Here is a 112,284-nt window from a genome sequence, read left to right on the forward strand (position 1 = left end):
GTCAGCACATCGGTAAGCTTCTGCTCGTCCTTGATCGGCGCCAGCCCAAGCGCGCAGGATGGATCGGCGAGCAGATGTTGCCCCACGCCCTCGACGTCGGTCAGCACGGTCTTGGTGCCGACCAGGAAGACGAGGCTCGGCTCCTGGAATTTCGCCGAGGCAAGCACCGTGGTGTCGCAAGGACGGTTGGCGTCGACGGCGGCCTTGACGGCGGGGCTGAGCCAGATCGGTTTCAGCGACGGCGCAATGACGCCAAACAGCAGGCTGAAGGTAATGCCGGCGCCGACGGCGATCGCCGCGATGCGCGGCAGCGGCACCTGAAGCTGTCTGGGGAAGGCAAGATAGCCGGTGACCAGAGCGGCGATCGCTGCCGGTATGCTCCACCAGGAGAAGGTCTTGGCGAGGTAAAGCGGCGCGCCGACGCAGACCACGGCAAGGCCGATCGCCACCACGGCAAGGCCGAAAGCCGTCGCCCACCACAGCCATGTCTGCCAGCGCTTCAGCGGCGCGTTGGCCTTGTCCGCCGGCAAGGTGAGCAGCCAGCCGACCAGAAGCGCCATGCCCGGATAGGCCGGCATGACATAATGCGGCAGCTTGGTCGGGATCGCCTCGAACACCAGCCAGAACGGGATGTACCAGGCCAGGCAGAAGCGCAGCCGCGGATCGTCCCAGAACCGGTTGATAGCCTGGAGCCCGGCGCCGACCGCGATCAGCCCGAAGGGCCACATGAACAGCGAATAAGTCAGCATATAGAAGCCGGGCGGCAGGCCGTGCGATTCCTCGCCCTGCGCCACCTTGTTCAGCATGTCCTTGCCGACCGCTTCCTGGAAGAAGGCGCCGCCGCTCTTCCAGGTGATGAGGATCAGCCACGGCAGAACAATGACCAGCACGATGCCGACGCCGCGCACCAGCTTCATCTTGAAGAGCCAGCGCCAATCGCGGTCAAAGGCAAAGAGGGCAGCGGCGGTCAGCAGCGACAAAAGCGGTGAAACCGGGCCCTTGATGAGGATGCCGAAGCCTTGCGCGATCCAGAAGATCCACGGCAGATGCCCGGGAACCGGATCGTTGCGCTTCGAAGCCCAATAGACCTGCGCCAGCGCGCCTTGCGCAATCACGCAGCAGGCGAGAAGCATGGCATCGGTCTTGGCGTCGCGCCCCTCGAAGGCGGTGGCAAAGATCGCCGCCATCATCAGTCCGGCGGCCAGCCCGGCACTGGCGCCGAAGAGTTTTGTCCCGGTCCAGCCGATGCCGACGACCGCGAGCGCGATGCCAAGCATCGAGACCAGGCGGTAGACCCAGATCGGCGCCGCGGCCCCCTCGCCGCTCAACGCCACGGCAGCCGACTGCAGCCAGTAGATGCCGATCGGCTTCTTGTAGCGCGTGACATCCTGCAGGCGGATATCCACATAACCGCCGGTCTCGACCATCTGCTTGGTCGACTGGACGAAGCGGGATTCATCGCGGTCCACCGGCGGCAGGCTGGCAAGCCCGCTGACGGTCATCACGATGCTGAACAGAAAGAGGAAGAGGGTGTTCCTGTTCATCGCGGGAGCTTTTCCGATCTGAAACTGCGGGATGGCCCCGTCGCGGTGCATGGCGCCATGTCTTTGCGCGGCGCCTCATTACGCCAGCAAAAAGGGCGAAGCAAGGACGCGCCGCGCCGCACGCGATCGGACGCAAAACCGGAAACCACTTTTGCTGATCGCGTGTTTGTTGGTTGAAGCGCGATCGGACACAAAACCGGAAACCACTTTTGCTGATCGCGTGTTTGTTGGTTGAAGCGCGATCGGACGCAAAACCGGAAACCACTTTTGCTGATCGCGCTTGGATGCTAAACGCGCGCCTTCATATCAAGCATGGCCAAGCGCCCGGCGACCTCCAGGAAGAAAAAATGTCCGCCTTCAAATCCGATTTCCTGCGCATCATGAGCGAGCGCGGCTTCATCCATCAGATTTCGGATGAATCCGCCCTCGACCAGCTCTTCGCCAAGGAAACGGTGAGCGCCTATATCGGCTTCGACGCCACCGCCAAGAGCCTGCACGCCGGGTCGCTGATCCAGATCATGATGCTGCATTGGCTGCAGCAGACCGGTCACCGGCCGATCGCGCTGATGGGCGGCGGCACCTCGATGATCGGCGACCCGTCCTTCAAGGACGAGGCGCGCAAGCTGCTCACTCCCAAGGACATCGACGCCAACCTCGTCGGCATCCGCCGCAATTTCGCGCCTTACCTGAAGTTCGGCAGCGGTCCGGGCGACGCGGTCGTGGTCAACAATGCCGACTGGCTGATGCAGATCAACTACGTCAACTTCCTGCGCGATGTCGGCCGGCATTTCTCCGTCAACCGCATGCTGGCTTTCGATAGCGTGAAGTTGAGGCTCGACCGCGAGCAGTCGCTGTCCTTCCTCGAATTCAATTACATGATCCTGCAGGCCTACGACTTCGTCGAGCTCTACAAGCGCGTCGGCTGCCGGCTGCAGATGGGCGGCTCCGACCAGTGGGGCAACATCGTCAACGGCATCGACCTCGGCCACCGCATGGAGGGCGTGCAGCTCTTCGCCATGACCACGCCGCTGCTCACCACCTCGTCCGGCGCCAAGATGGGCAAGTCGGCTTCCGGCGCGGTCTGGCTCGACGGCGACATGCTCTCGCCTTACGAATTCTGGCAGTACTGGCGCAACACCGAGGACGCCGATGTCGGGCGCTTCCTGAAGCTCTACACGACCCTGCCGCTCGACGAGGTGGCGCGCCTTGAAAAGCTCGACGGCTCGGAGATCAACGAGGCAAAGAAGATCCTCGCCACCGAGATCACCGCCATGCTGCACGGCCGCGAGGCGGCCGAGACCGCAAGCGAGACGGCGCGCAAGACTTTCGAGGAAGGCGCGCTCGCCGACACGCTGCCCAGCGTCGAGGTAGCCAAATCGGACCTTGAGTCAGGCATCGGCATCCTGGCGCTGTTCGTAAGCGCCGGTCTGGCCGGCTCGAACGGCGAAGCGCGCCGGCATGTCCAAGGCGGCGCCGTGCGCATCAACGACCAGCCCCTGACCGACGACCGCCGCGTCGTCACGCTTCAGGACGTCGGTGTCGAAGGTGTCGTGAAGCTTTCGCTCGGCAAGAAAAAGCACGTGCTGGTGCGGGCGAGCTGATCGGCCGAAACCTTACTGCGCAGTTTGGGACGGTTGTTGCCGGTACTCGAAGATCGAGCGGAATATGCCCGGCGCCACCACAGATAGCGGATTGATGTTGAGCGTCGGCTTGTTGGCGTTGCCGCGCAGCCGGTAGGTGACGCCGATCAGGCCGCGGTCGCGCCCGTTGCCCAGCAACGGCCCGAACAAAGGCAGCTCGCCGAAGATGCGGTTGAGACCATAGACCGGCATGAAGGTGCCGGTCATGTCCATGTTGTTGTTCGGGTCGTAGAGCGTTCCCTGGAAGGTCGTGCCGATGCGCGGGCCGCGCAGCAGGCCGTTCGCCAGTTTCAGATAGCCGGAGCCCTTGTCGATCTCGGCGAAGCCGCGCTCGAACTGCACCCTGGACGTGTCGATCTTGCTTTTGACCGCCTCGTTCAGGCTGCGCGTGTCGCCGGCCGGCGTCGTCGACACGATCGAGGCCAGCTTGGGCTCGTTGACCACATAGAAATTGCGGGCATCCACCTGACCCTTCATCGGCCCGTCGCCGGCGCCGGAGAGCGAGAGCGTAATCGCGCCGCCTTCCATATGCTCGTAGACATTGAGGAAACGCAGGATCGCGCCGGCGTCGGCAGACTTGACGCTGAGCACGCGGCCGCCTTCGCTGGTGGTGTTGTTGATCGCGATCGCGGCGCCCGAGCTTGCCGCGGCGGTGACGTTTAGCCCATTCACCCGCGATCCGGCGGCGCTGTATTCGAGCTTGAGATTGGAAAGCACCTCGTCATGAAAACCGGTCAGCGATGCCACATCGGCGCTCACCGAGATCGCGTCGCTGCCGGCGCCCTTCGTGGCTGTATCGACGTCCGAGGTGAACTGCTTGATCAGCGAGCGGGCGTCGAGCGACGCGCCGCTGACATCGACAGCGTAGCTCTTGCCGGAACGCTTGACCGAAACGGCAATGTCGTCGCCCCTGTTCAACGCGACTTTGCTGAAGCGGGCCGCTGACAGCGAGCCGTTGACCAGTGTCACATTGCCGTCGATCGAGAAGCTTTTTCCGTCGAGAGCGAAATCGGTCAATGTGGTGGTGCTGCCGGACTTCGCCATGTCGAAAGCGACCTTGGCGGGAATGCCGGCGCCCTTGCTCCAGCCTGCCCAGGGAATGTCGAGCCTGGCATTGGTCAGGTCCGCCGAAACCTGCTGGGCGCCCTCGCCGCTCTTGTCGATCGCCACCTTGATGGTTCCCGAAAGCAGGGCCGACAGTCCAGGCATGCTGGCGTTGCGCGTCTTGTCGTCGAGGACTAGCGTAACCTTGCGGCTTCGCGCCGGCCCGTCATCGGCGAGCGGCTCGACGAGGTCGAGCTCGGCCGGAATGCCGTTGAGCTTGGCCTCTGCGGAAATCACCGCCTGCTTTGGCCCGACGGTGATCGAGCCATCGGCCTCGGTCACGGTCTGGTCCTCGAAAGGCTTCGCCAGCGACAGGTCCTGGTAGTTGAGCGAAACCAGCCAATCGAGCTTCGAGGTGTCCATGCCCTTGGTCAGCGGAATGTCCGCCCTGACATGGCCGGTGACGGTGCCGGACAGGTCTTCCGGTGCCAGTCCGACATGGCGCATGGCATTGATCGGCTCATAGGAGGCCAGCTCGGCGATCGCCGGCGCCTCGCCCGCCACGTCGATGTCGAGCCCCCCGATCACAATCGGTCGGTTTGCATTCTTGACCGTCAGCGTGCCGCCGCTTGCCGCCACGGTGCGGCCGCTCGGCATATAGACGCTGCCCGAGGAGAGCGCGATATCGACATCATTGCCATGGAACGCAACCACGCCGACGGCGTCGCGGACCGGCGGGATGCGCCCGGCGGTATCGAAGCGCGATCCTTCGATCTGGAAACGGCCGAACACTTCGTCGCCGGTAAGCGGCACGCCGTTGCCGAGGCGCCCCGGCGCGACCTGGAACTGCAGCTTGGCGTCGGTCACCGTGCCGCCGAACAGGTTGCCCAGCACCCAAAGCCGCGCGTTGCGGGCCGAGAACCACGGCCACAATTGCTTGACATGCGAGACCGGCATGTCGTGCACGTTGAGCGACAGCGATACCCCTGGCGGGCCGTTGTCGACGAAGGCGACGGTGGCCGCGCCCAGCACCTCGCCCGGTCCGCCAGAGCGCACGCCGATCTGCTCGGCAACGAGCTTGCGGCTCTTCGGCTGGTAGACCCCGGCGATACGGGCCAGGAACTGAAGCGCCGGTTCCGGCGATTCGGAAGGCGCCAGCGTCGAGCCGTCGCTGGTGAGATCATAGCGGTAGGCGGGCTCCTCCCCCGCCACTGCCGGCTTCGGCCCGATCGATCCGGCAAAGTCGAAGCTGGAGCGGCTGCTCCTGATCAGCAGCCGATCGACCGAGATCTTGTTCGAACCGGCCACCAGAGTGGCATCGGCATCGACATCGGTAGGCAGCAGCCCGCGCTCGTCCAGGTCGAGCACCGAACCGTTGAGCGAGAGCGAAGCCGCCAGGCGCGATGGGTTGTCGCCCGACGCTTCCGAGCCGGAAAGCTTCAATGCGATCGAACCCAGCTTGGCGCCATCGGTCGCCCGGGCGACCTCGGTCGAACTGCCCTCGCCGGGGGCGCCTTCTATCTTGAGATTGGCGTCCAGCGACGAAATGCGCCTTGCCGTCGCATCGCGCGTCGCCGAGGCGGTCAAAGTCGCGTGCCGGCCATCGACATCGGCATCGTAGGAGACCTGCATACGTCCCGCGCCTGTCTGCGCGACGGTCGCCGAGGCGACGGTCACGCGCTTGACCAGTCCGGTGTCCGGCAGCTTGAACTCGACATTGCGCAGATCGATCTGTCGCATCGAATCCTCGCGCACGGCATCAAGCGCATCGTTGACGCCTGAAAACACCGCCGCCGACACTTTCTCCGGGTCGACAAGGCCATCCGCGTTGCGCAGCGCCGCCGTCCAGTCGCTGCCGCCGGAGGGCATGGCGGCCACCACGATATGGGCATCGGAAAATCTGGCGCTCGTCAGCCGGACGTCGCCCGAAAGCAGCGGCAGCAGGCGCATGCCGAAACGCACGCGTCCGATATCGGCCATCGGCTTGCCGTCGGCCGTCTTCAGGCTGACATCGTTCACCTGCAGGGCGACGAAGCTCGACCCGTCCAGCGTCAGCCGAGCCGCACCGACGGCGACATTGACATCGACGCCGGCCAGCTTCTCGATGGCTGTCTCCGCCTCCGTCCGCAGGCGCTCCGTGCCGATGCCGGAGGCGCCGAGGACATAGACACCTGCCGCCGCCAGAAGCATGAGCGCGCAAAACCCGGCAAACACCCGGCCGAGGATCCGGAAACGCCGCCGCACGGCTGCCCGGCCGAGCGGCGGCACGCTGCACGCGGACGGAAGCCTCGCCAGGTCGGTGATCTCGTCACGCCTGAACCTGATCTTCTCGTGCTGCGGTGCTTCCTGATCCAAGCAATATTCCGTTGTGACGAACTCGTCGTGGACGAATCCCCGCCTCACGTTATATCGATGATTTCCCGCGCGTAACCGCAAACAAGGGCATCGATATGGCTGACCTCGACGTGGGCGACGCAGCGCCGCAATTCGATCTTCCGCGTGACGGCGGCGGCTCCCTCAGCCTCGCGGCGTTCCTGGGCAAGCCAGTTGTACTCTACTTCTATCCGCAGGACGACACCACAAGTTGCACCGCCGAGGCCATCAGCTTCTCGCAGTTGAAGCCGGAGTTCGAGAAGGCCGGTGCCGTGGTGATCGGGCTGTCGCCTGATAGCGTGAAGAAACACGACAAATTCAAGGCGAAGCACGATCTCACCGTCGATCTCATCGCTGACGAGGAGCGCAAAGTGATCGACGCCTACCATTTGTGGGTCGAAAAGACGATGTATGGGCGCAAACATATGGGTGTCGAGCGCGCCACCTTCCTGATCGGCAAGGACGGGCGGATCGCCCGTATCTGGCGCAAGGTTCGCGTCAAGGGCCACGCCGAAGAGGTGCTTGAGGCCGTGCGCACGCTCTAAGGTGTGTTGAGATTCAGGTCAGGCCGCGCCGAAAACGGCGGTTTTCGAGAACCGGAGCGGAGCGTACTTAAGTACGTGAGCACCGGAAGCGCAGTAAACCGGCGTTTGCAGGCCGGCATCACCTGAATATCAACATACCTTAGAAGCAGGCGCACGCTTTCGCGGTATCGTCGGCCGTCAGCCCGGCCATTGCAACCTCCCACGCGCAATGCGCGAGATGGTTGTTTCAGACGCTGCGGCCGGCAAAACTTTGTTAACCCTAATAATGTGTAATCAGGCTTGTCGTTGGTCCCGTAACGAAAGCTTGGTCCCCGTGAAACCAACCGGTCAGTCAGCTGTCTTCGGCAGGCGTAAGGAACCGCACACGGTCATCATCGCCAGGGGCAATGAGATAAGGCATTTCACCATCCGCCCTTGGCTCGCCGCCCTCATCGGCTCGGCGCTGGCGGCGATCGCCATCGGCTATCTGCTCGCGACATCCTATCTGGTGCTGCGCGACGACCTGATCGGCGCCACGACGGCACGGCAGGCGCGCATGCAGCAGGCCTATGAGGACCGTATCTCGGCACTTCGTGCCCAGGTCGACCGCATCACCAGCCGCCAGCTTCTTGATCAGCAGCTGATGGAGACCAAGGTCAGCGAGCTGCTGGCCAGGCAGACCCAGCTCAGTGAACGGCACGGACGGCTTGGGCCGATCCTCGAGCGCGCGGAGAACGAGGTCGGCGACGCGCCCGCGACGAACGCGGTGACGCCCAAGCCCGACGAGCACGCCGAGGTCACAGGCAGCCTTTCGCAGGCGCCCACCTATTCCGTCGCATCCTTGAGCGCCGGCGACACAAGGCCCTTCTCGCTCTGGTCGACACGGTCCGATCCGCTGGACAGCGAAACGGCGGCCGATCGCGCCGACAAGCTGTTCGTCTCGATCAGTGCGTCACTGAAGGCCATCGAGGGCCAGCAGCTTTCGCGCATCGCCACGCTTGCCGACAACGCCTACAAGAATGCCGATGCCATAGCGCAGGCACTGGAAGCGGCCGGCCTGCCGGTCGACGGTGAACTGAACAAGAGCGATGTCGGCGGCCCGCTGGTTCCGCTTGATCCCTCCATGGGTTTCGACAGCAAGGTCAAGGAGTTGGACGAGGCGCTCGATGCGCTCGATCAGGTCAAGAAAGAGGCGCGCAAGCTGCCGCTCGCCAATCCCGCCCCGGGTCACACGGTGACCAGCCCCTTCGGCGTGCGCACCGATCCGATCCTGGGCAGCGCCGCCCTGCATACGGGAATGGATTTCAGGGCGCCGATCGGCATGCCGGCCAAGGTCACCGCCGCCGGCGTCGTCACAAGAGCCGGCTGGGCCGGCGGCTACGGCCGCATGGTCGAGGTCGACCACGGCAACGGCTTTGCCACACGCTACGGACATCTGAGCGAGATCGATGTGAGTGTCGGCCAGAAGCTCGCCGCCGGCGACGTCATCGGCAAGACCGGCAGCAGCGGCCGCTCGACGGGTCCGCACCTGCACTACGAAGTGCGCCACGATGGCGAGGCGGTCGACCCGCTGCGCTTCCTCACCGTCGGCAAGAAGGTTGCGCAGTACCTTTGACCGGCTGATCCAAACCGGCGCCGTGCCCGATCTCGATCATCCGATCAAGAATCCCGGCATCAATATCGCCGCGGAACCGCTCGCGCCGGCCAGTCACGCTTTGACATAGATATCCCGCGGGAACTTCGTCAGCGTCTCGTTGCCGGTATCGGTTACCAGAATGGTTTCGCTGATCTCGATGCCCCAGCCATCCATCCACATGCCCAGGATGGAATGAACGACATTGCCGGGCTGGAGCACCGTCTTGTCGCCGGGCCTCAGGCTGATCGTATGCTCGCCCCAATCCGGCGGATAGGCGACGCCGATGGAATAGCCGATGCGCGATTCCTTCTTCAGCCCGTGGCGCTCTATGATCTTGCGCCAAGCAGCTTCGACCGCCTCCGCGGTCGTTCCCGGCCGTGCGGTGTCGAGAACCGCATCCATTCCCTCGATCACCGCCTTTGCCGTGTCCGCGACGCGGGTTGGCATCTTGCCGAGCTGCATGGTCCTGGCGAGCCCGGCGGCGTAGCGGCGGCAGACGCCGGCCAGTTCGAGCGCGATCGTTTCGTCCTTTCCGAACCGCCTGTCGCTCCACATGATGTGCGGCGCGGAAGCGTTTTCGCCGCCGAGGATCGTCGGCGGCAGCGCCGTGATGTCGCCGGCGAAATCCGGACTGCCGGCAATCTGCGCGGCCTGGATGGCGGCGATCGCATCGCATTCGCGCACGCCCGGCGCGATAACTTCGAATGCGCGCGCGACGGCTGCTTCGGCCAGCATCGAGGCCTTGCGCAGATAGGCGATTTCCGGCGCCGATTTCACCGCGCGGATCCAGTTCACGAGCAGGTCGGCGTCGTGCCATTTCGCATTGGGCAATCCGGCGACGAGCCGCGCATGTGCCTTCGGCGAAAAATAATAGGCTTCGAGCTCGACGCCGATATGGCGGCTGCCCCAGCCTTTGGCGACGATCCACGCCGCGATCCAGTCCATGGGATGCCGATCGGCGCGCTGAACATGGTCTTCCGGAAATCCGACCACGTTTTCCGGCTTCATCCAGGCCGTCAGCAACCCGCCGGCCGCATCCATGGCGCGGCCGATCCAGACCGGCTCGGCGTCCTCGATCGGCACAAGCACCAGCTGGGGCGTGTAGAACGACCAGCCGTCATAACCGGTGATGTAGTGCTGGTTGGCGACGTCGTTGACGATCAGGAGCTCGATACCGCGCTTTGCCATCTCGGCGCGGATTCTTGCGAGCCGCCGCTGGTACTCTTCGCGGGCAAAAGGCAGCTCAATCATCTTTTCTCCTCATCGGGATCGATCTGGTCGGGGATGAGCCGCGGGCTTTCTCCTGCCGCCCACCATCGCGATGCGTTTGGCGGCCGGCAATCGGCCAGGCCGACGCATAGGCAGGGCCTGTACTGAACTGGATCAATGCTGAGCCAGTCGGTCGGACCGCGGCGCGCTGCGCCCACTTCGAAATGGATGTCAGGCTCCCGAGACAACCAGGCATTCATCGCGCATTTATTCGGCCTGCGGTAGGATGCCGGCGTGCAACCGAACCGGGAGACAATTCGTGTCAAAAACTTTTCACGTCTCGATCCGAACGACGCTGGCCTTCATATGTCTGGCCGGGCTGGTCGCCATGGCGTCCGCCCTTTTCCCCACCACCGCCTCGGCGCAGCAACTGCGGCGATGCGCGAATGAGGGCGGCATATGCCGCTTGCCCTACCCCACCCAAGTTATCTACGGCGCCCGGGGCCGAACCACTGCACGGTTTTTCGACCGTCAGGCTGTGCCCTGCTCGAATCGCCTGTTTGGCGACCCCGCCCCCGGCCGCGAAAAGGCCTGTTATTTCGTGGCGCGCGGTGGCGGCGACTATGGCGACAACGACTACGGGGACGACGATTACGGTTCCCGCCCGGACCGCGGCGGATGGGCCGCCTGCGCCAGGGAGGGTGAGTTCTGCGATTTCCGCGGCCGCGCGATGGTCAGATACGGCGCACGTGGCCAATACACGCAGGATGTTTTCAGGAACGGTGTCAGATGCGGCAACGACGCCTTTGGCGATGATCCCGCTCCTGGCGCTCACAAGCGCTGCTACGTCAGGCAGTAGCCGCGCCTGAACCCGGCGCGCAATAAGGTGGCGGCCCACGCGAAGGCCGTCGCCGCATTCTGCTTCAGCTTGTCCGGCGGGCTGGTGGGCGATGACGGGCTCGAACCGCCGACATCTTCGGTGTAAACGAAGCGCTCTACCAACTGAGCTAATCGCCCGCTTGAGCGCGGACCTTTAAGCAGTTAGGGCCCCATTCGCAAGGCTAAATGAACAGACGGCGCACCCGTCAGGGCGCGGATTTCCCCAGCCTCGGCGCCGCTGTCAAAAAACCTTCTCCTGATTGCTGTAATGCTTGAATGCCGCGCTTGACACCCGCAGGCGAACCCCTTATCCACCGCCCAACGACGAACACGCCTGACACGTGCTCGTCAAGTGCGCGGGTGTAGCTCAGTCGGTTAGAGTGCCGGCCTGTCACGCCGGAGGTCGCGGGTTCGAGCCCCGTCACTCGCGCCATCTTTTCAAGGGCTTAGGCCCTTTCCCTCCAAAAAAGTTTAAACTTTGCGTTCTTGGTCGAGCAATTGCGGCGTTTGCGCCGCAAGCGTCGGCGGCTCGTACCGCGCCAAGTAGACCGTAAGTCGGCTCCAGAGCATGATGTCGAGAAGTGTGGAGCGGTTTTCGGACGACATCATGCTCTATCTCTTTGATTTAGAGCCGGATTCGGATTTCAGGTCGACTCGACCTGAAATCATCCGGCTCTGGGCCTTGATCCCGGAACCATTCCAATCTTGTCCCGTTCAGCCCACGGACGAAAAAACGGGAGAGATAAGATGGCTGTGAGATGTCGGATTTCCATCGACGATGAGAGGGATGTCGACGAGCTCGCCTTCCAGGAATTGCCGCGGATCGGCGAAAGCGTGTCGATGCCGGTCGAAGGGTCGAGCAGGGACCTTCGTGTGCTCCGCGTCGTGCATATGCCCGGCAGCGAGCAAGGCGCAACGACGATGCTGGAGCTGACCAGCAGGATTCTTTAGCGCTGCCTGTTGAAAATCATTCGCCCAGGACAATCCCGGAAGCGACGATCTGGGCCGTCCGTTCGGTGAGCTTCTGGCGCTTTACCAGCGTGGGCTTTTCGTAAGGCTTTTTCATCCTACGGCTCCAAATCGGCGCGCCGACAGGACGATGAACGCGCTCGCCTCAGTTGCGTTCCGCAATAAGGGGCCGCTAAAAAAGTCGCAAAAAATGGAAGGCGGGAGGTCTCAGGCCCTGGCGAGCAGCGCCTCGACCTCCTGCGATGTCGGCATCGACGGCGCGGTGCCGGGGCGGGTCACCGAGATGCCGGCGACCGCGCAGGCAAAGCGTACGGCCTCCAGCGGCTCGACGCCTTTTGCCAGGGCGGCTGCGAGACCGCCGTTGAACGCGTCACCCGCCCCCGTCGTCTCGATCACCGGGCCGGCATTGACCGCGCCGACATGCTCCGAACGGGTCTTGGTGTGTAGCAAAGCGCCCTTCTCGCCGAGCGTCACGATGACGGCGCCGACACCCTTGGCCAGCAGCGCGTCGGCGGCGCGGCGGGCATCGTCGATCGACGAAACCTTGATGCCGGTCAGCCCTTCGGCCTCTGTCTCGTTTGGCGTGACATAGTCGCAGAGCGCGTAGACGCGGTCAGGCAGGCTGGCGGCGGGGGCGGGGTTGAGGATGGTCGTCACCCCTGCCCCGCGCGCGATCTCGAGCGCCTTCAATGCCGCGTCGATCGGCTGTTCGAGCTGGGTGACGAAGACGCCGGCCGACCGGATCAGGTCGGCATGCGCCTCGATGTCGGCAGGCGAGATCAGCATCGCCGCGCCCGGGCTGACGATGATGGCGTTGTTGCCGCTGCCTTCCTCGACAAAGATATAGGCCGCGCCCGTATAGCTGTCCGGTGTGTCGATGACGGCGCTTTTCACACCTGCGTCCTTCCAGGTCTGCTTCGCCATGTCGGCGAAGGCATCGACTCCGAGCCTGGTCAGGAAGGTGATGTCGGCGCCGAGCTTGCCTGCCGCCACGGCCTGGTTCGAGCCCTTGCCGCCCGGGCCGAGCTTGAAGGAATTGCCGAGGATCGTCTCGCCCAGGCGAGGCTGGCGGTCGGCGCGATAGGCGGTGTCGGCGACGAACACGCCCAGGATCACAACAGGTTTCATGGCGAGGGGCTTGCCGATGGCCATGTCCTTACTCCGCGTCGGGCGGCACGACGCCCTTGCGGAAGGCAAAGCAGCCATAGAAGCGGCGCTCGCCGGTCTGGATCACGCAATAGGCTTTCTTGGAGCGCTCGTAGAAGGCGTAGCGCTCGATCGAGATCATCGGCCAGGGCTTGCCCTCGGCCGCGTCGATCTCCTTCTGAACCTCCCTCTGCACCGGCGGGATTTCGTTCGGCTTGCCGACGATCTCCATGCGCGCTGCCGCATCGTCGACGAAGGTATCCAGCGGATAGAGCGACAGCACCGCCTTCACCACCTCCGCCGCCGTCGCATCGATGCGCAGGAGCTTGCCGAGCACCGTCTGCCTAGCCACGGAATCGGACGGGAAATTGGTGTCGGCGACAATCAGGTCGTCGCCATGGCCCATCGCCCGCAGCGCCTGGAGCACATCGGCATTGAGCAGCGGGTTGATCCCTTTGAGCATGGTTTCCTCTTGAAGGGTTGTGTGCGGTTAGAGACGCTTGCCGGTTGCGGCGTCGAAGAGGTGGACTTGGTCGAGACGCGGCTTGAGCTTGAGCGTGTCGCCCGGCTTGAAGTCGTGACGCTCCCGGAATAGCGCCACCATCTCGCCCTCGCCGAACCGTAGGAACACCAACGTCTCCGAGCCAGTCGGCTCGACCACCGAAATCGTCGATGCGACGCCGTCGGGATGGATTTCCAGGTGCTCGGGGCGCACGCCATAGACGACGGCCTGGCCGTCCGCCGCGGCGATACTGGTCGGCATTGGAAACGCCGAGCTTGCAATGTCGACCACGGGCTTCTCGCCCTTTTTCACGGTGCCCTTGAGCAGGTTCATCGCCGGCGAGCCGATGAAGCCGGCGACGAACAGATTGGCCGGCCGGTCGAACAGCTCCAGCGGCGCACCGACCTGCTCGATGCGGCCGTCGCGCATCACGACGATCTTGTCGGCCATGGTCATGGCCTCGATCTGGTCGTGGGTGACGTAGATGGTGGTCGTCTTCAGCCGCTGGTGCAGCTCCTTGATTTCGGTGCGCATCTGCACGCGCAGCTTGGCGTCGAGGTTGGAAAGCGGCTCGTCGAACAGGAACACTTGCGGATTGCGCACGATGGCGCGGCCCATGGCGACGCGCTGGCGCTGGCCGCCCGAAAGCTGGCGCGGATAGCGCTTGAGATAAGGCGCAAGGTCGAGAATATCGGCGGCGCGCTTGACCCGTTCGGCGACGACGGCCGGATCGGTGCCGCGCAGCTTCAGCGCGAAAGCCATGTTCTGCTCCACCGTCTTGTGCGGATAGAGCGCATAGTTCTGGAACACCATGGCAATGTCGCGCTTCGCCGGCGGCAGGTTGTTGACGACGCGGTCGCCGATCGAGATCGTGCCACCGGAAACGGTCTCCAGCCCGGCCACCATCCTCAAGAGCGTGGACTTGCCGCATCCCGACGGACCGACCAGCACGACGAACTGTCCGTCCGCAATGTCGACGCTGACTTCATGCAGGACCTTGACGGTTCCGAACGCCTTGGCCACACTGCTGATCGCGACTTGAGCCATCGTCTCCCCTTTATCGTTTGCGGTGAAGCTAGCCATTGCGAACGGCAACGGCAAGTCGGTATCTTATAGATAAAAAGCCAATCTTGTTGACAAGGTAATCGATTACGCGAATAGTGGCGAGTGCCAATCCGAGAGCAGGCCTGTTACCCTGAAATCGGAGCTCCGGCGACGCAGGGTGGGGTCCCACGTCCGGTATGATCGAGGAGAACCGAGAGGCGTTTCGACGTCTGAGAGATTGGCACTTCAATTCAAGCGTTGTTGTTCTGGGAGGAACCTGTAGATGAGAGTCGATCTGTATGAAAAACTGATGCGCGCCGGCGCCAGCCGCCGCGATGTGCTGAAGGGTGCGGCCAGCATGGCCGCAATCGCCGCCGCCTCGGGCGCCGGGCTTGGAGCACTGACGAAGCCTGCGGCCGCCGACGACAGTCTGCGCGCGAAAATCCTGCAGATCCCGGGCGTCGGCAAAGGCCAGCCGACGGATGCCGACTTCCAGAAAGTCGGCGAGCTCTGCCTCGAAGCGACTAAGGCCAATGTCAAGGAAGGCGAGTTCGCCGGTGTCGAGCTCACCTTCATGGGCCTCAACAACCAGAACCTCCACAACGTGCTGTTCCGCGGCTTCCTGAAGCCATGGGAAACTTATACCGGTGCCAAGATCAATTGGATCGACCTGGCGCAGGCTGACTACAACCCGCGTCTACAGCAGGCCATCGCCACCAACACAGTCGATTTTGATATCGTCGAGATGGGCGCGCCTTTCGAAGGCGATGTCTGCGGCAAGGGCCTTACCTCCGAAATGCCTGACTGGGTGAAGAAGCAGGTCGATATGGACGATCTGGTGGCCTATCTGAAGCCGCCGGTCGGCACCTGGAATGGGAAGCAGTATCGGGTGACCGTCGATGGCGACACGCACAACTTCAACTACCGCACCGACGTGTTCTCCGACTCAGACCTGGCGGCGGCTTGGAAAGCTGACAGCGGCGACAAGGCAGGCCTGACGGAATGGGGCGTGCCGAAGACCTGGCAGCAGGTGCAGGCCGTGACCAAATTCCTCAAGGGTAAGCAGATGAAGGGCCAAGACATCTATGGCTATCTCGACGCGCCCAAGCCCTGGGGCGGTTTCGGCTTCTACTTCCTTGGCAGCCGCGCCAGCGCCTATGCCAAGCACCCCGATGACAAGGCATGGCTGTTCGATCCGGATACTATGAAACCGCGCGTCAACAACCCGGCTTGGGTGCGGGCGATTCAGGACGTCATCGATGCGCTGCCTTTCGAACCCCAAGATCAAATTAACGCCGACCCTAACCAGACCTGCTTTTCCCAATTCCTAGGCGGCACTGGTTCGATGCTGGCTTGGTGGGGAGATGCTGGGTCGAATGCGAAGACCAACGACTCCTCGGTCGTCGGCGACGTCACCGGCTTCTCGATCCTGCCGGGCTCTGACGACGTCTACAATTCCAAGACCGGCAAGTGGGAAAAGCTCGCCAGCGGTCCGAACTACGCGCCGAACTGCGCCTATCTCGGCTGGGGCGTCTATGTCATGGCCCGCGTCGATTCCGACGAAAAGAAGAAGAAGGCCGCATGGTCGGCGGCGGCTCATCTCGGCGGCAAGGACCTGTCGCTGTGGTGCGCGGCCTACCCGTCGGGCTTCCAGCCCTACCGCAACTCCCATTTCAATATCCCGGAATGGGTGGCAGCCGGCTATGACGAGGCTTTCATCAGTTCGTATCTGAAGTCTGAAGCCGACAGCTACAACCATCCAAACGCGGCGATCGAGCCGCGCATCCCCGGCATCTTCCAGTACTATTCTGCCGCCGAGGACATCCTGGCCAACACCTTTGCCGGCAAGATGAAGGCGCAGGAAGGCGCCGACGCCATCGCCGCCGCCTGGGAAAAGCTGACCGACCAGATCGGCCGCGAAAACCAGATCAAGCTCTACAAAGCCTCGCTCGGCATGTAGGCTGGCTTATGAGACGTCGCGGCCCGGTGGCGCATCGTCACCGGGCCGCATTTTTGCCGGCTCGGCCGGTTTGATGCGTTAGAGCAATTCCAGGAAAAGTGTGAGCGGTTTTCCGTCCGGAATTGCGTAAAAACAAAGAGATAGAGCGGTTCGCCGTTTCCGTGAAACGGTGAAGCGCTCTAGAAGGCGAGAGGCGTGGCTGAGCAGACTTCGACCGTGAATGCGTGGCCGGCAGATCCGGCCGACCTGATCCCGGCGGGCCGCAAGCGCCTCGGCTGGGGCGTGCTGGCCATTGCAACCCTTGGCCTGCTGGCGATCATCGTCGTGCAGATCCTCTACAAGACCGAGATGTCCACGGTCGGCTTCGACACCTGGCGCCCCGTGGTCTACGCTTATGTGCTGTGGGGTGTGGCGCTCGGCGCCTGGCAGGTGCTGACGCGCGGCGAGGACGGCCAGCGCGCGCTGTTCCTGTTGCCGGCCCTGCTTTTCACCATCGCCATGGTGATTTTCCCGACGCTGTTCGGCTTCTACATCGCGCTCACCGACTGGAACCTCAGTTCCTTCAGCGGGCGCAGGTTCAACGGCCTCGACAATTTCTGGCAGATGCTGGCCGACCCTTACTACCGCAACGCTCTGTTCAACATGGTGCTCTATGTGCTTGCGGTGCTGGTCGAATATGTCATCGCCTTCGGCTTGGCGCTGCTGCTCAATGCGCAGATCCGCGCCCGCAAATTCTTCCGCGTCGTTTTCCTGCTGCCGCTGATGCTGTCGCCGGTCGCAGTCTCCTGGATGATCGGCAAATCGCTGATGGAGTACCGGTTCGGACCGGCGGCGACGCTGGCGCGTCATCTCGGCTGGAACAATCCCGCCTTCTTCTCCGATCCGATCACTGCCCGCATCTCGATCATGGTGCTCGACGCCTGGACCTTCATTCCGTTCATGATGATCATGCTGCTCGCCGGACTGCAGGCGATGTCGCGGGAGGTGATCGAGGCGGCGCGCGTCGATGGCGCGAATGCGTGGCAGAGTTTCTGGCAGGTTACCTTTCCGCTGATGCTGCCGGTGTCGGTGACGGCGTTAATCCTGCGCGTTATCTTCAAGCTGAAGCTCGCCGACATCATTATCACGGTGACCTCCGGCGGCCCCGGCGGCGCCACCGATTCCGTTTCGAGCTTCATCTACCGCGAATACCGCGACCGCTCGAATGTCGGCTACGGCACCATGCTGGCCATGGCCTATCTGGTCATCATCGTCGTGTTCGTGACCTGGCTGCTGAAATTCGCCAGTCGCTTCGTGCGCAACGTCAACTGAGCGGCATCATGAGCGTCCAGACCACCGACTACACCGTCTCCGAAATCCGCTCGCCGGCGGCCTTCGTCGCCAGCCGCGTCTTCATCTATGGCGCGCTTATCTTCTGGGCTTTCGTCTGCCTGTTCCCGATCTATTGGACGATCACCACCTCGTTCAAATCGGCGGTCGACGTCACCCAAGGTCATCTCATTCCCTTCGTCGACTTCACGCCTGACTGGAAGGGCTGGCGCTCGCTCGGCCTGTCGCCGGATTCGATCTCCCAGACCTCGACCGTGCGCGACGAATTCCTCAAACGTTTCATGAACTCGGTCATCACCTCTGTCGGCGCATCGAGCCTCGCCATCATCATCGGCAGCCTCGCCGCCTACGGCCTTGTCCGCTATCGTTACAAATTCGCCTGGTTCAAGAACGAGGACATCTCCTTCTTCTTCCTGTCGCAGCTGATCCTGCCGCCGGTCGTGCTGGCGCTGCCTTTCCTGGTGCTCTACCGCGAAGTGGCCCTCCTCGACACGCGCATCGGGCTCGTGCTCCTCTATACGTTGATGGTGCTGCCGATCGTCATCTGGATCATGCGCGATCAGTTCAATTCGATACCCGTTGAATTGGAGGAAGCAGCCCTTGTCGACGGGCTGTCGATCTGGGGCGCCTTCTTCCGCATCGTCATGCCGATCGCGCTGCCCGGCATGGTCGCCGCCTTCATCCTGGCGATGGTGCTGTGCTGGAACGAGTATTTCTTCGCCGCCCTGCTGACGTCGACCGATGCCAAGACCATCCCCGTCATGGTGGCGAGCCAGACCGGCTCGCAAGGTATCAACTGGTGGTCGATGGCGGCCTTGGCCACCGCCGCGATCGCGCCGCTGGCGATCATCGGCATCGCGCTCGAGCGCTATCTGATCATGGGCATGACGGCCGGCTCGGTGAAGTAGGCGGCGCTTCCCTTCTCCCCTTGTGCAAGGTGTCGCCGAAGGCGACGGATGAGGGGTGTTCCAGGGAACGCCGGCGTCTCGCTCCGCTGGAACACCCCTCATCCGTCTCGGCGCTGCGCGCCGATCCACCTTCTCCCACAAGGGGAGAAGGAAGAACCGCGCCTATCGCACCAGGATCGAACGCAAATGGTCGAGGATCATCGCAACCCCGATCTTGCCGAGGCCCGCCGAGGCTTCCGCGGCACTTTTCGTGTACCAGCCGGTGTTGTCGGCGAAATGCTTCTCGTCCACGGCTTCGGGGCAAAGCGCCAACATCAGCGAGGTTTCGCCGATGCCGGCATGGTCGAACGGATATTTTCCGTTCATCGCGGCCGGCATCAGCGGGTGCACCTGCACCCAGTTGAAGACATTCTCACCCTGCGCATGGCCGGCATAGTAATCGGCCATCGCGTTCGAGCCCCACCAGCCTTCGCCGCGCTCCTTTTCGAGGAAGCGGAAGATCGCTTGCCGGCCGGCGGTCTTGAAGGCGAGATCGGTCGGCATGCCGGCCGCGAAATTCTCGGTCTGATGATGGATGATGGCGTGGATGTTGCGGAAGCCGATGCGCAGCAGGCCGTAGAACAACTCCTCCGCGAAAGGCGAAAGCGCCGGGCCGCCGACCTGCACCGAGCCGCTGCCTTCCGGCGCCGCCACCGCATAGCTTGCCGCGCCGTAATAGAAGGGCGGCAGGATGACGAGGTCCCTCTCCTTCTCGATCAGCTCCACCGTCTTGATCACCGCCAGCGTGTCCATGCCGACCGCCATGTGCTCGCCGTGATATTCGAGCACGCCGAGCGGCAGCACGACCGGCCAGTTCTCCTCGATCGCCTGGCGGATCTGGTGTGGCAGCATCAGCTCGTAGCGCATCCCCTACTCCATATTGGTATGCCTGGCGCGCATCGCGTCCGGCGTGGCATTGGTCAGCGCCTGGAGCTTCAGCACCATGATCTCGAACAAAAGAAACAGCGCGCCTTCGAACAGCGAGCCCATCGGCAGCACCGAGCTTCTTGCCTCGCCCTGGTCGCTGGCCATCGTCTGCGCCGGGATGACGAGCGTGAAGTCGGCGAGCTTGGCGGCGCTGCTTGCCGGTTCTGCCGTCAAGAGCAGCACCTTCGCGCCGGCCTCGCGGGCAATCCGCATCAAGGTCAGCACCGTGGCGGTCTCGCCGGGACCTGAGCTCGCCAGGAACACATCCCCTCGCCCCAGCGGCGGCGTGGTCATGTCGCCGACGACCGAGACCGGCAGGCCGAGATGGTAGAGCCGCATGGCGAAGCCCTTGACCTGCAGCGCCTCGCGGCCGCAGCCATAGGCAGCGATCCTGCCGGCATCGACAAGCATTTCGCAGGCGGCGTCGATGCGAGCTTCATCCGTCCGCGCCAGCACCGCGCCAAGCTCGTCCAGCGCAGTCGCGAACATGCCTGATCCAGCTTTGGTCATGACGGCTCACCTTGCCTGCCGGGGCGTCGCTTGCCTCCATGGAATTGCGGCTCGCGACCACGAAAGGCTTGTTTTTGTTCATGCTACCACTGCGAAAATCACTGTCCAACGAGCCTCGGCACTTTTGCTGGGCCACGAGCGTGATAGTGTCATGTCAGACAAATCACTCCGGGACATCGTCAGACATGAAGACACGGCACTTCGACCGCATCGGCAATGGCGGCATCACCTTCACCGAGCTCGGCTTCGGCACCGCGCCGCTCGGCAATCTCTATCGCGCCATCTCCGACGAGGACGCCAATGCCACCCTGGAAGCGGCATGGGCGACCGGCTGCCGCTACTATGATACGGCACCGCTCTACGGCCTCGGCCTGTCGGAAACCCGCCTCAACCCGTTCCTGCGCGGCAGGAAGCGCGACGATTACGTGCTGTCGAGCAAGGTCGGGCGCATCATGCGCGTCGCCCCGCCGGACCAGCGCACCGGCATCGGCAAGTTCTTCGAGACGCCGTCGCGCCGGGAGGTCTACGACTACTCCTATGACGGCGTCATGCGCTCCTTCGAGGCCTCGCTTGAACGTCTAGGTGTCGACCGCATCGACATCCTCTTCGTCCACGACGTCGACATCTTTACCCATGGCAGCAAGGAAGCCTCCGATGCCCGCATCGAGGAGTTCATGTCGTCCGGTTATTACGGTCTGCTTTCGCTGCGCGACCAGGGCGTCATCAAGGCCTTTGGCGGCGGCATCAACGAGTGGCAGGTGGCACAGACACTCGCCGAACGCGGCGATTTCGACCTGTTCCTGCTCGCCGGCCGCTACACGCTGCTCGAACAGGAGGCGCTGCAGTCGTTCCTGCCGCTCTGCCAGAAGCGCGGCATCGGCATCGTGCTGGGCGGCCCCTACAATTCCGGCGTGCTGGCGACCGGCCCGAAGCCAGGAGCCTTCTACAATTACAGCGAGGCGCCGAAGGAGATCCTGGATCGCGTTGCGCGTATCGAAGCTGTCTGCAAGCGCCACAATGTGCGCCTGATCGAGGCGGCGCTCCAATTCCCTCTGCAGCATCCTTCGGTGGTGTCGGTAATCCCTGGCGGCCAGCGGCCGGCCGAGGTCGAAAGCAACCGCGCCCTGCTCGACACCAAGATACCTGCGGCGCTGTGGGCGGATTTGAAACAGGAAGGCCTGATGCGCGCCGACGCGCCGACGGCCTGAGCGGCCGCGAACAGCCGCAAAAAAAGAAAAGCCGGGCTTGCCCGGCTTTTCTGCTCTTAAAAGAAAAGATCTTAGTTGACCGCGTCCTTGAGGCCCTTGCCGGCCGAGAACTTCGGCACGGTGCGCGCCGGAATCTGCACTTCCGCGCCGGTCTGCGGGTTGCGGCCGGTCGAAGCAGCGCGTTTTGACACGGTGAAATTTCCGAAGCCGACAAGCCGGACATCGCCGCCCTTCTTCAGTTCGCCAGTGATCACGGAGAACACCGCGTCGACGGCGGACTGCGCATCAGCCTTCGAAATGCTTGCGGAGTCGGCGACGGCGGACACCAGTTCGTTCTTGTTCATAAAAATTCCCTTCCATGAGAAAACCGGAACCACGACTCATCCGGCAGGAAACGGACTTTAGAAAGAAGCGCTCCGGAACCCAAGCCCGAAAACCGCGGAATTCCGGGCTTTTTTCCACTTTTTCGTGGCTTTTCACATAAAAAAGCCGGGCTTGAAGCCCGGCTCTCTCTTTGTGCGCTGCAATATTAGCAAGAACTAATGAGCAAGCGACTTTCCGGCTTCGTCGCCGCTGTCGACCGGAGCCGGCGCATTGACCGGCTCGACCCACTCGATCGGCTCCGGCATCCTGGTCAGCGCGTGCGCGAGCACCTCGCCGACCCGCGAGACCGGGACGATCTCCATGCCGTTCTTCACATTGTCCGGAATCTCCGCCAAATCCTTGACGTTTTCTTCCGGGATCAGGACCTTCTTGATGCCGCCGCGCAACGCCGCGAGCAGCTTCTCCTTCAGGCCGCCAATCGGCAGAATACGGCCGCGCAGCGTGATCTCGCCGGTCATCGCCACATCGGCGCGGACCGGAATACCCGTCAGCACCGACACGATGGCCGTGGCCATGGCCGCACCGGCGGACGGGCCGTCCTTCGGCGTGGCACCCTCCGGCAAATGCACGTGGATGTCGCGCTTGTCGAACAGCGGCGGCTCGATGCCGAAATCGATGGCGCGCGAGCGAACGTAGGACGCCGCCGCCGAGATCGATTCCTTCATCACGTCGCGCAAATTGCCGGTCACCGTCATGCGACCCTTGCCGGGCATCATGACGCCTTCGACCGTCAGCAGCTCGCCGCCGACTTCCGTCCAGGCAAGACCCGTGACCACGCCGACCTGATCGTCAGCCTCAATCTGGCCGAAGCGGAAGCGCGGCACGCCGAGATAATCGGCGAGGTTGTCCGCCGTGATCTTCACCGTCTTCTTCTTCGTCCGCAGGATCTCGGTCACCGCCTTACGGCCGAGCTTCATCAGCTCGCGCTCCAGGCTGCGCACGCCGGCTTCCCGCGTGTAGGTCTGGATGATGCCGCGGATCGCGTCCTCGCCGACCGAGAATTCGTTCGGCTGCAGGGCATGGTCGCGGATCACCTTGGGCATCAGGTGACGCTTGGCGATCTCGATCTTCTCGTCCTCGGTGTAACCGGCGATACGGATGATCTCCATGCGGTCCATCAGAGGCGCAGGGATGTTCAGCGTGTTCGCCGTCGTCACGAACATCACGCTCGACAGGTCGTATTCGACCTCGAGGTAATGATCCATGAACGTCGAGTTCTGTTCCGGATCGAGCACTTCCAGCAGAGCCGACGACGGATCGCCGCGGAAGTCCTGGCCCATCTTGTCGATCTCATCGAGCAGGAAGAGCGGGTTGGACTTCTTGGCCTTCTTCATCGACTGGATGACCTTGCCGGGCATCGAGCCGATATAGGTCCGCCTGTGGCCACGGATCTCGGCCTCGTCGCGCACGCCGCCGAGCGCCATGCGGATGAACTCGCGGCCGGTGGCCTTGGCGATCGACTTGCCGAGCGAGGTCTTGCCGACGCCGGGCGGGCCGACGAGGCACAGGATCGGCCCCTTCAGCTTCTTCTGGCGGCTCTGCACGGCAAGATACTCGACGATGCGTTCCTTGACCTTGTCGAGGCCGAAGTGATCGGCATCGAGCACGTCCTGCGCAAAGGCGAGATCCTGCTTGACCTTGGAGTTCTTGCCCCACGGGATCGACAAGAGCCAATCGAGATAATTGCGCACGACCGTCGATTCAGCCGACATCGGCGACATCGAGCGCAGCTTCTTCAACTCGGCCTCCGCCTTTTCGCGGGCCTCCTTGGAAAGCTTGGTCTTCTTGATGCGCGCCTCGATCTCGGCGGCTTCGTCGCGGCCGTCCTCGCCCTCGCCGAGCTCCTTCTGGATCGCCTTCATCTGCTCGTTGAGGTAGTACTCGCGCTGCGTCTTCTCCATCTGGCGCTTGACGCGCGAACGGATGCGCTTTTCCACCTGGAGCACGGAGATTTCGGCTTCCATGAAGCCCATCGCCTTCTCCAGACGCTCCTTGACGGAAAGCGTCGCAAGCATCTCCTGCTTCTCGGGAATCTTGATGGCGAGATGCGATGCAACAGTATCGGCGAGCTTGGAATAATCGTCGATCTGGCTGGCGGCACCCACCACTTCGGGCGAGATCTTCTTGTTCAGCTTGACGTAATTCTCGAAGTCGGTGACGACCGAGCGGGCAAGCGCCTCGATTTCGACCTCTTCCTCTTCCGGCTCGGCGAGCGCCGTGGCGCGGGCCTCATGGAAATCGGCACGGTCGGTGAACGAGACGATTTTGGCGCGCGAGGCGCCCTCGACCAGCACCTTCACGGTGCCGTCGGGAAGCTTCAAAAGCTGCAGCACATTGGCGAGCGTGCCGATGTCGAAAATCGCACCGGGCTCAGGATCGTCGTCGGCTGCATTCATCTGGGTGGCAAGCAGGATCTGTTTTTCCTGACCCATCACCTCTTCCAGCGCCTTGATCGACTTTTCACGGCCCACGAAGAGCGGAACGATCATATGCGGGAACACGACGATATCGCGCAGTGGGAGGACTGCGAAAACGCCGTCGCCGGAAGCCTTGGATATCTTGGCCATTGTCCAACCTTTCATGTCGCGGCCGCTTATTTAGCCAACCGCGAATCTTATATTAACGACCGAGCGTCGTTCCGCCTACCACCGTTTGTGACGGGAATTTTACAGCACAGAATTCGGCGCCTCGGCCTTCTGTTGTTAGGTGGATGTAGCCGAGGCAAAGATCAAGGGTTAACACGGTCGTTCGAGCCCTTCCACTGCTCGCCTCCCCGCCCTTGACAGCAAAACGGCGCCACGCGGGCGCCGTTCCATGAAAATTGTCGGGCGCAGTGCCATTTCAGGCGCTGACATTGCCCTTCTTTTCCTTCTGTTCGGAATAGATGTAGAGTGGCCGGGCGTTGCCGGACACCACCTCTTCCGAAATCACCACCTCGCGCACGCCTTCCAGCGCCGGCAGCTCGAACATGGTGTCGAGCAGGATAGCTTCCATGATGGAGCGCAGGCCGCGCGCGCCGGTCTTGCGCTCGATGGCGCGCTTGGCGATCGCCGACAGCGCGTTCTCGTGGAACGTCAGGTCGACATTCTCCATCTCGAACAGCCGCTGATACTGCTTGACCAGCGCGTTCTTCGGTTCGGTCAGGATCTGGATCAGCGCCGGCTCGTCGAGGTCTTCCAGCGTCGCCAGGACCGGCAGACGGCCGACGAATTCCGGGATCAGGCCGAATTTCAGGAGGTCCTCCGGCTCGACCTGGCGGAACAGGTCGCCGGTGCGCCGATCCTCGGGCGAAGCCACGGTGGCGCCGAAGCCGATCGAGGTCTTGCGGCCGCGATCCGAGATGATCTTGTCCAGCCCCGCGAAGGCGCCGCCGCAGATGAACAGGATGTTGGCGGTGTCGACCTGCAGGAATTCCTGCTGCGGATGCTTGCGGCCGCCCTGCGGCGGCACGGAGGCGACCGTGCCTTCCATGATCTTCAGGAGCGCCTGCTGCACGCCCTCGCCCGACACGTCGCGCGTGATCGAGGGATTGTCCGACTTGCGCGAGATCTTGTCGATTTCGTCGATATAGACGATGCCGCGCTGCGCCCGCTCGACATTGTAGTCGGCCGACTGCAACAGCTTCAGGATGATGTTCTCGACGTCCTCGCCGACGTAGCCGGCCTCGGTCAGTGTCGTGGCGTCGGCCATGGTGAACGGCACGTCGATGATGCGGGCCAGCGTCTGCGCTAGAAGCGTCTTGCCGCAGCCGGTCGGGCCGATCAGAAGGATGTTGGACTTGGCCAGCTCGACGTCGTTGTTCTTGCCGGCATGCGCCAGGCGCTTGTAGTGGTTGTGAACCGCCACCGACAGCACGCGCTTGGCATAGGGCTGGCCGATGACGTAGTCGTCGAGGACCTTGAGGATTTCCTGCGGTGTCGGCACGCCTTCGCGCGACTTCACCATCGAGGTCTTGTTCTCCTCGCGGATGATGTCCATGCACAGCTCGACGCATTCGTCGCAGATGAAGACCGTCGGCCCGGCGATCAGCTTGCGGACCTCGTGCTGGCTCTTGCCGCAAAACGAGCAGTAGAGGGTGTTCTTTGAATCACCGCCGCCGTTGCTGACCTTGCTCATTTTTCTGTCCTTTCACCGACGCCGCCGACCGTCTGGCTTTGAGTGACGTCTTCACCAATCTATCGCGGGAATCCGCCGCCGCCAGTGTCCCGGCTCACACAGCGCATTCCGTACGAAACACAAATCAGAAAACGCGGCAATGATTCGCAGCAACCCCATGCAAAGCTAAGCCGTCGAAAATCAACATAGCCTTAACGTAGGCAATCCCAACGCCTGAGGGAACAGCCAAATGTGGCCGAAATGCCGCAAGACGCGCCAAAACCGCGTTATGCTGCCATTTGCCGTCGAGGTCAGGCTGAAGCGGTTGCTGTCTCGACCGCCTCGCGGCTGGAAATGACCTTGTCGATCAGACCGAAGTCCCTGGCCTCGTCCGCGGTCATGAAATGGTCGCGATCGAGCGTCTTCTCGATCTCGTCATAGCTCTTGCCGGTGTGCTTGACATAGACCTCGTTCAAGCGGCGCTTCAGCTTGATGATGTCTTGCGCATGACGTTCGATGTCCGAGGCCTGGCCCTGGAAGCCGCCTGACGGCTGATGGACCATGATCCGGGCGTTCGGCGTGGCAAAGCGCATGTCCTTGTGGCCGGCGGTCAGAAGCAGCGAACCCATCGAAGCAGCCTGGCCGATGCAGAGCGTCGACACCGCCGGCTTGATGAACTGCATCGTGTCGTAGATCGCCATGCCCGAGGTGACGACGCCGCCTGGCGAATTGATATAGAGGTTGATTTCCTTCTTGGGGTTCTCCGCCTCGAGGAACAAAAGCTGTGCACAAACCAGCGTCGCCATCCCGTCCTCGACCGGACCGGTGATGAAGATGATGCGTTCCTTCAAGAGGCGCGAGAAAATGTCATAGGCACGCTCGCCGCGGTTGGTCTGCTCGACCACCATCGGAACGAGGTTCATGTAGGTTTCAACGGGGTTCTTCATGGACTACCCTTGTTGGAGATGGATTCCTGCACCTTGATATATCAGCATTCGCGCGGAATCGTTCTGGATTGGTTACGACCTAAATAGGATGCCGGCTCACCCTAGCGCAAGGCCGCCTCTCCTAGCCATCTGGTTAACTCGAATCAAGCGCGGCAAGCCCGCGGAGCACGGGCGCCCTGGCCTAACGGGACGGGCCCGGTCTCGGCCGGCCCCATAAGCCGCTCGCAAGGTAGCAATTCCTTAACCGCGATGCTTAACGAAAAGCCTTGAAATCGCTGTCCGCCCCCGGAGCTTCCGTTACAGTCCTGCGTTGTGAAGACGTCCTTTTCAACGGGGGAATGTCATGATCCGCAAAAGCTCCGCATCGCTGGCGGCAGTCGCGATGCTTGCCAGCGTCTGTGAAACCGCCGCCGGCGGCCGCGCGCTCGAATGCTACGAGCCGACCCACAGGCCGGCGCTTTACGATACCGTCTACGAGGACGTGATGCTGAGCCCCGGCGGACAGGTGGTCGACTACGATGCGCCGATTTACGGCACCTACCAGGGCGTGGAGCAGATCGCGCCGGCGCGCGTCACTTATGAGAGGGTGCCTGCGGTGACGCGCACGATCTACCACACGGTCAAGGTCGACGATGCCGGCTATGCCTGGGAATGGCGCGTCATCCATGGCCGCAAGGTGCTGTGCAAGGTATGGCGCAAGGCCCGCTATGCGCGCGTCGCCGAAACGGTCGTGATCCAGCCGGAGCGCGTCCGGCGCGTGGTTCAGCCGGCGGAATTTGAAGCGGTTGCCCATGAAGTGCTGGTGCGGCCGCAACAGGTCCGCATCCGGGAAATCCCGCCGTCTTACGGGACGGTAGCGCGTAGAGTGGCGGTGCGGGAAGGTTCGACCAGTTGGCGGCGCGTGCACATTCCGCGGCACTGCCAGGATTAGGCGGTACTTCGCCTGAGGATTGCAGCCGGCCGGGCGACGGTGTCGCCCGGCCGGCCGGAGCTGTCGCCGGCTTAGGCGAGGTCGATGTCGAGGATCGCCATCGAGAAATTGTAGTCGCCGTCGTCCTCGTCCTTGAAGACGATGCCGAGGAATTCGTCGCCGACATAGACTTCGGCCGAGTCTTCCTTGCGCGGACGCGCCTTCACCTGCAGCTTGGGATTTTGGAAGACGCGCTTGAAATAGGCGTCCAGCTTTCTGATTTCGTCAGGCTTCAAAAGACTTCTCCGAAATGTCGGCTTAATTCATGGGAACGCGCTTCTGACACGCCGACGATGGCGATGTAAAGGCAAGCCGACAGGATAACACGTGACAACCGGCACCTGAAAACCGTGGCCGGATTCCGGTCACCAGGCGGGCTGACAGTCTCAGATGTCGAAGCTGACCACGTGGTCCATGCTCTGCGACGGCAGGAGCTGGTCCATCTGTCGCGAAGGCTGGTCGCAGCCGGTTTCCCCCACGACCCGCGCCGGCACGCCGGCAACCGTCTTGTTGTGCGGCACGGGCGACAGCACCACCGAGCCGGCGGCAATCTTCGAGCAATGACCGACCTCGATATTGCCGAGAATCTTGGCGCCGGCGCCAATCAGCACGCCGCGGCGGATCTTCGGATGACGGTCGCCATTGGCCTTGCCGGTGCCGCCCAGCGTCACGCCGTGCAGGATCGACACGTCATCCTCGATGACCGCCGTCTCGCCGACGACCAGCCCGGTGGCGTGATCGATAAAGATACCCTTGCCGATGCGAGCGGCCGGGTTGATATCGGTCTGAAACACCGATGACGACCTGCTCTGCAGGTAGAGCGCGAAGTCCCGGCGGCCATGGTTCCACAGCCAGTGCGCCAGACGATGCGTCTGGATGGCGTGAAAACCCTTGAAATAGAGCACCGGCATGATGAAACGGTCGCAGGCCGGGTCTCGGTCGTAATAGGCCTGGATGTCGACCCGCACCGTCGTGCTCCAGTCGGGATCGTCGTCCAGCATGGCTTTGAAGGTCTGGCGGATGAGATCGGAGCCGATATCCTGGTGGTCGAGGCGCTCGGCAAGCCGGTGGATCACCGCTTCTTCCAGGCTCTCCTGGTTGAGGATCGTCGAATAGAGGAAGGCCGCCAGCAATGGATCGCGGTTCACCGCCTCCATCGCTTCGTCGCGGATCGACCGCCAGATCGGATCGACCGGCTGCACCCTGCTGGGGCGGGCAATCGTAACGCTGTTCATCGACGCTCTCCGGCCTTGCTCATTCTCCGGCGGCACATATAGGCCAGATCATAGCACGGTTGAACTCAATTTTCCTTAGTGCTTTGTCAAATGGACCTGGTTCACGCAAATTCAAGCGGCGATGGAAAACGAACCCTTGATCGACGACGCGCTGAAAAGCGAGCTTGCGGCGCTCTACCGGGCTGCCGATCGCCACTACCATGGCTTGGCCCACATCGAGGCTATGCTGGCGCTGGCGGCCGAATACCGACGGCTTCTGCATGACCCCGAGGCTGTCGAAGCGGCGATCTGGTTTCATGACGCGATCTATGACAGCCGCGCCAAGGACAATGAGGCAAAAAGCGCAGACCTGGCCGAGAAAAAGCTCGCTGGGCGCGTCGATCCGCCTCGCCTCGCCCGCATAGCGGCGATGATCAACGCCACCGCCACCCATCAATTGCCGCCTTTACGCGACGAGAATGCGCTCAACGATGCGGCGCTTTTGCTCGACATGGATCTGGCGATCCTCGGCGCCGAACCCGCGGTCTTCGATGCTTATGAGAAGGCGGTCCGGCTGGAATATGGCTGGGTGGAGGAGCCGATGTGGCGCGCCGGCCGCGCGGCGGTCCTGAAGAGTTTCCTCGCCCGTCCGCATATTTTCTACACATCCGGATTCCGGCAGCGTTTCGAGACCCGGGCAAGGACGAACCTCCAGCGCTCGCTCGCGGCGTTGGAGGGCTGAAAAGCCTAATCCGGAAAAGTCTCCATCCGTTGCGCATAGGGCTTGAATCCCGCGCCTCCATAGACCGACTGGGCGGCCGGATGGTCATAAGTGTCGGTGTGGAGCCAAAGCCTTCGCGGCCGATGCGACCACGCCGCGCGTAACGCCTGGTCGAGCAGGAACGGCCCCAGCCGCTTTCCTTGAAAAGCCGGGACCAGTCCGAAGTGAACGAGCTCGACAGCCTCTTCGCCGACATTGTTGAACTCGCAGAAGCCGGCGGCCTCGCCGGCGACACGCAGCACATGGATGTGCGTGGCGTCATCGGCGAGCAGCTTTTCGAGGTCCGCCTCTGACATGCGCAGTCGCTGGTCCCATTGCACCGGTCCGCCGACGGCACGATAGAGATCGAGATAGCCCGAAAGATCGGGCCTTTCGCGCGCCACGACCGCGACGGGCGACGGTGACGCAAGCGGCACGCCCTGAGGCGGCGCCAGCATCTCCATATAGGTGACCAGCAGATCGACCATTGTCAGCCCAGCAGCGCCGCGCGCTTAGAGCGGGTTCTCGGCGTAGAACTCGAGCACGCGTTGCTTGAAGCTCTTGTCGCCGACGGCGAGCATGTGGTCGCGGCCCTCGATATGAAAGGCACTGGCATTCGGCATCAGCGCCGCAAGCTCGTCCGGCGAACCGCCGATGTCGTCCTTCGTGCCGACGGCAATCAGCGTCGGCTGGGCGATGCGGGCCATGTCATCCTCGCTCAGCAACTCGCGCGACTTTGCGATGCAAGCCGCAAGCGCACGACGGTCGCTGCGCGTCTGATCTGCGAAAGCGCGAAAGGAGCGGCCGCGCGGATGCGTGGTGGCGGCGGGATCCTCCGCCAGCAGGGCAGCCGCGATCGGATCCCAGTCGCCGACGCCGTCGACCATGCCGATGCCGAGGCCGCCGAACACCAGCGTCGCCACCTTCTGCGGATCGGAGAGCGCCAGGAAAGCCGAGACGCGCGCGCCCATCGAATAACCCATGACATGCGCGCGCTCGATGCCGAGATTATCAAGCAGCGCGGCCGCATCGGACGCCATCTTGGCCGGCGTGTAATCGGCCTCGTCATAGCTCTTCGACGACGAGCCATGGCCGCGATGGTCGAAGGCAATCGCCCGGTAGCCGGCGTCGTTCAGCGTCTTGAACCAGCCCGGCGAGACCCAGTTGACGTAGTGGCTGGAGGCAAAGCCGTGGATCATCAGCACCGGGTTGCCCTGCCCCGAGGCCGGTTGGCGATCGAGATAGGCAAGTTCGAAACCGTCATGGGAAAAGAACTGCATCGGCGGAACTGCTTCTCAGTTGGAACTGGAGGCGATAGCCGGGTGGCGCAACAGATCGCCTTCCTTGATGCCGTCCCTGGCGGCTGTGCCGGCCTTGAGTTCAAGCACGAAGCGCACGGGCTGTCCCGGCGAGATGATCGCTTCGGATTCGGGCTCGCCGCGCTTGATGGCTTTGATCCTGCCATCCTCACCGATGAAGATGAGGTCGAGCGCCATCGGCGTGTTCTTCATCCAGAAGTCCACCTCGTCCGTTCTTTCAAAGACGAACAGCATGCCGTGATCGTCTGCCATGGTCCGGCGAAACATTAGTCCTGCCTCGCGTTCGGCTGAGGTATCGGCGATCTCGATGGAGAAGGAACGCTCGCCGGAGCCGGTCGACACCACAAGCGGCGTCCGGTCGATCGGCAGCAGCATCGCATCCGCCGAACTTGGTTTCGCAGCAATGAAACAGGCGGCGAAAACGATCGCGGCGCAGAATATGCCCGCAGTCAGCCAATTGCGATGAACCATGCGTACCTCGTCCAGACGCTCGTCCTAACCCATGATCCGGACAAGTGGAACCGGTTTTCGGACAAGATGGTCGCGCCGCGGCAAAGGGACTTTTCGACTGCGTCGAGAAGCCCTCAGTGCGAGACCGACAAGGTACCCATATCGGGGTGGATTTCGGCGGCCATAAGGCCTTTGTCGCCGCGTCCGAAGCGAACGAGCACGACTTGGCCGGGGCGGAGCTCGGTTATGCCGTAGCGCCGCAGCGTCTCCATGTGGACGAAGATGTCTTCCGTCCCCTCGCCCCGCGTCAGGAAGCCGAAACCCTTGGTGCGGTTGAACCACTTGACCAAGGCTCGCTCGAGGCCGCTCTCCGGGTTGACGGTGACGTGGGTGCGCTGTTCCTGCTCTGCCGGGTGGACGGCCGTCGAGGCATCCATGGAAAGGACGCGGAAAGCCTGCAAGCCGCGCTCGCCCTGTTTCACCAGGCAGACGACCCGCGCGCCCTCGAGCGCCGTCTGGAAACCGTCCCTTCGAAGACATGTCACATGGAGGAGAATATCACCCGAGACGCCGTCGTCCGGAAGAATGAAGCCGTAGCCCTTGGCCACGTCGAACCATTTGATAGCGCCGGCGATTTCGACAAGCTCGGCGGAGTCGCCGCCATTGTCCCGCTGCAAGGCGTCGTCAAGGCTTCCGTCCCGCCTCGTGAAAGAGGCTTTTTCCCCCATAAGAATGCCCCCCTTTTTCCAACTGAACCGCAACTGATTCTTGCCAAGAGATTAACACTGCGGCTTCCGGGGTGTGCAAGGGCTGACGTGCCTTTTTTCACCGTTCAGCACCGGAAAGGCTGAAATGTCCTTTGCCGGCGCTTCCGTAAGCCGAAATCGCAAGGCCTGAAATCGACCGCGCCGCCGCTATTGTCGGACGATTGCCCTTTCACCGGACGGCTCCTATGGTGCCCGCAACCCCAACACTTTGAGGAAGCCGCCATGCGCTATCTGCACACAATGGTCCGCGTCGCCGATATCGACCAGTCGCTCGATTTCTACTGCAACAAGCTCGGCCTCAAGGAGGTGCGCCGCTACGAGAACGAGCAGGGTCGCTACACGCTCATCTTCCTCGCCGCGCCGGAAGACGAGCAGAGCGGCATCGATGAGAAAGCGCCGCTGGTCGAATTGACCTACAATTGGGACCCGGAGGACTATAAGGGCGGCCGCAATTTCGGCCACCTCGCCTACGAGGTCGACGACATCTATGCAACCTGCCAGAAGCTGATGGACAATGGCGTGACCATCAATCGTCCGCCGCGCGACGGCAACATGGCTTTCGTCCGCTCGCCGGACGGCATCTCGATCGAGCTGCTGCAGAAGGGCCCGGCCAAGGCGAAGGCCGAACCATGGGCCTCGATGCCGAACACAGGGGCCTGGTAAATCCGGCGATGCCGCGCCGATCTGGCCGGCCGCCGCCAGAGCAATTCCAGCAAAAGTGTGGGCGGTTTTCCGTTCGGAATTGCGTCAAAACGAAGAGATAGAGCGGTTCGCCGTTTCGGCGAAACGGTGAAACACTCTAGCGTTTCGCCGGGCATCGCCTATCTATCGGGAATTGGCGCCAGCCTCGTCCAGGCTGGCGTTTCTTCATCCGCCAGGAGAATTTCATGCTGACCAGCCGCGCCGATGTCGCCACCGAACATGCCAGCCGCTACCTGCAGCAGCTCTGCAAGCACTGGTCGCATAAATTCCCGGTCGAGTTCGACCCGCGGCACGGCGCCATCCAACTCTCGATCGGCCGCACCGTGATGGACGCCGACGATCAGGCGCTGCACATCGCTGTGGCCGCCGACGATGAAGCGTCGCTGGAGCGGCTTGAGAGCGTGGTCGCCGACCATATCAAGCGCTTCGCCTTCCGCGAGGAATTGAGCTTCGATTGGCAAAAGGCCGCCTGAGCTGGAGCAATTCCGGGAAAAGTGCCTCGAACAGTCAGCCGCCGGCCTTGCCGACCATTTCGAGCAGCGCCAGCACGCTGCGCCAGTTGCGCGCCGTGCCCGGCACCTTCAAGGTACGCGGGATGAGATTGGCGAACACCGATTTGCCGAGACCGTCCGGCGCATGCAGGTAAAGCACGTTGCCCTTGACCTCGAAGCGCTCGGGGCCGGTGCATTTGTCGGCGAGCCGCTTGGTCTCCTCGGCGGTCGGCTCCCGTTCCAGCGCATAGGCGTGCAGCTTGGTCGGCTCGCCGGCGACCTCGGGATAGGGGTTGTCCTTCACCAGCCGCTCGAACCAGCCGGCATCGCGCACCATGATGCGCGAATGAAAACCCCACTTCTTCTCGAAGGCAGCCTCGATCTCCCTGGTCAGCGCCGCCGCGTCCCCCTTCTTCGCCCGGAAGACGACATTGCCGCTCTGCACATAGGTCGCCACGTCTGCGAAGCCGAGACTTTCGAAGAAGGCTTTGAGCTCCGCCATTTTAACGATGCGGTTGCCGCCGACATTGATGCCGGAAAACAGCGCCACGAAAACCGTGCTTTGGTTTGCGCTCATATGATGAATCCCGCCAGCGTCTCGTTATCGGTGATGTCCTGATATTGCACGCCTTCGGCGTCGAAATTGGCTTTCAGCAGGTCGAAATTGCGCCGGTCCTTGGTCTCGATGCCGATCAGCACCGAGCCGAAGTTGCGCGCCGACTTTTTCAGATACTCGAAGCGGGCGATATCGTCGTCGGGACCGAGCATTTCGAGGAAATCGCGCAGCGCGCCCGGCCGTTGCGGGAAGCGGATGATGAAATACTTCTTCAATCCCTCGAAGCGCAGCGCCCTCTCCTTCACGTCCGGCAGCCGCTCGAAGTCGAAATTGCCGCCGGAGACGACGGCGACGATGGTCTTGCCCCTGATCTCCTTGCGCGAAAAATCCTTGAGCGCGTCGATCGCCAGCGCGCCGGCCGGCTCCAGCACGACGCCCTCGACATTGAGCATCTCGATCATGGTGGCGCAGAGCCGGTTCTCCGGAACCAGCCGCACGGCATCGGCGGTGAAGTCCTTGAGATGGCGCAACGGCTCGCGTCCGATCTCGGCCACCGCGGCACCGTCGACAAAATTGTCGACCTTGGCGAGCCTGACCCGCTTGCCGCCGGCAAGGCTCTCGCGCAGGCTCGGCGCGCCCGCCGGCTCGCAGAACACGAAACGCGGGTCGCGATGCTGGTCGGCGAAATAGTGGGTCACACCGGCGGCAAGGCCGCCGCCGCCCACCGGCAGCATGACGATGTCGGGCACCCGCCCGCCCGGCATCTGGGCCGCGATCTCGTAGGCAACCGTCGCCTGGCCCTCGATAATGTCCTTGTGGTCGAAGGGCGGCACCATATGCGCGCCGGCGGTCTCGGTGAATTCGAAGGCGGCGCGGTAGCAATCGTCGAAGAAGTCGCCGACCAGCCTGATCTCGACGAAATCGCCGCCGAACAGCCGCGTCTTGTCGATCTTCTGCTGCGGCGTCGTCACCGGCATGAACACGACGCCCTTCTTGCCGAAATGGCGGCAGACGAAGGCAAAGCCCTGGGCGTGATTGCCTGCCGAGGCGCAGACGAACAGCTCGGCATTGTTGCCGGCGGCGAGCGCCTTGCGGAAGAAGTTGAACGCGCCCCTGATCTTGTAGGAGCGCACCGGCGTCAGGTCCTCACGCTTCAAAAGGATGCGCGCGCCTGTCTTCTTGGACAGGTAATCGTTCTCCTGCAGCGGCGTTTCCGGAAAGATTTCGCGGATCGCCTCGGCGGCAGCGGCGACGCGAGAAGAGAAGCTGTTCAATAGAAGTCCCTCATTTGGTCTCGGCGGTACGCCAGGACAGCCGTATCCCGTGCCGGCAACCTTCCTGCCGCCGTTTTGGCTTTCGCGCAACAGTGCAATGGCCGTCGCCCGACGCTGAGCCAATTTCCACTGGACACGACTTACTTTAGCCGCACTTCGGCTGTCCGGGAGATTTCCGCGGAGGTGGACGGCCAATCGTGGCCGCGGTGGAATTGCCAGTGAAAGTGTCGACGTGCGGTTGAAGACAATTCTGATCATTGCCTTTGCCCTGCTGATAGCAGGCTGCGCGGGCCACCAGACGCAGGAAATCCTGGGCAGCGTCGTCGTGCCGACGACGGCGACCGAGATCGCCGGCAACCACTCGATCTTCATCGCCACGACCCGCAAGCGCTCCGACGACCCGAACAAGGTTTTTGACGGCGAACGCTCGGCGACCCTCAACTATGCGCGTGTCAACGTCACCGTTCCCCCCATTCACCAGACCGGCCAGATCGAGCGCCGTTCGCGCGGCAAGTCGAATGACCCGACGAAATATTTCATGGCCTCCGAAGTCGTCGGCTACGACACGCAGCCGAAATTCGCCAGCGCCCTCAACGCCGACATCGACGCCCGCGGCGGCCGCGTCATGGTTTTCGTCCACGGCTACAACACCGGCTTCGACGACGCCGTCTATCGGCTGACCCAGATCGTCCATGATTCCGGCTATCCGGGCACGCCGGTGCTGTTTTCCTGGGCCTCCGGCGCCAAGACCACCGACTATGTCTATGACAAGGAAAGCGCCGCCGCCGCCCGCGACCAGCTGGAGGTGACGTTGCGGATGCTGGCGCAGACCGGCGCCCGGCGCATCGACATTGTCGCCCATTCGATGGGAACCTGGGTGACGATGGAAACGCTGCGCCAGCTTGCCATCACCGGCGACCGCGATCTCGGCGGCAAGCTCGGCGACGTTGTGCTCGCCTCGCCCGACATCGATGTCGACGTCTTCAAGAGCCAGATGCGCCGCTACGGCAAGCCGGACAAGCCCTTCATCCTGCTCCTGTCGGACGACGACCGGGCGCTGCGGCTCTCCGGCCTGATCGCCGGCGCGCGGCCGCGCGTCGGCGACTATCGTGATGCCGCAGATCTCGCCTCCTATGGCGTCACGGTGGTCGACCTCTCCAAGATCAAGGGCGTCGACAGTTTCAACCACACCAAATTCGCCGACAATCCGATGATGGTGCAGATGATCGGACAGCGGCTGCGTGAGGACGATGGCTTTGCCAGCGATCGTGATGTGACGGACCGCATCCGTCAGCTGGCTGCGCAGTAACCGTATCGGTGCGGGTTCCGCGCCGCAGGGACTTTGAACTGGACCCGGCCGCTCTCTGGCTTTATCGCAGTAGCAAGAGACGTTGCCGCCTTGGGGGACCCCGGGTGACTGTGCATGTGAAGATCGTTGTCGGCCTTGCCTTCACGCTCGCCCTCGCCGGCTGCGCCGGTCCCACGCATGATCTTCTCAACCGCAAAACAGTTACAGCGCCTGCCTCCGACATTGCCGCCACGCATGAGATCTTCGTCGCCACCACCCGCCAGCAGGCGACCAAGGATCCGCGCCAGGTCTTCGACGGCGACCGTTCGCTGACCACCAGCTACGCCCGCGTCGACGTCACCGTGCCGAAGATCCACCAGGTCGGCGCGATCGAGCGCGCCAAGGGCTCGGCTGACTCCAATCCGGCCAAGCAGTTCACCGCCACCGATGTCGTCCGCTATGGCGACGCGCGGCAATTCGCCAAGGCGGTCGGGGCCGACATTTCCATGCGCGGCGACCGTGCCCTGGTGTTCGTGCACGGCTTCAACAACGGTTTCGACGACGGTATCTACCGCATCACGCAGATAGCGCATGACACCAAATATCCCGGAACGCCGGTGCTGTTCTCGTGGGCATCGAGCGCCAAGGCGACCGGCTACATCTACGACAAGGACAGTTCGACAGCCGCGCGCGACGATCTCGAGGCGACGCTGCGGATGCTTGCCAAGACACGCGTCAAGAGCATCGACATCATCGCCCATTCGATGGGCACCTGGCTGACGATGGAGGCGCTGCGCCAGCTCGCCATCACTGGCGACCGCGATCTCGGCGGCAAGCTCGGTTACGTCATCCTCGCCTCGCCCGACATCGACGTCGATGTCTTCAAGAAGCAGATGATCCGCTACGGCAAGCCGGACAAACCCTTTGCCATTCTGCTTTCGGGCGACGACCGGGCGTTGAAGCTGTCAAGCTTCATTTCCGGCGACAAGCCGCGCGTCGGCGACTACGGCAACGCGGCCGACCTCGCCGATTACGGCGTGACGGTGGTCGACCTGACCCACGCCAAGGGCGGCGACGGCGGCCTGAACCATGCCAAATTCGCAGACAATCCGATCCTGGTGCAATTGCTGGGCAACCGGCTGCGCACGCCGGCCGGCCTTGCTTCGGACGAGCCCGACCCGACGCAGCTCAACAATATCGGCCAGGGTCTCGGCAAGGCGGTCGGCTCTGTCGCCGAGGTCGTCATCACCACGCCGTTCAGGGTGTTGACCATCGCCACCGGCGGATAGCTGACGCTCAGATAAAAAGATCGACCTTCTGGAACGTCGTCACGTCGACCAGGCCGACGTCCGAGATCCTGAGCTCCGGAATGACCACCAGCGCCAGCAGCGAGTGCTGCATATAGGCGTTGTTGAGCGAGCAGCCGACCTTGCGCATCGCCTCGGTCAGTTGATCGGCCTTGGCCGCGACGATCTCGGCGCGTTCGTCGGACATCAGGCCGGCGATCGGCATCTCGACCAGCGCCAGTTCCTTGCCCTCGGAATAAAGCACGACGCCGCCGCCCACCTCGCTCAGCCGGTTGACGGCCAAGGCCATATCCTCCTTGTTGGTGCCGACGACGATGATGTGGTGCGCGTCATGCGCCACGCTGGACGCCATTGCGCAGTCTTTCACATAGCCGAAGCCGGAGACGAAGGCATTGGTGACGCCGCCCGTGCCGCGATGCCGCTCGACCAGGGCGATCTGGCAGATGTCGTTGCGGCGATCCATGGCGACCAGCCCGTCTTCGACCGGCAGGTCGGCTTCCAGAGCCCGCGTCGGCGCCTGGTTCTCGATCACGCCGATCACCCGCGCCCGCACCTCGTTGGCGCCTTGCGGCGCGGAAATGTCAAAGTCCTTCGCCGCGAGCTTCTTGCCGAGCTTGACCGTGTTCTTTGCGGATTGCGGATAGTCGTAGGCCGCAATGTCGATCTCCAGCTTGCCGCCCTTCGCCAGCCGGACGCCGCGGGCATAGACCTCGTCGATGGTCATCCGGGCAAGGTCCGAAACGATCAGCAGATCGGCCAGCCGTCCGGGCGCGATGGAGCCGATCTCGCGCTCCAGCCTGAAATGCTGCGCCGTGTTGAGCGTCGCCATCTGGATCGCCGTCACCGGCTTCAGCCCCTGGCTGATGGCGTGCCGCACCACCCGGTCCATATGACCTTCATGCACAAGCGTGCCGGAATGGCTGTCATCGGTGCACAGGATGAAGTTGCGCGGGTCGATGCCGCCTTCGGTCACCGCCTTGATCTGCGCCGCCACGTCGTACCAGGCCGAGCCCAGCCTCAACATCGCCTTCATGCCCTGGCGCACGCGCGCGATCGCATCCTCCGCGCGCGTGCCTTCATGGTCGTCGTCCGCCCCGCCGGCGACGTAGCCGTGAAACGGCAGGCCGAGATCGGGCGACGCATAGTGCCCGCCGACCGTCTTGCCGGCCTTGACCGTCTCGGCGATCTCGCCCGACATCACCGGATCGTTGGCGACAACGCCGGGGAAATTCATCACCTCGCCAAGCCCGATGATGTTTTCCCAGGTCATGGCCTCGGCAACGTCGGCGACCGTCAATTCGGCGCCGGCATGCTCCAGCCCCGGCGCCGACGGCACGCAGGACGGCATCTGCACATGCACGTTGATCGGCATCGCGACCGCCTCGTCATGCATCAGGCGCACGCCCGGCAGTCCAAGCACATTGGCGATCTCATGCGGATCGATGAACATCGAGGTCGTGCCGTGCGGGATGACGGCGCGGCAGAACTCCGTCACCGTCACCATGCCGCTCTCGACATGCATATGCGCGTCGCAAAGGCCGGGCACCAGATAGCGCCCGCCGGCATCGACGACCTTCGTCCGCTGCCCGATGGCATGGCCGGCGTTCGGCCCGCAATAGGCGAAGCGGCCGGCTGCGATCGCGATATCGGTGCCGGGGATGATCTCGCCCGAATGGACGTTCACCCAGCGACCGTTGCGGATGACCAGATCGGCCGGCTTCCGGCCCATCGCGACGTCGACCAGATGTGTCGCCACTTCCGTCCACGGCTTTGGCTTGGCGGCGCTAGTCGGCTTGGCGTTCGTCATGGGCTTTGAGTCCTCTGCGTAGGTCACTTTGGCAAATGTCGGCGTCCGGAGCCAGAGCATCAGGTCGTAAACCACTGTTGCAGAGATGCAATTCCGTTTCGCGGCGAATGGGGCTAGTCTGTTTCGAGGAGTCGTTCGAAACCGCCATTTCGGAGCGATCGATGCGTCGACTGACGCTTGCCAGTGCCGGCTTTCTTGTCCTGCTGTCCGGGTCCGCCCGGGCGGCGGATCTGGGTGCCGATCTGCCGATGACCGCGGCCGGCTTCGACTGGACCGGCTATTACGCCGGCCTGCAGGCCGGCTATGGCTGGGGCCGCTCCGACATCAGCGGCGACGGTGGCGGTCCGTTTTCGGTCAAGCCCGACATCGACGGCGGTTTCGTCGGCGGCCATGTCGCGGGGCTCTGGCAATTCGACCAGGCTGTGATCGGCGCCGAGGCCGATCTTAACTACGCCTCGATCGACGGCACCGCCGAGGCCGGCCCGGCAAACACATTCGGCACCGACATCAAATGGTTCGGATCGATCGATGCCAAAGCCGGTTACTCCATGGATCGCGTGCTGATCTACGGCATCGGCGGCGTCGCTTTCGCCGGCATTGAGACCTCACAGGCGGCAGGCACGGCCTTTGCCCAAACCCGCACCAGCACCGGCTGGACGCTCGGCGCCGGCGTCGACTATGCCTTGACCAACAATGTCGTCGTCGGCGCGCAATACCGCTACTACGATTTCGGCAAGGAGCATTTCGATGCGCCGGACACCTTCGCCGACCGTGACCAGGACGTGAAGCTGCAGACGCTGGGCGTGAATTTCAGCTATAAATTCTAGGGTTTGCGGCACCGCGACGACGCGCAACACCCCTTCCGCATCTCTTGAAAATTCAGGTGGCCGGCGCCCGCAGGGGGCGGGGGAATGGGTAGGGGCCTGATGGACGCCGGCCTCGGCGGATCGATCCGCCACGGCGCAAACATTAGCGTTCCCAGGGCAGGCCGTAATAGCGTGATCGCGCCACTTTCCCACCGCCCTGTCCCGCCTAGCGGACATGCTTGGCTGAACGGTCAGGATCGGTCCGAAGCCCTCTTTCCTTCAGGCATGGCCTCGAGGCACTCCTCCAGCCGCCGCAGCCGGGCCTTTTGCCAGCGCAACGTGTGAGCGACCTCGTGCAGGTTCCATTTGGCCTTCGAATTGGCGGCCTCGATCAGCCCTCGTTCGAGCCGACCGATCTCGCGGCGCAGCTGCCGCGCCTCCTCCTCCCGCAGTCCCCTGATCCAGCCTGGCCCACGCATGGTTCCACCATCAAAGCCGGCCATAGACTCGCACACAAACGCTAATGGGATCGGTTCGGAGAAACTGGCATTTTAAATATCACTAATATTAAATCTGCGCCTGAGAACGGGCAGGACGGCGGCACAAAGTCCAGCCGATCCGAAACATGGCTTGACGGCTCATATCAGGCATCTGAAAAGGGCACGCCTGCGGACGTGGCGGAATTGGTAGACGCAAGGGACTTAAAATCCCTCGATCTCTGATCGTACGGGTTCGATTCCCGTCGTCCGCACCACCCTTCGCTCTTCGACGAGTCCTCCGAAGCCCTGGCGTAGGAGGAGCTTCGGGTGGCAGACCAAGCGAGCTGGTTAGAGAAAGGACTGTCCTCCGAAGCCCTGGCGTAGGAGGCACGGCCGGCTGAGGTTTTCACTGTTAAGCGCACTGGCCTCAGCTCCACCAGCAGCTGCAGGAAGCCTATCCTGTCGATAAATACATTGACAAAAGATGGTAGATTGTATACATAAAGATTGACATCATTGCCGATATCGTCAACACATGAGCTTACAATGAGTGTGAAACGCGCTGTACGCGAACAATATCAGGCCATTGTCGATTTTTCCCACGGCAGCAATATCGAAACGCCTGCCGAAGGCTGGATTCGAACGGTACGCAAGGCCCTTGGCATGTCTGGCGCCCAGCTTGCCAAACGGATGGGCGTTACGCGAGCCCGCATCGCTCAGGCCGAGAAAGCCGAACTCGAAGGCGGCGTGACGTTGAAATCTATGCAGGCGACCGCTGAGGCCATGGGCTGCAAGTTCGTCTATGCCTTCGAGCCGCCCGTCGCGGTCGATAATATAATCAAGGCCCAGGCCCGGAAAAAGGCAGAGGCTATCGTCACTGCTGCCGGCAAGCACATGGCGCTTGAGAACCAGGCTGTTTCGGACAGTGGCACTAAGCATGAGATCGCTCGCATAATGAACGAGCTGATCTATGAAATGCCTCCAGACTTTTGGGAGGACAAGTGACGATCAAGCTGGAATATCCTGAAGGCGCAACGCCCCTCGATCCCAACGAGATCGGCGGGCTGCGGCACAAACATGTCACCACGCAAGGTCAACTTGATGAGCTTGAACAGGCCAACATTATCACAGGATTTCGCTGGCTCGCGCGTACGCGGCGCAATGACATCCTCACCGACGATTTTGCGGTAGAGCTTCATCGACGCTTGTTTGGCGATGTGTGGGATTGGGCAGGCAGCTTTCGAAAGACGGGAAAAAACATCGGTGTCGACCCGGTGCAGATCGGCGTTCAATTGCGCGGTCTGATGGATGACGCCCAATATTGGGCGGATCACAAAACCTACCCGCCAATCGAAGCCGCCGTGCGCCTGCATCACCGGATGGTATTCATTCACCCGATCCAAATGGCAACGGCCGCCACGCGCGCATTATGGCGGATGTCGTTCTCGACAAAATCTACGGAACCGCCCCTATCGACTGGACTGCAGGCTCAGATCTTCAAAAAATGAACGAAAGACGTGTTGCATACATCGCGGCGCTGAAAGCGGCGGACGCTCACGATAGCGGCCCGTTGTTCGCCTTTGTTGGTCTGGCCCCAGTTGCCGCACAATAACCGCCGTCGGAAAGACAACCACTTTTGTTGTCCTATGGCGTAACCAGCGCCCTCGTTTTCTCAACCCCTCATCGGATTGAGCTTCAGGTGCTGGATCAAGATGATCGTCTTGGCGTCGACGATGCGGCCGTCGGCGATGCCGGCCAGCGCCTCGTCCAAGGGCATTTCCAGAACCTCGATGTCCTCGCCCTCCTCTGGCGCGCCGCCGCCGTCGGAAATGCGGTCGGCCGGCGAATAGCGCGCGGTGAAGAACCAGAGCCGTTCCGTCACGCTGCCCGGGCTCATGAACGGCGAAAACAGCCGCTCGACATCCTTCAGGTGATAACCCAGTTCCTCTTCCGCTTCCTTGCGAATGGCGGTTTCGGGATCGTTCTCGTCGAGCAAGCCGGCGCAGGCCTCGATCAGCGGCTCGTGGTGGCCTACGGCGTAAGCCGGGAAGCGGAATTGACGCACCAAGAGGACGGTCGAGCGCTGCGGATCGAAGGGCAGGATCACCGCGCCGTCGCCGCGGTCGTAGGTCTGGCGGATCTGCGTCTCCCATCGCCCGTCGCGGCGGCGATAGTCGAGCACCGTCTTCTTCAGCACCGCCCAGTCGTCCGAAAGGACCTCCTGCGAACGGATGCGAATGCGATCTTCCATGACAACCTCCGTATTGGTCGCAAAGGCGTAGCGGTGAAAGGTGTCGCAGGCAATCCAGGAAACCGACTGGCCTGAAATCCGACTGGCCTCCAAACCGATTGGTCCAGCGGGAGTCTCACCGGCTCGTGTCTGGCGCGCCGCGCCGCGACTGCCTAGATAGCGGTATCTCTCCAGGAGCCCGTTTCACATGACGTCATCGCTTTTCCAGCCGATCACCCTCGGCGGCCTCACCTTCCCCAACCGCATCGCGGTTGCCCCCATGTGCCAGTATTCGGCCGACGACGGTTCGGCCAGCGACTGGCATCTCCATCATTGGATGAACCTGGCAATGTCGGGCGCCGGCATGGTGACCGTCGAGATGACCGATGTCGAGCGGCGCGGGCGCATCTCGCATGGCTGCCTCGGCCTCTATTCGGACGACAACGAGGCGGCCGCGAAGCGCACGCTCGACGCCGCCAGGCGCGTCGCCGCGCCCGCCACGAAGTTCGGTGTCCAGCTTGCCCATGCCGGCCGCAAGGCCTCCAACCGCAAACCCTGGGAAGGCGGCGGTCCGCTGCAGCCGGGCGAAGATCCCTGGCAGACGGTTTCGGCCTCGGCCATCGCTTACGACACCGGCTGGAACGTGCCGCATGCGTTGGAGGAGGACGAAATCCTGGGGCTCATTGCGCGCTTTGCGCAGGCGGCTGTGCGCGCCGAACGCGCCGGCTTCGACTTTGCCGAACTGCACGCCGCGCATGGCTATCTGATCTTCCAGTTCCTCTCGCCGCTCTCCAATCAGCGTACCGACCGTTGGGGCGGGTCGCTGGAAAACCGCATGCGCTTCGCTCTCGAAATCGCCAGGGCGGTGAGAAAGGCCGCCCCATCCATGATGCTGGGCGCGCGCCTTTCGGTGAAGGAATGGGTCGAAGGCGGTTTCGACGTCGAGGACGCGATCGAGGTGGCCAAGGCGCTGAAGGCCGAGGGCATTGCCTATATCTGCTGCTCCAGCGGCGGCAATTCGCCCCTGCAGCAGGTGCCGCCCGGCCCCGGCTACCAGGTGCATCTGGCCGAAGCCGTGCGCAACGGCGCCGGCATTCCGACGCGCGCCGTGGGGCTGATCGACGATCCGAGCCAGGCCGAGGCAATCGTCGCCGACGGCCGTGCCGACATGGTGGCGTTGGCGCGCGCATTCCTCGCCGACCCGCGCTGGGGCTGGCGAGCGGCCGCCGCCTTCGGCGAGGAAATCCATCCGGCGCCGCAGCTGGCACGTTCGGTGACGACGATGCGGCATTGGATGAAGGCCGCCGGCTAAAGCAGTTCCAGGGAAAGTGTGACACGGTCAGGCCGGCGGCTTCGCCGTGGCCTTCCGTCCGCAATTGCGTCGAAACAGAACCGGAATCGGCACAGTCCTGAGACGTTTGGGCGCAGGATCATCGCCACAACTGCAACCAATTTGGCCGCTTTACGTTGGCGGCCATGATGGACAACAAACCCTTTGAAAAACCGGTGGTGGTCGAGCTCGGCCACGTCGGCAAATACCGCCAGATAAGCAGCACCCGCGAGGCCGCCGAGTGCCTGATGACCGTTTGGCCGCTCAATCGCGGCGATCGCCATCGTTATGCTCTCGACACTTGCCTCAAAGCGCTGGAAGGTTATCGTTCGACAGCGGACGCGCGTCGCGCCCTTGTCGAGGCGGCCAGGGAATCGGAAGTTCTGGTTCCCGAAGACAGGCTGCCCGACGGAAAGCTGCACTGAGCATGCTTCTTAACCGGAGGATTCCATGGCGAAGCTGACTTACAAGATCGTCGAGCATGATGGCGGCTGGGCCTACAAGGTCGGCTCGACATTTTCCGAGACTTTCCGCACGCACCAGGAAGCGCTGCGCGCCGCCGAGATCGCCTCGTCCGAGCAACAGGTTGCCGGTACCACCGACGGCATCCAATATGAGGACGCCGAAGGCACGTGGCACGACGAACTCGCCGACGGCCGCGACCGCCCGCAAACCGAAGTCTCCGACTAAGCGGGTTGCAACCGCCCCGCGACCGGCGAAGCCGGAAGGCCTCACACCGGCCGCCGGTGGCTATGCGGCGCTACTTACCGCAGTAATGATCGTTGACGTTCTGTTGCGAGTTGGCATCCGGACCGGGTGTGTTGTGGGCGCACGGCCCCATGCCACCGGTTTGGCCATAGGTGGCCAGCCCGGAGCCGCCATTGATGCTGCCTGTGGTATAGGGATCTACCTGCTGGCTCGTGTCGGGACGATGATCGCGGTGCCACCACCACCAGTCATCGGACGACTGCGCCATGGCTGCGCCACCCATGGCCAGCACCAGCGCCGAAGCTGCAATGAGTCTTGTAATCATTGGATTCTCCATTCTCTTGATCGCCAGAAAATCGGGCACCAAGGCCCTGGCGACACCATCGAAACCCTGGGTTGGGTGCGAAGGTTCCGCTGGAAATTCCGGGTGGGACAGAATGTCCGACACATTTGCGTGACGCCGCGTGAAGAGCCGCGAGCCCCCGCCAACGTCAATTGCGGTCAATGCGCGAAAGCGCGCGCGGCGATACGCTGGACGAAGGCGACGACCCGTTCAGGATCCGAAAATTGCGGCATGTGGCCCAAGCCTTCGATCCGCTCAAAGTCGAGGCCCTCGATCTTGTCCAGCATCGGTTCGCCGTGCACGGCCTCGGCGATCACCCGGTCGCCGGTGCCGAACAGAATGCCTGCCGGCATCGCTATTTCGCGGTAAGACCGTTCGATTTCGCCAAGATCCCGTTCCACGGCCACGACATCGGTGGACGTGGCGAAATAGTGGGACGGACGCAGCCCAAGCCATCCGCCGCCGCCGATCATGTAGTCTGCCGGAACCGCTTGCGGCGCGAAAATGAACCGCAGCGTCGGCTGCGCGTAACGGAGGCTGAGCGGTATCGCCACCGTGTGGGCCAGGACGCGGCGCAGCAGCCGTGACGGAACATAGAGCAGGTCAAATCCCTGACGCCCCCTCGCTTCCTGATGCGTCAGGGGCGAGAGCAGCGCAATGCCGGAAATCGCTGTCGGATGCCCGATCGCCAGCGCAAGCGCGATGGCCCCGCCGAGCGAATGGCCGACGACCAAAGGCCGTTCCAGGCGCAGTTCCTCGATGAAGCGCCGCACGATGTCAGCCTGCTCGGGCAGCCGGCCGGTGGCCCCGCTTGCCCGAACTGAATAGCCCGAGCCCGGCCGGTCGAGGGCGATCAGCCGGTAGCCAGAACCGAAGCGGCCGAACAGCGTCTGGCGGAAGTGGTGGAGTTGAGCGCCCAGCCCGTGCACAAACACGATCGGCCTGCCGTCGCCCTCTTCCACATAGTGGATGCGGTTGCCGTCGATCTCGACGAATTTGCCGCAAGCCGGCACCAGTCTTTCGGCCTTTGCCGCAATCCGCCAGGTCGCAACCGTCACGGCGAACACGGCAAGCGCCGCCGCGACGAGCAAGCCGGCGAGCAACCACAAGACAAACGACATCAGCATGTTTTCACCCCAAGCCGACTGACCGCACCATATCCGCAACGGTCGCCGCCACAAGCACGGATCCGGCTTTCGCATTGCGGCCGGCCGCGGGCCGCGTTATCTCAGGCGACCTTTGCTGCCGGAGCCCGCCATGCCTGAAATCGTCACGGCCGCCATGCTCGTCATCGGCGACGAAATCCTCTCCGGCCGCACCAAGGACAAGAACATCGGCCATCTCGCCGATATCATGACGGCGATCGGCATCGACCTGAAGGAAGTGCGCATCGTCTCCGACGAGGAGGACGAGATCGTTGCGGCGGTGAATGCCGTGCGTGCCCGCTATAACTACGTCTTTACCACCGGCGGCATCGGCCCGACGCATGACGACATCACCGCCGACTCCATCGCCAAGGCCTTCGGCGTGCCTTGCGAATACGACGCCAAGGCCTATGCGCTGCTCGAAGCAAGCTATGCCGGGCGCGGCATCGAGTTCACCGAAGCGCGCAAGCGCATGGCGCGCATGCCGCGCGGCGCCGACCATATCGACAATCCCGTCTCGGTTGCGCCGGGCTTCCGCATCGGCAACGTCCACGTCATGGCCGGCGTGCCGTCGATCTTCCAGGCCATGCTCGACAATGTGGTGCCGACGCTGAAGGCCGGCACCAAAATGCTGTCGGCCACGGTGCACTGCCCCTTCGGCGAGGGCCTGATCGGCGGGCCGCTGGCCGAGATCCAGAAGGCGCATCCAGGCACCATCATCGGCTCCTATCCCAAATATGGCGACGGCAAGTTCTGGACCGAGCTCGTCGTCCGCGCCCGCAGCGAGGAAGCGCTCGAGGCCGCGCGCAAGGACGTCGAGGCGATGGTGGCGGGCTTGGCCAAGGCAGGCTGATCCGCGGCTGGAACCAGTCAATGCGCTGAGGCGTTCCCTTGCCGCGCGGATGCGCGGGGCAAACAATCGAGGGACCACACATGCGCTTCAAGACGATCGTGGCCATTTTGCAGAACGAACAGGACGCCGAGCGCGTTCTCGATTGCGCCCTTCCGCTTGCCGAAAGATTCGAGAGCCATCTCGTCGGCATCCATGCCGAGGCGCTTCCCGTGCCCTACACGTCGGCCACGGGCTTTCCCGATACCGAATTCCTGCAGGTCTCGGCCGAGATGAACAAGGAGCGCGCCGACAAGTTACATGCCTATTTCCTGAAGCGGATCGAGGAATCCGGCCTCTCCTTTGAATGGCGAAGCCTGGAGAGCTTTTCCGGCGACAGCGCGCTGACCGGCATATCGAGCGTGCGCGCCGCCGATCTGATCATCGCCGCGCAGCGTGACACCGGCGGCGATCCGAGCGCCGATGTCGACACGCTGGTCTACGATGCCGGCCGGCCGGTGCTGGTCGTGCCGCATGACGGCCCGCTGGTGACAACCTTCAGGCGTGTGTTGCTGGCCTGGAACGGCAGCAAGGAAGCGGCCCGCGCGGCCTTCGACGCCCTGCCCTTCATTGCCGAGGCCGACAAGACCGACATTCTCGTCATCGATCCGCCCGAGAGCCTGGACGAATCCCCCGAGGCGGCCGGAGCCGAGATCGCTGCTGCCCTGTCGCGCCACGGCGCCAATGTCAGCGTCTCGGTGCAGAAGTCGGATGGCTCGGCAATCGACGACATCATCCAGTCGAGGATGGCCGAATCCGGCACCGACCTGCTCGTGCTCGGCGCCTACAGCCACTCCTGGCTGCGCCAGCTCCTGTTCGGCGGCGTTACCCGCACGGTACTGCGCAGCACGAATGTAGCCGCTTTCCTGTCGCGGTGACGCCGGAGCAATTCCGGGAAAAAGCGTGACACGGTTCTCCGTCCGCGATGATATCTCAGTCGCGCTCTCCAAACGGAGATCCACCCGTCTCCCGCGGAAGATCGTCGGAAATTCAGGTCGAGGGCCGTCTCACCTGCCATGGTCAAACATCATCCGGGGACGTCCACCGCTGTCCCTTGCCAAGAGCAAGGCTTTCCAGCTAATTCCGCCTGCATTCCATTGTTTCCGCGCGCTGATGGCGCGCGCGCTTGCGGAGTGCGCGAACATGTCCCTTCCCGAAAAAGCCTTTCCCGTCTCCTGGGACCAGTTCCACCGCGACGCCCGCGCGCTTTCCTGGCGACTGTCCGGCGCCAACAAGGGGCAATGGAAGGCGATCGTCTGCATCACGCGCGGCGGCCTGGTGCCCGCCGCCATCATCGCGCGCGAGCTCGGCATTCGCGTCATCGAGACGGTGTGCGTCGCCTCCTATCATGACTACACCAGCCAGGGTCAATTGCGGGTCCTGAAGGAGATTTCGCCTCCGCTGCTCGCCGATGACGGGGCCGGCGTGCTGATCATCGACGACCTGACCGATACCGGCAAGACGGCCGGCATAGTGCGCGCGATGATGCCGAAGGCGCATTTCGCGACGGTCTATGCCAAGCCGAAGGGCCGTCCGCTGGTCGACACGTTCGTCACTGAAGTCAGTCAGGACACCTGGATCTACTTCCCGTGGGACATGGGCTTCACTTACCAGAAGCCGATCGCGGACGATCACGCCGGCTGAACGGCCATCTTATTCTCCAGAGAATCTGCCTTAAACCTGGGTCGTGTAGTCGTGCCAACGAGCACGACTACTTTGCAGGATTGACTTTTTCTGGTGGAGTTTTCCGGCAGAGTGAAGTTTTTTACTTTTAAAGCCCACAATTCGCCGTAAGATTCGTAAGGTGGCAAAACGATTCTGGAGGCTGGGGCAGCTTCTTACCATGTTGACGAGGCCGACGACGCACAACCAGATGGCCGAAAGAGTCCGGCGGCTCTTCGGCGTTGCGCCTTGTCGCCTTCAGGTTGCCGCCTTGCCTTGGCGCGAGAGCGAGAACGGCGTCGAGATCATGCTGATCACCAGCCGCGACACCGGTCGCTGGGTGCTGCCCAAGGGTTGGCCCGAAGCCAGGGAACCGCTTTGCGAAGCCGCCGCTCGCGAAGCAGGCGAGGAAGCCGGACTCCGCGGCTCCATATCGCATGTTGAAGCCGGCCGCTATTTCTATGCCAAAGTCCTCGCCTCCGGCGAGGAAGTGCCTTGCGAGGTACTGGTCTTTCCGCTGCATGTCGACCGCGTCGCGGATCGCTGGAAAGAGAAGCGCGCGCGAACGCGCAAATGGGTTGGCCCGAACGAAGCCGTCCAGATGGTCAACGAACCCGACCTTTGCCAGATCATTGCCGGCTTCTGCGCCGCGCCGCGCAAATTCGCCTGAGCCGGTCAGGCACGGCCAAAATCATCGGAACTGAGCCGGGTCCAACGATCGCCCATCAACCCGCCGATGAAAATGTCGCCGGAGCGGACCGCTTCGGTGACCTCGGCGATGCGCGAGCGAACCATCGTGCCCCCGGCATAGCGGAAGAAGACGTCCTTGTGGCCGAAGAGTTGCGGCATGAACCGGTTCTGCGTCTGCCCGGTGATGCCGACGCAACCCATCTCCCGCGCAGCCGCGATGAGGCCATCCAGCGTCACGCCCCAACGGGATCCGGACGCCTGGATTTGCAACAGGTTCGCGATGCCGCCGGCCTGGCCGTAGAAGGCGTAGCAGCCCAGCATCCTGCCCGTATCATCGTAAGTCCCGCCGAAATGAAGTGGCCCATCGGCTCGTTTCTCGGCCGCCAGCGCGAGCAGCCGCGGCAACTCCCCGTCCGTCCAACTCGGCCGAAGGGAATAATCGGTCATGAGGGCAGGCAGTTGCTCCGCAAATTGGGCCGCATCGATCGGCTCCCGGTGGATCCGCTGGGATGACGAATGCTGGGCCGATGGCTCGAACCTTCTTCTTGCAAGAGCGTCGAACGCTCTCGCGCAAGGATCGAGCGCCAGGCGAGGCAGCCCGGGCCATTTACGGCGCAGCACGGCTGCGGCCATGGCGCCCGGCCGGAAAATACAGGTCCACTCCAGGCAATGCACCGGCAGCAGCTGATACTTCATCGGGCGCGCGAACGCCAAGGATGTCCGGTTGGCGGAATCGGTCAGGTACATGTCGAATTCGCTCTGATGCAGGGCACGCAGCAATTGCGGGCCGGCCCAACCGTGATCGATGCTGGAGTCGGTCATGAAGGGACCGATGATGGCCGCGCTCAATGCCCTTCCATTGAGCTCATAGCGGGCTTTCAGAACGCCCATGAAGCCACCCAAGCGGCCCTGCGGGTTGATCTGGACAAGAGCCTTGCTCTCATCCCCGTCCAGGTAAAGCCCCCTCATATAGTCCGCCGTCTGCACGATCGCGCGATCGCGCTGGCGGCGACGATGACGAAACTTCATCAGGAACAGCGCGGCGACCTGCTCGAGATCCCCGGCGGCTAAAGGCCGAACCGAGCCATGCTGGGATTCCAGCGGCGCAACCACCTGTCCCGGAACCGCTTTTGCGGAGACAAGATTCATTATGATTGCCTATACGAAAGCGCTAAAGGCGGCCGTGCTTCCCAAAGGAAATCTCCATCCGGTCGGCTTCCCTGCAAAAATCTCCAAGAGGTCTTCTTCTACCATATCTGATTTTCTTTTCTGTAAATACATCGAAATCATTGCTGGAGAGCGCGCTAATAGCTAAAAACTAAAATAGAACCTTCTAAAACTTCAATATATATAAAGTAATTTGAAAAACATATTGAGCCGCTCTAACCGCATGACGGGAGGGCGGTTGCAACCGTGTTGCGGCTGATGGCGCCCGGCGGAGGCCGGGCGCCATCCCTTTCCTCAGGCGACGAGGCCCTTGGTCAGCTCGAGCGCCTGACGCTCGAACAGCCGCCGATAGATGCCGCCGCTCAGCCGGATCAGGTCGTCGTGCGAACCTTCCTCGGCGATACGCCCGCGATCGAAGACCAGCAGCCGGTCGAGCGCGCGCACTGTCGAGAGCCGGTGCGCGATCACCAGGGTCGTGCGCCCGACCATCAACCGCTCCATCGCCTTCTGGATCAGCACTTCCGATTCCGAATCGAGGCTCGATGTCGCCTCGTCCAGGATCAGGATGCGCGCGTCGGCCAGGAAGGCGCGGGCGATCGCCACGCGCTGGCGCTCGCCGCCCGACAACTTCACGCCACGCTCGCCGACCAGGGTTCCATAGCCCTTGGGCAGGCTGGTGATGAAATCATGCGCGCTCGCGAGTTTGGCCGCATGCTCGATCTCGGCCTGGCTGGCGCCGGGCCTGGCATAGGCGATGTTCTCGGCGAGCGACCGGTGGAAAAGGATCGGCTCCTGCTGGACGATGGCGATCTGGCTGCGCAACGAAGCCTGCTCGACCCGCGAGATGTCCTGCCCGTCGATCAGGATCCGCCCAGCATTCACATCATAGAGCCGCTGGATCAGCTTGACGAAGGTCGTCTTGCCCGAGCCCGAATGCCCGACCAGTCCGATGCGCTCGCCGGCCGCGATATCGACCGAGAAATCGCGGTAAAGCGGCAGAAGGTGAGTGCCGTAGTGGAACGTCACGTTGTCGAAGGCGATGTGCCCGTCGCTGATCCGGATCGGGCGAGCGCCGGGCCGGTCCTCAATGCCGAGCGGCTCGGACTGGAAGTCGACCAGTTCCTCCATGTCGTTGATCGAGCGCTGCAGGTTGCGGATATGCGTGCCGATGTCGCGCAGATAGCCCTGCAGCACGAAGAACGAGGTCAGCACGAAGGCGACGTCGCCGGCGCTCGCCTGGCCCCAGGCCCACAACATGAGGGCAAGACCGATCACCGCCGCCCGCATCAGCAGCAGCAGCGCTCCTTGTGTGGTGCCGTTGGCGGTGCCGCGCATCCAGGTGCGGCCGGTGCGCAGGCGCCATTTGGCGACGACGCGCGCCAGCCGCGCTTCCTCGCGAGCCTCCGCGCCGAAGCCCTTGACGACGGCGTTGCAGCTCACCGCGTCTGCCAGCGAGCCGCCCAGCCGCGTGTCCCAGCTGTTGGCGAGCCGTGCGGCAGGCGCGACATAGCCGAGCGACAGCATCGCCGTGACAGCGATGAACAGCACCGAACCGGCGGCCACCACGGCCCCCATCAACGGCCAGAACCAGCCGAGCAACAGCGTCGAGCCGACGAGCATGACGACCGACGGCAGCAGCGCGATCAGGATCGTGTCGTTGAGCAGGTCCAGCGCCCACATGCCGCGCGTTATCTTGCGCACCGTCGATCCGGCAAAGCTGTTGGCGTGCCAGTCCGTCGAGAAGCGCTGCACCCGATGGAAGGTATCGGCGGCGATGTCCGACATCATCTTCAGTGTCAACTCGACGATACATAGGAACGCGACATTGCGCAGCACGACGCCGGCCAGCGCCAGCGCCATCAGGGTCGAGAACGCCGCCATCGCCGCATTCCAGGGGACTGCCTCGGTTCCGGCACCGCTGGCGACGGCGTCGACCAGGCGGCCGGAATAGAAGGGTGTCAGCACGTCGGCGAGCGTCGAGAGCAGGAAGGCGCCCATGATGAGCGAAAGCCGCCACGGCTGGTAGCGCCAGTGACTGAACGTAAAGCCAAGCACGCTGCGAAAGGCGCTTGCGCGCAGGTCGATCTTGAAACGAGCCATGATATCATACGGGCGCAAACGAGCCCGGTCCCGGAAAAATCGAATTGGAAAACCCGCGTCCGCGCCTTGCGGCGATCCTGAAAGCGGGAGGTTCAGTATGGTAGGTCGCCTGCCCTGTGGCGGCGAGCGGCAGCGGCAAATGCCTGTTCCGCGTCCGGCTCTCCGAGAAACCCTCGGAGCGCCGGCGCCGACCTAGGCCTCGCGGCCTCGCATAACGATGTCAAATCCTGCCATACGGTCCTCCCGGAAGGGAATCGCGGAAGGGTTGTTATAGGCAGGCATCAGCCGATCGCCAAGTCGGCCCGTCGCCAAAACGACATCTGGTCCAAGCAGTGCGACGAATTTGCAACAACGGCGGGTTGTGCTGCCATTAGACAATCAGGCTGTCGGCTTGCGATCCAGCCGCATGTAGCGCCCGTCAGTCGACGCCTTGAACCCAAACTTTTCGTAGAGGCTGTGGGCGTCGTTGGTCGAAAGGCTCCAATGCGTCACCATCCCGACCTCCGGGTGATCGATCAGCGCCTGGACGAGCCGCTTGCCGATCCCCCGTCCGCGATGTTCCGGCCAGATGATGACGTCGGCAACATAGGCAAAGACCGTGTAGTCGGTGATCGCGCGGGCAAAACCGACTTGCCTGCCGTCAAGATAGGCGCCGACGCAAAGCGAGTTGTCGAAGGCGCGACGGTGGGCTTCGTCGGTTCTGGATGCGCCCCAATAGCTTTGCATGAGCTGGTCGGAGGTTGCCCGGAAATCGATCCGCGACAGGTCGAAACTGATTTCAACATCCTGCATGCGCGCGCAATCTCGCAGACTAGCCGCGGTCCCGGAACCGGTTGGTGATCGGATAACGGCGGTCGCGGCCGAAATTCTTCCGTGTGATCTTGACGCCGGGCGCCGCCTGGCGGCGCTTGTATTCGGCGATGTAGAGCAGGTGCTCGACGCGCGTCACCGTCGCCCGGTCGTGGCCGCGTGCGACGATGTCGTCGACGCCCATCTCGTTCTCCACCAGGCATTCCAGAATGTCGTCCAGCACCGGATAGGGCGGCAGCGAATCCTGGTCGGTCTGGTTCTCGCGCAGCTCCGCCGACGGCGCCTTGTCGATGATGTTGTTGGGGATCACTTCGCCCGACGGTCCGAGCGCACCCGGCGGCACATGGTTGTTGCGCCAGCGCGACAGCGCGTAGACCTGCATCTTGTAGAGATCCTTGATCGGGTTGAAGCCGCCATTCATGTCGCCGTAGAGCGTGGCGTAGCCGACCGACATCTCGCTCTTGTTGCCGGTGGTGACCACCATCGAGCCGAACTTGTTGGAGATCGCCATCAGGATCGTGCCGCGGGCGCGGCTCTGCAGGTTTTCCTCGGTGATGCCTTCCTGGGTGCCTTCGAAGAGCTGCGTCAGCGCGTGCCTGAAGCCTTCGACCGGCTCGGAGATCGGCACGATGTCATAGCGGCAGCCAAGCGCGCGCGCGCAGTCCTCGGCGTCCTTCAGCGAATCCTTCGACGTGTAGCGGTAAGGCATCATGACGGTGCGCAGCCGCTCTTCGCCCAGCGCATCGACGGCCAAAGCCGCGCAGATCGCCGAGTCGATGCCGCCGGAGAGGCCGAGCACGACGTTCTTGAAACCGTTCTTGTTGACGTAGTCGCGCAGACCCAGCATGCAGGCACGGTAGTCGGCCTCTTCACGCTCGGGGATCTTCGACATCGGGCCTTCCGAGCAGACCCAATGATCGCCTTTCCGTTTCCAGGTGGTGACGGCGACCGCCTCCTCGAACTGGCTCATCTGGAAGGCCAGCGTCTTGTCGGCCCCGATGGCGAACGAAGCGCCGTCGAAGATCAGCTCGTCCTGGCCGCCGAGCTGATTGGCATAGATCATCGGCAGGCCGGTCTCGATGACCTGGCGGATGACGACCTGGTGGCGAACGTCGATCTTGGCGCGATAGTAGGGAGAGCCGTTCGGCACCAGCAGGATCTCGGCGCCGCTTTCGGCCAGCGTCTCGCACACGGCGATGTCGCCCCAGATGTCCTCGCAAATCGGAATGCCGATGCGCACGCCGCGGAAGTTGACCGGACCCTGCAGCTCCGGTCCGGCCTGGAAGACGCGCTTCTCGTCGAACTCGCCATAATTCGGCAGGTCGAGCTTGTAGCGCTCGGCGATGATCTTGCCGCCGTCGGCGAAGACGATCGAGTTATGCGTGCCGGTCCGGCGCTTCAGCGGCGTGCCGACGATGACGCCCGGCCCGCCATCGGCGGTGTCCTCGGCGAGGTCCTGCGCCGCCTTCTCGCAAGCCTTCAGGAAGGAAGGCTTCAGCACCAGGTCTTCCGGCGGATAGCCGGCGAGGAAGAGCTCGGTGTAGAGCACCAGATCGGCGCCCTGGCGCGCCGCGTCCGCCCTCGCCTCGCGCGCTTTTGCCAGATTGCCGGCGACGTCGCCGACGGTCGGGTTGAGCTGGGCGACGGCGATGCGCAGGATATCGGGAGCGGTCTTGGTCATGGAACGGATTTAGCGTGACTGAAATCGCCCCGCAATGACGTTTGGTTGTGCCACTTAGGATCGATCGAAGATCGTATCCAGACTAATCGGCGGAGCCGATTATGTCCTCATCGATCGAAGATCGTATCCTGATTAATCGGCGGAGCCGATTATGTCCCTGATCGATCGACCGATGTCGATCGTATCCGGCTCGCCTGACGGCACTGCACAGGGATTTTGACCGGTCGGCTCTGTTTGCGTTGGCAGGTGGCATGCGTTGGAGATTGGCCGAAACGCCCATCGCGATCGTCATTCCAGGGCGGAGCAGGAGCGAAGCTCCGTCGCGAAGACCCTGGAATCCATGCCGTTACCTTCGCCAAGGCGTGCATCGGAGCAGAATTCTGCACCGTGGCGGCGCTTCCAAGTCACGGTATTCTATGGTCTGCGCCGCGTCGCTTCGCTCCTTGCTCCGCCATAGAATGACGAGGTTGGGGTGGCTTCAACCAATCTCCGGCGTTTGCGCTGATTTCACGCAAATGAACGGAAAATCTTGCACCAAGACATATGGCAGCCTTTCAAAATCCCTGTATCGGTGGGAACTAGTCGCCCATATACTCGCGCAATGCCTCTGCCGAGCGGTTCTCGCCGATCGACATCGCCAGGATGCGCGAGATGTGGCGGCGCGGCAGGCCGGTCTCGGCCGACCATTGGTTGATCTGCGCCTGGATCTTGTCGAGGTCCCGCTTCGAGGTCGGGTTTTCGGCGATATCGAGGCCGGCATCGCGCAATGCCGCCGCCATGTCAGTGGAGACGACAAACGTGTCCCATTCGAGCCAGCGCAGGAGATACTGGCCGGTGTTGCCGCCGAGCCGGCTGCCATGCTTGGCGAGATAAGCGGTCAGGCCGACCTGATCGTCCGCGGGCCAGGAGGCGATGAATTTGCCGAAGCTGCCATGTTCCTTCGAGACGCGATCGACGAAGGCGGCATTGTCGCGCACCGACTTGATCTTCTGCGGATTGCGCACGATGCGGCTGTCGGATGCAAGCTCGTGCCAGAAGTCGTCCGGCTGGAACAGAAGCCGCTTCGGCTCGAAGCCTAGGAACGCTTCCTCGAAACCCGGCCATTTCTGCTCGATCACCCGCCACACGAAGCCGGCGGCGAAAATGCGTTCGGCCATGGTGGAGAGGATGCGGTCGTCGGGGATCTTTGCCACCGCCTTGTTGTCGGGCGCGGGACCAAGCAGTGGTGCCAGCACGGCCTCCCCGCCCTTGCGCTTTGCCGCCCGCGCGTGGATTTTCTGGAAATCGAGCATCATTGTCCTCGCTTGTTCGCCGCAATCTATCACTTCACGTCCGGCCCGGCAGCCTCTACCTCTATCGACGCCCGGCCGAAGGAGGGGACAAATGAACAAGATCGTCGAAGACATGGCCAACCGTTTGCTCAAGCGAAAGCCGGACGGTTTCGGTCCGCTCGAGAGCCGCGTGCTCCAGTCGACGCTCGAGCGCACCACCATCGCGCGCGACACCAACAAGGCCGTCGCCTTCCACGAGACCTATGGAGACCGTGTTGCCGACACCATTGCCAGGATCGGCGGCTCCTGGTCTTTCATCCTGAGCTTCCTGGCCTTTCTTGTTGTCTGGACTGCCGGCAACGCCTGGCTGCTCACCCGCGACGCCTTCGACCCCTACCCTTTCATCTTCCTAAACCTTGTTCTGTCGATGCTGGCGGCGATCCAGGCGCCGGTGATCATGATGTCGCAGAACCGCCAGACCGAGCGCGACCGCATCGACGCCGCCCATGACTATGAGGTCAATCTGAAGGCCGAGATCGAGATCATGGCCCTGCATGAAAAGCTCGACGAGCTTCGCCATAGCGAGATCATCGGCATGCGTGACGAAATCCAGCGCATGGCCGAGCAGATCAGGCGCATCGACGAAAAACTGTCCGCGCGGCCCGCAACGGAATGAGCGACACCATCCACCGCCTCATCGAGCAATATGGGCTGATCGCGGTCTTCCTGGGTTGCGTGGCCGAAGGCGAAAGCGCGGCGATCCTGGGCGGCTTCTTCGCTCATCAGCATGTTTTCGTGCTGTGGCAGACTTTCTTTGCCGCCTTCCTCGGCGCCTTCGCCGGCGACACCTTCTTCTTCACCATGGGGCGCAGCTTCGCCGAACATCGCTATGTGAGACTGTTGCGCAGGCGTCCGGGCTTCAGCCGCGCCTATCGCCTGCTCAACACCCATCCCAACATTTTCGTGCTGACCAACCGCTATATCTACGGCATGCGCCTGGTCGGCGGCGTCGCCGCCGGCCTGTCGACCGTGTCCATGCCGCGTTTCGTCATCTTGAACGCCATCTCGTCCGCGGTCTGGTCGGCCCTGTTCAGCGGCATCGGCTATGTCTTCGGCCTGGGCGCGGAGGAAATCGTGGGCCAGGCGTTTGCTCGCCATGAGCGCCTGCTCATCGCCCTCGGCGTCGGCATCGTTATCGCCGTGGTCGCTTGGTTGGTAGGCCATCACTTCGCGAAGCGCGAACGCGCCAAGGAAGACCAGGCAGGATCTTGATCAATCCGCGAGGATCAAATCGGCGCGCCGACAAGGCGTTCGATGAGGGCGACGCCCCATACGCCGCCGGCGATCACGATCGAAATCAGCACGGCCAGCGAACCGCAGTCCTTGGCAAGTTGGATGTCGATGTGGAATTCGCGCGAGATCGCGTCGCAGGCCGCTTCGATGCCGGTGTTGAGCACTTCGACCATGATCAGGAGCAGCACAGCGCCGATCAGCAGGGCATAGCCGCGCCATGAAACCGAGATGAACCAGCCGGCCGGCAAGGCGAGCGCCAGCAACAGCAATTCCTGCTGGAACGCCTTTTCGTGGGCGGCCAACTTGCGGAAAGCCCGCACTGAATTGATAAAAGCATCGATCAGCCGCTGCATGCCTCTGCCCCGTTGCGAGTCACCGGCAGGGGATATCGCAATGGTGGGATCAAGGGAATAAGGCAGCCGCCGCAAAATTCATCCGCCCGCGACCTTTATCGAGGGCGCCGATTTCTCGAACTGCGGCAACTCGTCCTCGATCGAATAGTAATCGCCCTTGTCGCCGACGAAGATGTGGCATTCGCCCTGGAGCCCGCTCGGTTCCTCGAATGAACCCGCCATAACCGAAACATAGGCATCGCCTTTCGGCTTCCAGAACAGCACCGAGCCGCATGTCTTGCAGAAGCCACGCTTGGCGAAGTCGGATGCCTCATACCAGGTGAGATTTTCCATGCCTTCGATAACGATGTCGGCGTCCGCAATGTTGGTCGCGGCGTAGAAATGGCCGCTCTGCTTGCGGCATTGTGAACAATGGCAATAAATCACGCCGCGTCGTGGGCCCTTCGTTCTGAAACGCACCGCCCCGCACAGGCACGATCCGCTGTGATTATCGTCCATTCCACCCTCCTGTTGCTTCCGCCTCAATCCAATCAGCGCACAGGATTCCAGTTTCATCGACGTCTGGCATCGGCAAAAGCGACATCGCAAGGACGTGCTTCAAAACCTGCACCTGCACCGCTTTGCACCCTGTGGTAGCAGGGACAATGAGGAAATCCAGGCTATTAAGGAAACTTTAGCGAAACTGCATCTATGGTTCCCACAAGCGATGGTCGTGTTGGGGACGCGCCGTCGCACCACAATTCTGATTCAAATCCCCGCGTGAGCGACTCCCGGCGGTGGCATGTCTCCGGTCGCACTGAAGGGGCAGTGAACAGAACATGAAGCCGGCAGCCATTCCGACCGATAGGAACACCGACATCGCCAGCACCGTCGTTGCGACGATGCGACAGCTCGGCGTGCTTGGCCTACCGCGTAACTATGAAATCTTCTACGAGGCGCTCAGCAGCAGCAATCGCGAGCTCAGCCTTGCCGTCGTCTCGTTGAGCAACCGTCCGACCCAGGAAGATCTCGACCGCATCGGACGGAACTTCTTCCCGCAGCACCACGGCCCCGCCATTGTCGAGCACGCCCGTGAGGTGGTGGCCAAGGAGCTCGAGGACATCGCCGCGCTGTTGCGCAGCGAGCGCTCGCATATCGAGAAGTATGGCCGCATCCTCGACGAGACATCGAGCGGCCTGAGCAATCGCAGCCTGCTTTCGCAAGAACTCCTGCAGAAGATCGCAGGCGCCATGTCGGCCGCCACCAGCTCGACGATCGACCACGGCCGTCAGATTGCCAGCACGCTCAGCGAGAAGACAGCCGAGCTTGAAAGCGTCAAGTCGAAGCTCGAGGAATACAAGCGGCTCGCCGACACCGACCCGCTCACGCAGCTGTGGAACCGCCGCGCCTTCGACAAGGAGATCACCCGGATCTATAACAGCAACCGCGGCATCCTGTTCAACGCCTTGATCCTTGCCGATATCGATCATTTCAAGGACATAAACGATCGCTACGGCCACCCGGTCGGCGATAGGATCCTGCAGATCATCGCAGAGATCTTCCAGTCCAGCGTGCGTGCCGACATATTTGTCGCTCGCACCGGCGGCGAGGAGTTCGCGCTTATCGTCGAAGGCGCCAGCGAGGAAGCCACATACGAGATCGCCGAGCGCATCCGCGCGCTCGTCGAGCAGACCCCGTTCACCGGCAGCCAGACCGGCATGAACTACGGCACCGTTACCGTGTCGCTGGGCATCTGCATGGCCTCGGAGGCGGAAAACCCCGAGGATCTCTATACCAAGGCCGACCAGGCGCTTTACCGCTCTAAGGTCGGCGGCCGCAACCGTGTGACAAAGCATTCGGCCATGGTCAGCCGGGCCGGCAAAGGCTGGCTGCTTTACAAGAAAGACTGACACACCCCTTTCCAGACGAATTTTTGTGGACTATATTTTCCACAGAAATGAAAGGGTGCGCTTATGCAACGTCCAGTCGCGGCCGCGACGGCGGCCGAAAATGCCGTCATCACCAAGGCCACGCTGCGTGCGGCAGACCTGCTCGATATCACCGCCAGGACACTTGCTTTGGTCATCGGCGTGTCGGAAGCAACGGTCTCGCGCATGCGCCGGCAGGAATTCCTGCTTGAACGCGGCACCAAGCCGTTCGAGTTGGCCGTACTGTTCGTGCGCCTGTTCCGCTCGCTCGACGCCATCGTCGGCGGCGACGAGACCGTCGCCCGGGCGTGGCTGAAGAATCCCAACACCACGCTCGACGGCACACCGCTCGAAAAAATCCTGACGATTGCCGGACTTGTCGATGTCATTGCCTACCTGGACTCCCGGCGCGCTCTCGTCTGAGGCCGTCCGGCTCGAAGGCAAGTATTGGCGGATGGTCGAGGCGCAGCACCGCGTCTCGACCCTTAAGCTCATCGACACGCTCGATGAGCAGGCGCTGCTTGAGGACCTCATCGAGGACACCAAGCCGCGGATCCCGCTTGAGTGCCGCCATCTCCACTACCTGTTGGCGACGCCTTTTCGCTATGGCTCCGTCTATCCATACGGCTCCCGCTTCCGCCGCGCCGGCAAGACCAAAGGCGTCTATTACGCCGCCGAGACGGTGCTGACTGCGGTGGCGGAGATGGCCTTCTACCGCTTGCTGTTTTTTGCGGAATCGCCGGCGACGCAATGGCCGAGCGACGCGGCGGAATATACCGCCTTCGCCGCCGCGATAAAATGCGACCGCGCAATCAATCTGACAGGGCCGCCGCTCGATCGCGACGAGAAAGCCTGGACGCACGCCACCGACTACACCGCCTGCCAGGCGATCGCCGATGTCGCGCGTGAGGCCGAGCTGCAGGCGATCCGCTATCGCTCGGTGCGCGATCCCAAGGGCGTCAATATCGCGCTGTTGACGTGCAAGGGCTTTGCCAAGGCAAAACCGCTGGAGCCGCAGACCTGGCGCATCCGGATCGGCTCTTTCGGCCTTCAGGCGATCTGCGAATTCCCGGACAAGCGGCTGGAATTCTCACGCACTGCCTTTGCCGATCCGCGATTGGCCGGCATGCGCTGGGAGCGCGGCTACTGAACTCCGAAAACTGTATCGAGATTCAGGACAGGACGAGCCGAGAATGGTGGCCTCCGAGAACCGGAGCGGAGCGTACTTCGAGTACGGGAGCACCGGAAGCGCAGGAGGTCGCCATTCGCAGGCCGACCTCACCTGAATATCGATACAGTTTTAGGCCAGGATGTTGACGGCCCGCGCCGCCACCAGCGCGATCGTCAGGAGCGAGATCATTGCTTCGGCCATCATCAGGAGCTTCGCGCGCTGCGTGAGCGGCAAGGTGTCGGTCGGCGAGAACGCCGTGGCATTGGTGAAGGCGAGGAAGACATAGTCGACGAAGCCCGGCAGCCAGCCCTGTATCTCGCGATCGGGCAGCGTCATTTGCGGAAACAGGAAGTCTGCCTGCGCGCGCTTGACCAGCCCGCAGGTCGGCGGACCGCCCCGATCGGTGCTCCAGAACCATAGCGCAAAGACAATCACGTTGGTGACCCAGATGTTGAGCGCGTCGACGAGCAGAGTCGTGCCGGCCCCGGCATGCCCTTCCAGCAATGCCCGCACCAGGGAAACCAGCGATCCGCAATTCATGATGCTGATGACCCCCGTCATCACCAGTGCCGCGCGGCGGATATAGAGGCGAAGTTGGCCTATCGCGTACCAATGCTCATGGTCGACGGCGTTGCGCGTCGCCATTTGCGTCCAGGCCGTCGCGATCGACAGGGGCACCAGCAGCGCCGCCTCCACCGAAGGGGCCAGCCAGCGCGGACCGAAGGACAGGTTGTTGATGACCAGAAGCTGCAGGCAGATGACGACGAGAACCGCGGCGCGCGCCGACCAGAAATCGAGCCCACGGTGATGGATGACGGCATGCTGATGGTGCATGGGGGAACCTGTATTGCTAAAACCGCGGCGCTACGGACGGGCTCCGGCAATGATCGGCCGGCCGGTCCTGCCCGAAGCGCCGGCGACGGGTTCCATCGCAATCTTGGTTTTACAATGTTGCGGAAGAATACTTTTTCGTAAGCTTTTGCTATCGGACTGTTCAGCAATCCATCGGTATGATTTTAGGCCAGTATGTCGAGAACCAGTGAATCCGTGCATGTCTGGCCCGCCGCGGCTGCGGCGGAGGACGATCTGTCTTCCATCTGGAACGGTCTGGTCCGGCATCCTTGGCGGTTGCTGGCGCTTTTGTGCCTGATCCAGATCGCTTGCTGGACCGTCATGCCCGCGCTCGTCAACGTCGGGCCGCCGCGCGACGTCGTCGAGGGCTTCATGTGGGGCCGCGAATGGGTGCTGCTGACCTACAAGCACCCGCAACTCCCCTGCTGGCTGCTCGAGATCAGCCACCTGCTCACCGGCTCATTCCGCTGGCCGCAATATATGCTGTCGCAGTTGATGATCTCGACGACTTTCGTCCTGGTCTACCTTCTCGCGCGCGACATCATGGGCCCGACCCGGGCGATCGCCGCCGTGCTCTTGATGCCGTCGATCTATTTCTTCGGCTGGCCGACCCCGCAGTTCAACCATGACTATGCGCAGATGCCGTTCTGGGCCGCAATCTCATGGTTGCTGTGGCGCTCGGCGCGCGACGGCCGTCCAGGCTGGTGGCTCGCCCTCGGCCTCGTCTCCGGCATCGGGCTCTACGCCAAGTTCTCGACGGCTCTGCTGCTGGTGTTCGGTGGTATCTGGATTTTGTACGACGCCCGCGCTCGAAGCCGGCTTGCCACCCCATGGCCATGGCTCGGTCTTGCGGTTTTTCTGGGCCTCGCGGCGCCGCTGGCAATTGCGCTTTTCCGCCTCGATTTCCTGCCGCTGACCTATGCCGAGCATCGCAACGCCTGGGTGCTCGCCAACCGCGCACGGCTTTACTATATCGGCGTTCAGCTTGCAGGGCTTGCCGCTCTTCCCGCCGTTCTTGCTATTTCCGGCCTGCTGCGGCGGCAGGCCGACCCGGCACAAGATCCCTTACCGGCCCGCCCCGCCCCCGAGCGGCGCGCGATTGTCTACCTGGCATGGATGGGCCTGGGGCCGGCGCTCCTGATCATGACCGCCTCGCTGTTTATCGGCACCGGCGAGTCCTGGGGCGCGACGATGTACAATTTGGTCGGCACCCTCGCGGTTGCGCTCTTGGGCCAGCGCGTGGGGGCGGCCGAGTTGCGCCGGCTGGCGCTGCTGGCAACGCTCTGCGTGGTCGGCGTATCAAGCGCCTATGCGGTTACACGCTGGACCAGTTGCAACGTCCTCGGTCGCCTGCAGCCGATGTGCTGGCCGGCACGATCGATCTCGCAGACGGCCGAAGCGATCTGGCATGAGACGGTACCAGCACCACTGGGCATCGTCGGCGGCGAAGACGGCGTGGCTCAGCTTGCCGGGCTGGAAGCGGCGGACCAGCCGTCGATTTTCACGACGCTCGACAGGCGGCTTGCCCCCTGGATCACGGACCAGCGCCTGCGGGATCAGGGCATGCTGCTGGTGTGGCCGACCGGTTGGAGGCTCTCCCCGCAACAGCAGGCCTGGATCGCCGGCCTGCCGGTCAAGACCGTGCCATTCGACTGGTCGCTTAAGGCACCGCCCCTGGAGATCAGCTTTGCCGTCATTCCGCCCGGCAGAACCGGTTTCCCGGGCGATCCGCCCGGACCGCCCGATCCGGAATGACCCGCGATCCGACTTGAAGTTTATCGGCCCGACGTCAAAAGGCGCCAGCGTCACCGCCAGCGCCTCCGACGATAGGCTCAAGCCTCTGTTCAGGCGTTGGCGGCCTGCTTGTGCTGGACCGGATGGCTCTTCTTGAGCAGGTCCGAGACCAGGAAGGCGAGCTCGATCGCCTGGTCGGCATTGAGGCGCGGGTCGCAATGGGTGTGATAGCGGTCCTGCAGATCCTCCGCCGTGATGGCGCGGGCGCCGCCCGTGCATTCGGTGACGTTCTTGCCGGTCATCTCCACATGGATGCCGCCCGGATGCGTGCCTTCCGCGCGATGAACTTCGAAGAAGGTCTGCACTTCCTTGAGGATGCGGTCGAACGGCCGCGTCTTGTAGCCGGCCGCCTCGATCGTGTTACCATGCATCGGATCCGACGACCAGACAACGTTGCGGCCTTCCTTCTTAACTGCCCGCACCAGCTTCGGCAGATGCTCGGCGACCTTGTCGGAGCCGAAGCGCGCGATCAGCGTCAGACGGCCCGGCTCGTTTTCGGGATTGAGCAGGTCGATCAATTCCATCAGGCCGTCCGGCGTCAGCGACGGCCCGCATTTCAGGCCGAGCGGATTCTTGATGCCGCGGCAATATTCGATATGCGCGTGATCGGGCTGGCGGGTGCGATCGCCAATCCAGATCATGTGGCCGGAGGTCGCGTACCAGTCGCCGGAGGTCGAATCAACGCGCGTCAGCGCTTCCTCATAGCCGAGCAGCAGCGCCTCGTGGCTCGTATAGAAATCCGTCTCGCGCAGCGCGAAATTGGTTTCCGACGTGATGCCCACCGCGCGCATGAAATCCATCGTCTCGGTGATGCGGTTGGCGAGCGATTCGTATTTTTCTCCCTGCGGGCTGTCGGCGACGAAGCCCAGCATCCAGCGATGCACGTTCTCAAGGCTGGCATAGCCGCCCTGCGCGAAGGCGCGCAGAAGGTTGAGCGTCGCGGCGGACTGGCGATACGCCATCTCCTGGCGCGCCGGATCCGGAATGCGCGAGGAGGCGTCGAATTCGATGCCGTTGATGATGTCGCCGCGGTAGCTCGGCAGGGTCACGCCGGCCTTGGTCTCGTTGTCGGATGAGCGCGGCTTGGCGAACTGGCCGGCGACGCGGCCGACCTTCACCACCGGCTGCGCGCCGGCGAAGGTGAGCACCACCGACATCTGCAGGAAGACGCGGAAGAAGTCGCGGATGTTATCGGCGCCATGCTCGGCAAAGCTCTCGGCGCAGTCACCGCCCTGGAGCAGGAAGGCTTCGCCGGCGGCTACGGCCGCCAGCTGCTTCTTCAGCTTGCGCGCCTCGCCGGCAAAGACCAGCGGCGGATAGGTCGCAAGCCGCGCTTCCGTGGCTTGCAAAGCCCCAAGGTCCGGGTAGGCCGGAACCTGCTTGATCGGCTTTGCTCTCCACGAATTCGGCGACCATTTCGTCATCGCTGCACCCAACGCCCTTCCAGAGCAACTCCAGGAAAGTGTAACGGCTTTCCGTCCGGAATTGCGTCAAACAACCGGCGAGCGTGCTTGCCCGCCATTCCAGCCTCGATACGAGGTCGCGGCTCCTTACACGAAGCCGATTACCTATTCTAGCCGGGTTTTTCAGCGGTGGCGAATGGTCCGCCGCTCGCTATGCCGCGTCCGCCAGCGCGAGCAGGAACAAGCCCAGCCTCAACAACAGACAAGATGGGCTGTAAAGCAGGCTGTCATATCTGGCGAAACGCGTGTTCCTGACCCGCTTGAACAGCCCGAAATATCGCGACCAGCTCAACGCCCGCAGTGTGAATATCGCCGCCCACAGGATGATAAATATCATTTTATGATATATATGTCCTGCAGCGGTTCCGTTGCAGGTGGGGCTGCTGTTGTGGTTGTCTAGCCCAAAGGGCATTGTTGGTCAAAGCGACGGTGAAAGATGAATAAGATCCAGACTTTGATCCATCGACGAGCCGATGAACGCAGGAGGGCCGCGCAGGCTTGCGTATCGCGCATTCTTCAGAGCGCAAAAGGCCGCGGGATCGACATCTCCGTTGTCGGTTCCCTCGCGAAAGGTCGTTTCCGCGTTCATTCGGATATCGACTTGCTGGTTCACGGGAGAACCGATCCCGCGCGGCGGGCTATGGTCGAACATCTGGTCGCCGACCACCTCCGGGGAATGGATATTCCTTACGATCTCATTTTTGCGTCAGATATTTCGCCCGAACGGGTTCAGGAACTGCTCAATGACTGCGTTTAAGCATCCGGCATTCGCAAAGCTGTCGCCAAAAATCGACCGCGCGGCAAAAGAGCTGCAGCAGATTGATGAGTATTTGTCAGAGCACGGCAGCGAGATGGCACTTGGCGAATGGGGAGCGGTTGCAGCTGTTTCGCTTGGAATCCACAATATCTACAATGGCATCGAAGATATTCTGCTCAGTGTGGCCAACGATGTGGACGATCTCGTCCCCAAAGGGCCTTCGATGCACCAGGACGTGCTCGATCAAATGTCAGTGCAAATAGCTGGCATCCGCCCTGCTGTCCTTGACCCTGCGCTTTACGAGGCTTTCGGTGAGTTGAAAGGATTTCGTCATCTGGTGAGGCATCGGTACGGCTTTGACCTGAAAACGGACAAGGTTCAAGAAAATCTCGACCGAGCAAGAAAGGCATTCCCGGCTTTCGTGGAAGCCATTGTTTCCCTGGAGAGAGCCCTCACCGAGGAAAACACGGACGATAATGGTGACGGCTCGGGAGACGGGGCCTCCGGCGGCCGTTGAGTAGATGGCCCCGTCACGTACGCCGGAACAGATCTTGCGAGCGCTGACACCTGAGAACTGTCGGCTGGTGGCGCTGATCCATCGGCATCGGCCGCAAAGCGTCACGGAATTGTGCAATTTGGCAGCGCGGCCGCAACCGAACGTTTCACGCTCATTGGCGATTCTTGAGCGAGCCGGGATTATCTCAATGACGGGTTCTCGACCAAAGAGACCAGAACTGGCCGTGCAGCGCGTAACTATTGAACTCGTGGATCTTCAAAACGCCTGATATTGAATCAGTCGACTGGTCGTCGCCTTTTGGCGGTCCCTCATCATCCCAGGCCTACGCGGCCTTGTCGACGAGCCGCGCCAGTTGCGTCATCACCACGGCCGAGCCGGCGAGCCGCTTCTCCGCGTTCGGCCAGTCGCGGGTGAAAACGACGCTATGGTCGGCCCTGATCTTGGCCAGCGATCCCTGCTCGCCGATGAACTTGACCAGCCCGACCGGATTGGGGAACTCGCGCTTGCGGAAATGAATGACGACGCCCTTGGGCCCGGCATCGAGCTTCTCGACATTGGCCCTGCGGCAGAGCGCCTTGATGAAGACGATCTTCAACAGGTGCATCACCTCTTCCGGCAAAGGCCCGAAGCGGTCGATCAGCTCGGCGCCGAAGCCGTCGATCTCCTCGGTGGTTTCGAGGTCGCCTAGGCGTCGGTAGAGCGCCATGCGGAGCTGCAGGTCGGGCACATAGCTTTCCGGAATCATCACCGCGGTGCCGACGGCGATCTGCGGCGACCAGCCGCCGTCCTGCGCCTCGCCGGTATCTTTCACCTCGGCCACCGCCTCTTCCAGCATCTGCTGGTAGAGCTCGAAGCCGACCTCCTTGATATGGCCGGACTGCTCTTCGCCCAGAAGATTGCCGGCGCCACGGATGTCGAGGTCGTGGCTGGCGAGCTGGAACCCTGCGCCGAGCGTGTCGAGCGACTGCAGCACCTTCAGCCTGCGCTCGGCCGTATCGGTGAGCTTGCGGTTCGCCGGCAGCGTGAACAGCGCATAGGCGCGCACCTTCGAACGGCCGACGCGGCCGCGCAATTGGTAAAGCTGCGCGAGGCCGAACATGTCGGCGCGATGGATGATCAGCGTGTTTGCTGTCGGGATATCGAGCCCGGATTCGACGATGGTGGTCGACAGGAGCACGTCGTACTGACCGTCGTAGAAAGCGTTCATGATGTCGTCGAGCTCGCCCGGCGGCATCTGGCCATGCGCCACTGCCACTTTCAGCTCCGACACGGATTCCTTCAGGAAATCATGGATTTCGGACAGGTCGCTGATACGCGGCACGACATAGAAGGAATGGCCGCCGCGATAGCGCTCGCGCAGCAGCGTCTCGCGGATGACCAGCGGATCGAAGGGTGAGATGAAGGTGCGCACCGCCATGCGGTCGACCGGCGGCGTGGCGATAAGCGAGAGCTCGCGAACGCCGGTCAGCGCCAGTTGCAGCGTGCGCGGGATCGGCGTCGCCGACAGCGTCAGCACATGCACGTCGGACTTGAGATCCTTCAGCCGCTCCTTGTGCTTGACGCCGAAATGTTGCTCCTCGTCGATGATCAGCAGGCCGAGGCGCTTGAACGAGATCGAGCTGCCGAGCAGCGCGTGCGTGCCGACGACGATGTCGACCGTGCCTTCGGCGATGCCCTTCTTGGTCTCCGCCAATTCTTTTGAACCAACCAGGCGCGACGCCTGCGCGATGCGGATCGGCAGGCCCGAAAAGCGCTGCGAGAAGGTTTTGAAGTGCTGCCGCGACAACAACGTCGTCGGCACCACGACCGCGACCTGGAACCCTTCCATGGCCGCGATGAAGGCGGCGCGCAACGCAACTTCCGTCTTGCCGAAGCCGACGTCGCCGCAGATCAGCCGGTCCATCGGTTTGCCGGCGCCGAGATCATCCAGGACGGAATCGATCGCCGTCTGCTGGTCGTCGGTCTCCTCATAAGGGAAACGCGCGGCGAACTCGCCATAAAGCCCTTCCGCCGGGATCATGGAGGGCGCTGCACGCATCTGCCGCTCGGCGGCGATGCGGATCAATTGCCCGGCCATGTCGAGCAGGCGCCGCTTCAGCCGTGCCTTGCGCGCCTGCCAGGCGCCGCCGCCCAGCTTGTCGAGCGTCGCCTCAGTCGAATCCGAGCCATAGCGCGACAGAAGCTCGATGTTTTCCACCGGCAGGAACAGCCGATCGTCGCCGGCATAATGGATTTCGAGACAGTCATGCGGCGCGCCGAGCGCTTCTATGGTGCGCAAGCCGATGAAGCGGCCTATGCCGTGGTCGGCATGGACGACGATGTCGCCTGCCGACAGCGACGAGGCTTCGGCTATGAAATCGGAGGCCTTCTTCTTGCGCTTGGAACGCCGAATGAGCCTGTCGCCGAGGATGTCCTGCTCGGCGACGACGACCAGATCGTCGGTCTCAAAGCCGGATTCGAGCGGCAGCACGGCAAGGCCCGCCTGCCCCGGCTCCAGCTTTTCGACCTCGGCCAGCGTCGCGACAGGTTTCAGATTACCGAGATGGTGCTCCGCGAGAATTTGCCCAAGCCGGTCGAGCGAGCCTTCAGTCCAGCCGGCGACGACGACGCGGCGACGCGCCGCGCGCTCGTCGGCAATGTGCTTCACGACGACGTCGAAGACGTTGATGTTGGGATCGGCGCGCTCCTCGGCAAAGCTGCGGCCTTGCCGCGAGCCGCCATGGAAGACTTTTTTGGCACCGACATCAGGGGCGTCGAAGACGCTGAAGTCTATGTCCTCGCGCGGTCCGAGCGACGCCTTGAGGTTTTCGGGCGAGAGATACAGCAGATCCGGCGCCACCGGCTTGTAAGGGACGGCATCCTTGAGCGCGCTGTCAGCCTGCTTGCGGCGTGCCTCGTAGTGGTCGAGGATCAGCGTGTGGCGCTCGGCCAACGCCTCATGCGCCAGATGGTCGAACACGACAGGCGCGTCCGGCAGATAGTCGAACACGGTCGCCAGCCGCTCGTAGAAGAACGGCAGCCAATGCTCCATGCCGGCGAAGCGGCGGCCTTCGCTGACCGCCGCGTAGAGCGCGTCGTCGCGCGACGGCGCGCCGAAGGCCTCGATATAGGAGCGGCGAAAGCGGCTGATCGTTTCCGGTATCAGCGCCACCTCGCTCATCGCTTGCAGCGACATCGATTTCCGCTGCCCGGTGGTGCGCTGCGTCGCCGCGTCGAAGACGCGGATCGATTCCAGCGTGTCGCCGAAGAAGTCGAGCCTGAGCGCCTCGCTCCAGCCGGGGGCGAAAAGGTCGAGGATGCCGCCGCGCACCGCGAATTCGCCGAGGCCGCGCACGGTCGGCACGCGCTCGAAGCCGGAGACCTCCAGCCGCGCGATCAGCGCATTCATGTCGATCTGGTTGCCGGGCCTGGCATGAAACGTCTGCGCTTCGATCAGCTCGGCCGGCGGAATGCGCTGCAGCAACGCATTGGCGGTGGTGAGGATCACCGCGCGATGCGGTTTCTTCGCCAGCGCGATCATGGCCGAAAGCGCGTCGAGCCGCCGCGCCGCCGCATCGGCGCCGGGCGAGACGCGGTCGTAAGGCAGGCAGTCCCAGGCCGGCAGCTCCAGCACCGGCAGGCCGGGCGCGGCAAAGGCGAGCGCTTCGATGATCGCCGGCAGCCGCTGGCCGTCGCGCGCGACGAACAGCACCGGCTTGTCGGGCGCGATCTCCTGCGCCGTCCTCACCAGGGCGAAGGCTTCGTAGCCGTCGGCGACGCCGTCGACGATGAACTGGCCGGCGCGGCCCTTGGGCAGGCCGATGGAAGGAATGAGGGTCATGGATATGCGTTTTTCAAAATGTCATGGTCCGGCGCGATGCCAGGATCTTTTGCAGCACCGCGCAATCGATATCGGGCGAAACCGGGCGCTCCCCGGTGACCATCGGGAAAAATTCAGTGTCGGGAATTTCGAGAAGTCTCTCATATTGGTCGATTTCATCGCCGGTCAAGGCGCCGATCTCGGCGTCGGCGAAGGAACCGAGGATCAGGTCCATCTCGCGCATGCCGCGATGCCAGGAGCGGAACAGGAGCTTGCGGCGGCGCGCGTCCAACCCCTCGCTTGATCGCTGTGTTCCGGTCATGGCGCCGCATCCCTGTCCAAAGCGGCGCATATAGCGTGGATAGAGAGCGGTGTCAGCCTTTGCGCTGCCCTCGTCGCGACATAAGCTGACACGATGCGTCCCACCGTCCTCGATCCCTTGTTCGTTCCGATCACTTCGCTTGCCGGCGTCGGCCCGAAGGTCGGGTTGCTGATCGAGCGTGTCGTGCCGGCCGACCTCGGCGATCGCGCTGCGCGCGCGGCCGACCTTCTGTTCGTGCTGCCCAACACCGTCATCGACCGCCGCAACCGGCCCGGCATCGCGCTGTCGGCCGAGGGCCAGATCGTCACGCTCGAGGTGCGCGTCGACCGCCATCAGCCGCCGCCGCGCGGCAACAGGTCGGTGCCGTACAGGGTTTACGCCCATGACGACACCGGCGAGGTCGCGCTGACCTTCTTCCATGCCCATGCCGCCTATCTGCAGAAAATGCTTCCCGAGGGCGAGCGTGTGGTGATCTCGGGTCGCATGGAGTGGTTCAACGGCCGCCCGACCATGGTCCATCCCGACCATATCGCACCGATCGACGAGGCCGAGGGCCTACCGTTGGTCGAGCCGGTCTATCCGCTCACCGCCGGCCTCTCGGCAAAGGTGCTGCGCCGCGCCATCGGCCAGGCACTGGGCCGCCTGCCGGAACTGCCGGAGTGGCAGGACAACGCCTTCATGCGCCGCCATACATTCCCGTCCTTCGGCGATGCGCTTGCGCGCATCCATTATCCGAAGGATCCGATCGACGTTGCCGTCGAAGGCTCGGCCTGGCGACGCCTTGCCTATGACGAATTGCTGGCCGGCCAGGTTTCGCTGGCGCTGGTGCGAGCGAGAATTCGCCGTCTCTCAGGCCGGCCGCTTACCGGCGACGGCAGCATCGTCGAGAAATTGCGCGCTGCCCTGCCCTACAAGCTCACCGCCAGCCAGGAATTCGCGCTTGGCGAGATCAACGCGGACCTTGCCGATCCCGAGCGCATGCTGCGCTTGCTGCAGGGCGATGTCGGCTCCGGCAAGACGGTGGTGGCGCTGCTCGCCATGGCGCGCGCCGTCGAGGCCGGCGGCCAGGCAGCCCTGATGGCGCCGACCGAAATCCTGGCGCGCCAGCATCTGGCGACGATCGCGCCGCTGGCGGAAAAGGTCGGCCTGCGCCTCGCTATCCTGACCGGGCGCGAGAAGGGCCGCGAACGCACGGAGACGCTTGCAGGTCTTTCCGGCGGCGCGATCGACATCGTCGTCGGCACGCATGCCCTGTTCCAGGAAAGCGTGACGTTTCACGACCTCGTGCTGGCCGTCGTCGACGAGCAGCACCGCTTCGGCGTTCATCAGCGCCTCGCCATCACCGCCAAGGGTGACGCGCCGGACATGCTGGTGATGACGGCGACCCCCATCCCACGCACGCTGGTGCTGACCGCCTTCGGCGACATGGATGTCTCGAAGCTCACCGAGAAACCGGCCGGCCGGCAGCCGATCCGCACCGTCACCTTGCCGATGGAGCGGCTGGATGAGCTGGTCGGCCGCATGCTTGACGCCGTCGCCGATGGCCAGAAAATCTACTGGATCTGCCCGCTGGTCGAGGAATCCGAAGAGATCAAGCTGATGTCAGCGGAGGACCGTTTCGCATCGTTGAAACCGCTGTTCGGCGAACGGACCGGCCTGGTGCACGGTCGCATGAAGGGTGCGGAGAAAGACGAGGCGATGCGCGCCTTCAAGCAGGGCGAAACGCGCATCCTCATCGCCACCACCGTGATCGAGGTCGGCGTCGACGTGCCCGACGCCACGATCATGGTGATCGAGCATGCCGAACGCTTCGGCCTTGCCCAGTTGCACCAGTTGCGCGGCCGGGTCGGGCGCGGCGACAAGCCCTCCTCCTGCGTCCTGCTCTACAAGGAGCCGCTCGGCGAGACGGCCAAACGCCGGCTCTCGGTGATGCGAGAGACCAAGGACGGCTTCAAGATCGCCGAGGAGGACCTGAAACTGCGCGGCGAAGGCGAGTTGCTAGGCACCCGCCAGTCAGGCACGCCCGGCTTCCAGGTGGCACGCCTCGAGTTCCATGCCGATCTGCTCGAAGCCGCGCGTGACGACGCACGCCTGATCCTGTCGCGCGACCCGGAACTGCAGTCCGAACGCGGTGAGGCGCTGCGGCTGTTGCTTTACCTGTTCGGCCGCGACGAGGCAGTGCGGCTGCTGCGCGCCGGCTGAGCGCCGAGCGGCGGATTGGCGAGCGGTCCTTCAAGATGCTCGCCGTTCAGCGTCACCAGCTTGGCCTTGACCTCCGGCGCCACCATGCCGGCCGAAACGATCAGCTTGGCGCCGTCCTCGATCGACATGTCGAGCGGCACGATCTCGGATTTGTGCACATACATCAGGAAACCGGTGGTCGGATTGGGTGTGCAGGGCATGAACACCGCAATCAGCGGATCGCCTTCCTGATCCAGCTTCTGGTTGATCTCCGTTTCCTTGTCGTTGGCGACGAAGACCAGCGACCAGACGCCCTTTCTCGGATATTCGACCAGCCCGACCTGGCGGAACATGTCACCCTTGTTCGACAGCACCGTCTCGAAAATCTGCTTCAGCGAGCCATAGATGCCACGCACCAGCGGCATGCGGCCAAGCAGCCGCTCGCCGAAATTGACGATGGCGCGGCCGACGATGTTCGCCGTCAGGAAGCCGATCAGCGTGATCAGCACCAGCGCCACGATCAGCCCGAAGCCCGGAACCGGGAACGGCAGATAGGTATCGGGGTTGTAGCGGGCTGGGATATAGGGTTTTACCCAGGAATCGACCCAGCCGATCAGCGACCAGGCGATATAGACCGTGATCGCTAGCGGCGCGCAGACGATGAAGCCCGTCAGGAAATAATTCCTCAGCCGGGTCATGCCAGAGGTCTTCAGGGCGTCGGACATGGGTTCACCGCGGCGCAGGTTGCAACGCTGAGATTAGTGAACCGCGAGCCGGTTTGGAACTGCGAAGTTTTTAAAGAGCGATCGTCAGGCCGCTGTATCCAGCGGCACGATCTTCTCGAGTTCCGACGCTATTTTGCTCGCTTCGATCTCCAACTCGTAGGCCTTCTGGAAGTTCATCCAGAACTCGGGCGTGGTGTTGAAGAACCTGGCGAGGCGAAGCGCCGTATCCGGAGTAAGACCGACTTCCTCCTTGACGATGCGCTCGATCCGGGTGCGCGGAAGATTAAGCTTCTTTGCAAGCACGCCGGCACTCATGCCGAGCGGCACCAGATACTCCTCGCGCAGGAATTCTCCCGGGTGGATGGGGCGTGCGAACTTGAGCATAACTCCGTATCCTCAAAGGGTTAGGGCGAGTGCCGTTCAATGGTAGTCGACAATTTCCACATCTTCGGCTCCGGCGGCTGTCCATCTGAAACAGATGCGCCATTGGCCGTTGATGCGTATGGAATGTTGCCCGACACGATCCCGCTTCAGAGCCTCCAGATGGTTTCCAGGTGGCGACCGAAGGTCATTCAGTTGGACGGCATTATCAATCGCCCGGAGCCGCCTTTCAGCCCGGGCGACCAGATCCGGCGGAAATCCCTTAGGTGCCCTGCCAGCCGCTACCTCTTCGACCGTCTTGCCTTTGAATGAAACGATCAACAGCCATCCCCACGTGCCGTATCATACTCTGATACGTAGCCGGCAGCAAGATCATGTATCATTAATTGATACAGATCAATCGTGGAAACGAAACCTACTCCACCGTCACCGATTTCGCCAGATTGCGCGGCTGGTCGACGTCGGTGCCCATGAAGACGGCGGTGAAATAGGCCAGCATCTGGATCGGCAGCGCGTAGATGATCGGCGAGATGATCTCCGGCACTTCGGGCAGGATAATCGTCTCCATCGTCTTGATGCCGGCCTGCGCGGCGCCCTTTTTGTCGGTGATCAGGATGATCTTGCCGCCGCGCGCCGCCACTTCCTGCATGTTCGACACGGTCTTTTCGAAGATACGGTCATGCGGCGCGATCACGATCACCGGCATGTTCTCGTCGATCAGCGCGATCGGACCATGCTTCAGCTCGCCGCCGGCATAGCCTTCGGCGTGGATATAGGAGATTTCCTTGAGCTTCAGCGCGCCTTCCATGGCCAGCGGGAAATTGGTGTCGCGGCCGAGATAGAGCACGTCCTTGTAGCGCGACAGCTCGCGCGAGATGCGCTCGATCTGCTCGTCGAGCTTCAGCACCTGGGTGGCGTAGCGCGGCGCCTCGGAAAGCTCGCGCACCAGCTGCTTTTCCTGATCGGGCGAGATCGTGCCGCGCGCCACGCCCGCGCGGACCGCGAGCGCAGCCAAGACGGATAGCTGACAGGTGAAAGCCTTGGTCGAGGCGACGCCGATCTCCGGCCCGGCAAGCGTCGGCAGCACGACGTCTGATTCGCGCGCCATGGTCGATTCCCGCACATTGACGACAGCACCGATTTTCATGCCGGCCTTGCGGCAATAGCGCAGCGAAGCAAGCGTGTCGGCGGTCTCGCCCGACTGCGAGATGAAGAACGCCGCATCATTGGCCGAAAGCGGCATCTCGCGATAGCGGAACTCGGAGGCGACATCGATGTCGATCGGCAGCCGCGCATAGCGCTCGAACCAGTATTTCGAGATAAGCCCGGCGAGATAGGCGGTGCCGCAGGCCGAAAGCGCAAGGCGGCCGATCTTGGCGAAGTCGAACGGCAGGTCGAGCGGCTTCGACACCCCCGATGCGAAATCCACGTAATGCGCCAGCGTGTGCGAGATCACCTCGGGCTGCTCATGGATTTCCTTTTCCATGAAATGGCGGCGGTTTCCCTTGTCGACCATGAAGCTGGTCGACAGTGACTGCTGGCGCTTGCGGTCGACTTGTCTACCGTCGATGTCGTAGATGGTCACGCTTTCGCGACGCACGACCGCCCAGTCGCCGTCTTCCAGATATGTGACCGCATTGGTGAAAGGCGCCAGCGCGATGGCGTCCGAGCCCAAAAACATCTCGCCCTCGCCATGGCCGACGGCCAGAGGCGGGCCGTTGCGGGCGCCGACGATCAGGTCCTCGTCGCCCTTGAACATGATCGCCAGGGCAAAGGCGCCGGAAAGCCGCTTCAGCGCCGCATGCGCGGCTTCCACCGGCTTCAGCCCCTTGGCGAGCTCGCGCGCCACCAGATGCGCGACGACCTCGGTGTCGGTCTGCGAAGAGAATGAGTAGCCGTCGCGGGTGAGCTCGTCGCGCAGCTCGGCGAAATTCTCGATGATGCCGTTGTGGACGATGGCGACGCCCTCGGAAAAATGCGGATGCGCATTGGTCTCGTTGGGCACGCCATGCGTCGCCCAGCGGGTGTGGCCGATGCCGATCGTGCCGTCGAGCGGCTCGTCCTTCAGCCGGCGTTCGAGATTGACCAGCTTGCCCTCGGCGCGGCGGCGGCCGAGCTCGCCCTTTTCGATGGTGGCGACGCCAGCCGAGTCGTAGCCGCGATATTCAAGCCGCTTCAGCGCATCGACGATGAGCGGCGCGACTTGGCTTCGGCCAACGATTCCAACGATACCGCACATGGCGATTGCCCCCGATTCCCAGCAGAAAACCCAGCGCTATCTATGGATTGCCGGGCTGCCGTAAAAGTCACTTTGCGTTTCGTTCCGTGTCAACCGGAACCCTGTTTGAAGACCACCATGGCAGAGGGCCATTGCGATCCAGTTACCGCAATTGCTCGGTTTTTCAGCCGCTTCAGCGCCGAAGCGTGCACACGCATTGCCGTTCGTCTCCGCTGTGAGGTGCTGCTGGGGTGTCGAGTATCATTTGCCGCGGCGGTGCGTCATCCTCCAAATGACGATCCACGCTGGATCGCGCAAGCCGGCTTTGAGACGCGGCTCGCGCTGCCGCTGTTCTTCCTGATCCCCAATCCCTGCTCGCTATTCCGCCGCAGCCTTCTTCTTCGCCGCGGCGGCCGAGGCGAAGCGCTCGCGCAACTCCTTGCCCTTGCCGGGAATCGTCTTCTGGCGGGCGCGGCCGAAGGCGAGCGCATCATCGGGCACACTCTCGGTGATCACGCTGCCGGAAGCGATATAGCCGCCTTTGCCGATCGAAACCGGCGCCACCAGCGAGGAATTCGAACCGACAAAGGCCCCCTCGCCGATGTCGGTGAAGAATTTCGAGTAGCCGTCATAATTGCAGGTGATGGCGCCGGCGCCGATATTGGCTGCCGCACCCACGCGCGCATCGCCGATATAGGTCAGGTGGTTGACCTTGGCGCCCTCCTCGATCGTCGCCTGCTTGACCTCGCAGAAATTGCCGACCTTTGCCTTGTTTCGAAGGTCCGCGCCGGGCCGCAGCCGCGCGAACGGCCCGACATCACAGTTTGAGGCGATCGTTGCGCCCTCGATATGGCTGAAAGCATGGATCTTGGCGCCCGATGCGATCTTGACGCCCGGCCCGAACCAGACATTCGGCTCGACGATCGTATCGGTGCCGATCTCGGTATCGTGCGAGAAATAGACGGTTTCGGGCGCGATCAGCGTGACCCCAGACAGCATCGCCTCGCGCCGCCGGCGCGTCTGCCAGATGGCTTCCGCCTCGGCGAGCTCGGCCCGGTTGTTGATGCCGAGCGCGCTTTCGAAACTCGCTTCCGTCGCTACCACGTCGAGCCCTTCCGCGCCGGCGATCTCAACGATGTCGGTGAGGTAGAATTCGCCCTTCGCGTTCTTGTTGCCGACCTTGTCGAGCAGCCGCAGCGCATGCTTGGCCGCAACCGCCATCATGCCGGCATTGCAGAAGCCGATCTTTTTCTCTTCCTCCGAGCAGTCTTTCTCCTCGCGGATGGCGATGAGACGGCCGCCCTTTTCGATCAACCGGCCGTAGCCGGTCGGGCTTGGCGGACGGAAGCCGATGACCGCGACGGCGGCACCCTCCGCCAGCTTCTGCCGCGCTGCGGCCAGCGCCTGCGCATCGATTAGCGGCGTGTCGCCGAACATCACGAGAATGTCGTCATAACCCTTTGATATCGCTTCACGCGCGGCAAGGACCGCATGCCCGGTGCCGAGCCGCTTCTCCTGCACGAAGGTCTCCGCCTTTGGCGCGAATTTCTGCACCGCCTTGCGCATCTCGTCTGTGCCGTGGCCGATCACCAGCGCCACACCGGTCGCGCCGGCAGCCTCAGCGGCTTTCACGACGTGCGCCACCATCGGCAGGCCGGCAATGGCATGCAGCACCTTGGGCATCGCGCTTTTCATGCGCGTGCCTTCGCCGGCGGCGAGGATAACGGACAGGCAGGTTCTCTGGCTCATGGATGGGCAACCGTATGAAAAAGGTTTGAATCAATGCATGCTAGCAGCGCAGGCCATGCTGCACCAATGCGGTTAAATTCCGGTGAGATAGGTTCAGCAACTGACTTTCAATCAGTAGCTCTACCAAGGAAAAATCCCGCAATCGCCGCTACAGCAGCCCGTGCCTCTTGAGCTCCGCCTGTTCATCGCCCGAAATCCAGCCGAACACCTTTAAGCTGCCATCGCGCCGTTCGACGAGATAGTCGACTTCGAAATCGATGGTGACCGAACTTTTGTCCTTGCGCTCATATTCGCCCGACCATTGCACCTTGGCCACGCAATGGTCCTGATCGATTGGGGTCACCGAGACATCCTTGCAGGTCATCCTCTTGCTGCCCAGCGCGCGATAGGCCTCAAAACCCTTCTTCATCGTGTCTTTCAGCTGCTGGCCGTTCTCGCCCGCCATGACACCGGCCGGCGTCACCGAGACGAAGCCGGTCGAATACAGTGCGCCGACATCGCCCCTATCGACATTGCCGGCGATCGCATCGTTGTAGAACTTCTCATAGCTCTTGAAGAACGTCTGCACATCCGCCTTGGCTATCATTCCCGCCTCGTTGCAACTGCTTGCGTACAAGCTTGTAACATCGGCTCTCAGCCATCGTTCCGGGTCGGCGGTGGCGCCTATCCCAGCCTTCCCAGAACCGGGAAATTCTCCAAGAGCCAGTAGGACGCGCTCTGCACGCCGCCAGTGAGGAAAAACACGCCGGCGACGACCAGCAGCGCGCCGATCGTCTTCTCGACGCGGCCGAGATGGACGCGGAATTTGCCGAGAAAGCGCATGAAGGCGCCGGAAAACAGCGCCGCGATCAGGAACGGGATGCCGAGGCCGAGGGAATAGGCGGCAAGCAGCAGCGCGCCCTCGCCCACGGTCTCGCGCCCGCCGGCCAAAGTCAGGATCGGCCCCAGCACCGGGCCGATGCAAGGTGTCCAGCCGAAGGCGAAGGCCAGCCCCATGACATAGGCCGCGATCATGCTGGCCGGCTTGCCCTGCGACTGGAAGCGCGCCTCGCGTGACAAAAGCGGAATGCGCAGGATACCGAGGAAGTTGAGGCCCATGATGATGATCAGCACGCCCGCCGCCATCGCCAGCGGCTCCTGCCAGACGCGCAGCAGGCGGCCGATGGTCGAGGCGCCGGCCCCAAGCGCCACGAAGACGGTGGAAAAGCCGAGCACGAAGGCCACGGAAGCATAAAGCAGCGCGCCGCGCGCGCCTTCCTTTGCCGTCACGCTTTGATTGCCACGGAAATCGTCGACCGAAACGCCGGCCATGTAGCAAAGATAGGGCGGCACCAGCGGCAGCACGCAAGGCGACAGGAACGAGATCGCCCCTGCCCCGACCGCGCTGACATAGCCGATGTCCAATGCCATTCAATGAGTCCCGATTGTGCTGGCGTCGATATAGCGATGCGGGCACGCCCGTGCCAATCACCATTGTGTGGCACGTCGCCGCTTCGCCTCAGGAAGAAACAGGCATCCCAACGCGTTGACCGAACAAGCGCGCGACTGCCGCGCGCTTGTTTCAGGGAGACTACCGTGAAAGCAATCGCACTCGGCTTTGCCGCGCTACTGCTGGGCACCGCCGCATCCCAGGCCGCCGAAGCCTGGAAGGAAGCCGAAGTCAGCGGCACCAAGATCTATACCGACGCCAAGGGCATGACGCTCTATACCTTCGACAAGGACGAGAAGGGCAAGTCCAATTGCTACGACAAATGCGCCGCCAACTGGCCGCCGCTGAAGGCCGAGGCCGGGGCCAAGGCCGACGATGAATGGACGATCGTCGACCGCACCGACGGCAGCAAGATGTGGGCCTATGACGGCAAGCCGGTCTATACCTTCGTTAAGGACGAGAAGGCCGGCGACATGACCGGCGAAGGCGTTGCCGGCGCCTGGCACGTGGTCAAGGCCGACTGAGGCAACGCTGTTGAATGCCCCGGCTGCCGGTTCCCTTGATCCGGCAGCCTGTTGTTGATTACCGATCGTCCGCCCGGTTCGAGGCGTGCATGCCTCCATCCCCAAAAATGTGATCTTTGCCATACACTCTAAGAGTGTATTGCCAGCGGCCGCTTCCCAAATTGGCGGCTTCCCCTTGACCGATCGCAAAAGCACGGCCATGTGAGCGACGAAAAGAGTGGGATTTCGTCGCGCGTCGCGGAGTTCTTCCGCCACCTCACAGCTGAATAAGAGACCTCATGGACGTCGTCGTCGTCGAATCGCCGGCCAAGGCGAAGACAATCAACAAATATCTCGGCAAGAACTATAAGGTTCTGGCCTCGTTCGGCCATGTCCGCGATCTGCCGGCCAAGGATGGCTCGGTGCGCCCTGACGAGGACTTCGCCATGTCCTGGTCGGTCGACACCGCATCGGGCAAGCGCCTCGCCGACATCGCCAAGGCGGTCAAGGATGCCGATGGGCTGATCCTCGCCACTGACCCGGATCGCGAGGGCGAGGCGATTTCCTGGCACGTGCTCGAAGTCCTGAAGCAGAAGCGCGCGCTGAAGGACAAGCCGGTCAGCCGCGTCGTCTTCAACGCCATCACCAAGGCCTCGGTGCTGGATGCCATGGCCAATCCGCGCCAGATCGACGCGCCGCTTGTCGACGCCTATCTCGCCCGCCGCGCGCTCGATTATCTCGTCGGCTTCACGCTGTCGCCGGTGCTGTGGCGCAAGCTGCCGGGCGCCCGCTCCGCCGGCCGCGTGCAGTCGGTGGCGTTGCGCCTGGTCTGCGACCGCGAATCCGAGATCGAGCGCTTCATCCGCGAGGAATACTGGCAGATCGCAGCCATCCTCGGCACGCCGCGCAACGACAGTTTCGAGGCGCGGCTGACCGCCTTTGCCGGCAAGAAGCTGCAAAAACTCGACATCGCCAACAAGACTCAGGCCGACGACATCAAGGCGATGCTCGAAGGCGCGACCTTCAAGGCATTGTCGGTCGAGGCCAAGCCTACCAAGCGCAATCCCGGCCCGCCCTTCACCACCTCGACGCTGCAGCAGGCCGCCTCGTCAGGCCTCGGTTTCTCGGCCACGCGCACCATGCAGGTCGCGCAAAAGCTCTATGAAGGCATGGACATCGGAGGCGAGACCGCCGGCCTCATCACCTATATGCGTACCGACGGCGTGCAGATGGCGCCGGAGGCGATCGAGGCTGCCCGCAGCGCCATAGTCAGCGAGTTCGGCGCGAAGTACCTGCCGGAGAAGCCGCGTTTCTACACCACCAAGGCGAAGAACGCCCAGGAAGCGCATGAGGCGATCCGCCCGACCGATTTCGGGCGCACGCCTCAGTCGGTCAGGCAGTATCTCGACGCCGACCAGGCGCGCCTCTACGAGCTGATTTGGAAGCGTGCCATCGCCAGCCAGATGCAGCCGGCCGAGATCGAACGCACCACGGTCGAGATCGAAGCCGTCAACGGCGCTCGTGCTGCCGAGCTTCGGGCCGTCGGTTCGGTTATCCGCTTCGACGGCTTCATCGCCGCCTATACCGACCAGAAGGACGAGGACGCGGAGGACGAGGAGAGCCGCCGCCTGCCCGAGATCCGCTCCGGCGAGCAGCTCGCCCGCCAGGCGATCAACGCCACCCAGCATACCACCGAGCCGCCGCCGCGCTATTCCGAGGCGTCGCTGATCAAGAAGCTGGAAGAGCTCGGCATCGGCCGGCCATCGACCTACACCGCGATCCTGAAGACGCTCGAGGACCGCGACTACGTGACCATCGACCGACGCCGGCTGGTGCCGCAGGCAAAGGGCCGGCTGCTCTCGGCCTTCCTCGAAAGCTTCTTCGAACGTTACGTCGAATACGACTTCACCGCTTCGCTCGAGGAGAAGCTCGACGAGATTTCCGACGGCAAGCTCGCCTGGAAGGACGTGCTGCGCGACTTCTGGAAGGATTTCTCCGGCGCCGTCGACGACATCAAGGAACTGCGCGTCGCCGACGTGCTCGATGCGCTCAATGAAGAACTCGCGCCGCTGGTCTTCCCGGAACGCGAGGACGGCTCCAATCCGCGCATCTGCCCGAAATGCGGCACCGGCAATCTGTCGCTGAAGCTCGGCAAGTTCGGCGCCTTTGTCGGCTGCTCGAACTATCCCGAGTGCTCCTACACACGCCAGCTCGGCGACGCCGCCAATCCCAATGGCGAGAACGGCAATGGCGAGGACGGCGTCAAGCTGCTCGGCAAGGACCCTTACACCGCCGAGGAAATTACCCTGCGCAGCGGCCGTTTCGGCCCCTATATCCAGCGCGGCGAGGGCAAGGAGGCCAAGCGCTCCAGCCTGCCCAAGGGCTGGACGCCCGACTCGATCGACCACGAGAAGGCGCTGGCGCTGCTGGGTCTGCCGCGCGATGTCGGCAAGCATCCCGAAACCGGCAAGATGATCTCGGCCGGCCTCGGACGCTACGGCCCGTTCGTGCTGCATGACGGCACCTATGCCAATCTGGAAAGCATCGAGGACGTGTTCTCGATCGGGCTGAACCGCGCCGTTTCGGTGATCGCCGAGAAGCAGCAGAAGGGCAAGGGTGGCCGCAACGGCGCCACGCCGGCGGCGTTGAAGGACCTCGGTGACCATCCCGACGGCGGCGGCAAGATCGTCGTGCGCGACGGCAAATATGGTCCGTATGTGAACTACGGCAAGGTCAATGCGACGCTGCCAAAAGGCAAGGACCCGCAATCGGTGACGATGGACGAAGCGCTCGCCCTGATTGCCGAGAAGGAAGCCAAGGGCGGAGGCGGCAAAAAGCCCTTCCGCCGGGCGGCGAAGAAGGGATAGCAGGACGTGGCGCGCAGGATCTCCGGAAGAAGCCACGGCGATCCGCGCAACGCCGACACCAGGGCCAAGGTCAAGGACGACTATCGTCCCTCGCGTGACGAGGTCCTGCGCTACATCGCCGAAAATCCCGATCGCTCCGGAAAGCGCGAGATCGCCAAGGCCTTCGCGCTGCGCGGCGAGGACCGCATCTGGCTGAAAGACCTGTTGCGAGACCTTCAGGACGAAGGCCTCCTCAACAAGGAGCGCAAGCGCCTCACCCGCGCGGGCGCCGTGCCTCATGTCGCGGTGCTCGACATTTTTGGCCGCGACGATGACGGCGTGCTTCTGGCGAATCCAAGTGAATATACCGGCGCCGGCTCGCCCCCCGTCATCGCCATCCGCATCTCGCGCGCCGCCGGAGGCCCGGTCCCCGGCATTGGCGACCGTGTGCTTGCCAAGACTTTCCCGACCGACGATCCGTCAGGCCCTGCCTATACCGGGCGGGTGATGAAGATCTTCGAGAAGCGCAGCGACGCCGTGCTCGGCGTCTTTCGCGTGCTGAAGGATGGGACGTTCCGCATCGAGCCGGTCGAACGGCGCCAGCCGGAACTGATCGTCGACAAGGAATTCCAGAACGGCGCCAGGAATGGCGATCTGGTGGAGGTGGAGCCGGCGCGGGCATCCCGTTACGGACTGCCCCGGGCAAAGGTGCTGGCGGTGCTGGGCTCGCTGAGCAGCGAGAAGGCGGTCTCGATGATCGCCATCCACGCCCACGACATTCCCCATGTCTTTCCTGCGGACGTGATTGCCGAGGCCGAAGCGATGAAGCCGGCGACGCTCGATCACCGCGAGGACTGGCGCAGTCTGCCGCTGGTGACCATCGATCCGGCCGATGCCAAGGACCATGACGACGCGGTCTTCGCCACGCCGGACATGGACAAGAAGAATCCCGGCGGCGTTGTCATCACCGTGGCGATCGCCGATGTCGCAACCTATGTTCGCTACGGCACGCCGCTCGACCGCGAAGCCCTGAAGCGCGGCAATTCGGTCTATTTTCCGGACCGCGTCGTGCCCATGCTTCCTGAACGCATCTCCAACGATCTCTGCTCGCTGCGCGAGGGCGAAGACAGGCCGGCAATCGCCGTGCGCATGACCTTCTCCTCGGAAGGCCGCAAGCTCAGGCATTCCTTCCACCGCGTCATGATGAAGTCGGCCGCCAAGCTCGCCTACCCGCAGGCGCAGGCCGCGATCGACGGCGTGCCCGACGACAAGACACGGCCGATCCTCGACAGCGCTTTGAAGCCGCTATGGGACGCCTACGCCGTGCTCAGGCGCGGCCGCCAGTCCCGCCAGCCGCTTGAGCTCGACCTGCCCGAGCGCAAGATCCTGCTGAAGCCCGACGGCACGGTCGACCGCGTCGTCGTGCCGGAGCGCCTCGACGCGCATAAGCTCATTGAGGAATTCATGATCCAGGCCAATGTCGCGGCCGCCGAGACATTGGAGGGCAAGAAAGAGCCGCTCGTCTACCGCATCCATGACGCGCCGTCGCTCGCCAAGCAGGAATCGCTGCGCGAGTTCCTGGCAACGCTCAGCCTGTCGTTGGCGCGCGGCGCGCAGATGCGGCCGAGCCAGTTCAACGGCATTCTGGAGCGGGTGCGCGGCGCCGACAACGAGGCGCTGGTCAACGAAGTGGTGCTGCGCTCGCAGAGCCAGGCGGAGTACTCGCCGAAGAACATCGGCCATTTCGGCCTCAACCTCCGGCGCTACGCCCATTTCACCTCGCCGATCCGCCGCTACGCCGATCTGATCGTGCACCGTGGACTGATCGCGGCGCTTGGCCTCGGGCCCGGCGGCCTGGCGCAGCAGGAGGCGGACCGGCTGGAAGAGGTCGCCGCGCTGATCTCGGCGACCGAGCGTCGCGCCATGGCGGCCGAGCGCGATACGGTCGACCGGCTGATTGCCGCTTATCTCGCCGAGCGCGTCAACGACACGTTCGACGCGCGCATCTCCGGCGTCACCAAGGCGGGACTCTTTGTCCAATTGCCGCAGTATGGCGCCGACGGCTTTATTCCGGTGTCAACTCTGGGCGGCGACTACTATATCTACGACGAAACCGCCCGATCGCTGTTCGGGGAACGCACCGGCAAGGGCTATCAGCTTGCCGATCGTGTCGAAGTCCGGCTGGTCGAGGTCGCGCCAATGGCCGGCGCGATGCGTTTCGAGATGCTGACCGACCCGAAGCCCCTGCCCGGCTCAAGGCGGTCGTTCCACAAGGCCAAGGGCCGCGCCCGCGCGTCGCAATCGCGCTCGGGACCGCGCGGCAGGAGACGATAATGCCAGGTAACGTCCAAGTGCAAGAACAGGTTTTCGGCGGCAAGCATCATTCGGGCCGCGTCGCGCGTCCGCTGTGGACGGCGATCAAGCGCGGGATACTCGGCCGCTGCCCGCATTGCGGCAAGGGAAAGCTGTTCCGCGCTTTCGTGAAGCCCGTCGACAAGTGCGGGGTCTGCGGCGAGGAACTGCACCACCATCGCGCGGACGACCTGCCTGCCTATCTGGTCATCGTCATTGTCGGCCACATCGTGGTCGGCTCCTTCATGGCAGTGGAGGCGACCACCACGCTGTCTACGTGGCAGCACGCGCTGATCTGGGTGCCGTTGACCATCATTCTGGCCGTTGCGCTGCTGCAGCCAGTCAAGGGCGCTGTCATCGGCCTGCAATGGGCGCTTTATATGCACGGCTTCGGCGACGAGAAGGACGAATTCGAGAGCCATTGATAAGCCAGGCCGCACCGCGGTCGGCCCTGGTGCAAAGGCCGCGACGCGCAAGCCACTTTCGCATCAAGGAAGTTTCCGCTAGGTCGAGCGCATGGAAGGAATGACCAAGGCGGATGTCGACAAGCTCGATAAGGGCCTGGCCGTACGCAGCGGCCGGGCGTTGCGCCCGCGTGATGCGGCGACCCTCATTCTGCTCGATCGCCGGGACAAGGATGTTCTGGTGCTGATGGGCCGGCGCCATGCCGGGCACGCCTTCATGCCCGGAAAATTCGTCTTCCCCGGCGGCCGCACCGATCCCGCCGACAGCCGCGTTCCCGTCGCTGCCCCTCTGCGGGGTGAAGAAGAAGGCAAGCTGGCCGCAGGCCCCGGCGGCGCGAGCGCGGCGCGGGCCCGCGCAATCGCCCTATCGGCGATTCGCGAGACCTATGAGGAAGCCGGCCTGCTGATCGGCCGCAAGGGCGCCTTCTCGACCGCGAAGCGCGACTGGCAGGGTTTTGCCGAACATGGCGTAGTCCCCTCGCTTGACGCGCTCCGCTTCGTCGCCCGCGCCATCACTCCGCCCAATCGCGTGCGCCGTTTCGACACGCGTTTTTTCAGCGCCTGGCGCCACGACGTTGCCGTGGAATTGCCCGGCGGCGGTCCGACGAACGAACTCGAAGAACTTGTCTGGCTGCCGCTTGCCGATGCCCGCAAGGCCGACATCCCCGACATCACCGGCGTGGTCCTGGAAGAACTGGAAAGTCGGCTTGCCGAAGATCCATTGCTGCGGCCGGGGGGCGCCGTGCCGTTCTTCCGGCTCGTCCGCAACCGCTTCGTCCGCGAAGTCCTTTAGAAACAGAGCATTTTGATCCCATGACGGTCGATACCCAACAACAGGGCGACGAACGCGTACACTGGCTGCCGATGGTCGCGGCGATCTCTTCGATCAGCGTCGTCGGCATCGCCATAGGCTTAGGCATGCCGCTGCTCAGCGTCATTCTGGAAAGTCGCGGCCATTCCGCTTCGATGATCGGTCTCAACACCGCTGTCGCCGGTCTCGCCTCGATTGCCGGCGCGCCGCTCGCTACCCCGCTTGCCATGCGGCTAGGCGTCGCCTGGACCATGCTGTTGATGATTGCCATCGGCGCGCTCGCCTTCGTCGGCTTCCATTTCGCGCCGGAATTCTGGATGTGGTTTCCGCTCCGCGTCGCCCTGCATATTTCGCTGACGGTATTGTTCATCCTGTCGGAATTCTGGATCAGCACCTCCGCCCCGCCGAACCGGCGCGGCCTTGTGCTCGGCATCTACGCCACCGTGCTGTCGCTCGGCTTCGCCGCCGGACCATGGCTGTTCGCCCATCTAGGCAGCACGGGCTTCCTGCCGTTCGGCGTCACCATAGCGCTGGTGACGCTTGCCGCCATTCCGGTGCTGGCCGCCCGCAACGAGAGCCCGACCATCGTCGCCGACAGCGAGACCAGCCACTTCCTGCGCTATATCTGGCTGGTGCCGACCGCGACCTTCGCCGTGCTTGTTTTCGGCGCCGTCGAGACCGGCGGTTTCTCGCTCTTCCCCGTCTACGGCAATCGCATCGGCTATTCGGAAGCCGACGCCGCGCTGCTCCTGACAATGATCGGGCTCGGCAATGTGCTGCTGCAGATCCCGATCGGCATGATCAGCGACCGCGTTTCCGACCGCCGCTACCTGCTGCTGGCCTGCGCCACGGTCGGGCTCATCGGCACCGTCTTCATGCCGTTCTTCGCGCAGAACTGGCATCTGATGGCGGCCCTCTTGTTCGTCTGGGGCGGCGTCGTCGCCGCCATGTACACGATCGGCCTTGCCCATCTCGGCTCGCAGCTGTCCGGCCATGAACTGGCATCCGCCAATGCTGCCTTCGTGCTTTGCTATGGCGTCGGCATGGTGCTGGGTCCGCAGGCGATCGGCATCGGCATGGATGCCTTTGGCCCATCCGGCTTCGGCTGGTCGCTGGCCTTTTTCTTCGCCGCCTACATGGCTCTGATCCTGGTCAGGCTGGTGCGCAAGATTCTCTAGGCAATGCCGCTGAAGCGTCGGGCATCCTGACATCACCGTGTCAGCAGCACCCCTGCTATAACCTGCCTCCGACGCGAGGTAGGAGAATTGCGATGGTCGACAGCGGCTTTGAAACCAGATCCCTCAGGATGGAACTGCTTCTGCTCGTCACGTTCCAGGCACCGGCCGTCGATGTCGAGCGCATCATGGAGGCCGTGGTGGCGATCACGCCGCTGCGCATGGGCAAGTATGACGCCAACGCCTATCAATCGGCGCAAGGCATCGAGCATTACCGGCCTCTCGAAGGCGCCGCGGCCGGCGCTGAGACCGAACTGCGCCGGCGACCCGGCACCGTCGAAGTGTCGTTCGAGATCGCCGACGACCAGGTGCTCGCCGCCCGTGTCGTCGAGGCGATATTCCAGGCCCATTCCTATCAGGAGCCCGTCATCCGCATCCAGCCGCTGCTCGCCAGCCGTTCCAAGGGTCTTGACGACCGTGCCAATCCCAACCGCTGGTGGAACACCACGGGCGACTGGAAAAAGGCGGGTGAGGATCGACTCGGCAAGGCGCCAAGCCCGGAATCGGTTGCGGCGGAGTAAAGCCGGAGCCTTGCAGCGCTTGGAAATCGCCGATGAATGACCACGCAACCCGCATGCCCGCACGCGATCCTCAGGACCTGGCGCGGCTTTTGGTTGCTCGCCAGCAGGCGGGAGACGCTGAAGGCATGGCCGCTCTCTACGCGCCCGATGCCATCCTCGATATCGGCAGCGGGCAGTTGGCGCGCGGCAGGGACGCCATCCGCGCGTTCTACGCCAAGTTGGTGATGGCGGGGCCAAAGTTTGAACTTGGAGATCAGCGTCCGGCTATGATCAACGGAGATTTGGCTCTCACCTCCACGCGCCTTCCCAATGGCACGGTGACTGTGGAAATTGCTCGCCGGCAAGGCGACGGCACATGGCTCTGGGTGATCGACCAGCCATCCATCCTTCCATGAGCCGTGACTCATCGTCGTATCCGGAACGATCCTCGGGCGCTCGCGGGCTCGGAGGGCGCTCGGGCTTGACTTTCCGGGCGCGTTCTTTATGTGTCGCGCCAAGTTTCCCGCGTCCGGGTGTTTTCCCCGTGCTTCAGCGGCCAAAACTCCACGAACATTAACGGACGAAAATCATGGCCAAAGCCGCAAACATCAAGATCAAGCTTCTGTCGACCGCCGACACCGGGTTCTTCTACGTCACCAGCAAGAACAGCCGTACCAAGACGGACAAGCTCTCGTTCCGCAAGTACGATCCGGTCGCCAAGAAGCACGTCGAGTTCAAGGAAACCAAGATCAAGTAATCTGGTTATCCTGCGAAACCAAAAACGCCGCCCAGAGGGCGGCGTTTTTGTTTTAGGTCGCCCGTACGACAAAGGAGCCGTGCCACGATCAAGCACGGGGTTCCGATGTCGGTTTTTGAGAAAAGGGGGCCGGTCGGCGGTTGGCAGCGGTACGAGGAGGCCACTATGTGCCAGCGCCGGCCGGCCGACCCCACGGACCCAGGAGATGCGGCGGACCTGAGCATCATGGGGTATTTTTGGATCGAGCCGGCTACTCTACCCTCGCGCCGGCCTCGTCTTCTGTCTATGCGTCGCAGATTTGCGCAAGACCTTATAAAAATCAACCATTTCTTAACCACCGCTCACGAATCGCTTGGGTTAAGGTAAATTCGTAACCCTGTTGGGACGGCCGAGAATCGTCGCCTTTTTGCCGAGCATGTCTCCCGAAACTGGAAACCGGTTTCGGGATAAAGACCGGCGCGTGCGGGGTCTGAAAGATCGCGACGTGTTTTCAGGCAGCCTTGGCGACCACCCTGTTGCGGCCGCCGCTTTTGGCCTCATAGAGCGCAAGGTCGGCGCGCTTCATCAGGGCGGCGACGCTGTCGGTCCCTTTCAGAAGCGAGGACACGCCGACGCTGACCGTGACCTCGATCGCCTTGCCGTCGGCACCGATGGCAAAAGGCGCTTGCGCGATCTCGGCGCGAATGCGTTCGGCAACCTTCTCGGCGACCGCGCCGTCGGTGTCAGGCATAACCACGACGAACTCCTCGCCGCCAAAGCGGCAGGCGAGATCGATGCCGCGCACATTCTTGCGCAGCCGCCGGGCGAACTCGCGCAGAACGTCGTCACCGCCGTCATGGCCATGGGTATCGTTGATCGACTTGAAGCGATCGAGATCGGTGATCATCACCGACAGGGGCCGCCGCCGCGCCACGGCGCGATCGAACAGCGTCTGCAGATGGCTGTCGAGGTAGCGGCGGTTGTGCAGCCCGGTCAGCCCGTCGATCACCGCCATCTCGATCGTCTGCGCGACGCTGGCGCGCAATTGGTCGTTGTAGCGCTTGCGCCGCACCTGTGTGCGCAGGCGCGCCGTCAGCTCGTGCTGGTCGATCGGCCGGATCAGGTAGTCATTGATGCCAAGTTCCAGGCCACGCAGGATGCGGCCCTCCTCGCCCTCGTCGGCGAGCAGCATGATCGGCAGGAAGCGGGTGCGGTCGAGCGAACGCAGCTGCGAGCAGAGTCTCAGCGCATCGAAGTCGGAGAAGGCAGTCGAGATCAGCACGCATTCATACGCCGTCTCGGCCGCCTGGAAGAACCCCGCATTCGGGTCGGTCGCGACATCGAGCTCGGCGGTGTTGCGCAGCATCTTCTGGATGCGTTCGACGGAAGTTTTGCGCTCATCGATGAGAAGCACCCGCGGCTTGGCGTCTTCGGTCGCGAAATCGCGGCTCAGAAGCTCCTCGATGCCGATATTGCGCGTGGTCGAGGCGCGCAGCCTGAGCTCGTCGGTCAGCGACTTCAGCCTGACCAGGCTCTTGACGCGTGTCATCAGCTGCAGGTCGTTGACCGGCTTGGTCAGGAAATCGTCGGCGCCCGCCTCGAGGCCGCGCACCCGGTCCGACACCTGGTCGAGCGCGGTGATCATGACGACAGGAATATGCGAGGTCGCCGGATCGCTCTTCAAGCGCTTGCAGACCTCGAACCCGTCCATGTCCGGCATCATCACATCGAGCAGCACGACGTCGACCTTGCCGTTCTCGCAGGTCTCGATCGCATCCGGGCCGTTATTGGCCGTCAGCACCTCGAAATACTCGGCAAGCAGCCGAACCTCCAGCAGCCGCACATTGGCGGGGATATCGTCGACGACGAGGATCCGCGCGGTCATCTCAAAACTCCGGTTCTGCTGGTCTCGGGCATCAGGCGTCGCCCAGATAGGATTTGATCGTCTCGATGAAGCGCGGCACCGAGATCGGCTTGGAAATATAGGCCTCGCAGCCGCCCTGGCGGATGCGCTCCTCATCGCCCTTCATGGCGAAGGCGGTGACGGCGATGACGGGGATCGAATGCAATTCGTCGTCTTCCTTCAGCCATTTGGTCACTTCCAGGCCGGACACTTCCGGCAGCTGGATGTCCATCAGGATGAGGTCCGGCCGGTGCTGGCGCGCGAGGTCGAGCGCCTCCAGGCCATTGCGCGTGCGAACCGTGTCGTAACCGCTGGCTTCGATGAGGTCCCGAAAGAGCTTCATGTTAAGCTCATTGTCCTCGACGATCATCACCTTCTTAGCCATCAGTTTCCCGTCCCGACCGCCCTCGAAGCCGAAGGCCGTCGCAATGCGTCCCCTTCGGACCGCACCCAACCCATTTCCACTCTAACCCAATATGATTGACGAAACGGAAACCGGAGGTTGGAAAGCTGCACCAATTCCACCTTCGGACGTTGCATGGGAAAGAGCGGAGGCTTGCCGCAAGCGACGCTTGCCGTTACTGCGGAAGGAGACTCGAAAAAATCCACCATTGCAAAGGTAACGATGGCGAACGCAGCGTCAATGCGCGAGGAAGCGGAAACCGTTGCCGTCAAGGCCCTGGCCTTCGTCGCCGCCGACCCGGAGCTTCTGCCCCGCTTCCTGGCGATCACCGGCATCGAGGCGAACTCGATCCGCAGGGCCGCAGCTGAGCCGGGCTTCCTTGCCGGCGTTCTGCAATTCATCCTGGCGCACGAGCCGACGCTTCTGCGCTTCGCCGAAGAGACCGGCACGCCGCCTGCCGCCGTCGGCAAGGCGCTGCGCGCCCTTCCGCTCGGCGACGACGATCACGAGCGCTCGACATGAGCGACGATCCCGAGACGGCGCGGCAGATCGAAGAGCTTGCCGTCGATGACCGGCCGCTGCTGGTGCTCGATGTCGACGATGTCGTGCTCGAATTCGTCCGGCCCTTCCCGCATTTCCTGAAGTCGCGCGGCTTCGGGCTGACGCTGGCTTCCTTCCGCCTCACCGGCAACATCGCCGAGACGGCGAGCGGGCGGCTGATCGAGCAGCCGGAAGTGACGGCGCTTTTGGGCGAATTCTTCGACGCCCAGGCGGATTGGCAAAGCATCGCCGAGGGCGCGGCGGACGCGCTGGCGATGCTCGGACGAAGCGCCGAGATCGTCCTGCTGACCGCCATGCCGCACAAGCACCGCGCCGTGCGCCGCGCGCATCTCGATGCGCTGGGACTCAATTATCCGCTGCTGACGACGGAAATGGCCAAGGGACCTGCCATCGCGAAACTGCGCGGCGTCAAGAGCCGGCCCGTCGCCTTCGTCGACGACCAGCCTTCCAACCTGGTTTCGGCGCGCAATTCCGTGGCCGATGCCCACCTCTTCCATTTGATGGCTGACAACTCGCTGCGCGCCCTTCCTGCCGCCGACGCCGGAAGACATCATCTCGGTCGAGGACTGGCGCGATGCGGCGCCAAAGATCGCAGCCGCGCTCGGGCTTTAACCTAAGCACTCAAGGCTTCAGCTTCGCTCCGGCCCCACCATTGTCGCCGCCGTCCGAATCATCGCCGCCGGCGGAATCATCCGTTCCGCCCGCGCCGTCGTCGCCTGAGTTGTCATCCTGGCCCGCGCTGTCGTCCTGGGCGGCGTCCGGTCCCTTCAGCATGGCGCCGTTGACCGTGACTGATCCATCGGCCTTGGTGTTGATCATCCACTCCAGCCGGCCGTCCGGCAGCGTCTTGCCAAAACCTTTGACGGCCAACGCAAATGGGAAGGCCTGCGCCATCTGCTCATCGCTTTTGGCGGCTTCCTTCAAGGCATCGATGATCTTGTCATAGCCGGCGACATCGACGGTCACGGTCGCATCGGGTTTCTCGCCGGGAAAGGTCATCTCGCCTTCCAGCGCAACCTCGATACTTCCGTTCTTCACCGTGCTGTGCCCGATCACGACCTTCGGATTTTTGGCCTTGAAATCGGCGACCAAAGCTTTGCCGAATTCGTCCGACAGCGGCGGATTCTTATTGAGATCAAAGGCTTCGATCGCCTTTTTCGCCATCGTATCGAGATCGATATTGGCGCCGCCGAAATTCAGGTCGATGTCGGTGGGCAGCAATGGCGTGGTCCATTCCGGCAGGGTCTGATGCGGGATCGTCAGGCCGGCAGCCTTGATCGCGTAATCGACCTTGCCGTTCTGGGAGACGCCATCCATGCCGAATGCGGTGCTGAATTGCGTAGCGCCGAACTTGCCGACCGGGCTGTCCACCTCGAAATTCTTGAAGCCGTAATTGCCGTCGACCCTTTCCCAGATGGGCAGCGCGGCCAGCATCAACGATTTGAGCTCGGCCTGGTTGGCCTTGAGCTTGGCTTCGTCTTCATTGGCCACGGCAAAGGCAAGCAGGTCGAGCAGCGGCTTCGTCCGCACGCCTTTGCCGTGTGCGTCCACCGAAAGTTCCGGCGTCTTCAAGGTGAGCGGAAAGTTCATCCCGCTGTCGGGGTCGTTCACCTTGATCATCTCGACGAAGTCCGAGACTTTCTGCGTAGCCGTGAAGTCGACGCCGCCATTGGCGGATTTGGTCGCGGTAACGTTGGCGGTGCCGGCGCCGGTCGAGACATCTGCCTGCTGCTTGGCTTGCCGGGACGTCATGGTCATTCCGGCCAATGAGCTGGTCGCGCTGGTGAAGGCGGCAAGGGCCGGATCGTAGACGCTGGTCAGCTTGCCGTCCTTGATCGTGAACTCCATGCTCTGACGGCCTTCCGGTCCTTCGAACTCGAAGGATGCGCCTTGCGAGAAATTCGACGAGACGTCCCAGGACCCGTCGCTGCGCGGCTTCACCATCAGCGCGTATGGCGCCATGTCGAATTTCAGGAGCTTCTGTTCCGGCAGCGCATTGACGAGCGCCTTGACGTCAAGCGCGATCTTGTAGGCGTCGCCCTCGACCGAAACCTTGAGCACGCCTTTGTCGAACGCCTGCTTGCCGAAATAGCGCGCCAGATTGTCGGACAGATCTTTGGCGCCTTGATTGTCGACGGTCTGGGCAAAAGCCGGCGCGCTGAGCGCAAGGGCAAAGGCAAATGGCAAAATACGCTTCACGTCAGTTCTCCGTGATTTCGGAAGACGAAATATTCATGCTTCTGGTAGGCAAGAAGCGTAACAGCCGCAAGACGCCGACTGTAGGCCAAAAGCTCATCCGGCTAAAGCACCAGACGCATCAGCCGCCTAAAGCACAAGGCGCATCAGCGGCCGGCCGGGCTTGCGCTCCACCAGCCTCTCGAAACCGGCCTTCTCGAACACCCGCGACGAGCCGACGAAAAGCCCGATCGAGCGCGAATCGCGCGACAGGTCGATCGGGCAGGCTTCCAGCAGCCTCGCTCTATTCTCGCGGGCGAAAGCGATGCCGCCCTCGACAAGGCGATGCGTGATGCCCCGGCCCCTTGCCCTGGCGCGGATGAAGAAGCAGGAGATCGCCCAGACGGCCGGGTCGCCGGCATCGGCAGGATCAACCGGCGCCGAGCCCCTGCCCTGATTGTTCCACTCAGGCACGTCGGCGCGAGGGCCGATCTGCATCCAGCCGACGGCCTTGCCGTCATCGAGCGCCAAGAGCCCCGGCGGCGGGCCCGTTTCGATTCGCGCCTTGATGAGATCCTTGTTGCGCTCCTTGTCGCTGGCGCGGCGCTCCGCCGGCGACAACCGGAAATGCGTGCACCAGCAGCCGTAGCAGGCGCCCTGCTTGCCGAACAGGTCCTCGAAATCGGGCCAGCGTTCAGGAGTCAGCGGTGCTATGGTCGTGCTCATGCGTTCTCCCCAGGCCAAGCTTGTTGCCAGCCTTGCGCTGTCGTACCATTGCATTTGTTCTCTTTATGTTCGCAGCGATGGCGGCTCCTGTCAACAATCCCGAACACGGTTTTTGCCGTGACTGCCTGGCTTTCCAGCGCGGCGAGACGCGTCGCTGCGATCGCTGCGGCAGCCCGCGCCTCGTCCGTCACGCCGAGCTCTACCGGCTGCGGATCGCCCACATCGATTGCGACGCCTTCTACGCGGCGGTCGAAAAGCGTGACAACCCGGCGCTGAAGGACAGGCCGGTCATCATCGGCGGCGGCCGGCGCGGCGTCGTTTCCACCGCCTGCTATATCGCCCGCATCCATGGCGTCCGCTCGGCCATGCCGATGTTCAAGGCGCTCGAACTGTGCCCCGAAGCGGTGGTGATCCCGCCCAACATGGAAAAATATGTCGGCGTCGGCCGCCAGGTGCGGGCGTTGATGCAGGCGTTGACGCCGCAGGTCGAGCCGCTGTCGATCGACGAGGCCTTTCTCGACCTCGCCGGTACCGAGCGGCTGCACGGCATGCCGCCGGCGCTGGTGCTGGGGCGCTTCGCGCAGACGGTGGAAAAGGAGCTCGGCATCACCGTTTCGGCCGGCCTCTCCTACTGCAAGTTCCTGGCGAAAATTGCCTCGGACTTTCGCAAGCCGCGCGGCTTTTCCGTGATCGGCGAAGCCGAGGCGCCAAGCTTCCTCGCCGCGCAGCCGGTGACGATGATCTGGGGCGTCGGCAAGGCGCTGGCCGCGACACTGGAGCGCGACGGCATCCGCATGATCGGGCAGCTGCAGCGCATGGAACGCGGCGACCTGATGCGCCGCTATGGCGTGATGGGCGACCGGCTCTACCGCCTGTCGCGCGGCGAGGACGACCGCCCGGTCGATCCCGACGGCGATGCCAAGAGCGTCTCGGCCGAAACCACCTTCGACAACGACATCGCCGCCTTGGCGGAGCTGGTGCCGGTGCTGCGCGGGCTGTCGGAAAAGGTCTCGGCGCGGCTGAAGAAATCCGGCATCGCCGGCCGCACCGTGGTGCTGAAGCTGAAGACGCAGGACTTCAAGACCCGCACCCGTAACCGCCAGCTCGGCGATCCGACGCGCCTGGCCGACCGCATTTTCCAGACCGGGCTCGACCTGTTGCGCCGCGAGGCCGACGGCACAAAATTCCGCCTGCTCGGCATCGGCGTCAGCGACCTCTCCGACGACGAAAAGGCCGATCCGCCGGATCTGGTCGACGTGCAATCGCGCAAGCGCGCGCTTGCCGAAGGCGCGATGGACACGCTGCGCGACAAGTTCGGCAGGAAAGCCGTCGAGACCGGCTATACATTCGGCAAGGGCCGCGCCGCCAATCCGCCCGAGCCGCTGGAAGATTGAAGCGTCAGGTGCGCTTGAGGTCGATCCGGCTCGTCACCACCATCTTGCCGGTTGCCGGATCCATGTCGGTCACCGTCATGCGCATATTGTCCGGCCCGATCTTTTCTACGGTCAGCTCCGCATTGCGGTCGCCATTGACGACTTTCGCCCAGTGGATGTCGAGGTTGATTGCATCGCCCTTGCGGCTTCCGCTGAGCCCGGCAGGTCCGCTGCGCGAACCTATGTAAGTGCCAGTGTAGCTCGCCCCGTCGACCTTCAGGTCGGCGCGGATTTCCCGCGACATGATCAACAACGCACGACAGGTGCCGTCAAGCGAGAGCGAGTCCGCCGTCGCGTCCGAAGTGAAGTTGCAGTTGATGTTCATCACCGGCGTGTTCGTTCTGATCCTGACCGTCCCCTTACCGGCGAACTTCCCCTGCAGCGATCGCAGGAAAGCCGCCTCGTCGGCATGCGCGGCCGTCGCGCAGAAAAGACAGGCGGCGGCCAGCACAGCGGCGGTCAATTTCATCAAGACGTTTCCCTCTCGCGATCATGCGCCTTCCGACGGAAGGCGTGGACTTAACGGATGCCCAGCCACCAGGTTCCGCCGCCGCGATGACGGTTTTTTGACGCCCGCTCCGCTGGCCCAGTGGAATGACGCCGCTAACGGTTGCGGCCCGGGTTCGGGCTTGCGACATAGGGCCCCAAATGGCGCCCGCTCCCTCGATCCCAAAAGCCGCGTTCTGGATGGCTCTGTCAATCGCCTCGATGCTGGCGATGTCGGTTGCCGGCCGCGAGACGACGGCCGAGCTCAACGTCTTCCAGGTGCTGGAGCTGCGCTCGGTGATCGGTTTCTTCATCCTTTTGCCGCTGGTGATGATGAGCGGCGGTTTTGCCGCGATGCGCAGTGAGCGCCCCCTCGCCCATATCGCCCGCAACATGATCCACTATACCGGCCAGGCCGCCTGGCTCTACGCGCTGACGCTCATTCCGCTCGCCGTGCTGATCTCGATCGAGTTCACCACGCCGATCTGGACGGCGATCCTGGCGGTCAGCTTTCTGGGGGAAAAGCTGTCGCGATCGAAGCTCACGGCGATCGTGCTTGGCCTGATCGGCGTGGTCGTCATCGTGCGCCCCAGCGCCGGCTCGATGGATCCGGGCCACCTCGTCGTCCTGGGCGCCGCGGTCTGCTTCGGCATCTCGATGGTGCTGGTCAAGTCGATGACCAAAACCGAAAGCGTGGTGCGCATCATCTTCTGGATGCTGATCATCCAGTCGGCGATTGGCTTGATCCCGGCTCTCTATAGCTGGCACAACCCTTCGCCAGGGCTCTGGCCATGGATCTTCGTCATCGCCTTCACCGGCATGTCGTCGCATTTCTGCCTGGCCCGCGCGCTGGTCCATGCCGATGCCACGATCATCTCGCCGATGGATTTCCTGCGCGTGCCGCTGACGGCGCTGGTCGGCTGGCTGCTATACCATGAGCAGATCGACGTCTTCACCGCCGGCGGCGCGGCCCTCATTCTCGCCGGCAATTTGCTCAACCTGCAGAAGAAGACGCCGCGGGTGGCAGAGGCGGAGGCGGCAACGCCCTGAGCTAAACCAATTCCACGTCCACCACGCCCTGCACCGCGCGCATGGCGGAGGCGATCTGCGGCGAGACGCGATAATTACCCAGGCCGATCTCAATCTCGCCCTGCGCCTCTCCCTTGAGAACGATGATGCTGACTTGACTGTCGCCACGCTGTTTGAGCTGCGATTGAATGATCGACGATGGTCCATCGTCCCTGACGAAGATGCGCAGCGCTTTCTGGATGCGGCTGGCTTCATCGTCCAGTGATTGCACCGAGTTGATGCGCAGGTTTACGCCCTCAGGCCTGTCTTCGGCCGCAACCATAATCACCACCGAACTGCCGGGCTCCAGCATGTCGCGATACTGCGCCAGGCCTTCGGAAAACAGTACGGCCTCATACTGTCCCGTCGTGTCGGAAAACTGCACGACGCCCATCTTGTTGCCGGTACGGGTCTTGCGTTCCTGCTTGGAGGTGACCGTGCCGGCGAGGCGCCCGGCGGCGGCGCCGCGTTTGACCGCAGCCGAGAATTCCGCCCAGTTCTGCACCCGCATCTTTTGCAGCGCTGCCTTGTACTCGTCGAGCGGATGCGCCGAAAGATAGAAGCCGACGATCTGGAATTCACGGTGCAGCTTGTCGGCGGCAAGCCACGGATCGGTCGCCGGCAGGTTGAGCGCCTGCGACTGGCTCCCGAGCGAAGCGCCGAAAATGTCGGCCTGGCCGGAGATGGCGTTTTGCTGCGCCAGCGAGGCCAGGCCCATCATCCGCTCGACGCCGGCCATCATCTGCGCGCGGTCGTGGCCGAAGCAATCCAGCGCGCCCGCCATGATCAGGCTTTCGAAGACGCGCTTGCCGACGATCTTCGGATCGACCCGCTCGCAGAAATCGGCAAGGTTCTTGAAAGGCTTCTCGCCGCGTTTGTCGACGATGTGCTCGACCGCCGCGTCGCCGACACCTTTCAGCGCCGCCAGCGAATAGAAGATTTTGTTCTCGCCGACCTCGAAGGGACGGAAGCTCGACATCACCGACGGCGCCACCACCTCAATGCCGAGGCGCATGGCGTCCTGGCGGAAATCGGCCAGCTTGTCGGTATTGCTCATGTCGAGCGTCATCGACGCCGCAAGGAACTCGACCGGGTAATGCGCCTTGAGATAGGCGGTCTGGTAGGAAACGACCGCGTAGGCGGCTGCGTGCGACTTGTTGAAGCCGTAGTCGGCGAACTTGGCCAGGAGGTCGAAGATGAAATCGGCCTGCGGCTTTGAGACGCCGCGCTCGACCGCGCCCGTGACGAAGCGCTCGCGCTGCTTGTCCATCTCGGCGCGGATCTTCTTGCCCATGGCGCGGCGCAGGAGGTCGGCTTCGCCGAGCGAATAGCCGGAAAGCTCCTGCGCGATCTGCATCACCTGTTCCTGGTAGACGATGACGCCTTGTGTCTCCTTGACCAGATGGTCGATCTTGGGATGGATCGAGGCCATCTCCTCCTCGCCATGCTTTCTGGCGTTGTAGGTCGGGATGTTCTCCATCGGGCCGGGGCGATAGAGCGCCACCAGCGCGATGATGTCCTCGATGCAGTCCGGCCGCATGCCGATCAGCGCCTTGCGCATGCCGGCACTTTCAACCTGGAACACGCCGACCACCTCGCCGCGCGACAGCATGGCGTAGGTGTCGGGATCGTCGAGCGGGATCGTGGCGAGATCGATGTCGATGCCGCGCCGGCGGATCAGCTTCACCGCCGTTTCCAGCACCGTCAGCGTCTTCAGGCCGAGGAAGTCGAACTTCACCAGCCCCGCCTGCTCGACATATTTCATGTTGAACTGGGTGACCGGCATGTCCGAGCGCGGATCGCGGTACATCGGCACCAGCTCGGACAGCGGACGGTCGCCGATGACGATGCCCGCGGCGTGCGTCGAGGCATGGCGGTAGAGGCCTTCGAGCTTCTGCGCCGTGTCGAGCAGCGTCTGCACGATCGGCTCCTTCTCCGCCTCCTCGGCGAAACGCGGCTCGTTGGCGATGGCATCCGCCAGCTTGACCGGGTTGGCCGGGTTCTGCGGCACCATCTTGGAGAGCTTGTCGACCTGGCCGTAAGGCATCTGCAGCACGCGGCCGACATCGCGCAGCACCGCGCGCGCCTGCAGCGTTCCGAAGGTGATGATCTGCCCGACCTGGTCGCGCCCGTATTTCTGCTGGACGTAGCGGATCACTTCCTCGCGCCGGTCCTGGCAGAAGTCGATGTCGAAGTCCGGCATCGACACCCGGTCCGGATTGAGGAAGCGCTCGAACAGCAGCGAGAAACGCAGCGGGTCGATGTCGGTGATGGTGGTCGAATAGGCGACCAGCGAGCCGGCGCCCGAACCGCGCCCCGGCCCGACGGGAATGCCTTGCGCCTTCGCCCATTTGATGAAGTCGGCAACGATCAGGAAGTAACCCGGGAACTTCATCTTCTCGATGATGCCGAGCTCGAATTCGAGCCGCTCGCGATATTGCTCGACCGTGTAGCCCGGCGTCGGCCCGTGCGCGGCCAGCCGCGCCTCCAGGCCTTCGCGCGCCTGGCGGGCAAGCTCGGCCGCCTCTGCCTTCTCGGCTGCGTCCTTGTCGGCGGCGTCGGCGCCGGTGAAGCGCGGCAGGATCGGGCTGCGGGTCTTCGGATAGTAGGAGCAGCGCATCGCGATCTCGACCGTGTTGTCGATCGCTTCGGGCAAGTCGGAAAAGAGGCGCGCCATCTCGGCCTGCCCGCGCAGGAAATTGTCAGGCGAGAGCCGCCGGCGGTTGTCGGCGGCGACCACCGAGCCTTCGGCAATCGCAATCAGCGCGTCATGCGCCTCGTAATCCTCGCGTTTGGAGAAGAACGCCTCGTTGGTGGCGACCAGCGGCAGGTCATGCGTATAGGCAAGGTCGACGGTCGATTTCTCGACCATGCGGTCGTAGCCGGCGACCCGCTCCAGCTCGACATAAAGCCTGTCGCCGAACAGGCCCTTGAGGAACAGCAACCGCTGTTCGGCGAGATCGCGCCGGTCCGCTTTGAGCGCACTGCCGATCGGACCGCGCGGCCCACCGGTCAGACAGATCAGCCCGTCGCACCGATCTTCCAGCATAGCGCTGGTCAAATGCACCGGCTCGCCCGGCGGCGTCTCCAGATAGACCTTGCTGATCAGCCGCACGAGATTGCTGTAGCCGTCCTCGCTGGCGGCGATCAGCACGACCGGCGACATCTCCGGTCCGTGGCGGCGGCGATCACGCTGGCCGTCGCTCGCCTCGCCGGAAAAGGCCAGATCGATCTGGCAGCCGATGATCGGCTGGATGCCGTCCTTGACCGCCTTCTGCGCGAACTCGAGCGCGCCGAACAGATTGTTGGTGTCGGTGACGGCGATCGCCGGCGCCTCGTCCTTGACGGCATGGCCGACGATCGCGCCAAGCTGCAAGGCGCCCTCGAGCAGCGAATAGGCCGAATGCACGCGCAGATGGATGAACCTACGCGCCGGCGTTTCGGGCCGGCTGGCCTTCACTGCGGCTTCGCGCTGCAAAGGATCGCGTGGAAGTCGTTCATCCGCCATGTTTTTTCACGCTGTGCCAAGACTCATCGGTGCAGATGTATTGTCCCGGACGGGGCCATGCCAGTCCAGCACAATCGACCGCGACACAGGCTTGCGTCCCGCACCGCGCTTTCTCAGGCAAACTGCATGATTACCGCATCGACCGCCAGGCTGTCGCCGGGCTTCGCGTTGAGTTTTGCTATCGTGAGGTCGCGTTCGGCGCGCAGCACGTTTTCCATCTTCATCGCCTCGACCACGGCCAGCGTCTCGCCGGCCTTGACCTCCTGCCCCTCCGCCACGGCAATCGAGACGACGAGACCAGGCATCGGGCAAAGCAGCATCTTCGAGGTGTCGGGCGGCAGCTTCTCCGGCATCAGCCTTTCGAGCTCCGCGATGCGCGGCAGCATGGCGCGCGCCGTCATCGACATGCCTTTCCAGGCGATGCGCAAACCGTTCAGCGTCGGACGGATCTGCGCCGCGACCTTGTCGGCGCCGACCGTGCCCTGCCAGATCGCGTCGCCCGGCCGCCAGTCCGAAGCGACGGTCAGCGGCTTGCCGCCATCGATCGACAGATCGACCTCCATCGGGATGGAAATCATGCCGTCGACGATCTCGACCGGAAGATAGTCCGCGCCGATCTTTACCACCCAGTCGCGCTTGAGATGGCCGGAATGCGGCGCCAGCCTGCCGCTGAGGCGGTCGAGCCGGTCGCGCCGCAGCAGCTCGATCGCCGTAGCGACCGCGGCGAACACCGCCCTCTCCTCGCCATCCGGCCCGACCGGCGCAAAACCGTCAGGATATTCCTCGGCAATGAAACCGGTCGACAGCCGCCCCTCGCGCCAGCGCGGGTGCTGCATCAGCGCCGAAAGGAACGGTATGTTGTGCTCGATGCCGTCGACGACGAAGCTGTCCAGCGCCTCCGACATGGCGTCGATCGCCTCGAGCCTTGTCGGCGCCCAGGTGCAGAGCTTGGCCACCATGGGATCGTAGAACATCGAGATTTCCGACCCTTCGGCGACACCCGTGTCGTTGCGGACCACGACATCGCCGAACCTGCCCTCTTCCGGCGGCCGGTATCGCGTCAGCCGGCCGATCGAAGGCAGGAAGTTGCGGAAGGGATCCTCCGCGTAAAGGCGGCTTTCCACCGCCCAGCCGTTGAGCTTCACGTCGCTCTGCTTGATGCCGAGCTTCTCGCCGGCGGCGACGCGGATCATCTGTTCGACCAGGTCGATGCCGGTGACCAGCTCGGTCACCGGGTGCTCGACCTGCAATCGCGTATTCATTTCAAGGAAATAGAAATTCTTGTCCTTGTCGACGATGAACTCGACGGTGCCCGCGCTCTGGTAGTCGACGGCCTTGGCCAGGGCCACCGCCTGCTCGCCCATCGCCTTTCTCGTCTTGGCGTCGAGGAACGGCGACGGCGCTTCTTCCACCACTTTCTGGTTGCGGCGCTGGATCGAGCATTCGCGCTCGCCGAGATAAAGTGCCGTGCCATGCGCGTCGGCCAGCACCTGGATTTCGATATGGCGGGGATCGACGACGAACTTCTCGATGAAGACACGGTCGTCGCCAAAGGAGCTTTTCGCTTCCGAACGCGCCCGCTCGAAGCCGTCGCGCACCTCCGCTTTGCTCCAGGCGATGCGCATGCCCTTGCCGCCGCCGCCGGCCGAGGCCTTGATCATGACCGGATAGCCGATCTCGCCGGCGATCCTTTCGGCATGGTCGGCGTCTTCGATGACGCCCAGCCATCCAGGCACGGTCGAGACCTTGGCCTCGTTGGCGAACTTCTTCGATTCGATCTTGTCGCCCATGGCCTTGATAGCCTTGGGCTTCGGCCCGATGAAGACGATGCCTTCCTTCTCCAGCGCCTCGCAGAAAGAGGCGCGCTCCGACAGGAAGCCATAGCCCGGATGCACGGCTTCCGCGCCGGTTTGCTTGCTGGCGGCGATGATCTTCTCAGGCAGCAGATAGCTCTGTGCCGCCGGCGAAGGTCCGATATGCACCGCTTCGTCGGCCATCTCGACGTGCACGGCATCGCGATCGGCATCCGAATAGACCGCGACGGTGGCAATCCCCATCTTGCGCGCGGTCTTGATCACGCGGCAGGCGATCTCGCCGCGATTGGCGATCAGGATTTTCTTGAACATTCGGATGTCGTCCTCCGGCGAAGCGGTCCAGTTCTATGGACAATCCCGCCATGTCTCAAGTGGCCGGCCGGTGCGCATCCGACTTGCTCGAATTGCGACTGCCGCGCCGAAAAACGTCGCAAGGGAAGTTGGCCGCCACCAAGGAAAGCGATAAGGTGGTCGATGGGCTCGGAGAAACAAACGGCGGGCAGAGATTTCGTCCCGCCAGGCGGGAACGGCGGCCTGCCGTAACCTGAAACTTACTGATTGCCTTGGGAGGAAACGCCTAATGAAAACGCGTGCCGCAGTCGCCGTCGCCGCCGGAAAGCCGTTGGAGATCATGGAGGTGGACCTCGAGGGGCCGCGCGAGGGCGAGGTGCTGGTCGAGGTCAAGGCGACCGGCATCTGCCATACCGACGAGTTCACCCTGTCGGGCGCCGATCCGGAAGGGCTGTTTCCGGCCATCCTCGGCCATGAGGGCGCCGGCGTCGTCGTCGATGTCGGCAAGGGCGTTACCTCGGTCAAGAAGGGCGACCATGTCATCCCGCTCTACACGCCGGAATGCCGGCAGTGCCCGTCGTGCCTGTCGAGGAAGACAAACCTGTGCACCGCCATCCGCGCCACGCAGGGACAGGGCCTGATGCCCGACGGCACCTCGCGCTTCTCGATGGGCAAGGACAAGCTGTTTCACTACATGGGCTGCTCGACCTTCTCCAACTTCACCGTGCTGCCCGAGATCGCGGTGGCCAAGGTCAATTCCGACGCCCCCTTCGACAAGATCTGCTACATCGGCTGCGGGGTCACCACCGGCATCGGCGCGGTCATCAACACCGCCAAGGTCGAGCAAGGCGCAACCGCCGTGGTCTTCGGCCTCGGCGGCATTGGCTTGAACGTCATCCAGGGCCTTCGCCTTGCCGGCGCCGATATGATCATCGGCGTCGACGTCAACAACGACAAGAAGGCCTGGGGCGAGAAGTTCGGCATGACGCATTTCGTCAATCCGAAGGAGATCGACGGCGACATCGTGCCTTACCTGGTCAACCTGACCAAGCGCGGCGCCGACCAGATCGGCGGCGCCGACTACACTTTCGACTGCACCGGCAACACCAAAGTGATGCGCCAGGCGCTGGAGGCCTCGCATCGCGGCTGGGGCAAGTCGGTCATCATCGGCGTCGCCGGCGCCGGCCAGGAGATCTCGACAAGGCCTTTCCAGCTGGTCACCGGCCGCACCTGGATGGGCACCGCCTTCGGCGGCGCGCGCGGCCGCACCGACGTGCCGAGGATCGTCGACTGGTACATGGAAGGCAAGATCCAGATCGACCCGATGATCACGCATACGTTGAAACTGGAGGACATCAACAAGGGCTTCGACCTCATGCATGAGGGCAAGTCGATCCGCAGCGTCGTGGTTTACTGAGGAAAACAAGCCGCCGACCTATGGCCAGCGACTTAAGTTGCACAGGTTCAACAAGGGAGGAACTCAATGCCTGAAAAACTGCATCCGAAGATCGACAACGGCTTGCCGAGGGAGAGCGCGAGCTTTGCCGGCGGCACGTTGGTCTGCGCCTGCACCAGCAATCCGGTGAAGGTGAAGGTCAAGGGCCAGATCGCCCACAACCATGCCTGCGGCTGCACCAAATGCTGGAAGCCGGACGGCGCCATCTTCTCGGTCGTGGCCGTCGCCGGCACTGGCGATGTCACCGTCACCGAGAACGGCGACAAGCTGAAGGTGGTCGACCCCGCGGCGCTGATCCAGCGCCATGCCTGCACCGGCTGCGGCGTCCACATGTACGGCCCGGTCGAGCGCGACCATGCCTTCAAGGGGCTGTCCTTCATCCATCCCGAGCGCTTCGAGGAGGATGGATGGTCGCCGCCGGGCTTCGCCGCCTTCGTCTCCTCGATCATCGAATCCGGCGTCGACCCGAGCCGCATGGACGGCATCCGAGGCCAGCTGAAGTCGATCGGGCTTGAGCCCTATGACTGCCTCAATCCCGGCCTGATGGACTATATGGCCACCTGGACCGCCAAGAAGTCCGGAGCCTTGGCGGCCTGACAATTGCGACATTTCATGCGAAGGGGCCGGCCTGTGTCGGCCCTTTCGTACATTTGGAGATAAGGTTGCCTGCCCCCATCATTTACGTCGACGCGGATGCCTGTCCGGTCAAGGCCGAGGTCGAGAAGGTCGCGGAGCGCCACGGCGTCGTCGTCACCTATGTCTCCAATGGCGGCCTGCGGCCGTCGCGCGATCCGATGATCCGCAACGTCGTCGTCTCCAAGGGCGCGGATGCGGCCGACGACTGGATCGCCGAGAACGCCAGGGCCAACGATGTCGTGGTGACGGCCGACATTCCGCTTGCCGCGCGCACGGTGGCGCTAGGCGCGCATGTGCTCGGCCCTACCGGCCGCCCCTTCACTCCGGAATCCATCGGCATGGCGGTGGCGATGCGCGATTTGAAGCAGCATCTGCGCGAGACCGGCGAAAGCCGAGGGTTCAATGCCTCCTTCACACCGAAGGATCGTTCGCAGTTTCTCGGCAAGCTCGACCGCATCTTGCGGCGCGCGCTCAAATCCGTCACACCGGGCTAATCCAACGTCTTCAAGGGCCCCGGGCCATGGGTGACGATCTCAAGACGCCGATGCATCGGCACATCCAGTTCGCCCTCGCCGCGGCCATCGGCATCGTGGCACTGCTGCTTGCCTTGTTGCTGCGCTGGCCGCTCCCCTACTCGATCGGGGCCAATGTGTTCTTTGCAAGCTATATCGCCCTGGTGCTGACCCTGATGCCGGGCCTTACCGGCCGCTATCTCAGCAAGAATGCGCGCGCGACCGACCTGCCCGTGCTGCTGATCTTTGCCATCACGCTTTTTGTCGTCGGCGCGGCCATCGTCTCGCTGTTCCTGCTGATCAACCGCAAGGATGCCGCGCATCCGCTGCAGCTGGCCTTCGCCATATTGTCGATCCCGCTCGGCTGGTTCACAATCCACGCCATGGCGTCGCTGCACTACGCGCACGTCTATTGGAAGGATGGCGACGGGATAGACGAGAAAACCCACAAGAAGATGCCGGTCGGCGGCCTCGATTTTCCGGGCGGCAAAAGGCCGGAAGGCTGGGATTTCCTCTATTTCGCGACGGTCATCGGCATGACGGCGCAGACGGCGGACACGGCCGTCACCACCTCGCAAATGCGGCTGGTCGTGCTTGTTCATTCGATCCTGACCTTTTTCTTCAACACGGTGATCGTCGCGGCGGCAGTCAATCTCGCGGTCAGCCTCGGCTCTCCGTAATAAATCCGTGATCGCATGAAACATTGCCTTGTGCGGCGACGTATTGAGGGGGAGACAATGACCTGAGAAGCCGCTTGCTTGAGGCGGCCGGAGGCAAGATGGACACTGTTGCCAACAACCATTCCGCCGCCGAGGCGGACGGCAAGGACACGATCCTCATCTATCGGCAATCGCGCTGGACGCGGTTGACCCACTGGATCTGGGCTTTCTCGCTCTTCTTCATGCTGCTTTCCGGCCTGCAGATCTTCAACGCGCGGCCGCAGCTCTATGTCGGCAAGCAGTCCGGCTTCGAGTTCAACAACACGATCCTCCAGATTGGCGCCGAAAACACCGCCAACGGTCCGCGCGGCTTCACTGAAATCTTCGGCCATCGCTTCGACACCACCGGCGTGCTCGGCTGGTCGGGTCCCTCGGGACAAGAGACGCCTCGCGCCTTCCCTTCCTGGGCGACGATCCCGTCCTATTACGACCTCGGCACCGCCCGCGTCGTGCATTTCTTCTTCGCCTGGATCCTGACCACGACCCTGCTCATCTGGCTGATCGCCAGCCTGGTCAACGGCCATATCCATCGCGATCTTGCCCCTCGCGTGTCGGACCTGCGCAAGCTGCCGCGCGACATCGTCGATCATGCGAAGCTGAAATTCCACCACACGCGCGAATACAACACGCTGCAGAAAATGGCCTATGGCGGCGTGCTCTTCGTGCTTTTGCCGCTGATGATCGTCACAGGCCTCGCAATGTCGCCGAGCATGAATTCGGTGCTGCCCTGGCTCAACGAAATCCTCGGCGGCAGGCAGACGGCGCGCACCATCCACTTCACCGTCATGGTGCTGCTCGTGCTTTTCTTCATCGTCCACATCCTGATGATCCTCGCCGCCGGCCCGATCAACGAGCTGCGCTCGATCATCACCGGCTGGTACCGCACCGACCCGCCTGCGAAGCACGACCAGCCGACCGAGAGGAGCGCCTGACATGGCAAAATTCCAGATCAGCCGCCGCAAGTTTCTCACCTCAGCCAGCCTCGGCCTGTCCGGCATCGCGCTGTCCGGCTGCGATGTGTTCGACAGCGGTCTCGGCATCGGCGGCGGACTGCGCAGCTTCCTCGAAAACGCCAATGGCCTGACCTGGCGCGCGCAGCGCCTGCTTGCCGGCCGGAACGCGCTGGCGCCGGAATTCACCGAGGCCGACATCCGCCAGCCGCAACGGCCGAACGGCGTCACGGCGCCCGATGACGACACCTACAAGGGTCTGCTCGCCAACAATTTCGCGGACTGGCGGCTGGAAGTTACCGGCCTCGTAGAGAAGCCGCTGTCGTTGAGCCGCGAGCAGCTTCAGAACATGCCGAGCCGCACGCAGATCACCCGTCATGACTGCGTCGAAGGCTGGAGCTGCATCGCCAAATGGACCGGCACGCCGCTGTCGCTGGTGCTCGACCAGGCAGTGGTCAAGCCGCAGGCCCGCTATGTCATGTTCCACTGCCTCGACACGATCGAGCAAAGCCTGTCCGGCGACATCAAATATTACGGCACCATCGACCTGATCGACGCCCGCCACCCGCAGACGATTCTGGCCTACGGCCTGAACGGCAATCCCCTGCCGGTCGAGAACGGCGCGCCGTTGCGCGTGCGGGTCGAGCGCCAGCTCGGCTACAAGATGCCGAAATACATTCACAAGATCGAGCTGGTCGACAGTTTTGCCAATGTCGGCGGCGGCCGCGGCGGCTACTGGGAGGACAATGGCTATGACTGGTATGGCGGGATTTGACGGCCCTTCGCCTGCAGGCCGAGCATGGTCTAGCGGCCGCCGAGCTTGGCGCCATCGAGGAGCGTCTCGACAACGACAACCGGCGGCTGACCGGTCGTGGCGACGACCGCGCCATCGTCTTTGCGCTGCGGGATGAGCAAGGCCGCGCCGTCGGGGTCGCCGCCGGCTATTCCTGGGCCGGCATTGCCGAACTCACGCTGATGTGGGTCGACGAAGCCTATCGAGGCCTTGGCCACGGCAGAAAGCTGCTCGATGCCTTCGTCGCGGAAGCTGCCGCGCGCGGCTCGCTGCGGATATGGGTTTCGACCCATGACTTCCAGGCGCCGGGCCTTTACGAAAAAGCCGGTTTCGAACGCATGGCCGAATTCGCCGGGTGGCCCGAAGGCCATTCCAACATCATTCTTTGCAAGACGATTGCTTCCCGATAGGGCCGCGGCAGGACGCGTCTGGCGCTCAGCATGCGGAGCCAGCGACGCGATCATTCGTCCGAATCGTCCGAACTATCGAAAGTGGTTTGACCGGGCTCGGGTGGCGCGTCCTGCGCGTCTGGATTATCCACCATGCAGCCGACGCCGTGGCATCCCTGATAGTTGCCGTGGGTATCGAAATTGGGATTGCCGTCCCGGTCGAATTGCGGCGTCGGGTCGATCCATTGATCGTCGCGGCGCGGCTTAGGCCTCGGATAATAATTGTCCGAGTGGTGGCCGTGCCTGTCATTGTTGTCGAGGATGGCACCGACAATGCCGCCGACGATGATAGCAGCCGCCGCGTCGCCCGCAGACGGCCCGCGGCCAGAACCGGCAACCAGGAATTGCGCCGAGCACCCCTTGTCCACCCAGATGCCGCCGCCGTCATAGCCCCAGCTCGTGCCGAGCTGGCAACGCGACTTCGACAGCCGGCTGGTCAATTGCACGCCGCCGCGCGTGTCCACCCCGCAATAGGAGTAGCGGTAATTGGTGCTCGAGCAGACCAGGCGCATCGGGCCTGCGGCCTGCGCGGCATCGGGCAACAGCGACAATTGCGCCGGATTGCCAAGGAAACTGGCCAGCAACACCATCGAACCGGTAACCGCCATCCGCGCCGACATCGCAAGTCTCCAATTGGGGTTCGCTATCGACAGAATGGCACCTCTGTGTAAGTCTTACAACCGGACAGGCTGCAGCGAGGATATATTCATGCGCGCTAACAAAATTATCGCGGCGATCATACTTGTTCTGTCAACGTGGCTGGCGTTATTGCCGGCTCTGGCGGACGACAGTCTGAAGCGCGTCATCGACCAGAAGACATTGACTGTCGGCGTGGCGCTCAACCCGCCTTGGATCCTCAAGAAGGCGGACGGCAAATTCGCGGGCTACGATGTCGACCTGACCAGCGCCCTGGCGGCCGATCTCGGCGTCGACCTGAAGCTGGTCGAGGTGCCGTGGAACGACCTGAAGGCACGTCTGCTCAAGGGCGATTTCGATCTGATCGCCGCAGGCTATGCCAGCACGCCGGAGCGCGCCCGCGAGGTTGTGTTCTCCAATCCGACCGGCACCGCCGACATTCGCATGGTGGCCTCGGTCGCCAGCCTCGGCAAAAGGCCTGGAAAGGCGCTGACTGCTCCGGGATACAAGATCGCCGTGCTGTCCAATTCTTCGGACGAGGCGGCCGCCAAGGAAGCCTTTCCGAAGGCGGACATCCTGTCCTTCGACAACACCGCCGATGTCTTTGCCGCGATCATCGGCGGCGACGCGCAGGCGATGGTCGCCACCTCGCCGACGCCGCAGATGGCGGCGAGGCTCTACGATGCGAAATTCAGGCTGGTCGGCGGCCCGCTGCTGCGCACGCCGGAAGCATTCGCTCTGCGCCCCGACGACATCCGCCTGATCCAGTACGTCAACAACTGGATCGGCGCGCGCACCGCCGACGGCACCATCGCCGGTGTCCGCCGTTACTGGTTCGGCAGCTTCAAATGGATGTCGCGCTTCGATACCTCGGCCAAGCCGGAACAGGCCAAGCCGAAGCAATAGGCTTAGGCGACCTTGTCGAGCAGCGGTTTCAGCGCCGGATGGATTTCCGGCGCCGCGTGCTTGATCAGCGTCAGCAGCGCGCGCTCGTTGTCGCGCAGCGGCCGCCGGCCACCGCCGACGTGCTCGGCAAGCCATTCGGCCTCGCTGGCGTCGATCGTCTCGGCGCGGCGAGCAAGCGCTTCGGCGGCCCGGTTCCTGGCTTCCCATTCGGCCTCGATATCGCCGGGCGAATGATAGGCTTCGAGGATCGCCGCGAAACCACCCGAGACCATCCGGCTGAAGAAGCCGCCAAGCGTCGGCGCTGCCTCGTCGAGGAAGTTCTCGTGGCGCAGCGCCACTTCCCGCGTCGGCGGCTCGTAGCCGGTCGAGCACATGACGTGGTTGGCGATCGCCTTGACGAAGAGGTCGCTCCAGGACGGATCGTTGTCGGCTGCCGCGGTCCGGTCGTTGATCCTGAACAGGACCTCCGCCTCGGCCTTGCTGATGGCGATGTTGCCGTCGCCGCCATAGGCATAGAGGATACGCCGCAGCAGATCGACCTCGGCCTTCGCGATATGGCCGGGAACCAGGCTGCCGCCATGCATCAGCGGGCCCTTGCCGTCGATTACCGCATGCGCGACCTGTTCCAGCGCATAGGCCGAGAGCTCGCTGGGCGAGGACTTCGCTTCCTCCAGCACATGCACCAGCAATTCAAGCTCGGTGCGGCCGTCGACTATGCCGTCGCGCGAGACGGTGCGGACGAGCCAGTCGGCATTCTGCTCGGAGATATAGCCTTCCGGCTTTTCCTGGTGGACGATGTAGTCGGTCACCGCCTCGACGAAGAACGGCGCCCATTCGCCGCACTTGTCGCGCGCCGTCTGGTCGAGCGCGAACAGCGCCTCCGCCTCGCCGCGACTCACCACGCCGTCGGCGAAGACGTCGCGCCGCAGCATCGTCACGTCTTCGGCCGTGATCTTGTTCTTCGAGGTCAGCCCCGCCACCGGAGCGCTCATGATCAATTCGCCCATTTGCCGTCCCTGCCCGTCGCCCGTAGCCGGCGAACTAGTGCGTTACCCCGCCGAGCTTTATCAGCATTGTCTTGAGAAACCGGCAAACGGCGTGGTTAGCGAAGCCTTGTCGGCCAATCCATGTCGCTGAAAAGCAGGGCGCGCTTAAAATGTCGCTGGGAGGTGACAAGGTGTCGCCGACGGGCTATGGATGACATGTCGAGGACTTAGGCGACTGAGTCCTACCTGTTTGCGGGAGAGAGCAGCGCGAGCTGTCGCCGAAGGGGAAATCGCCCGAAATCTCTCAGGCAAAAGAACCGTGGACGGGAAAGACAACTCTGGAAAGTCGGGATTCGTCCCGCGCCGAAGGTGTAAGCGCTGCCGACAGGGTTACGGGGCGCGAGTCTCTCAGGCTTCAGACAGAGGGGCACGGACTGGACCGCGGACGGCGGTCGATTGCGTGCGACTCTGGAGAAGACATG

General features: G+C 63.1%; 109 protein-coding genes, 3 tRNA genes, 1 pseudogene and 1 riboswitch (2 of these 114 cut by a window edge). Of the genes and pseudogenes, 58 read left to right on the forward strand and 55 right to left on the reverse strand.

Annotation, left to right across the window (positions count from 1 at the left end; translation table 11 throughout):
• Positions 1–1,544: the 5' portion of a glycosyltransferase family 39 protein gene (locus FJ425_RS08725; RefSeq protein ID WP_140722772.1), read on the reverse strand. The gene continues 100 nt to the left of window position 1, outside the view; 1,544 of the gene's 1,644 nt are visible here — the first part of the coding sequence; it begins with the start codon at positions 1,542–1,544; the stop codon falls past the left edge of the window.
• Between the two features lie 347 nt (positions 1,545–1,891).
• Here FJ425_RS08725 and tyrS point away from each other — a divergent pair, with 347 nt between their 5' ends.
• The gene (tyrS, locus tag FJ425_RS08730; protein ID WP_140627521.1) at positions 1,892–3,145 is read left to right on the forward strand and encodes a tyrosine--tRNA ligase; all 1,254 of its coding nucleotides are present in this window, start codon (positions 1,892–1,894) and stop codon (positions 3,143–3,145) included.
• Positions 3,146–3,157: 12 nt separating this feature from the next.
• Here the strand turns inward: tyrS and FJ425_RS08735 are convergent, their stop codons facing one another.
• Positions 3,158–6,583, reverse strand: coding sequence for a DUF3971 domain-containing protein (locus FJ425_RS08735; RefSeq protein ID WP_140627519.1), 3,426 nt, complete (start codon positions 6,581–6,583; stop codon positions 3,158–3,160).
• A 95-nt stretch (positions 6,584–6,678) separates the two neighbouring features.
• On the opposite strand from FJ425_RS08735, the gene FJ425_RS08740 reads away from it, so the two are divergent.
• Positions 6,679–7,146: a peroxiredoxin gene (locus FJ425_RS08740; RefSeq protein ID WP_140627517.1), complete on the forward strand. Its 468-nt coding sequence runs from the start codon at positions 6,679–6,681 to the stop codon at positions 7,144–7,146.
• Between the two features lie 313 nt (positions 7,147–7,459).
• Positions 7,460–8,740: a M23 family metallopeptidase gene (locus tag FJ425_RS08745; RefSeq protein ID WP_140627515.1), complete on the forward strand. Its 1,281-nt coding sequence runs from the start codon at positions 7,460–7,462 to the stop codon at positions 8,738–8,740.
• 93 nt (positions 8,741–8,833) lie between these two features.
• Here FJ425_RS08745 and FJ425_RS08750 read toward each other — a convergent pair whose 3' ends face one another.
• On the reverse strand, positions 8,834–10,012 hold the full coding sequence (locus tag FJ425_RS08750) for a M24 family metallopeptidase (protein ID WP_140627513.1): 1,179 nt from the start codon (positions 10,010–10,012) through the stop codon (positions 8,834–8,836).
• A gap of 277 nt (positions 10,013–10,289) precedes the next feature.
• Here FJ425_RS08750 and FJ425_RS08755 point away from each other — a divergent pair, with 277 nt between their 5' ends.
• Positions 10,290–10,829: a hypothetical protein gene (locus FJ425_RS08755; protein WP_246677903.1), complete on the forward strand. Its 540-nt coding sequence runs from the start codon at positions 10,290–10,292 to the stop codon at positions 10,827–10,829.
• Positions 10,830–10,911: 82 nt separating this feature from the next.
• On the opposite strand, the gene FJ425_RS08760 is transcribed toward FJ425_RS08755, so the two are convergent.
• Positions 10,912–10,987: transfer RNA gene (locus tag FJ425_RS08760), tRNA-Val, on the reverse strand.
• Positions 10,988–11,205: 218 nt separating this feature from the next.
• Here FJ425_RS08760 and FJ425_RS08765 point away from each other — a divergent pair.
• Together FJ425_RS08765 and FJ425_RS08770 are read left to right on the forward strand one after the other, a co-directional pair.
• A tRNA-Asp gene (locus FJ425_RS08765) sits at positions 11,206–11,282 on the forward strand.
• Between the two features lie 314 nt (positions 11,283–11,596).
• Complete coding sequence (locus FJ425_RS08770) at positions 11,597–11,800, forward strand: hypothetical protein (RefSeq protein ID WP_140722775.1); 204 nt, start codon at positions 11,597–11,599, stop codon at positions 11,798–11,800.
• Between the two features lie 16 nt (positions 11,801–11,816).
• On the opposite strand, the gene FJ425_RS31785 is transcribed toward FJ425_RS08770, so the two are convergent.
• From FJ425_RS31785 to ugpC, 4 genes are all read right to left on the reverse strand, one after another.
• Positions 11,817–11,915, reverse strand: a complete 99-nt coding sequence (locus FJ425_RS31785) for a putative RiPP precursor (protein WP_210241689.1) — start codon at positions 11,913–11,915, stop codon at positions 11,817–11,819.
• Positions 11,916–12,025: 110 nt separating this feature from the next.
• Positions 12,026–12,970, reverse strand: coding sequence for a ribokinase (gene rbsK / locus FJ425_RS08775; RefSeq protein ID WP_181175850.1), 945 nt, complete (start codon positions 12,968–12,970; stop codon positions 12,026–12,028).
• 4 nt (positions 12,971–12,974) lie between these two features.
• Positions 12,975–13,427 carry an RbsD/FucU family protein gene (locus FJ425_RS08780; RefSeq protein ID WP_140722778.1) on the reverse strand — a complete coding sequence of 151 codons (453 nt, stop codon included), beginning with the start codon at positions 13,425–13,427 and terminating at the stop codon, positions 12,975–12,977.
• 27 nt (positions 13,428–13,454) lie between these two features.
• Complete coding sequence (gene ugpC, locus FJ425_RS08785; RefSeq protein WP_140542616.1) at positions 13,455–14,513, reverse strand: sn-glycerol-3-phosphate ABC transporter ATP-binding protein UgpC; 1,059 nt, start codon at positions 14,511–14,513, stop codon at positions 13,455–13,457.
• A gap of 280 nt (positions 14,514–14,793) precedes the next feature.
• On the opposite strand from ugpC, the gene FJ425_RS08790 reads away from it, so the two are divergent.
• The 3 genes from FJ425_RS08790 (at position 14,794) to FJ425_RS08800 (ending at position 18,707) form a co-directional block, all read left to right on the forward strand.
• On the forward strand, positions 14,794–16,470 hold the full coding sequence (locus tag FJ425_RS08790; protein ID WP_140627507.1) for a sugar ABC transporter substrate-binding protein: 1,677 nt from the start codon (positions 14,794–14,796) through the stop codon (positions 16,468–16,470).
• A gap of 195 nt (positions 16,471–16,665) precedes the next feature.
• Positions 16,666–17,781 (forward strand): sugar ABC transporter permease, encoded by a 1,116-nt coding sequence (locus tag FJ425_RS08795; protein ID WP_140627506.1) that lies wholly within the window; start codon positions 16,666–16,668, stop codon positions 17,779–17,781.
• A gap of 8 nt (positions 17,782–17,789) precedes the next feature.
• Complete coding sequence (locus FJ425_RS08800) at positions 17,790–18,707, forward strand: carbohydrate ABC transporter permease (RefSeq protein ID WP_140627504.1); 918 nt, start codon at positions 17,790–17,792, stop codon at positions 18,705–18,707.
• Positions 18,708–18,869: 162 nt separating this feature from the next.
• On the opposite strand, the gene FJ425_RS08805 is transcribed toward FJ425_RS08800, so the two are convergent.
• Both FJ425_RS08805 and hxlB read right to left on the reverse strand, forming a co-directional pair.
• Positions 18,870–19,613: a creatininase family protein gene (locus tag FJ425_RS08805; RefSeq protein WP_140627502.1), complete on the reverse strand. Its 744-nt coding sequence runs from the start codon at positions 19,611–19,613 to the stop codon at positions 18,870–18,872.
• Between the two features lie 3 nt (positions 19,614–19,616).
• On the reverse strand, positions 19,617–20,183 hold the full coding sequence (gene hxlB / locus FJ425_RS08810) for a 6-phospho-3-hexuloisomerase (RefSeq protein ID WP_140627501.1): 567 nt from the start codon (positions 20,181–20,183) through the stop codon (positions 19,617–19,619).
• Between the two features lie 185 nt (positions 20,184–20,368).
• Here hxlB and FJ425_RS08815 point away from each other — a divergent pair, with 185 nt between their 5' ends.
• A complete protein-coding gene (locus FJ425_RS08815) occupies positions 20,369–21,391 on the forward strand; it encodes an aldo/keto reductase (protein ID WP_140627499.1) in 1,023 nt (340 codons plus the stop codon).
• 71 nt (positions 21,392–21,462) lie between these two features.
• On the opposite strand, the gene hupB is transcribed toward FJ425_RS08815, so the two are convergent.
• The 4 genes from hupB to FJ425_RS08835 form a co-directional block, all read right to left on the reverse strand.
• On the reverse strand, positions 21,463–21,735 hold the full coding sequence (hupB, locus tag FJ425_RS08820) for a DNA-binding protein HupB (protein WP_140532907.1): 273 nt from the start codon (positions 21,733–21,735) through the stop codon (positions 21,463–21,465).
• Between the two features lie 195 nt (positions 21,736–21,930).
• Positions 21,931–24,342, reverse strand: a complete 2,412-nt coding sequence (gene lon / locus FJ425_RS08825; RefSeq protein WP_140542609.1) for an endopeptidase La — start codon at positions 24,340–24,342, stop codon at positions 21,931–21,933.
• A gap of 274 nt (positions 24,343–24,616) precedes the next feature.
• The gene (gene clpX, locus FJ425_RS08830; RefSeq protein ID WP_040981372.1) at positions 24,617–25,891 is read right to left on the reverse strand and encodes an ATP-dependent Clp protease ATP-binding subunit ClpX; all 1,275 of its coding nucleotides are present in this window, start codon (positions 25,889–25,891) and stop codon (positions 24,617–24,619) included.
• Positions 25,892–26,181: 290 nt separating this feature from the next.
• Entirely contained in the window at positions 26,182–26,817 is a 636-nt protein-coding gene (locus FJ425_RS08835) for an ATP-dependent Clp protease proteolytic subunit (protein ID WP_095765152.1), read from the reverse strand.
• Between the two features lie 343 nt (positions 26,818–27,160).
• On the opposite strand from FJ425_RS08835, the gene FJ425_RS08840 reads away from it, so the two are divergent.
• The gene (locus FJ425_RS08840; protein ID WP_140722781.1) at positions 27,161–27,748 is read left to right on the forward strand and encodes a hypothetical protein; all 588 of its coding nucleotides are present in this window, start codon (positions 27,161–27,163) and stop codon (positions 27,746–27,748) included.
• 71 nt (positions 27,749–27,819) lie between these two features.
• Here FJ425_RS08840 and FJ425_RS08845 read toward each other — a convergent pair whose 3' ends face one another.
• Positions 27,820–28,023 carry a DUF3126 family protein gene (locus FJ425_RS08845; RefSeq protein WP_027166457.1) on the reverse strand — a complete coding sequence of 68 codons (204 nt, stop codon included), beginning with the start codon at positions 28,021–28,023 and terminating at the stop codon, positions 27,820–27,822.
• 150 nt (positions 28,024–28,173) lie between these two features.
• Positions 28,174–29,022, reverse strand: a complete 849-nt coding sequence (cysE, locus tag FJ425_RS08850) for a serine O-acetyltransferase (RefSeq protein ID WP_140546669.1) — start codon at positions 29,020–29,022, stop codon at positions 28,174–28,176.
• 121 nt (positions 29,023–29,143) lie between these two features.
• Here cysE and FJ425_RS08855 point away from each other — a divergent pair, with 121 nt between their 5' ends.
• Positions 29,144–29,743, forward strand: a complete 600-nt coding sequence (locus FJ425_RS08855; protein ID WP_140627495.1) for a hypothetical protein — start codon at positions 29,144–29,146, stop codon at positions 29,741–29,743.
• A 5-nt stretch (positions 29,744–29,748) separates the two neighbouring features.
• Here the strand turns inward: FJ425_RS08855 and FJ425_RS08860 are convergent, their stop codons facing one another.
• From FJ425_RS08860 to FJ425_RS08875, 4 genes are all read right to left on the reverse strand, one after another.
• Positions 29,749–30,249 carry a GNAT family N-acetyltransferase gene (locus FJ425_RS08860; protein WP_140546667.1) on the reverse strand — a complete coding sequence of 167 codons (501 nt, stop codon included), beginning with the start codon at positions 30,247–30,249 and terminating at the stop codon, positions 29,749–29,751.
• A gap of 24 nt (positions 30,250–30,273) precedes the next feature.
• The gene (locus FJ425_RS08865; protein WP_140546666.1) at positions 30,274–31,041 is read right to left on the reverse strand and encodes an alpha/beta hydrolase; all 768 of its coding nucleotides are present in this window, start codon (positions 31,039–31,041) and stop codon (positions 30,274–30,276) included.
• A gap of 15 nt (positions 31,042–31,056) precedes the next feature.
• Complete coding sequence (locus FJ425_RS08870; protein WP_140546665.1) at positions 31,057–31,551, reverse strand: DUF192 domain-containing protein; 495 nt, start codon at positions 31,549–31,551, stop codon at positions 31,057–31,059.
• Between the two features lie 113 nt (positions 31,552–31,664).
• Positions 31,665–32,258, reverse strand: a complete 594-nt coding sequence (locus FJ425_RS08875; RefSeq protein WP_095765583.1) for a cold-shock protein — start codon at positions 32,256–32,258, stop codon at positions 31,665–31,667.
• 261 nt (positions 32,259–32,519) lie between these two features.
• Between FJ425_RS08875 and gloA the strand changes: the two genes are divergently transcribed.
• A complete protein-coding gene (gene gloA, locus FJ425_RS08880) occupies positions 32,520–32,960 on the forward strand; it encodes a lactoylglutathione lyase (protein WP_140546664.1) in 441 nt (146 codons plus the stop codon).
• 224 nt (positions 32,961–33,184) lie between these two features.
• Positions 33,185–33,472 carry a DUF2218 domain-containing protein gene (locus tag FJ425_RS08885; protein ID WP_140546663.1) on the forward strand — a complete coding sequence of 96 codons (288 nt, stop codon included), beginning with the start codon at positions 33,185–33,187 and terminating at the stop codon, positions 33,470–33,472.
• Positions 33,473–33,506: 34 nt separating this feature from the next.
• On the opposite strand, the gene FJ425_RS08890 is transcribed toward FJ425_RS08885, so the two are convergent.
• Both FJ425_RS08890 and ilvA read right to left on the reverse strand, forming a co-directional pair.
• A complete protein-coding gene (locus tag FJ425_RS08890; RefSeq protein ID WP_140722784.1) occupies positions 33,507–34,067 on the reverse strand; it encodes a DUF1697 domain-containing protein in 561 nt (186 codons plus the stop codon).
• Positions 34,064–35,320: a threonine ammonia-lyase IlvA gene (ilvA, locus tag FJ425_RS08895; RefSeq protein WP_140722787.1), complete on the reverse strand. Its 1,257-nt coding sequence runs from the start codon at positions 35,318–35,320 to the stop codon at positions 34,064–34,066. The genes FJ425_RS08890 and ilvA overlap by 4 nt, the downstream gene beginning before the upstream one ends.
• A gap of 232 nt (positions 35,321–35,552) precedes the next feature.
• Here ilvA and FJ425_RS08900 point away from each other — a divergent pair, with 232 nt between their 5' ends.
• Together FJ425_RS08900 and FJ425_RS08905 are read left to right on the forward strand one after the other, a co-directional pair.
• On the forward strand, positions 35,553–36,629 hold the full coding sequence (locus tag FJ425_RS08900; RefSeq protein WP_140627485.1) for an alpha/beta hydrolase: 1,077 nt from the start codon (positions 35,553–35,555) through the stop codon (positions 36,627–36,629).
• Positions 36,630–36,733: 104 nt separating this feature from the next.
• A complete protein-coding gene (locus tag FJ425_RS08905; RefSeq protein ID WP_140722790.1) occupies positions 36,734–37,897 on the forward strand; it encodes an alpha/beta hydrolase in 1,164 nt (387 codons plus the stop codon).
• A gap of 7 nt (positions 37,898–37,904) precedes the next feature.
• Here FJ425_RS08905 and ade read toward each other — a convergent pair whose 3' ends face one another.
• Positions 37,905–39,722 carry an adenine deaminase gene (gene ade / locus FJ425_RS08910; protein ID WP_140722793.1) on the reverse strand — a complete coding sequence of 606 codons (1,818 nt, stop codon included), beginning with the start codon at positions 39,720–39,722 and terminating at the stop codon, positions 37,905–37,907.
• A 161-nt stretch (positions 39,723–39,883) separates the two neighbouring features.
• On the opposite strand from ade, the gene FJ425_RS08915 reads away from it, so the two are divergent.
• A complete protein-coding gene (locus FJ425_RS08915) occupies positions 39,884–40,549 on the forward strand; it encodes an outer membrane protein (protein WP_140722795.1) in 666 nt (221 codons plus the stop codon).
• A gap of 230 nt (positions 40,550–40,779) precedes the next feature.
• On the opposite strand, the gene FJ425_RS08920 is transcribed toward FJ425_RS08915, so the two are convergent.
• Positions 40,780–41,031 (reverse strand): hypothetical protein, encoded by a 252-nt coding sequence (locus FJ425_RS08920; RefSeq protein ID WP_246673181.1) that lies wholly within the window; start codon positions 41,029–41,031, stop codon positions 40,780–40,782.
• A 165-nt stretch (positions 41,032–41,196) separates the two neighbouring features.
• Here FJ425_RS08920 and FJ425_RS08925 point away from each other — a divergent pair.
• From FJ425_RS08925 to FJ425_RS08935, 3 genes are all read left to right on the forward strand, one after another.
• Positions 41,197–41,282, forward strand: a tRNA-Leu gene (locus FJ425_RS08925).
• Positions 41,283–41,553: 271 nt separating this feature from the next.
• Positions 41,554–42,012: a mobile mystery protein A gene (locus FJ425_RS08930; protein ID WP_140722798.1), complete on the forward strand. Its 459-nt coding sequence runs from the start codon at positions 41,554–41,556 to the stop codon at positions 42,010–42,012.
• A complete protein-coding gene (locus FJ425_RS08935) occupies positions 42,009–42,515 on the forward strand; it encodes a mobile mystery protein B (protein ID WP_246677904.1) in 507 nt (168 codons plus the stop codon). The genes FJ425_RS08930 and FJ425_RS08935 overlap by 4 nt, the downstream gene beginning before the upstream one ends.
• Positions 42,516–42,679: 164 nt before the next feature.
• On the opposite strand, the gene FJ425_RS08940 is transcribed toward FJ425_RS08935, so the two are convergent.
• The gene (locus tag FJ425_RS08940) at positions 42,680–43,258 is read right to left on the reverse strand and encodes an NUDIX domain-containing protein (protein WP_140722801.1); all 579 of its coding nucleotides are present in this window, start codon (positions 43,256–43,258) and stop codon (positions 42,680–42,682) included.
• A gap of 187 nt (positions 43,259–43,445) precedes the next feature.
• Between FJ425_RS08940 and FJ425_RS08945 the strand changes: the two genes are divergently transcribed.
• The 3 genes from FJ425_RS08945 to FJ425_RS08955 all read left to right on the forward strand — a co-directional run bounded on the left by FJ425_RS08945 (position 43,446) and on the right by FJ425_RS08955 (position 45,257).
• Positions 43,446–44,549: an NADH:flavin oxidoreductase/NADH oxidase gene (locus FJ425_RS08945; RefSeq protein ID WP_140722803.1), complete on the forward strand. Its 1,104-nt coding sequence runs from the start codon at positions 43,446–43,448 to the stop codon at positions 44,547–44,549.
• 164 nt (positions 44,550–44,713) lie between these two features.
• A complete protein-coding gene (locus FJ425_RS08950; protein WP_095765138.1) occupies positions 44,714–44,992 on the forward strand; it encodes a DUF982 domain-containing protein in 279 nt (92 codons plus the stop codon).
• Between the two features lie 25 nt (positions 44,993–45,017).
• Complete coding sequence (locus FJ425_RS08955; protein WP_095765137.1) at positions 45,018–45,257, forward strand: DUF2188 domain-containing protein; 240 nt, start codon at positions 45,018–45,020, stop codon at positions 45,255–45,257.
• 70 nt (positions 45,258–45,327) lie between these two features.
• On the opposite strand, the gene FJ425_RS08960 is transcribed toward FJ425_RS08955, so the two are convergent.
• A complete protein-coding gene (locus FJ425_RS08960; protein ID WP_140722806.1) occupies positions 45,328–45,600 on the reverse strand; it encodes a hypothetical protein in 273 nt (90 codons plus the stop codon).
• Between the two features lie 176 nt (positions 45,601–45,776).
• A complete protein-coding gene (locus tag FJ425_RS08965; RefSeq protein WP_140722809.1) occupies positions 45,777–46,745 on the reverse strand; it encodes an alpha/beta hydrolase in 969 nt (322 codons plus the stop codon).
• 130 nt (positions 46,746–46,875) lie between these two features.
• On the opposite strand from FJ425_RS08965, the gene FJ425_RS08970 reads away from it, so the two are divergent.
• From FJ425_RS08970 to FJ425_RS08985, 4 genes are all read left to right on the forward strand, one after another.
• Positions 46,876–47,616 carry a competence/damage-inducible protein A gene (locus FJ425_RS08970; protein WP_140722812.1) on the forward strand — a complete coding sequence of 247 codons (741 nt, stop codon included), beginning with the start codon at positions 46,876–46,878 and terminating at the stop codon, positions 47,614–47,616.
• An 80-nt stretch (positions 47,617–47,696) separates the two neighbouring features.
• Positions 47,697–48,530, forward strand: a complete 834-nt coding sequence (locus FJ425_RS08975) for a universal stress protein (RefSeq protein ID WP_140546235.1) — start codon at positions 47,697–47,699, stop codon at positions 48,528–48,530.
• 265 nt (positions 48,531–48,795) lie between these two features.
• A complete protein-coding gene (gpt, locus tag FJ425_RS08980; RefSeq protein WP_140722815.1) occupies positions 48,796–49,296 on the forward strand; it encodes a xanthine phosphoribosyltransferase in 501 nt (166 codons plus the stop codon).
• A gap of 199 nt (positions 49,297–49,495) precedes the next feature.
• Positions 49,496–49,984, forward strand: coding sequence for an NUDIX hydrolase (locus tag FJ425_RS08985; RefSeq protein ID WP_140627463.1), 489 nt, complete (start codon positions 49,496–49,498; stop codon positions 49,982–49,984).
• Positions 49,985–49,989: 5 nt separating this feature from the next.
• On the opposite strand, the gene FJ425_RS08990 is transcribed toward FJ425_RS08985, so the two are convergent.
• From FJ425_RS08990 to FJ425_RS09010, 5 genes are all read right to left on the reverse strand, one after another.
• Positions 49,990–51,153, reverse strand: coding sequence for a hypothetical protein (locus FJ425_RS08990; RefSeq protein ID WP_140722818.1), 1,164 nt, complete (start codon positions 51,151–51,153; stop codon positions 49,990–49,992).
• A 312-nt stretch (positions 51,154–51,465) separates the two neighbouring features.
• Positions 51,466–53,271, reverse strand: a complete 1,806-nt coding sequence (locus tag FJ425_RS08995; RefSeq protein WP_140722821.1) for an ABC transporter ATP-binding protein — start codon at positions 53,269–53,271, stop codon at positions 51,466–51,468.
• 378 nt (positions 53,272–53,649) lie between these two features.
• Positions 53,650–54,063, reverse strand: coding sequence for a GNAT family N-acetyltransferase (locus FJ425_RS09000; RefSeq protein ID WP_140722824.1), 414 nt, complete (start codon positions 54,061–54,063; stop codon positions 53,650–53,652).
• Positions 54,064–54,082: 19 nt separating this feature from the next.
• A complete protein-coding gene (locus FJ425_RS09005; protein ID WP_140722827.1) occupies positions 54,083–55,762 on the reverse strand; it encodes an NAD+ synthase in 1,680 nt (559 codons plus the stop codon).
• Between the two features lie 578 nt (positions 55,763–56,340).
• Positions 56,341–57,054 carry a DNA-3-methyladenine glycosylase I gene (locus FJ425_RS09010; protein ID WP_140628186.1) on the reverse strand — a complete coding sequence of 238 codons (714 nt, stop codon included), beginning with the start codon at positions 57,052–57,054 and terminating at the stop codon, positions 56,341–56,343.
• 91 nt (positions 57,055–57,145) lie between these two features.
• Between FJ425_RS09010 and FJ425_RS09015 the strand changes: the two genes are divergently transcribed.
• Both FJ425_RS09015 and FJ425_RS09020 read left to right on the forward strand, forming a co-directional pair.
• Positions 57,146–57,709 (forward strand): DUF1003 domain-containing protein, encoded by a 564-nt coding sequence (locus tag FJ425_RS09015; protein WP_140627454.1) that lies wholly within the window; start codon positions 57,146–57,148, stop codon positions 57,707–57,709.
• Positions 57,706–58,305, forward strand: a complete 600-nt coding sequence (locus tag FJ425_RS09020; RefSeq protein ID WP_140627452.1) for a DedA family protein — start codon at positions 57,706–57,708, stop codon at positions 58,303–58,305. The genes FJ425_RS09015 and FJ425_RS09020 overlap by 4 nt, the downstream gene beginning before the upstream one ends.
• Positions 58,306–58,319: 14 nt before the next feature.
• Here the strand turns inward: FJ425_RS09020 and FJ425_RS09025 are convergent, their stop codons facing one another.
• Positions 58,320–58,679 (reverse strand): diacylglycerol kinase, encoded by a 360-nt coding sequence (locus FJ425_RS09025; protein ID WP_140627450.1) that lies wholly within the window; start codon positions 58,677–58,679, stop codon positions 58,320–58,322.
• Between the two features lie 78 nt (positions 58,680–58,757).
• Positions 58,758–59,177 (reverse strand): GFA family protein, encoded by a 420-nt coding sequence (locus tag FJ425_RS09030; protein WP_140722830.1) that lies wholly within the window; start codon positions 59,175–59,177, stop codon positions 58,758–58,760.
• Positions 59,178–59,497: 320 nt separating this feature from the next.
• On the opposite strand from FJ425_RS09030, the gene FJ425_RS09035 reads away from it, so the two are divergent.
• From FJ425_RS09035 to FJ425_RS09045, 3 genes are all read left to right on the forward strand, one after another.
• Positions 59,498–60,568 (forward strand): diguanylate cyclase, encoded by a 1,071-nt coding sequence (locus FJ425_RS09035; RefSeq protein WP_140627448.1) that lies wholly within the window; start codon positions 59,498–59,500, stop codon positions 60,566–60,568.
• 63 nt (positions 60,569–60,631) lie between these two features.
• Complete coding sequence (locus FJ425_RS09040) at positions 60,632–61,009, forward strand: antitoxin Xre/MbcA/ParS toxin-binding domain-containing protein (RefSeq protein ID WP_027166494.1); 378 nt, start codon at positions 60,632–60,634, stop codon at positions 61,007–61,009.
• Complete coding sequence (locus tag FJ425_RS09045) at positions 60,969–61,736, forward strand: RES family NAD+ phosphorylase (RefSeq protein WP_140722833.1); 768 nt, start codon at positions 60,969–60,971, stop codon at positions 61,734–61,736. The genes FJ425_RS09040 and FJ425_RS09045 overlap by 41 nt, the downstream gene beginning before the upstream one ends.
• Before the next feature lie 150 nt (positions 61,737–61,886).
• Here the strand turns inward: FJ425_RS09045 and FJ425_RS09050 are convergent, their stop codons facing one another.
• Complete coding sequence (locus FJ425_RS09050) at positions 61,887–62,591, reverse strand: hypothetical protein (protein WP_140722836.1); 705 nt, start codon at positions 62,589–62,591, stop codon at positions 61,887–61,889.
• Positions 62,592–62,783: 192 nt separating this feature from the next.
• Here FJ425_RS09050 and FJ425_RS09055 point away from each other — a divergent pair, with 192 nt between their 5' ends.
• Positions 62,784–64,364 (forward strand): glycosyltransferase family 39 protein, encoded by a 1,581-nt coding sequence (locus FJ425_RS09055; protein ID WP_140722839.1) that lies wholly within the window; start codon positions 62,784–62,786, stop codon positions 64,362–64,364.
• A gap of 89 nt (positions 64,365–64,453) precedes the next feature.
• Here FJ425_RS09055 and FJ425_RS09060 read toward each other — a convergent pair whose 3' ends face one another.
• Both FJ425_RS09060 and FJ425_RS09065 read right to left on the reverse strand, forming a co-directional pair.
• Complete coding sequence (locus FJ425_RS09060; RefSeq protein ID WP_140542234.1) at positions 64,454–65,827, reverse strand: 3-deoxy-7-phosphoheptulonate synthase class II; 1,374 nt, start codon at positions 65,825–65,827, stop codon at positions 64,454–64,456.
• Between the two features lie 190 nt (positions 65,828–66,017).
• Positions 66,018–66,203 carry a DUF3995 domain-containing protein gene (locus FJ425_RS09065; RefSeq protein ID WP_181175852.1) on the reverse strand — a complete coding sequence of 62 codons (186 nt, stop codon included), beginning with the start codon at positions 66,201–66,203 and terminating at the stop codon, positions 66,018–66,020.
• Between the two features lie 99 nt (positions 66,204–66,302).
• Here FJ425_RS09065 and FJ425_RS09070 point away from each other — a divergent pair, with 99 nt between their 5' ends.
• The gene (locus tag FJ425_RS09070) at positions 66,303–66,623 is read left to right on the forward strand and encodes a nucleotidyltransferase domain-containing protein (protein ID WP_140627440.1); all 321 of its coding nucleotides are present in this window, start codon (positions 66,303–66,305) and stop codon (positions 66,621–66,623) included.
• Positions 66,610–67,140 (forward strand): hypothetical protein, encoded by a 531-nt coding sequence (locus tag FJ425_RS09075; protein WP_246676334.1) that lies wholly within the window; start codon positions 66,610–66,612, stop codon positions 67,138–67,140. The genes FJ425_RS09070 and FJ425_RS09075 overlap by 14 nt, the downstream gene beginning before the upstream one ends.
• Before the next feature lie 322 nt (positions 67,141–67,462).
• Here FJ425_RS09075 and mfd read toward each other — a convergent pair whose 3' ends face one another.
• Complete coding sequence (gene mfd, locus FJ425_RS09085) at positions 67,463–70,960, reverse strand: transcription-repair coupling factor (RefSeq protein WP_140722845.1); 3,498 nt, start codon at positions 70,958–70,960, stop codon at positions 67,463–67,465.
• A gap of 13 nt (positions 70,961–70,973) precedes the next feature.
• Positions 70,974–71,261 (reverse strand): succinate dehydrogenase assembly factor 2, encoded by a 288-nt coding sequence (locus FJ425_RS09090; RefSeq protein WP_140542229.1) that lies wholly within the window; start codon positions 71,259–71,261, stop codon positions 70,974–70,976.
• 93 nt (positions 71,262–71,354) lie between these two features.
• Here FJ425_RS09090 and recG point away from each other — a divergent pair, with 93 nt between their 5' ends.
• Entirely contained in the window at positions 71,355–73,463 is a 2,109-nt protein-coding gene (gene recG, locus FJ425_RS09095) for an ATP-dependent DNA helicase RecG (RefSeq protein ID WP_140722848.1), read from the forward strand.
• Here the strand turns inward: recG and FJ425_RS09100 are convergent.
• The 7 genes from FJ425_RS09100 to FJ425_RS09130 all read right to left on the reverse strand — a co-directional run bounded on the left by FJ425_RS09100 (position 73,415) and on the right by FJ425_RS09130 (position 79,925).
• Positions 73,415–74,167 carry a DUF502 domain-containing protein gene (locus tag FJ425_RS09100; RefSeq protein ID WP_140722850.1) on the reverse strand — a complete coding sequence of 251 codons (753 nt, stop codon included), beginning with the start codon at positions 74,165–74,167 and terminating at the stop codon, positions 73,415–73,417. The genes recG and FJ425_RS09100 overlap by 49 nt on opposite strands.
• Positions 74,168–74,251: 84 nt before the next feature.
• Positions 74,252–74,551: a HigA family addiction module antitoxin gene (locus FJ425_RS09105; RefSeq protein ID WP_140627430.1), complete on the reverse strand. Its 300-nt coding sequence runs from the start codon at positions 74,549–74,551 to the stop codon at positions 74,252–74,254.
• Between the two features lie 36 nt (positions 74,552–74,587).
• Positions 74,588–74,869, reverse strand: coding sequence for a type II toxin-antitoxin system RelE/ParE family toxin (locus tag FJ425_RS09110; protein ID WP_140627428.1), 282 nt, complete (start codon positions 74,867–74,869; stop codon positions 74,588–74,590).
• A 94-nt stretch (positions 74,870–74,963) separates the two neighbouring features.
• The gene (glmS, locus tag FJ425_RS09115) at positions 74,964–76,787 is read right to left on the reverse strand and encodes a glutamine--fructose-6-phosphate transaminase (isomerizing) (protein WP_140627426.1); all 1,824 of its coding nucleotides are present in this window, start codon (positions 76,785–76,787) and stop codon (positions 74,964–74,966) included.
• Between the two features lie 357 nt (positions 76,788–77,144).
• Positions 77,145–78,515 carry a bifunctional UDP-N-acetylglucosamine diphosphorylase/glucosamine-1-phosphate N-acetyltransferase GlmU gene (glmU, locus tag FJ425_RS09120; RefSeq protein ID WP_140627424.1) on the reverse strand — a complete coding sequence of 457 codons (1,371 nt, stop codon included), beginning with the start codon at positions 78,513–78,515 and terminating at the stop codon, positions 77,145–77,147.
• 148 nt (positions 78,516–78,663) lie between these two features.
• On the reverse strand, positions 78,664–79,101 hold the full coding sequence (locus tag FJ425_RS09125; RefSeq protein ID WP_140627422.1) for a nuclear transport factor 2 family protein: 438 nt from the start codon (positions 79,099–79,101) through the stop codon (positions 78,664–78,666).
• A gap of 77 nt (positions 79,102–79,178) precedes the next feature.
• Positions 79,179–79,925, reverse strand: a complete 747-nt coding sequence (locus FJ425_RS09130) for a cytochrome c biogenesis CcdA family protein (protein ID WP_140627420.1) — start codon at positions 79,923–79,925, stop codon at positions 79,179–79,181.
• Positions 79,926–80,090: 165 nt separating this feature from the next.
• Here FJ425_RS09130 and FJ425_RS09135 point away from each other — a divergent pair, with 165 nt between their 5' ends.
• The 9 genes from FJ425_RS09135 to rpmG all read left to right on the forward strand — a co-directional run bounded on the left by FJ425_RS09135 (position 80,091) and on the right by rpmG (position 89,412).
• The gene (locus FJ425_RS09135; RefSeq protein WP_140627418.1) at positions 80,091–80,468 is read left to right on the forward strand and encodes a hypothetical protein; all 378 of its coding nucleotides are present in this window, start codon (positions 80,091–80,093) and stop codon (positions 80,466–80,468) included.
• Positions 80,469–80,746: 278 nt separating this feature from the next.
• Entirely contained in the window at positions 80,747–83,314 is a 2,568-nt protein-coding gene (topA, locus tag FJ425_RS09140) for a type I DNA topoisomerase (protein WP_140627416.1), read from the forward strand.
• A gap of 6 nt (positions 83,315–83,320) precedes the next feature.
• A complete protein-coding gene (gene rnr / locus FJ425_RS09145; RefSeq protein ID WP_140627414.1) occupies positions 83,321–85,627 on the forward strand; it encodes a ribonuclease R in 2,307 nt (768 codons plus the stop codon).
• Positions 85,627–86,070, forward strand: a complete 444-nt coding sequence (locus FJ425_RS09150) for a DUF983 domain-containing protein (protein ID WP_140627412.1) — start codon at positions 85,627–85,629, stop codon at positions 86,068–86,070. Before rnr ends, FJ425_RS09150 begins: the two co-directional genes overlap by 1 nt.
• A 91-nt stretch (positions 86,071–86,161) precedes the next feature.
• Entirely contained in the window at positions 86,162–86,902 is a 741-nt protein-coding gene (locus FJ425_RS09155; protein WP_140627410.1) for an NUDIX domain-containing protein, read from the forward strand.
• Between the two features lie 20 nt (positions 86,903–86,922).
• Positions 86,923–88,098 carry an MFS transporter gene (locus FJ425_RS09160; protein ID WP_140627408.1) on the forward strand — a complete coding sequence of 392 codons (1,176 nt, stop codon included), beginning with the start codon at positions 86,923–86,925 and terminating at the stop codon, positions 88,096–88,098.
• Positions 88,099–88,190: 92 nt separating this feature from the next.
• A complete protein-coding gene (locus FJ425_RS09165; RefSeq protein ID WP_140627406.1) occupies positions 88,191–88,676 on the forward strand; it encodes a hypothetical protein in 486 nt (161 codons plus the stop codon).
• A 32-nt stretch (positions 88,677–88,708) separates the two neighbouring features.
• Positions 88,709–89,071 carry a nuclear transport factor 2 family protein gene (locus tag FJ425_RS09170; protein WP_140627404.1) on the forward strand — a complete coding sequence of 121 codons (363 nt, stop codon included), beginning with the start codon at positions 88,709–88,711 and terminating at the stop codon, positions 89,069–89,071.
• A gap of 173 nt (positions 89,072–89,244) precedes the next feature.
• On the forward strand, positions 89,245–89,412 hold the full coding sequence (gene rpmG / locus FJ425_RS09175; RefSeq protein WP_006201775.1) for a 50S ribosomal protein L33: 168 nt from the start codon (positions 89,245–89,247) through the stop codon (positions 89,410–89,412).
• Positions 89,413–89,902: 490 nt separating this feature from the next.
• On the opposite strand, the gene FJ425_RS09185 is transcribed toward rpmG, so the two are convergent.
• A complete protein-coding gene (locus FJ425_RS09185; protein ID WP_140627402.1) occupies positions 89,903–91,276 on the reverse strand; it encodes a PleD family two-component system response regulator in 1,374 nt (457 codons plus the stop codon).
• Between the two features lie 31 nt (positions 91,277–91,307).
• Positions 91,308–91,679, reverse strand: a complete 372-nt coding sequence (locus tag FJ425_RS09190) for a response regulator (protein WP_040995610.1) — start codon at positions 91,677–91,679, stop codon at positions 91,308–91,310.
• Between the two features lie 240 nt (positions 91,680–91,919).
• Between FJ425_RS09190 and FJ425_RS09195 the strand changes: the two genes are divergently transcribed.
• Together FJ425_RS09195 and FJ425_RS09200 are read left to right on the forward strand one after the other, a co-directional pair.
• Positions 91,920–92,219: a DUF3572 domain-containing protein gene (locus FJ425_RS09195; RefSeq protein ID WP_140627400.1), complete on the forward strand. Its 300-nt coding sequence runs from the start codon at positions 91,920–91,922 to the stop codon at positions 92,217–92,219.
• A pseudogene (locus tag FJ425_RS09200) lies at positions 92,216–92,870 on the forward strand (hypothetical protein). Before FJ425_RS09195 ends, FJ425_RS09200 begins: the two are co-directional and overlap by 4 nt.
• 9 nt (positions 92,871–92,879) lie before the next feature.
• Here the strand turns inward: FJ425_RS09200 and FJ425_RS09205 are convergent.
• Positions 92,880–94,457, reverse strand: coding sequence for a hypothetical protein (locus FJ425_RS09205; protein ID WP_140627398.1), 1,578 nt, complete (start codon positions 94,455–94,457; stop codon positions 92,880–92,882).
• Between the two features lie 126 nt (positions 94,458–94,583).
• Positions 94,584–95,159 carry a GNAT family N-acetyltransferase gene (locus FJ425_RS09210; protein WP_140627397.1) on the reverse strand — a complete coding sequence of 192 codons (576 nt, stop codon included), beginning with the start codon at positions 95,157–95,159 and terminating at the stop codon, positions 94,584–94,586.
• Positions 95,160–95,224: 65 nt separating this feature from the next.
• Between FJ425_RS09210 and FJ425_RS09215 the strand changes: the two genes are divergently transcribed.
• Positions 95,225–96,553 (forward strand): DNA polymerase IV, encoded by a 1,329-nt coding sequence (locus FJ425_RS09215; protein ID WP_140627395.1) that lies wholly within the window; start codon positions 95,225–95,227, stop codon positions 96,551–96,553.
• Between the two features lie 4 nt (positions 96,554–96,557).
• On the opposite strand, the gene FJ425_RS09220 is transcribed toward FJ425_RS09215, so the two are convergent.
• A complete protein-coding gene (locus tag FJ425_RS09220; RefSeq protein WP_140627393.1) occupies positions 96,558–97,061 on the reverse strand; it encodes a hypothetical protein in 504 nt (167 codons plus the stop codon).
• Positions 97,062–97,240: 179 nt separating this feature from the next.
• Between FJ425_RS09220 and FJ425_RS09225 the strand changes: the two genes are divergently transcribed.
• A complete protein-coding gene (locus tag FJ425_RS09225; RefSeq protein ID WP_140722853.1) occupies positions 97,241–98,128 on the forward strand; it encodes a DMT family transporter in 888 nt (295 codons plus the stop codon).
• A gap of 1 nt (position 98,129) precedes the next feature.
• Here the strand turns inward: FJ425_RS09225 and dnaE are convergent, their stop codons facing one another.
• Entirely contained in the window at positions 98,130–101,654 is a 3,525-nt protein-coding gene (gene dnaE, locus FJ425_RS09230) for a DNA polymerase III subunit alpha (RefSeq protein WP_140722856.1), read from the reverse strand.
• 113 nt (positions 101,655–101,767) lie between these two features.
• Positions 101,768–103,780 carry an acetyl/propionyl/methylcrotonyl-CoA carboxylase subunit alpha gene (locus FJ425_RS09235; protein ID WP_140722859.1) on the reverse strand — a complete coding sequence of 671 codons (2,013 nt, stop codon included), beginning with the start codon at positions 103,778–103,780 and terminating at the stop codon, positions 101,768–101,770.
• Between the two features lie 268 nt (positions 103,781–104,048).
• Here FJ425_RS09235 and FJ425_RS09240 point away from each other — a divergent pair, with 268 nt between their 5' ends.
• The 7 genes from FJ425_RS09240 to FJ425_RS09270 all read left to right on the forward strand — a co-directional run bounded on the left by FJ425_RS09240 (position 104,049) and on the right by FJ425_RS09270 (position 109,235).
• Entirely contained in the window at positions 104,049–105,176 is a 1,128-nt protein-coding gene (locus FJ425_RS09240) for an S-(hydroxymethyl)glutathione dehydrogenase/class III alcohol dehydrogenase (RefSeq protein WP_140722862.1), read from the forward strand.
• Positions 105,177–105,242: 66 nt separating this feature from the next.
• Positions 105,243–105,812, forward strand: coding sequence for an S-(hydroxymethyl)glutathione synthase (gene gfa, locus FJ425_RS09245; RefSeq protein ID WP_140542202.1), 570 nt, complete (start codon positions 105,243–105,245; stop codon positions 105,810–105,812).
• Positions 105,813–105,877: 65 nt separating this feature from the next.
• Positions 105,878–106,345: a YaiI/YqxD family protein gene (locus FJ425_RS09250; RefSeq protein ID WP_140722865.1), complete on the forward strand. Its 468-nt coding sequence runs from the start codon at positions 105,878–105,880 to the stop codon at positions 106,343–106,345.
• Positions 106,346–106,371: 26 nt separating this feature from the next.
• The gene (locus FJ425_RS09255) at positions 106,372–107,043 is read left to right on the forward strand and encodes a DUF1345 domain-containing protein (RefSeq protein WP_140722867.1); all 672 of its coding nucleotides are present in this window, start codon (positions 106,372–106,374) and stop codon (positions 107,041–107,043) included.
• 98 nt (positions 107,044–107,141) lie between these two features.
• A complete protein-coding gene (locus FJ425_RS09260) occupies positions 107,142–108,014 on the forward strand; it encodes a cytochrome b/b6 domain-containing protein (protein ID WP_140722870.1) in 873 nt (290 codons plus the stop codon).
• A gap of 1 nt (position 108,015) precedes the next feature.
• Positions 108,016–108,807, forward strand: a complete 792-nt coding sequence (locus FJ425_RS09265) for a molybdopterin-binding protein (RefSeq protein ID WP_140722873.1) — start codon at positions 108,016–108,018, stop codon at positions 108,805–108,807.
• Positions 108,804–109,235: a GNAT family N-acetyltransferase gene (locus tag FJ425_RS09270; RefSeq protein WP_140722876.1), complete on the forward strand. Its 432-nt coding sequence runs from the start codon at positions 108,804–108,806 to the stop codon at positions 109,233–109,235. The genes FJ425_RS09265 and FJ425_RS09270 overlap by 4 nt, the downstream gene beginning before the upstream one ends.
• Positions 109,236–109,285: 50 nt before the next feature.
• Here FJ425_RS09270 and FJ425_RS31790 read toward each other — a convergent pair whose 3' ends face one another.
• Positions 109,286–109,894: a DUF3011 domain-containing protein gene (locus tag FJ425_RS31790; RefSeq protein ID WP_140722879.1), complete on the reverse strand. Its 609-nt coding sequence runs from the start codon at positions 109,892–109,894 to the stop codon at positions 109,286–109,288.
• An 88-nt stretch (positions 109,895–109,982) separates the two neighbouring features.
• Here FJ425_RS31790 and FJ425_RS09280 point away from each other — a divergent pair, with 88 nt between their 5' ends.
• The gene (locus FJ425_RS09280) at positions 109,983–110,816 is read left to right on the forward strand and encodes a transporter substrate-binding domain-containing protein (protein ID WP_181175854.1); all 834 of its coding nucleotides are present in this window, start codon (positions 109,983–109,985) and stop codon (positions 110,814–110,816) included.
• A 2-nt stretch (positions 110,817–110,818) separates the two neighbouring features.
• Here FJ425_RS09280 and FJ425_RS09285 read toward each other — a convergent pair whose 3' ends face one another.
• The gene (locus FJ425_RS09285; RefSeq protein WP_140722884.1) at positions 110,819–111,823 is read right to left on the reverse strand and encodes a hypothetical protein; all 1,005 of its coding nucleotides are present in this window, start codon (positions 111,821–111,823) and stop codon (positions 110,819–110,821) included.
• Positions 111,824–112,045: 222 nt separating this feature from the next.
• Positions 112,046–112,132: riboswitch (glycine riboswitch) on the forward strand.
• 149 nt (positions 112,133–112,281) lie between these two features.
• Here FJ425_RS09285 and gcvT point away from each other — a divergent pair.
• Positions 112,282–112,284, forward strand: partial view of a glycine cleavage system aminomethyltransferase GcvT gene (gene gcvT / locus FJ425_RS09290; RefSeq protein ID WP_140722887.1) — the 5' portion only. 1,098 nt of this gene lie beyond the right edge of the window; 3 of the gene's 1,101 nt are visible here — the first part of the coding sequence; the start codon lies at positions 112,282–112,284; its stop codon lies beyond the right edge, outside the window.

It is taken from the genome of Mesorhizobium sp. B2-7-2 (assembly GCF_006440775.1).
GTDB lineage: Bacteria > Pseudomonadota > Alphaproteobacteria > Rhizobiales > Rhizobiaceae > Mesorhizobium.

Coding starts and splice junctions, on each gene's coding strand:
- FJ425_RS08740 (WP_140627517.1), top strand. CDS start 6,679: ATGGCTGACCTCGACGTGGGCGACGCAGCGCCGCAATTCGATCTTCCG.
- FJ425_RS09060 (WP_140542234.1), bottom strand. CDS start 65,827: ATGACGAAATGGTCGCCGAATTCGTGGAGAGCAAAGCCGATCAAGCAG.
- topA (WP_140627416.1), top strand. CDS start 80,747: ATGGACGTCGTCGTCGTCGAATCGCCGGCCAAGGCGAAGACAATCAAC.
- FJ425_RS08770 (WP_140722775.1), top strand. CDS start 11,597: ATGGCTGTGAGATGTCGGATTTCCATCGACGATGAGAGGGATGTCGAC.
- glmS (WP_140627426.1), bottom strand. CDS start 76,787: ATGTGCGGTATCGTTGGAATCGTTGGCCGAAGCCAAGTCGCGCCGCTC.
- lon (WP_140542609.1), bottom strand. CDS start 24,342: ATGGCCAAGATATCCAAGGCTTCCGGCGACGGCGTTTTCGCAGTCCTC.
- FJ425_RS09025 (WP_140627450.1), bottom strand. CDS start 58,679: ATGCAGCGGCTGATCGATGCTTTTATCAATTCAGTGCGGGCTTTCCGC.
- glmU (WP_140627424.1), bottom strand. CDS start 78,515: ATGAGCCAGAGAACCTGCCTGTCCGTTATCCTCGCCGCCGGCGAAGGC.
- FJ425_RS09170 (WP_140627404.1), top strand. CDS start 88,709: ATGAATGACCACGCAACCCGCATGCCCGCACGCGATCCTCAGGACCTG.
- dnaE (WP_140722856.1), bottom strand. CDS start 101,654: ATGGCGGATGAACGACTTCCACGCGATCCTTTGCAGCGCGAAGCCGCA.
- clpX (WP_040981372.1), bottom strand. CDS start 25,891: ATGAGCAAGGTCAGCAACGGCGGCGGTGATTCAAAGAACACCCTCTAC.
- FJ425_RS09255 (WP_140722867.1), top strand. CDS start 106,372: ATGGGTGACGATCTCAAGACGCCGATGCATCGGCACATCCAGTTCGCC.
- FJ425_RS31785 (WP_210241689.1), bottom strand. CDS start 11,915: ATGAAAAAGCCTTACGAAAAGCCCACGCTGGTAAAGCGCCAGAAGCTC.
- gpt (WP_140722815.1), top strand. CDS start 48,796: ATGTCCCTTCCCGAAAAAGCCTTTCCCGTCTCCTGGGACCAGTTCCAC.
- FJ425_RS08800 (WP_140627504.1), top strand. CDS start 17,790: ATGAGCGTCCAGACCACCGACTACACCGTCTCCGAAATCCGCTCGCCG.
- FJ425_RS09030 (WP_140722830.1), bottom strand. CDS start 59,177: ATGGACGATAATCACAGCGGATCGTGCCTGTGCGGGGCGGTGCGTTTC.
- FJ425_RS08965 (WP_140722809.1), bottom strand. CDS start 46,745: ATGCTGATGTCGTTTGTCTTGTGGTTGCTCGCCGGCTTGCTCGTCGCG.
- ade (WP_140722793.1), bottom strand. CDS start 39,722: ATGACGAACGCCAAGCCGACTAGCGCCGCCAAGCCAAAGCCGTGGACG.
- FJ425_RS31790 (WP_140722879.1), bottom strand. CDS start 109,894: ATGTCGGCGCGGATGGCGGTTACCGGTTCGATGGTGTTGCTGGCCAGT.
- FJ425_RS08860 (WP_140546667.1), bottom strand. CDS start 30,249: ATGGTCGATCTGCTGGTCACCTATATGGAGATGCTGGCGCCGCCTCAG.
- FJ425_RS09280 (WP_181175854.1), top strand. CDS start 109,983: ATGCGCGCTAACAAAATTATCGCGGCGATCATACTTGTTCTGTCAACG.
- FJ425_RS08940 (WP_140722801.1), bottom strand. CDS start 43,258: ATGGAAGATCGCATTCGCATCCGTTCGCAGGAGGTCCTTTCGGACGAC.
- FJ425_RS09000 (WP_140722824.1), bottom strand. CDS start 54,063: ATGCAGGATGTTGAAATCAGTTTCGACCTGTCGCGGATCGATTTCCGG.
- FJ425_RS08875 (WP_095765583.1), bottom strand. CDS start 32,258: ATGGGGGAAAAAGCCTCTTTCACGAGGCGGGACGGAAGCCTTGACGAC.
- FJ425_RS09165 (WP_140627406.1), top strand. CDS start 88,191: ATGGTCGACAGCGGCTTTGAAACCAGATCCCTCAGGATGGAACTGCTT.
- FJ425_RS09215 (WP_140627395.1), top strand. CDS start 95,225: ATGTTCGCAGCGATGGCGGCTCCTGTCAACAATCCCGAACACGGTTTT.
- FJ425_RS08750 (WP_140627513.1), bottom strand. CDS start 10,012: ATGATTGAGCTGCCTTTTGCCCGCGAAGAGTACCAGCGGCGGCTCGCA.
- cysE (WP_140546669.1), bottom strand. CDS start 29,022: ATGAACAGCGTTACGATTGCCCGCCCCAGCAGGGTGCAGCCGGTCGAT.
- FJ425_RS09050 (WP_140722836.1), bottom strand. CDS start 62,591: ATGCACCATCAGCATGCCGTCATCCATCACCGTGGGCTCGATTTCTGG.
- FJ425_RS09190 (WP_040995610.1), bottom strand. CDS start 91,679: ATGGCTAAGAAGGTGATGATCGTCGAGGACAATGAGCTTAACATGAAG.
- FJ425_RS08970 (WP_140722812.1), top strand. CDS start 46,876: ATGCCTGAAATCGTCACGGCCGCCATGCTCGTCATCGGCGACGAAATC.
- FJ425_RS09070 (WP_140627440.1), top strand. CDS start 66,303: ATGAATAAGATCCAGACTTTGATCCATCGACGAGCCGATGAACGCAGG.
- FJ425_RS08920 (WP_246673181.1), bottom strand. CDS start 41,031: ATGGCCGGCTTTGATGGTGGAACCATGCGTGGGCCAGGCTGGATCAGG.
- FJ425_RS08930 (WP_140722798.1), top strand. CDS start 41,554: ATGAGTGTGAAACGCGCTGTACGCGAACAATATCAGGCCATTGTCGAT.
- FJ425_RS09125 (WP_140627422.1), bottom strand. CDS start 79,101: ATGATAGCCAAGGCGGATGTGCAGACGTTCTTCAAGAGCTATGAGAAG.
- ugpC (WP_140542616.1), bottom strand. CDS start 14,513: ATGGCTCAAGTCGCGATCAGCAGTGTGGCCAAGGCGTTCGGAACCGTC.
- FJ425_RS08885 (WP_140546663.1), top strand. CDS start 33,185: ATGCTGACCAGCCGCGCCGATGTCGCCACCGAACATGCCAGCCGCTAC.
- gfa (WP_140542202.1), top strand. CDS start 105,243: ATGCCTGAAAAACTGCATCCGAAGATCGACAACGGCTTGCCGAGGGAG.
- FJ425_RS09130 (WP_140627420.1), bottom strand. CDS start 79,925: ATGGCATTGGACATCGGCTATGTCAGCGCGGTCGGGGCAGGGGCGATC.
- FJ425_RS08975 (WP_140546235.1), top strand. CDS start 47,697: ATGCGCTTCAAGACGATCGTGGCCATTTTGCAGAACGAACAGGACGCC.
- FJ425_RS09155 (WP_140627410.1), top strand. CDS start 86,162: ATGGAAGGAATGACCAAGGCGGATGTCGACAAGCTCGATAAGGGCCTG.
- FJ425_RS09105 (WP_140627430.1), bottom strand. CDS start 74,551: ATGCTCAAGTTCGCACGCCCCATCCACCCGGGAGAATTCCTGCGCGAG.
- FJ425_RS09195 (WP_140627400.1), top strand. CDS start 91,920: ATGGCGAACGCAGCGTCAATGCGCGAGGAAGCGGAAACCGTTGCCGTC.
- FJ425_RS09075 (WP_246676334.1), top strand. CDS start 66,610: ATGACTGCGTTTAAGCATCCGGCATTCGCAAAGCTGTCGCCAAAAATC.
- FJ425_RS09225 (WP_140722853.1), top strand. CDS start 97,241: ATGGCGCCCGCTCCCTCGATCCCAAAAGCCGCGTTCTGGATGGCTCTG.
- FJ425_RS08870 (WP_140546665.1), bottom strand. CDS start 31,551: ATGGTTCATCGCAATTGGCTGACTGCGGGCATATTCTGCGCCGCGATC.
- FJ425_RS09210 (WP_140627397.1), bottom strand. CDS start 95,159: ATGAGCACGACCATAGCACCGCTGACTCCTGAACGCTGGCCCGATTTC.
- FJ425_RS09285 (WP_140722884.1), bottom strand. CDS start 111,823: ATGGGCGAATTGATCATGAGCGCTCCGGTGGCGGGGCTGACCTCGAAG.
- FJ425_RS08915 (WP_140722795.1), top strand. CDS start 39,884: ATGCGTCGACTGACGCTTGCCAGTGCCGGCTTTCTTGTCCTGCTGTCC.
- FJ425_RS09150 (WP_140627412.1), top strand. CDS start 85,627: ATGCCAGGTAACGTCCAAGTGCAAGAACAGGTTTTCGGCGGCAAGCAT.
- FJ425_RS09090 (WP_140542229.1), bottom strand. CDS start 71,261: ATGACCGGAACACAGCGATCAAGCGAGGGGTTGGACGCGCGCCGCCGC.
- FJ425_RS09040 (WP_027166494.1), top strand. CDS start 60,632: ATGCAACGTCCAGTCGCGGCCGCGACGGCGGCCGAAAATGCCGTCATC.
- FJ425_RS09065 (WP_181175852.1), bottom strand. CDS start 66,203: ATGATATTTATCATCCTGTGGGCGGCGATATTCACACTGCGGGCGTTG.
- FJ425_RS09240 (WP_140722862.1), top strand. CDS start 104,049: ATGAAAACGCGTGCCGCAGTCGCCGTCGCCGCCGGAAAGCCGTTGGAG.
- FJ425_RS09045 (WP_140722833.1), top strand. CDS start 60,969: ATGTCATTGCCTACCTGGACTCCCGGCGCGCTCTCGTCTGAGGCCGTC.
- FJ425_RS09020 (WP_140627452.1), top strand. CDS start 57,706: ATGAGCGACACCATCCACCGCCTCATCGAGCAATATGGGCTGATCGCG.
- hxlB (WP_140627501.1), bottom strand. CDS start 20,183: ATGACCAAAGCTGGATCAGGCATGTTCGCGACTGCGCTGGACGAGCTT.
- FJ425_RS09160 (WP_140627408.1), top strand. CDS start 86,923: ATGACGGTCGATACCCAACAACAGGGCGACGAACGCGTACACTGGCTG.
- FJ425_RS08950 (WP_095765138.1), top strand. CDS start 44,714: ATGATGGACAACAAACCCTTTGAAAAACCGGTGGTGGTCGAGCTCGGC.
- FJ425_RS09265 (WP_140722873.1), top strand. CDS start 108,016: ATGGCAAAATTCCAGATCAGCCGCCGCAAGTTTCTCACCTCAGCCAGC.
- FJ425_RS08865 (WP_140546666.1), bottom strand. CDS start 31,041: ATGCAGTTCTTTTCCCATGACGGTTTCGAACTTGCCTATCTCGATCGC.
- FJ425_RS08945 (WP_140722803.1), top strand. CDS start 43,446: ATGACGTCATCGCTTTTCCAGCCGATCACCCTCGGCGGCCTCACCTTC.
- FJ425_RS08985 (WP_140627463.1), top strand. CDS start 49,496: ATGTTGACGAGGCCGACGACGCACAACCAGATGGCCGAAAGAGTCCGG.
- FJ425_RS08890 (WP_140722784.1), bottom strand. CDS start 34,067: ATGAGCGCAAACCAAAGCACGGTTTTCGTGGCGCTGTTTTCCGGCATC.
- FJ425_RS08955 (WP_095765137.1), top strand. CDS start 45,018: ATGGCGAAGCTGACTTACAAGATCGTCGAGCATGATGGCGGCTGGGCC.
- FJ425_RS09235 (WP_140722859.1), bottom strand. CDS start 103,780: ATGTTCAAGAAAATCCTGATCGCCAATCGCGGCGAGATCGCCTGCCGC.
- FJ425_RS08790 (WP_140627507.1), top strand. CDS start 14,794: ATGAGAGTCGATCTGTATGAAAAACTGATGCGCGCCGGCGCCAGCCGC.
- FJ425_RS08995 (WP_140722821.1), bottom strand. CDS start 53,271: ATGGCTCGTTTCAAGATCGACCTGCGCGCAAGCGCCTTTCGCAGCGTG.
- FJ425_RS08805 (WP_140627502.1), bottom strand. CDS start 19,613: ATGCGCTACGAGCTGATGCTGCCACACCAGATCCGCCAGGCGATCGAG.
- rbsK (WP_181175850.1), bottom strand. CDS start 12,970: ATGGCCATCGGCAAGCCCCTCGCCATGAAACCTGTTGTGATCCTGGGC.
- FJ425_RS08990 (WP_140722818.1), bottom strand. CDS start 51,153: ATGAATCTTGTCTCCGCAAAAGCGGTTCCGGGACAGGTGGTTGCGCCG.
- FJ425_RS09010 (WP_140628186.1), bottom strand. CDS start 57,054: ATGCTCGATTTCCAGAAAATCCACGCGCGGGCGGCAAAGCGCAAGGGC.
- FJ425_RS09005 (WP_140722827.1), bottom strand. CDS start 55,762: ATGACCAAGACCGCTCCCGATATCCTGCGCATCGCCGTCGCCCAGCTC.
- rpmG (WP_006201775.1), top strand. CDS start 89,245: ATGGCCAAAGCCGCAAACATCAAGATCAAGCTTCTGTCGACCGCCGAC.
- FJ425_RS08815 (WP_140627499.1), top strand. CDS start 20,369: ATGAAGACACGGCACTTCGACCGCATCGGCAATGGCGGCATCACCTTC.
- FJ425_RS09035 (WP_140627448.1), top strand. CDS start 59,498: ATGAAGCCGGCAGCCATTCCGACCGATAGGAACACCGACATCGCCAGC.
- recG (WP_140722848.1), top strand. CDS start 71,355: ATGCGTCCCACCGTCCTCGATCCCTTGTTCGTTCCGATCACTTCGCTT.
- FJ425_RS08855 (WP_140627495.1), top strand. CDS start 29,144: ATGGAAAACGAACCCTTGATCGACGACGCGCTGAAAAGCGAGCTTGCG.
- hupB (WP_140532907.1), bottom strand. CDS start 21,735: ATGAACAAGAACGAACTGGTGTCCGCCGTCGCCGACTCCGCAAGCATT.
- FJ425_RS09185 (WP_140627402.1), bottom strand. CDS start 91,276: ATGACCGCGCGGATCCTCGTCGTCGACGATATCCCCGCCAATGTGCGG.
- FJ425_RS09260 (WP_140722870.1), top strand. CDS start 107,142: ATGGACACTGTTGCCAACAACCATTCCGCCGCCGAGGCGGACGGCAAG.
- FJ425_RS08840 (WP_140722781.1), top strand. CDS start 27,161: ATGATCCGCAAAAGCTCCGCATCGCTGGCGGCAGTCGCGATGCTTGCC.
- FJ425_RS09055 (WP_140722839.1), top strand. CDS start 62,784: ATGTCGAGAACCAGTGAATCCGTGCATGTCTGGCCCGCCGCGGCTGCG.
- FJ425_RS09100 (WP_140722850.1), bottom strand. CDS start 74,167: ATGTCCGACGCCCTGAAGACCTCTGGCATGACCCGGCTGAGGAATTAT.
- FJ425_RS08960 (WP_140722806.1), bottom strand. CDS start 45,600: ATGATTACAAGACTCATTGCAGCTTCGGCGCTGGTGCTGGCCATGGGT.
- FJ425_RS08835 (WP_095765152.1), bottom strand. CDS start 26,817: ATGAAGAACCCCGTTGAAACCTACATGAACCTCGTTCCGATGGTGGTC.
- FJ425_RS09015 (WP_140627454.1), top strand. CDS start 57,146: ATGAACAAGATCGTCGAAGACATGGCCAACCGTTTGCTCAAGCGAAAG.
- FJ425_RS09220 (WP_140627393.1), bottom strand. CDS start 97,061: ATGAAATTGACCGCCGCTGTGCTGGCCGCCGCCTGTCTTTTCTGCGCG.
- tyrS (WP_140627521.1), top strand. CDS start 1,892: ATGTCCGCCTTCAAATCCGATTTCCTGCGCATCATGAGCGAGCGCGGC.
- FJ425_RS08780 (WP_140722778.1), bottom strand. CDS start 13,427: ATGCTCAAAGGGATCAACCCGCTGCTCAATGCCGATGTGCTCCAGGCG.
- gloA (WP_140546664.1), top strand. CDS start 32,520: ATGCGCTATCTGCACACAATGGTCCGCGTCGCCGATATCGACCAGTCG.
- mfd (WP_140722845.1), bottom strand. CDS start 70,960: ATGACCCTCATTCCTTCCATCGGCCTGCCCAAGGGCCGCGCCGGCCAG.